This window comes from Dyadobacter arcticus (assembly GCF_011762185.1).
GTDB classification, from domain to species: domain Bacteria; phylum Bacteroidota; class Bacteroidia; order Cytophagales; family Spirosomataceae; genus Dyadobacter; species Dyadobacter arcticus.
Map to the genome: position 1 here is coordinate 1 of NZ_JAASQJ010000006.1, position 115,343 is coordinate 115,343.

The 115,343-nt window shown below is 43.8% G+C and carries 98 protein-coding genes (1 of these 98 running past the window's edge); 40 read left to right on the forward strand and 58 right to left on the reverse strand.

Features of this window, described 5'->3' with window-relative positions; translation table 11 throughout:
- Nucleotides 1–312: 312 nt before the first annotated feature.
- The 3 genes from FHS68_RS23670 to FHS68_RS23680 form a co-directional block, all read right to left on the reverse strand.
- Nucleotides 313–540, reverse strand: coding sequence for a hypothetical protein (locus FHS68_RS23670; protein WP_167275906.1), 228 nt, complete (start codon nt 538–540; stop codon nt 313–315).
- A gap of 91 nt (nt 541–631) precedes the next feature.
- Complete coding sequence (locus FHS68_RS23675; protein ID WP_167275909.1) at nt 632–1,822, reverse strand: glucuronyl esterase domain-containing protein; 1,191 nt, start codon at nt 1,820–1,822, stop codon at nt 632–634.
- 30 nt (nt 1,823–1,852) lie between these two features.
- A complete protein-coding gene (locus FHS68_RS23680) occupies nt 1,853–2,269 on the reverse strand; it encodes a pyridoxamine 5'-phosphate oxidase family protein (protein WP_167275912.1) in 417 nt (138 codons plus the stop codon).
- A gap of 265 nt (nt 2,270–2,534) precedes the next feature.
- Between FHS68_RS23680 and FHS68_RS23685 the strand changes: the two genes are divergently transcribed.
- Together FHS68_RS23685 and FHS68_RS23690 are read left to right on the forward strand one after the other, a co-directional pair.
- Complete coding sequence (locus FHS68_RS23685; RefSeq protein WP_167275915.1) at nt 2,535–3,047, forward strand: ImmA/IrrE family metallo-endopeptidase; 513 nt, start codon at nt 2,535–2,537, stop codon at nt 3,045–3,047.
- Complete coding sequence (locus FHS68_RS23690; RefSeq protein WP_167275918.1) at nt 3,031–3,417, forward strand: hypothetical protein; 387 nt, start codon at nt 3,031–3,033, stop codon at nt 3,415–3,417. The genes FHS68_RS23685 and FHS68_RS23690 overlap by 17 nt, the downstream gene beginning before the upstream one ends.
- An 11-nt stretch (nt 3,418–3,428) precedes the next feature.
- Here the strand turns inward: FHS68_RS23690 and FHS68_RS23695 are convergent, their stop codons facing one another.
- From FHS68_RS23695 to FHS68_RS23725, 7 genes are all read right to left on the reverse strand, one after another.
- Nucleotides 3,429–5,642 (reverse strand): TonB-dependent receptor family protein, encoded by a 2,214-nt coding sequence (locus FHS68_RS23695; RefSeq protein ID WP_167275922.1) that lies wholly within the window; start codon nt 5,640–5,642, stop codon nt 3,429–3,431.
- A gap of 35 nt (nt 5,643–5,677) precedes the next feature.
- Nucleotides 5,678–6,823, reverse strand: coding sequence for a DUF3179 domain-containing (seleno)protein (locus FHS68_RS23700; RefSeq protein ID WP_167275925.1), 1,146 nt, complete (start codon nt 6,821–6,823; stop codon nt 5,678–5,680).
- A 142-nt stretch (nt 6,824–6,965) separates the two neighbouring features.
- The gene (locus FHS68_RS23705) at nt 6,966–8,186 is read right to left on the reverse strand and encodes an MFS transporter (RefSeq protein WP_229212044.1); all 1,221 of its coding nucleotides are present in this window, start codon (nt 8,184–8,186) and stop codon (nt 6,966–6,968) included.
- 3 nt (nt 8,187–8,189) lie between these two features.
- A complete protein-coding gene (locus tag FHS68_RS23710; RefSeq protein ID WP_167275929.1) occupies nt 8,190–10,961 on the reverse strand; it encodes a TonB-dependent receptor in 2,772 nt (923 codons plus the stop codon).
- An 18-nt stretch (nt 10,962–10,979) separates the two neighbouring features.
- A complete protein-coding gene (locus FHS68_RS23715) occupies nt 10,980–11,555 on the reverse strand; it encodes a carboxymuconolactone decarboxylase family protein (RefSeq protein WP_167275932.1) in 576 nt (191 codons plus the stop codon).
- Nucleotides 11,556–11,715: 160 nt separating this feature from the next.
- Nucleotides 11,716–12,273: a carboxymuconolactone decarboxylase family protein gene (locus tag FHS68_RS23720; protein WP_167275935.1), complete on the reverse strand. Its 558-nt coding sequence runs from the start codon at nt 12,271–12,273 to the stop codon at nt 11,716–11,718.
- Between the two features lie 142 nt (nt 12,274–12,415).
- Entirely contained in the window at nt 12,416–12,970 is a 555-nt protein-coding gene (locus FHS68_RS23725) for a hypothetical protein (RefSeq protein WP_229212045.1), read from the reverse strand.
- A gap of 122 nt (nt 12,971–13,092) precedes the next feature.
- Here FHS68_RS23725 and FHS68_RS23730 point away from each other — a divergent pair, with 122 nt between their 5' ends.
- Nucleotides 13,093–13,434, forward strand: a complete 342-nt coding sequence (locus tag FHS68_RS23730; RefSeq protein WP_167275938.1) for a cupin domain-containing protein — start codon at nt 13,093–13,095, stop codon at nt 13,432–13,434.
- Between the two features lie 39 nt (nt 13,435–13,473).
- Here the strand turns inward: FHS68_RS23730 and FHS68_RS23735 are convergent, their stop codons facing one another.
- From FHS68_RS23735 to FHS68_RS23760, 6 genes are all read right to left on the reverse strand, one after another.
- Nucleotides 13,474–14,217, reverse strand: a complete 744-nt coding sequence (locus FHS68_RS23735) for an SDR family NAD(P)-dependent oxidoreductase (RefSeq protein WP_167275941.1) — start codon at nt 14,215–14,217, stop codon at nt 13,474–13,476.
- 268 nt (nt 14,218–14,485) lie between these two features.
- On the reverse strand, nt 14,486–14,818 hold the full coding sequence (locus FHS68_RS23740) for a hypothetical protein (protein ID WP_167275943.1): 333 nt from the start codon (nt 14,816–14,818) through the stop codon (nt 14,486–14,488).
- A gap of 246 nt (nt 14,819–15,064) precedes the next feature.
- Entirely contained in the window at nt 15,065–16,237 is a 1,173-nt protein-coding gene (locus FHS68_RS23745) for a glutathionylspermidine synthase family protein (RefSeq protein ID WP_167276489.1), read from the reverse strand.
- A gap of 1 nt (nt 16,238) precedes the next feature.
- On the reverse strand, nt 16,239–16,847 hold the full coding sequence (locus FHS68_RS23750) for a Cj0371 family chemotaxis-regulating polar lipoprotein (protein WP_167275946.1): 609 nt from the start codon (nt 16,845–16,847) through the stop codon (nt 16,239–16,241).
- A 193-nt stretch (nt 16,848–17,040) separates the two neighbouring features.
- On the reverse strand, nt 17,041–18,327 hold the full coding sequence (locus tag FHS68_RS23755; protein WP_167275949.1) for an aminotransferase class V-fold PLP-dependent enzyme: 1,287 nt from the start codon (nt 18,325–18,327) through the stop codon (nt 17,041–17,043).
- A gap of 67 nt (nt 18,328–18,394) precedes the next feature.
- Nucleotides 18,395–19,159, reverse strand: a complete 765-nt coding sequence (locus FHS68_RS23760; protein WP_167275951.1) for a M23 family metallopeptidase — start codon at nt 19,157–19,159, stop codon at nt 18,395–18,397.
- Between the two features lie 160 nt (nt 19,160–19,319).
- Here FHS68_RS23760 and FHS68_RS23765 point away from each other — a divergent pair, with 160 nt between their 5' ends.
- A complete protein-coding gene (locus FHS68_RS23765; RefSeq protein WP_167275954.1) occupies nt 19,320–20,291 on the forward strand; it encodes an aldo/keto reductase in 972 nt (323 codons plus the stop codon).
- 38 nt (nt 20,292–20,329) lie between these two features.
- On the opposite strand, the gene FHS68_RS23770 is transcribed toward FHS68_RS23765, so the two are convergent.
- On the reverse strand, nt 20,330–20,740 hold the full coding sequence (locus FHS68_RS23770; RefSeq protein WP_167275957.1) for a DoxX family protein: 411 nt from the start codon (nt 20,738–20,740) through the stop codon (nt 20,330–20,332).
- A 197-nt stretch (nt 20,741–20,937) separates the two neighbouring features.
- Here FHS68_RS23770 and FHS68_RS23775 point away from each other — a divergent pair, with 197 nt between their 5' ends.
- Both FHS68_RS23775 and FHS68_RS23780 read left to right on the forward strand, forming a co-directional pair.
- Nucleotides 20,938–23,199 carry a TonB-dependent receptor gene (locus FHS68_RS23775; protein WP_167275960.1) on the forward strand — a complete coding sequence of 754 codons (2,262 nt, stop codon included), beginning with the start codon at nt 20,938–20,940 and terminating at the stop codon, nt 23,197–23,199.
- 148 nt (nt 23,200–23,347) lie between these two features.
- A complete protein-coding gene (locus FHS68_RS23780; RefSeq protein WP_167275962.1) occupies nt 23,348–23,656 on the forward strand; it encodes an isoamylase early set domain-containing protein in 309 nt (102 codons plus the stop codon).
- Nucleotides 23,657–23,770: 114 nt separating this feature from the next.
- Here the strand turns inward: FHS68_RS23780 and FHS68_RS23785 are convergent, their stop codons facing one another.
- On the reverse strand, nt 23,771–24,697 hold the full coding sequence (locus FHS68_RS23785; protein ID WP_167275965.1) for a hydroxypyruvate isomerase family protein: 927 nt from the start codon (nt 24,695–24,697) through the stop codon (nt 23,771–23,773).
- Nucleotides 24,698–24,808: 111 nt separating this feature from the next.
- Nucleotides 24,809–27,505: a PVC-type heme-binding CxxCH protein gene (locus tag FHS68_RS23790; RefSeq protein ID WP_167275968.1), complete on the reverse strand. Its 2,697-nt coding sequence runs from the start codon at nt 27,503–27,505 to the stop codon at nt 24,809–24,811.
- A 349-nt stretch (nt 27,506–27,854) separates the two neighbouring features.
- Here FHS68_RS23790 and FHS68_RS23795 point away from each other — a divergent pair, with 349 nt between their 5' ends.
- Nucleotides 27,855–28,271 carry a hypothetical protein gene (locus FHS68_RS23795; RefSeq protein ID WP_167275970.1) on the forward strand — a complete coding sequence of 139 codons (417 nt, stop codon included), beginning with the start codon at nt 27,855–27,857 and terminating at the stop codon, nt 28,269–28,271.
- A 58-nt stretch (nt 28,272–28,329) separates the two neighbouring features.
- On the opposite strand, the gene FHS68_RS23800 is transcribed toward FHS68_RS23795, so the two are convergent.
- From FHS68_RS23800 to FHS68_RS23810, 3 genes are all read right to left on the reverse strand, one after another.
- The gene (locus FHS68_RS23800) at nt 28,330–28,623 is read right to left on the reverse strand and encodes a type II toxin-antitoxin system RelE/ParE family toxin (RefSeq protein WP_167275973.1); all 294 of its coding nucleotides are present in this window, start codon (nt 28,621–28,623) and stop codon (nt 28,330–28,332) included.
- Nucleotides 28,620–28,874 carry a hypothetical protein gene (locus FHS68_RS23805; RefSeq protein WP_167275974.1) on the reverse strand — a complete coding sequence of 85 codons (255 nt, stop codon included), beginning with the start codon at nt 28,872–28,874 and terminating at the stop codon, nt 28,620–28,622. The genes FHS68_RS23800 and FHS68_RS23805 overlap by 4 nt, the downstream gene beginning before the upstream one ends.
- Nucleotides 28,875–28,955: 81 nt before the next feature.
- On the reverse strand, nt 28,956–32,045 hold the full coding sequence (locus tag FHS68_RS23810; protein ID WP_167275977.1) for a PVC-type heme-binding CxxCH protein: 3,090 nt from the start codon (nt 32,043–32,045) through the stop codon (nt 28,956–28,958).
- 104 nt (nt 32,046–32,149) lie between these two features.
- Between FHS68_RS23810 and FHS68_RS23815 the strand changes: the two genes are divergently transcribed.
- The 5 genes from FHS68_RS23815 to FHS68_RS23835 all read left to right on the forward strand — a co-directional run bounded on the left by FHS68_RS23815 (nt 32,150) and on the right by FHS68_RS23835 (nt 35,942).
- The gene (locus tag FHS68_RS23815) at nt 32,150–32,737 is read left to right on the forward strand and encodes a hypothetical protein (RefSeq protein WP_167275979.1); all 588 of its coding nucleotides are present in this window, start codon (nt 32,150–32,152) and stop codon (nt 32,735–32,737) included.
- Between the two features lie 116 nt (nt 32,738–32,853).
- Complete coding sequence (locus FHS68_RS23820) at nt 32,854–33,780, forward strand: alpha/beta hydrolase (RefSeq protein ID WP_167275982.1); 927 nt, start codon at nt 32,854–32,856, stop codon at nt 33,778–33,780.
- Nucleotides 33,781–33,825: 45 nt separating this feature from the next.
- Nucleotides 33,826–34,287: an Xre family toxin-antitoxin system antitoxin gene (locus tag FHS68_RS23825; protein ID WP_208408425.1), complete on the forward strand. Its 462-nt coding sequence runs from the start codon at nt 33,826–33,828 to the stop codon at nt 34,285–34,287.
- 1 nt (nt 34,288) lies between these two features.
- On the forward strand, nt 34,289–34,738 hold the full coding sequence (locus FHS68_RS23830) for an RES family NAD+ phosphorylase (protein WP_167275987.1): 450 nt from the start codon (nt 34,289–34,291) through the stop codon (nt 34,736–34,738).
- 16 nt (nt 34,739–34,754) lie between these two features.
- On the forward strand, nt 34,755–35,942 hold the full coding sequence (locus FHS68_RS23835) for a glycosyltransferase family 87 protein (protein WP_167275990.1): 1,188 nt from the start codon (nt 34,755–34,757) through the stop codon (nt 35,940–35,942).
- A 44-nt stretch (nt 35,943–35,986) separates the two neighbouring features.
- Here FHS68_RS23835 and FHS68_RS23840 read toward each other — a convergent pair whose 3' ends face one another.
- The 6 genes from FHS68_RS23840 to FHS68_RS23865 form a co-directional block, all read right to left on the reverse strand.
- On the reverse strand, nt 35,987–36,385 hold the full coding sequence (locus FHS68_RS23840; protein WP_229212046.1) for a T9SS type A sorting domain-containing protein: 399 nt from the start codon (nt 36,383–36,385) through the stop codon (nt 35,987–35,989).
- A gap of 124 nt (nt 36,386–36,509) precedes the next feature.
- Entirely contained in the window at nt 36,510–37,502 is a 993-nt protein-coding gene (gene moaA / locus FHS68_RS23845; protein WP_167275995.1) for a GTP 3',8-cyclase MoaA, read from the reverse strand.
- A gap of 18 nt (nt 37,503–37,520) precedes the next feature.
- Nucleotides 37,521–38,426, reverse strand: a complete 906-nt coding sequence (moaCB, locus tag FHS68_RS23850) for a bifunctional molybdenum cofactor biosynthesis protein MoaC/MoaB (protein ID WP_167275998.1) — start codon at nt 38,424–38,426, stop codon at nt 37,521–37,523.
- A gap of 75 nt (nt 38,427–38,501) precedes the next feature.
- A complete protein-coding gene (locus FHS68_RS23855; protein ID WP_167276000.1) occupies nt 38,502–38,951 on the reverse strand; it encodes a molybdenum cofactor biosynthesis protein MoaE in 450 nt (149 codons plus the stop codon).
- Nucleotides 38,952–38,976: 25 nt separating this feature from the next.
- On the reverse strand, nt 38,977–39,216 hold the full coding sequence (locus FHS68_RS23860; RefSeq protein ID WP_167276003.1) for a MoaD/ThiS family protein: 240 nt from the start codon (nt 39,214–39,216) through the stop codon (nt 38,977–38,979).
- Between the two features lie 21 nt (nt 39,217–39,237).
- Nucleotides 39,238–40,428, reverse strand: a complete 1,191-nt coding sequence (locus FHS68_RS23865; protein WP_167276006.1) for a molybdopterin molybdotransferase MoeA — start codon at nt 40,426–40,428, stop codon at nt 39,238–39,240.
- Between the two features lie 467 nt (nt 40,429–40,895).
- Here FHS68_RS23865 and FHS68_RS23870 point away from each other — a divergent pair, with 467 nt between their 5' ends.
- Nucleotides 40,896–41,666, forward strand: coding sequence for a lytic transglycosylase domain-containing protein (locus FHS68_RS23870; RefSeq protein WP_167276008.1), 771 nt, complete (start codon nt 40,896–40,898; stop codon nt 41,664–41,666).
- 124 nt (nt 41,667–41,790) lie between these two features.
- Nucleotides 41,791–42,234, forward strand: a complete 444-nt coding sequence (locus FHS68_RS23875; protein WP_167276011.1) for a peptidylprolyl isomerase — start codon at nt 41,791–41,793, stop codon at nt 42,232–42,234.
- Nucleotides 42,235–42,301: 67 nt separating this feature from the next.
- Here FHS68_RS23875 and FHS68_RS23880 read toward each other — a convergent pair whose 3' ends face one another.
- The 3 genes from FHS68_RS23880 to purH all read right to left on the reverse strand — a co-directional run bounded on the left by FHS68_RS23880 (nt 42,302) and on the right by purH (nt 46,458).
- Nucleotides 42,302–43,921: a sodium:solute symporter family transporter gene (locus FHS68_RS23880; RefSeq protein WP_167276013.1), complete on the reverse strand. Its 1,620-nt coding sequence runs from the start codon at nt 43,919–43,921 to the stop codon at nt 42,302–42,304.
- A 117-nt stretch (nt 43,922–44,038) separates the two neighbouring features.
- Entirely contained in the window at nt 44,039–44,914 is an 876-nt protein-coding gene (locus FHS68_RS23885; RefSeq protein WP_208408426.1) for a hypothetical protein, read from the reverse strand.
- A gap of 8 nt (nt 44,915–44,922) precedes the next feature.
- Nucleotides 44,923–46,458 carry a bifunctional phosphoribosylaminoimidazolecarboxamide formyltransferase/IMP cyclohydrolase gene (gene purH / locus FHS68_RS23890; RefSeq protein WP_167276015.1) on the reverse strand — a complete coding sequence of 512 codons (1,536 nt, stop codon included), beginning with the start codon at nt 46,456–46,458 and terminating at the stop codon, nt 44,923–44,925.
- Nucleotides 46,459–46,579: 121 nt separating this feature from the next.
- Here purH and FHS68_RS23895 point away from each other — a divergent pair, with 121 nt between their 5' ends.
- The 5 genes from FHS68_RS23895 to FHS68_RS23915 all read left to right on the forward strand — a co-directional run bounded on the left by FHS68_RS23895 (nt 46,580) and on the right by FHS68_RS23915 (nt 54,779).
- On the forward strand, nt 46,580–47,368 hold the full coding sequence (locus FHS68_RS23895; protein WP_167276018.1) for an SDR family oxidoreductase: 789 nt from the start codon (nt 46,580–46,582) through the stop codon (nt 47,366–47,368).
- A gap of 72 nt (nt 47,369–47,440) precedes the next feature.
- Entirely contained in the window at nt 47,441–48,268 is an 828-nt protein-coding gene (locus FHS68_RS23900) for a hypothetical protein (protein ID WP_167276020.1), read from the forward strand.
- Between the two features lie 111 nt (nt 48,269–48,379).
- Entirely contained in the window at nt 48,380–51,124 is a 2,745-nt protein-coding gene (locus FHS68_RS23905) for a TIM-barrel domain-containing protein (protein WP_167276023.1), read from the forward strand.
- Between the two features lie 3 nt (nt 51,125–51,127).
- A complete protein-coding gene (locus FHS68_RS23910) occupies nt 51,128–52,339 on the forward strand; it encodes a DUF4249 domain-containing protein (protein ID WP_167276026.1) in 1,212 nt (403 codons plus the stop codon).
- 49 nt (nt 52,340–52,388) lie between these two features.
- Nucleotides 52,389–54,779 (forward strand): TonB-dependent receptor, encoded by a 2,391-nt coding sequence (locus tag FHS68_RS23915; RefSeq protein ID WP_167276028.1) that lies wholly within the window; start codon nt 52,389–52,391, stop codon nt 54,777–54,779.
- Here FHS68_RS23915 and FHS68_RS23920 read toward each other — a convergent pair whose 3' ends face one another.
- The 5 genes from FHS68_RS23920 to FHS68_RS23940 form a co-directional block, all read right to left on the reverse strand.
- Nucleotides 54,780–58,106 (reverse strand): VCBS repeat-containing protein, encoded by a 3,327-nt coding sequence (locus FHS68_RS23920; protein ID WP_167276031.1) that lies wholly within the window; start codon nt 58,104–58,106, stop codon nt 54,780–54,782.
- A gap of 30 nt (nt 58,107–58,136) precedes the next feature.
- Complete coding sequence (locus tag FHS68_RS23925; protein WP_445438748.1) at nt 58,137–61,439, reverse strand: VCBS repeat-containing protein; 3,303 nt, start codon at nt 61,437–61,439, stop codon at nt 58,137–58,139.
- A gap of 35 nt (nt 61,440–61,474) precedes the next feature.
- Nucleotides 61,475–62,068 carry a hypothetical protein gene (locus FHS68_RS23930; protein WP_167276036.1) on the reverse strand — a complete coding sequence of 198 codons (594 nt, stop codon included), beginning with the start codon at nt 62,066–62,068 and terminating at the stop codon, nt 61,475–61,477.
- A 68-nt stretch (nt 62,069–62,136) separates the two neighbouring features.
- Entirely contained in the window at nt 62,137–63,627 is a 1,491-nt protein-coding gene (locus FHS68_RS23935; RefSeq protein ID WP_167276039.1) for a RagB/SusD family nutrient uptake outer membrane protein, read from the reverse strand.
- Between the two features lie 21 nt (nt 63,628–63,648).
- On the reverse strand, nt 63,649–66,711 hold the full coding sequence (locus FHS68_RS23940) for a SusC/RagA family TonB-linked outer membrane protein (protein WP_229212047.1): 3,063 nt from the start codon (nt 66,709–66,711) through the stop codon (nt 63,649–63,651).
- A 419-nt stretch (nt 66,712–67,130) separates the two neighbouring features.
- On the opposite strand from FHS68_RS23940, the gene FHS68_RS23945 reads away from it, so the two are divergent.
- On the forward strand, nt 67,131–70,112 hold the full coding sequence (locus FHS68_RS23945) for an FAD-binding and (Fe-S)-binding domain-containing protein (RefSeq protein WP_167276041.1): 2,982 nt from the start codon (nt 67,131–67,133) through the stop codon (nt 70,110–70,112).
- A gap of 92 nt (nt 70,113–70,204) precedes the next feature.
- Nucleotides 70,205–71,326, forward strand: coding sequence for an ATP-binding protein (locus FHS68_RS23950; RefSeq protein ID WP_167276045.1), 1,122 nt, complete (start codon nt 70,205–70,207; stop codon nt 71,324–71,326).
- A 12-nt stretch (nt 71,327–71,338) separates the two neighbouring features.
- Here FHS68_RS23950 and FHS68_RS23955 read toward each other — a convergent pair whose 3' ends face one another.
- The 4 genes from FHS68_RS23955 to FHS68_RS23975 all read right to left on the reverse strand — a co-directional run bounded on the left by FHS68_RS23955 (nt 71,339) and on the right by FHS68_RS23975 (nt 78,007).
- Nucleotides 71,339–74,086, reverse strand: coding sequence for a DUF5686 and carboxypeptidase regulatory-like domain-containing protein (locus FHS68_RS23955; protein WP_167276048.1), 2,748 nt, complete (start codon nt 74,084–74,086; stop codon nt 71,339–71,341).
- Nucleotides 74,087–74,180: 94 nt separating this feature from the next.
- Nucleotides 74,181–76,106 carry an AAA domain-containing protein gene (locus FHS68_RS23960; protein ID WP_167276050.1) on the reverse strand — a complete coding sequence of 642 codons (1,926 nt, stop codon included), beginning with the start codon at nt 76,104–76,106 and terminating at the stop codon, nt 74,181–74,183.
- Nucleotides 76,107–76,126: 20 nt separating this feature from the next.
- Nucleotides 76,127–77,356 (reverse strand): multidrug effflux MFS transporter, encoded by a 1,230-nt coding sequence (locus tag FHS68_RS23965; protein ID WP_167276053.1) that lies wholly within the window; start codon nt 77,354–77,356, stop codon nt 76,127–76,129.
- A 438-nt stretch (nt 77,357–77,794) separates the two neighbouring features.
- Nucleotides 77,795–78,007: a hypothetical protein gene (locus tag FHS68_RS23975; RefSeq protein ID WP_167276058.1), complete on the reverse strand. Its 213-nt coding sequence runs from the start codon at nt 78,005–78,007 to the stop codon at nt 77,795–77,797.
- A 317-nt stretch (nt 78,008–78,324) separates the two neighbouring features.
- On the opposite strand from FHS68_RS23975, the gene FHS68_RS23980 reads away from it, so the two are divergent.
- From FHS68_RS23980 to FHS68_RS24010, 7 genes are all read left to right on the forward strand, one after another.
- Entirely contained in the window at nt 78,325–80,499 is a 2,175-nt protein-coding gene (locus FHS68_RS23980; RefSeq protein ID WP_167276060.1) for a TonB-dependent receptor, read from the forward strand.
- Between the two features lie 23 nt (nt 80,500–80,522).
- The gene (locus FHS68_RS23985) at nt 80,523–81,176 is read left to right on the forward strand and encodes a hypothetical protein (RefSeq protein ID WP_167276063.1); all 654 of its coding nucleotides are present in this window, start codon (nt 80,523–80,525) and stop codon (nt 81,174–81,176) included.
- A gap of 4 nt (nt 81,177–81,180) precedes the next feature.
- The gene (locus tag FHS68_RS23990) at nt 81,181–82,281 is read left to right on the forward strand and encodes a sensor histidine kinase (RefSeq protein ID WP_167276065.1); all 1,101 of its coding nucleotides are present in this window, start codon (nt 81,181–81,183) and stop codon (nt 82,279–82,281) included.
- Between the two features lie 36 nt (nt 82,282–82,317).
- Nucleotides 82,318–83,067 carry a LytR/AlgR family response regulator transcription factor gene (locus tag FHS68_RS23995; protein ID WP_167276068.1) on the forward strand — a complete coding sequence of 250 codons (750 nt, stop codon included), beginning with the start codon at nt 82,318–82,320 and terminating at the stop codon, nt 83,065–83,067.
- Between the two features lie 135 nt (nt 83,068–83,202).
- Nucleotides 83,203–83,976, forward strand: coding sequence for a non-homologous end joining protein Ku (ku, locus tag FHS68_RS24000; protein WP_167276069.1), 774 nt, complete (start codon nt 83,203–83,205; stop codon nt 83,974–83,976).
- On the forward strand, nt 83,973–84,884 hold the full coding sequence (ligD, locus tag FHS68_RS24005) for a non-homologous end-joining DNA ligase (RefSeq protein WP_167276072.1): 912 nt from the start codon (nt 83,973–83,975) through the stop codon (nt 84,882–84,884). The genes ku and ligD overlap by 4 nt, the downstream gene beginning before the upstream one ends.
- A 78-nt stretch (nt 84,885–84,962) precedes the next feature.
- Nucleotides 84,963–86,123, forward strand: a complete 1,161-nt coding sequence (locus tag FHS68_RS24010) for a glycoside hydrolase family 18 protein (protein WP_167276075.1) — start codon at nt 84,963–84,965, stop codon at nt 86,121–86,123.
- Nucleotides 86,124–86,298: 175 nt separating this feature from the next.
- Here FHS68_RS24010 and nfi read toward each other — a convergent pair whose 3' ends face one another.
- Entirely contained in the window at nt 86,299–87,039 is a 741-nt protein-coding gene (gene nfi, locus FHS68_RS24015) for a deoxyribonuclease V (RefSeq protein WP_167276078.1), read from the reverse strand.
- A 57-nt stretch (nt 87,040–87,096) separates the two neighbouring features.
- Here nfi and FHS68_RS24020 point away from each other — a divergent pair, with 57 nt between their 5' ends.
- Nucleotides 87,097–87,603 carry a hypothetical protein gene (locus FHS68_RS24020; protein ID WP_167276080.1) on the forward strand — a complete coding sequence of 169 codons (507 nt, stop codon included), beginning with the start codon at nt 87,097–87,099 and terminating at the stop codon, nt 87,601–87,603.
- A 105-nt stretch (nt 87,604–87,708) separates the two neighbouring features.
- Here FHS68_RS24020 and FHS68_RS24025 read toward each other — a convergent pair whose 3' ends face one another.
- The 6 genes from FHS68_RS24025 to FHS68_RS24050 form a co-directional block, all read right to left on the reverse strand.
- A complete protein-coding gene (locus FHS68_RS24025; protein ID WP_167276083.1) occupies nt 87,709–89,010 on the reverse strand; it encodes a DUF5690 family protein in 1,302 nt (433 codons plus the stop codon).
- Nucleotides 89,011–89,028: 18 nt separating this feature from the next.
- The gene (locus FHS68_RS24030) at nt 89,029–90,387 is read right to left on the reverse strand and encodes an aspartate aminotransferase family protein (RefSeq protein ID WP_167276086.1); all 1,359 of its coding nucleotides are present in this window, start codon (nt 90,385–90,387) and stop codon (nt 89,029–89,031) included.
- On the reverse strand, nt 90,384–92,048 hold the full coding sequence (locus FHS68_RS24035; RefSeq protein WP_167276088.1) for an alkaline phosphatase family protein: 1,665 nt from the start codon (nt 92,046–92,048) through the stop codon (nt 90,384–90,386). Before FHS68_RS24035 ends, FHS68_RS24030 begins: the two co-directional genes overlap by 4 nt.
- Nucleotides 92,049–92,121: 73 nt before the next feature.
- On the reverse strand, nt 92,122–93,252 hold the full coding sequence (locus FHS68_RS24040) for a TIGR03364 family FAD-dependent oxidoreductase (RefSeq protein WP_167276091.1): 1,131 nt from the start codon (nt 93,250–93,252) through the stop codon (nt 92,122–92,124).
- 27 nt (nt 93,253–93,279) lie between these two features.
- A complete protein-coding gene (locus FHS68_RS24045) occupies nt 93,280–93,987 on the reverse strand; it encodes an HAD-IA family hydrolase (RefSeq protein ID WP_167276094.1) in 708 nt (235 codons plus the stop codon).
- 161 nt (nt 93,988–94,148) lie between these two features.
- The gene (locus FHS68_RS24050) at nt 94,149–94,724 is read right to left on the reverse strand and encodes a helix-turn-helix domain-containing protein (RefSeq protein ID WP_167276096.1); all 576 of its coding nucleotides are present in this window, start codon (nt 94,722–94,724) and stop codon (nt 94,149–94,151) included.
- A 283-nt stretch (nt 94,725–95,007) separates the two neighbouring features.
- Here FHS68_RS24050 and FHS68_RS24055 point away from each other — a divergent pair, with 283 nt between their 5' ends.
- Complete coding sequence (locus FHS68_RS24055; RefSeq protein WP_167276099.1) at nt 95,008–96,111, forward strand: glycosyltransferase; 1,104 nt, start codon at nt 95,008–95,010, stop codon at nt 96,109–96,111.
- Nucleotides 96,112–96,380: 269 nt separating this feature from the next.
- Here FHS68_RS24055 and FHS68_RS24060 read toward each other — a convergent pair whose 3' ends face one another.
- Nucleotides 96,381–96,749, reverse strand: coding sequence for a hypothetical protein (locus FHS68_RS24060; RefSeq protein ID WP_167276101.1), 369 nt, complete (start codon nt 96,747–96,749; stop codon nt 96,381–96,383).
- A 185-nt stretch (nt 96,750–96,934) separates the two neighbouring features.
- On the opposite strand from FHS68_RS24060, the gene FHS68_RS24065 reads away from it, so the two are divergent.
- On the forward strand, nt 96,935–97,435 hold the full coding sequence (locus tag FHS68_RS24065) for a hypothetical protein (protein WP_167276104.1): 501 nt from the start codon (nt 96,935–96,937) through the stop codon (nt 97,433–97,435).
- A gap of 9 nt (nt 97,436–97,444) precedes the next feature.
- Here the strand turns inward: FHS68_RS24065 and FHS68_RS24070 are convergent, their stop codons facing one another.
- From FHS68_RS24070 to FHS68_RS24085, 4 genes are read right to left on the reverse strand one after another with little or no spacing between them, the layout of a single operon-like run.
- Nucleotides 97,445–98,896 carry an SDR family oxidoreductase gene (locus tag FHS68_RS24070; protein WP_167276106.1) on the reverse strand — a complete coding sequence of 484 codons (1,452 nt, stop codon included), beginning with the start codon at nt 98,894–98,896 and terminating at the stop codon, nt 97,445–97,447.
- A gap of 26 nt (nt 98,897–98,922) precedes the next feature.
- Nucleotides 98,923–99,678 carry a GDSL-type esterase/lipase family protein gene (locus tag FHS68_RS24075; protein WP_167276109.1) on the reverse strand — a complete coding sequence of 252 codons (756 nt, stop codon included), beginning with the start codon at nt 99,676–99,678 and terminating at the stop codon, nt 98,923–98,925.
- Between the two features lie 29 nt (nt 99,679–99,707).
- Entirely contained in the window at nt 99,708–100,238 is a 531-nt protein-coding gene (locus FHS68_RS24080; RefSeq protein WP_208408427.1) for a YfiT family bacillithiol transferase, read from the reverse strand.
- The gene (locus FHS68_RS24085) at nt 100,235–102,730 is read right to left on the reverse strand and encodes a YfhO family protein (protein WP_167276110.1); all 2,496 of its coding nucleotides are present in this window, start codon (nt 102,728–102,730) and stop codon (nt 100,235–100,237) included. Before FHS68_RS24085 ends, FHS68_RS24080 begins: the two co-directional genes overlap by 4 nt.
- Nucleotides 102,731–103,051: 321 nt before the next feature.
- Here FHS68_RS24085 and pfkA point away from each other — a divergent pair, with 321 nt between their 5' ends.
- Entirely contained in the window at nt 103,052–104,026 is a 975-nt protein-coding gene (gene pfkA / locus FHS68_RS24090) for a 6-phosphofructokinase (RefSeq protein ID WP_167276113.1), read from the forward strand.
- Between the two features lie 11 nt (nt 104,027–104,037).
- Here pfkA and FHS68_RS24095 read toward each other — a convergent pair whose 3' ends face one another.
- Nucleotides 104,038–104,808: a YdcF family protein gene (locus FHS68_RS24095; RefSeq protein ID WP_167276115.1), complete on the reverse strand. Its 771-nt coding sequence runs from the start codon at nt 104,806–104,808 to the stop codon at nt 104,038–104,040.
- Nucleotides 104,809–104,910: 102 nt separating this feature from the next.
- On the opposite strand from FHS68_RS24095, the gene FHS68_RS24100 reads away from it, so the two are divergent.
- Nucleotides 104,911–106,317 (forward strand): TlpA family protein disulfide reductase, encoded by a 1,407-nt coding sequence (locus FHS68_RS24100; RefSeq protein ID WP_167276117.1) that lies wholly within the window; start codon nt 104,911–104,913, stop codon nt 106,315–106,317.
- Here the strand turns inward: FHS68_RS24100 and FHS68_RS24105 are convergent.
- Both FHS68_RS24105 and FHS68_RS24110 read right to left on the reverse strand, forming a co-directional pair.
- Nucleotides 106,312–107,415, reverse strand: coding sequence for a lactonase family protein (locus tag FHS68_RS24105; protein ID WP_167276119.1), 1,104 nt, complete (start codon nt 107,413–107,415; stop codon nt 106,312–106,314). The two genes, FHS68_RS24100 and FHS68_RS24105, sit on opposite strands and share 6 nt — an antisense overlap.
- Before the next feature lie 72 nt (nt 107,416–107,487).
- Complete coding sequence (locus tag FHS68_RS24110) at nt 107,488–108,480, reverse strand: virulence RhuM family protein/type II toxin-antitoxin system death-on-curing family toxin (protein ID WP_167276121.1); 993 nt, start codon at nt 108,478–108,480, stop codon at nt 107,488–107,490.
- Nucleotides 108,481–108,662: 182 nt separating this feature from the next.
- On the opposite strand from FHS68_RS24110, the gene FHS68_RS24115 reads away from it, so the two are divergent.
- The 7 genes from FHS68_RS24115 to FHS68_RS24145 all read left to right on the forward strand — a co-directional run bounded on the left by FHS68_RS24115 (nt 108,663) and on the right by FHS68_RS24145 (nt 113,699).
- Entirely contained in the window at nt 108,663–108,872 is a 210-nt protein-coding gene (locus FHS68_RS24115) for a heavy-metal-associated domain-containing protein (RefSeq protein WP_167276123.1), read from the forward strand.
- Nucleotides 108,873–108,892: 20 nt separating this feature from the next.
- Entirely contained in the window at nt 108,893–109,345 is a 453-nt protein-coding gene (locus FHS68_RS24120; protein ID WP_167276125.1) for an HYC_CC_PP family protein, read from the forward strand.
- Between the two features lie 80 nt (nt 109,346–109,425).
- Nucleotides 109,426–111,651: a TonB-dependent receptor gene (locus FHS68_RS24125; protein WP_167276127.1), complete on the forward strand. Its 2,226-nt coding sequence runs from the start codon at nt 109,426–109,428 to the stop codon at nt 111,649–111,651.
- A 29-nt stretch (nt 111,652–111,680) separates the two neighbouring features.
- Nucleotides 111,681–112,253, forward strand: a complete 573-nt coding sequence (locus FHS68_RS24130) for a helix-turn-helix domain-containing protein (RefSeq protein WP_167276128.1) — start codon at nt 111,681–111,683, stop codon at nt 112,251–112,253.
- 43 nt (nt 112,254–112,296) lie between these two features.
- Nucleotides 112,297–112,536, forward strand: coding sequence for a heavy metal-binding domain-containing protein (locus FHS68_RS24135; protein ID WP_167276131.1), 240 nt, complete (start codon nt 112,297–112,299; stop codon nt 112,534–112,536).
- Nucleotides 112,537–112,558: 22 nt separating this feature from the next.
- On the forward strand, nt 112,559–112,912 hold the full coding sequence (locus FHS68_RS24140; RefSeq protein WP_167276133.1) for a heavy-metal-associated domain-containing protein: 354 nt from the start codon (nt 112,559–112,561) through the stop codon (nt 112,910–112,912).
- A gap of 43 nt (nt 112,913–112,955) precedes the next feature.
- Nucleotides 112,956–113,699: a class I SAM-dependent methyltransferase gene (locus FHS68_RS24145; protein WP_167276136.1), complete on the forward strand. Its 744-nt coding sequence runs from the start codon at nt 112,956–112,958 to the stop codon at nt 113,697–113,699.
- On the opposite strand, the gene FHS68_RS24150 is transcribed toward FHS68_RS24145, so the two are convergent.
- The 3 genes from FHS68_RS24150 to FHS68_RS24160 form a co-directional block, all read right to left on the reverse strand.
- The gene (locus tag FHS68_RS24150) at nt 113,700–114,161 is read right to left on the reverse strand and encodes a DUF6691 family protein (protein WP_167276496.1); all 462 of its coding nucleotides are present in this window, start codon (nt 114,159–114,161) and stop codon (nt 113,700–113,702) included.
- 74 nt (nt 114,162–114,235) lie between these two features.
- Nucleotides 114,236–114,811: a YeeE/YedE family protein gene (locus FHS68_RS24155; RefSeq protein ID WP_208408428.1), complete on the reverse strand. Its 576-nt coding sequence runs from the start codon at nt 114,809–114,811 to the stop codon at nt 114,236–114,238.
- Between the two features lie 16 nt (nt 114,812–114,827).
- Nucleotides 114,828–115,343, reverse strand: partial view of an MBL fold metallo-hydrolase gene (locus FHS68_RS24160; protein WP_167276138.1) — the final stretch only. The gene runs 876 nt beyond the window's last position; only the last 516 of its 1,392 coding nucleotides appear in the window; its start codon lies beyond the right edge, outside the window — the gene reads right to left on this strand; the stop codon is at nt 114,828–114,830.

Genomic DNA, 115,343 nt, shown 5'->3' on the forward strand with positions numbered 1-115,343 from the left:
GAAAAAATATCAAAAAATAAGAAAGTAGTAAAAAATTCTATTTTTACGTGACTCATAATCAGTAGGTGCCTGGTTCGATTCCAGGTGGGCCCACTAATAAAAAGCACTTAGCATTTATCTGCTAGGTGCTTTTTTGCTTGGAAGTTCACAAATCGTTTGCGCGGTCGCTTCTATCAACTGACAGCGCGGCCGCCGCAGTTCCACCGGGACTCATACTTAGTAGATTAATCTATCCAGGCCTATCTCGCAGCCCCAAATGGGGCTCCTATATTGGGTAGCAACTATGATGACGTTTCTGACCTAACCTAGTCGTTACAGGATAACCATGATGTCGCTGTTTGGCGAGTCCTTTTTCTCCAGATACTCCCAGGATACAATGTCCTCTTCCGGGTAAATATTTCCTGTATCTTCTGGGCCTTCGTCTCCAATGGCTTCTACAAAAGCTTTGGAACCTTTTTTATATAAACCTTCTCTCGGAATTCCATTGATATCCGTAAATAAGACCAATGCTTGATCTTCGGGAAGCTGTTTGTTTTTCATCAGATTCTTTTTTGGTTAATAATCACGTTCAATTTTAATGCCACGAAGGCACGAATGATACACGACTCAACCTATTCGTGTATTCGTGGCATTAAAAACTCCTCGCGAACCTAATGAAATTCGCCCAGTCGTAAGCCGTCATATTGTGCTCTCCATCACGAATATGGTAAGCAATCGGGGGAATTATATAAGGCTCGTTGATTCCGGGAGGACTAGCGGGTAAATCTGGGTGCAGGCCATACAAAGCATAAGTGCTTTCCGCATTTTTTAACGCCAGGAATGTGCCCTTTGGATCAGCCCAGAGGTCTTTGGAAGCATTGGTGGCATATATTGGCCTCGGCGCTACCAATGCAATAAGCATGTGCTGGTCTACGGGTAACAGGTTTTCCTTATCATTGAATTTTTTGTAATTATTATTAAACCAATGCGGAAAGGAAGTATTAATCCGGCTGATACGTTCACCAAACTGCCTTCGGGCAAGGGCTGCACCCGAATTTCCTGAACAATTGGTAACACATGCGGCGAACCGCTGATCTTGCGCCGCAGCCCACAAAGAGGCCTTTCCTCCACGCGAATGCCCGACAATGATTACTTTTTTGGCATCCAGGTCTTTATCTTTTTCAAAATAGTCCATCACCCGGTTCGCGCCCCAGGCCCATGCACCGATTGCCTTCATCCCATTATCCATTTTCAACTGCTCTGGATATAGCTGCAAGACGCCATTCATATATGTATCCTTGTTGTCGGGTGCGAGGTCATCCACATGAAATGTTGCGATAGCGAAACCGGAGTCTATCAGCATTTCAGCCGGCCAAAATTCGCTTTTCTTAATCCGTGTCGGATCTGTGTTATCCTTGCCTCTGTTATTAATTAACAAAAATACAGGCGAAGGTGCAGCAGCTTTGGAAGGGACAAACAAGACCAAGTTTATTTTTACAGATTTTTGATTTCTAAATATTTCAATCAAAACCTGTTTCAATATCGCCTTTCCACCCATTGCAGCACCATCGTCGCTCACGATCATGCGCCTCACGCTATCGTAGGCAGTGGGCATCTGCCCATAAATATTGTCTTCAAACAATTTGAGAATCTCAGGACGCCGTTTGGTTTCCCATGTCTTTTGGTTGCGGACCTTTTTGCCAGAAACCATTTTTAGGGCGTCCGGCAGAACGTAGGAAGGGACTTTTGATTCGTCGTAGTTTTGGGCTTTTGCGGCGAGGAATGGGAAGAAAGGGAGGATGGCGAGGAGTAAAAGGGATATTATGGAGCGAATTGTTGACATTTTGATAGGAGGTTATAAATTGAAGCTGTGTTATAACCTAATCTCACCTTCGTCCTCACCCTGCCAGTATTTGATTTGTTTTGCAGCTACTGTTATCATTGCCAGGCCGGGGGTATCGAGTCCTTCTTCAAACCATTTGTCCAGATCTTCGACCCAATGTTCTTCCATTTTTTCCCGACTTCTCGTAACTTCCGCCGTACCAGTTATTGAGATAAAAAGGCCATATCCTTGTTGAAAACCAAGATTTACTCCATTGTCCATTTCAATATCGGCCACCATTCGCGACCCTTCCCAGGTAAAAAAGTAAGAGTCGCCATCGTATTCGACCTGCCTGTTATTGCTCATCGGCCGCGATGCAAGCATACCATTTGAGGTGGTTGTAGTAAGCATGCAAATGTCGCGATCTTTCATAATCTCGCTTACGTCCTTTAATGTTTTATCTGCCATGGTTTCGTTTGTTGATCAAGTATTTTAATAACATCTATTAAAATAATGCCATGGATTTAAACCATAACTCTATACAATCGGCCGGACAAATTTCTCTTTCAGGGACGTCTGGTTCAATACCTACTTCTAACAATTTTGCTTGTGAACGCTGATTCAAATTTCTGTTTATTTGAACTTTGAGGATGGATTAGGAAGCGCTGTAAAATGGTAGATTCTCAGAACAAATGCATATATTTGTTTGTTATGCACATACAAAATTCTGATTATGATCACATTAATTCATAGCCCAATCATGAAGCCCGATTACAGCAAAGTCAGGCAAGAAGTGTCCATCCTTCTGAACAACTTCGGGCTGACAGAACCTCCTGTCAATCCTGTGTCTATCGCAAGAGACCTGGGCATCAAAGTTGTTTTTGCTGTTTTCAGTGACGATTATGACCGGGTCTCGGGTTTTTATGATGCAGAGGAGGATACTATTTACGTCAACAAAAACGAATATCCTTTAAGGCAGACCTTCACCATAGCGCATGAGTTGGGGCACCGCGTTTTACATGCGGAGTGGGCTAAATCCACTGAATATAAAGTTTTACTCCGGGACGACGTATTTAATGATGATCCCGTCGAAAAAGAGGCGAATGCATTTGCTGCGAACCTCCTGGTTCCCCGCTTTATGCTTGATAAATACTGGAAAGACACCAAAATCGAAAAGCTTTCCGAATTATTTGCCGTATCTGTTCCCGTCATTCAAAACAGGATTTCATTTGAGTACGGCACCTAACAGAAGTCAGGCGAAAAAAGGCATCGTCAACCAGGATCAGAACGATGCAGAATTCACAGAAGTACAGCAACGTGCGCACCAGTCCCAACTGGAAGTAGCCAAAGAAAAGAACAGACATGAGCAGGCCATGCTGGAACAAAATCTCGGGTTTATCGGGAAATTCTTCGGTGACGGTAAAAACACTCCTACATTTATTGCTTTGATCTGCGTCCTTTTCGGAGGGTCCATGTATGTTTATTGCCTCAGCTCTTCCAAAAGTACCACCGCAGATGCGGAATTCTGGTCGGAAAATGCTTCCAGATCATTGAATCTCGCTATAACAGCACTTGCCTACATCTTCGGCAAGTCTGCTGCATCAGCAAAATCATAAAAACAGCTTTTCTAAATTTTTATCCCAAAAGAAATCCCGAAACTTCGTCCGTCCGAGCTCCAAACCCCGGCACCTGGATACATAGTTGGCCTTTTGGTAAAGTATTGTTTGTCGGTAATGTTGTTCACGCCAGCGCGCAAAGTGTAATTTTTAGCGATCCGCCAGGTCGCATTCACATCCAGCAACCCATAACCCGGAACCTTACCAATTGTACCATTCGCTGATGGCGCTTCGGTATTCAACGGGTTAGCATAATTGGAGCTCACATAACTGTATTGGGCGGTTAACGAAAAAGTTCTGTATTGGAATTGCGCACCATTTCTTGAAATCCAGGTCGGTACACCTTCTACGCGATTACCTGCAACGCTGGTGTTCTCGTTATTGACCACCGCATTGCCTTTGATATACTTCGCATCAAAATAAGAAGTTGAAGTAAAGAATGATAATTCAGTCGGTAAACCAGCGTTGTAAGCCCGGAATGCCGTGTATTCCACATAAGCTTCCACGCCACGCGTTTTGCTGTCCCCCGTTGTAGTTCGCAACAGATAAGCATTACTATTGTCGTCACGCATGGATACCGTACCCATTCTATGGTTAATCAGGATCTGGAAAACGCCGATATCATATTTTAGTTTATCCTGAACATTTCCGCTGATCCCCGCTTCCAGGTTGTAGCCGTATGCATCTTTTAGATTTTTATCAACCCTTTCCAAAACCGATCCGGGAATGATGTCTTTAAAAACGACGGGACGGTAAGCCTGTGAAAACCCGGCGTAAATGCGGCTATTCGCATCTATACGGTATTGCGAGCTGATCCCGAACAAAGGGAACTTATGTTTAATCTTGTTTGGCAGATTAGTCGGATCGTAATAGCTGATTTTCCCGGTCATATCCGTAGCTCCTCTTTCTATCCGGAAACCCGGGGATAACGTCAGCTTTGGCGTCAGGAAAATCATGTTTTCTACAAAAACAGCCACATTGTTGGTCTTCATATACATATCGCGGCCGAATTCCGGATCCGTTAATGTAAGGTCAAAATCACTGCCCGTCGTACCCTTACCCAGTTGTCGTCTGCGCAAATTATTTTGCATTACTTGCACCCCGCCCGAGACAATGTTCCTGAACCCGGCAACGTCATACTGGTGAATGAGGCGCAATTCAGAGGTAAAACTTTTGAAATTATCAATGTCAACCTGCCGTGCCTTGTATGATTTGGTCGCGGGATTAATGGTATCGGCTACGTTGGCGAAAGCGTCAAACATCACGCTGTTCCGCGCGCCGTAAACCCCCGAATTGGTCCACTTAACTTGCGTGACCGAGCTAATCTTCCAGTCGAGCACAATAGAAGGAACGTAAATGTCCGGATTGAAATAATTGCGCGACCGGGTCGATTGGCGCGGATCTGCCGCAAACATGGCGTCGGTGAGAGGGCCTGGAATTTGAAACACATATGAAGACCTTCCCAATTCGGCTTTGATTCTCAGCGATTTGCTGAATTCATATGCAAGGCTAATATATTGTGATTGTGCATCCGATTTTGCGTTTTTACGATAGCCGTCTGAATGTCTTTTTTGATAATACGCTGAATAAGTAAACTTGCCAACTTTCCCGCCAATGGAGTTATATGAACTGAAAAGCCCGAACGAACCTGCTGAATTAATGCTTTCGAAGGAAAACGCTTTTGTCGTGTCCGGCCCTTTTGTTACGTAATTGATCATCCCGCCAAACTGTGCCCCAAATTGTAATGATGCAGTACCTCTCACCAGTTCAACGCGCTGGATCGATTCCATGGCGGGGCTGTAATGGCTGGCCGGATAGCCATACATGTCGGAATTGGTGATGACGCCATTCTGGCGGATGTTGTATTCCCACGACCTGTGCGGATCGAGGCCACGTGTGGAAATGTTGATCTGATTGCCGCTGCCGTCCATATCGTAAACGAAAACGCCAGGTATTTTGGCGAAAATATGTCTGCCCGTTTTTTCGGCAATGTTGCCATTAACACCGTCCATCTGAACCTCTTCACTCTTTTTGCCAGCAGTAATGTAGGTGTTGTGGACATCCGGAAGGCGCTCGGTATGGATCACGTTCTTGCGTTGCTCGACGGTTATCTCGTCCAGATTGAACACTTTGTTGTATTCTTTTTCTTTCTTTTCTGTTTGTCCAAAAGCACTGATCTGAACGCAACAGAATAATAGGAATATGCTATAAATTGTAAATCTCATCAGTGGTTGTCAAAATTAAATTTACTGACATTAGCCTAATATTTCTGAGTGTCAGGGTGGAAAGTGCGCCAACTGTGCCAAAACTCCTGATAAGCATTAATCCGTTGTAGATCCAGGCCAGTACCTGCAATGCGTTTCCCAAGCAGATTATAGGTTGCCGTGCCTGCTAATATTGTATCATTTTTCACCAAAAACTTCTGGTTGTTTTCACCTTTTTCAAAAGCAAAAAAGCTCTGGTTATCCGCCGCAATCACCAGTACCACAGGAACAGCTCCAACTTCGTCGTTCACAACCCTTTCTTTCTTCAACCGCTGCCAGTCAAAAGCTTTGCTCTTCCCTTTCACCTGAACACCTACTACCCAGGACTTATCTTTCCACGCGGTAGTATCTGTTTTCGTAAGTTCTGACCTTCCTTTCCCGCTTTCGTAGCGGCTCATGGAATCGTACTTCGCCTGATAAACTGGATCGGGCTGCATAACCTTAGTGTTCGGATGCAATTTAAGCCATTGTGCCAGAGACGTTTGCGTGCTTGGCAACTCAGGCAGCATTTCCCCTTTCAACGGCCCGGCTATTGCTTCGCCATTTGCCTGTCTCCACCAGCTCCCGGTTGCCTCGTCTTCAAACATAGCATTGAAATGATCCATCCCCACCAACCTAAAAAACTCGGGTTTGTGGTTGACCGTGGGTTCAAAAACCCTTCCTGTCCGGCAAACTGTGCAGTAGGTTACCATAATGGGTTGCCCGCCAAGCGTATCCCTTACCTGGTGATGATAACCAATAAACTGAATAGGGTATGCCTTGGCCTCTCCATTGACTTCGGTCCCGATCACAATCCGTTCCAGGCCTACTTTGTTGGCGGCAGAATCGTTCATCAACACCGCATTGGGCTGATAGAACATGGTATCGGCCGCCATTTCGTAATTGGTAGCATAGATCAGTCCCACAACCAATAATAGAAAGATGGCAGGAATCCACTTTCTTTTTCCTCCAAAAACAGAGAAAGATCCAGCGATGATCAGCGCCCAGAAAAGGATCCTCAACTCCCACCGCCAGTTATGCAGGAAATAGGCCGCATCAATGCTATTCATCCGCTGACTGCCCGGCATAGGCATAATAAAATAAACCTTCGCTATTTCGTAAAGGATGATGCCGATAACTCCGAGGTAAAAAAGTTTCTTCATATATGTATATTCTTAAAAAAATCAAAAAAAAAAGCGAAAAGCTCACCGCTAAAAGCCAACAGCTTGTAAACAAAGAAACGGGTTCGCCATGGGGCAAACCCGTTTGCCAATATATTAACCTATGATAATGCGATTCTGTGGATCATTTGCTTCGCGCAGTTGCGATGAGCGCTACCAGGAAAGGGACCGTAAATACAAGTAATGCATTACTGAAACCTCCCAGGACACTAACCATTGATCCAATAAAAAATACTGCAGTCGCAGTAAAGAATCTCCCCACATTAAAACAAAAACCAGTTGCCGTCCCCCTGATCGAAATCGGGAAAAGCTCGGGAATATAACTCGACAATGCGCCCTGACTGATTCCAAAGCAGAAGGAAAGCACCGCCGTTTCCACGTAAATAATATTTGTAAAGTGACTGTTGGACAAAAACAAAATGCAGCACATGATGACGCATAATGTAAATGTTCCGATCAATGTGTTTTTCTTTCCAAACTTATTAACCAGCATACCCGAAAAAACGCCGCCCGTAATGCCGCCCATTCCCAAAAGGATCATGATCAGGCCGCGTTCCTTTTGTCCGTCCTCACCTTGTGCGAGCAATGTTTGCGCCCAGGTAGGAAGCCAGGAGAATATCCCCCAAAGCCCGATCAGTACGCAGCCAAAAATGAGTGACCCGGAAATCAGGTTCGGACGGTTATTTTCATCAAAAATCGCTTCGGTAGAGTTTTTAACCGTTTTGGTAATCCGCCATTTACTGGATTCAGGTGCTAATGTAAAAATCAGTACAGCGATCAGTACAGGAATTGCGCCTATCCCAAATGCCGTCCGCCAATGTGAAAAAATCAGGTTAAGGCTGCCGGTTGTCACAATTCCGATTGGAAAACATACTGCCAATATTCCAAGCATGACTGCCCGGCTTCGTTCTTCCCAGATCTCTGAAATGTAAACGGTTGAGATCAGCAGCACACCCCCGACGCCCATTCCAGCAAAGAAGCGGAGCGCTAATAACGAGTACCAATCGGGAACAACGGTAACCAGACAAGTTGAGAGTCCATATAAACCAGTTGCCAGCGCAAGAGATTTAACACGGCCAATGCGGTCGCTTACAACCCCAAAAAGCAATCCGCCGACCATCCAGCCATAAAGGTAAATAGCACTCACATAGGCACCGATCTCTCCAAGTTGTGCCTGGTCAATGGCATCGCCAGTTAGTTCCGGAATGGCAACAGGCAGGAACACCGACATCAATGTCGATACTGTTCCGCTCAGGATATAGCTCCCCGCACACAGCCCGAATGCAAGCCATTTACCCGTCACGCTCTTTGTTTCCAAATCAATCACATCCAGTGTCTGCATCATTTCTTATCTGAATAATTGATCAAAATTCAAACTCACATAATACAGGCCACCCACTGCCGGGGAACCGTATGCTTGTACGATGTATTTATTGCCCAGGTTAGAGCCGCCAATTTTGACGATCGTTTTCAGGCTAGGTATCCGATAGCTCACCTGCGCATCGAGCAGATTGTAAGATTTCACCCGTCCCGGCCTCAGCTCGGTGAATGTGCCGTACCAGTCGAAACCAGCTTGCCAGTGCCAGGCCATATTGAAACCCAGATTGTCCGTCAGCTTCGAGTTACCGAACGTGACATTCGTTTTGGTTTTTGGTGTATTAAATGCCGGGATGTTGTTGGCGTCGGCGTTTTTGAGGTTAAATTCAATAAAGGTCGCATTCACACCAGCCTTAAAATTTTTAGGTAAGGAGTAGGTCAACCCAGCGCTAACTCCTTGAATCGAAACTTTGTCGGCAGCATTGGTATACAATTGAAACAATTGTCTGTCTGCACCTAAAAGCTCAGCAGCAGCGGCAGGGTTAACCTTTCCATCGGCTAATATAATGTTGGATTTAGCTCTTGCAACCACGGTATTGATCATAAAATCCGTGTATTCGCTATAATAGTAATTCAAATCAAAAAGAACTTTCTTGGCTATAATCCCTTTATAACCAATTTCATAGCTCTTGACTTTCTCTGATTTAATGTAAGGCACATTGGATTTCACCAGCCTGTCCTTGTTATTGGCAACTGCTTGCGGGAAAGGCGTTCCCTTTTGCATATCAGCTCCAAATGCGCTGGCAAAAGCGGAAAACGATGCAATGGTCACCGAGTTTTCATAAGCATTTAATCCTGCCGAATTTACAGGCGCGCCACCCAGGATAATGATCGGCCCCACATTCAGCTTAATGTATTGGTCACCAATGGTTGGGTTACGGAAGCCGGTTTGATAGGAAACGCGGAAATGATGGTCTTCCAGGGGTGAGAATACAGCCGAAGCTCTTGGTGTAAAACGGCCATCGAAATTCTCGTTTTTATCATAGCGTCCCGAAAGTGTGAGCTTCAAATGGTCTTTCCAGAATGATTTGGAAACCTGCGCAAAAACACCATATTCACCATTGGTTAGGTTTTTATCCTTATCGTCAAAAAGCGTCCCGCCGGTGTTGAGATAGTATTTACGGTAATTTCCACCTACCTGCAGGTTTACAAATTTCAAAACAGGGCTGAAATCATAAAGGCCCTCAACATGCCGTAGACTGCATTGACTTAATATCCCTGCTCCCGCCAGTCCGCGCGTTTGGATCAGCCTGTCTTTCGCTGAGTCAAATTCCGATGAACCTGGCAAAATCATTCCCTGATCTGCAAAGGAGCGTGCTGCCGTATGATTTTTGGTTGTTACCCCTGCCACGATTCCGTTGTAAGCCGCTGCATATCTTTCAAACCAGGTCGCATCCGCCTTGTCCGGCGTTACCGTATTGCCGCTCAGGTCTTTTACCCAGGTGCGGTTGATCTGCTGGCCCAATGCGCGGGTATTATATGAGTTGGTCGAATATTCATTGTTGGTGTAGGCACGAACATAAAAGTTGCTGCCTTTGAGTTCAAGTTTGTGTTGCATGAACTTGAAATCGTTGATGACGAAACGGTTACTACCTGTATATTGGGCAGTACCCTGATTGTAGTTCGCCTGATAAATGACTTCTAGCTTGTCGGTAATGCGGTAATGTAAGGCCGCACTGGATTTGAAGCTGTAAACGCCATAAGTCGCAAGGTCCTTTTCCTCGTAACCCGTGCGCGACACGCGACCGATGTTCGGAAGTGTTTGGGCTACCTCATCACCGTAAATGTTGAGTGCATTTTTTCCGGGATTGTTAGGTCCGCGATTTGCTGCTGGCGTGTTCGGGTCTATGTCTGTGTAATCATTTGCATTCCAGTCAGTTCCTTTGAGATAGGATACGTTGACTTTGATTGCGAATCTATTGTTGAAAGCTTTGGCGTAACGAACTGCCAGATCATAAACCGGCTTGGCTCCCAGGTTTGTGCCGTCGCCAATATGGTTGACCCCAAATTTGGTCTGGGCACTTAATCCCTGATATTCAAATGGATTTTTTGTCCGCGTATTCAGCATACCGTTGAATGCGATCGGGCCATACAATGCGGACGCGGCTCCCGGGATCAGTTCTACGCTTTCCACATCGATATCGTGCGGGCCAAACAGGTTACCCATCGCGAATCCAAGGCCGGAAGGCTGGTTATCCACCCCATCCACCAATTGCAGAAAGCGGCTGTTCCCAGTACTATTGAAGCCTCTTGTGTTGATTTGCTTATAAGTAAGGCTGCTGGTGACCATGTCCAGTGACTTCATATTCACCAATCCATCAAAATAATTGGCCGAAGGTGTTTGCTGTACCGCCCTCGAATCCATTTTTTCAATGCTGACAGGCGAGCGCAAAATATTTTCCTCTACCCGGGAAGCTGTTACCACGACTTGGTTGAGTTCTTCAATGGACGGCACCAAGTTAATGCGCAGGTTTTCAGCAGAAGCCACTTCGGTTTCCTGACGCGCATAACCGATCAGCGAAACGATCAGGGTGGCAGGTGTTGTTGACTTTAATTCAAAATAACCTTCTGAATTCGTAATGGTACCGGTATTTTTTCCTTTTATAGAAATCGAAACCCCTGAAATGGGTTTTTGCGAATCACTGTCAAAGATGTGACCTGAAATTTTAGTCGATTGGGCATAAGCTGCTTGTGCCAAAAACAGGCAAAGCGCTGTGTAAAGGAAGAGTAAATGTTTTTTCATAAACGTTGTTTCTAAATTTTAGGTGGGTTGAGTTTGTTTTTTCAAATGGTCGTAACCGTTGGCCAGTCTGTTGTAACCGTTGTCTTTCAGGCGTTGCCCCAGGCCTTTATAAAACGCTGGGTCCGAAGGCGCAACAGTGGCCATTCCGTCTACATAGCGGTTGTATAGGCAAAACAGGGCTGCGATCAACACGGTGTCATGGATTTCAAGGTCAGTTGCGCCGCGCTCTTTTGCGAGCGCAATCGCATCTTCGGTAACTGCTTTTCCGCTTGCCTGAACCTGCCTTGCGATTTTTAACAATGCTTTCATTTTCTCACTCACAGGCGCCGCGTCGATATCCTGTTTCATGATCTCGCAGGTTTCACTTTCGCCCAGCAATACATCCGCAGCAGCTGTATGCGCAGCCGTGCAAAACTTGCACTCGTTGTTGTGCGACACGATTGTCGCGATCAGTTCGCGCTCGGCAGGCGCCAACGTGGAATCTCCCCGCAATAAAGTTTGGGTCAATATCCTGATCGGATGTGCAGTAAGCTGGCTGTATTCCAGCAAACCTGTAATCCCCGGTAAATGCTCAGGCAATGGTATATGTGGCATTTGGTTTGGTACTTGGATGTATAAATTGATTGGAGTCAGACGTGGTCAATTGTGGTCATGAGTAGTCATTAGTTGTCATGTGTTGTTCAAATTGCCATAGATGACAGCTTCTCATTATGAGTAACTATTCTTTACAATAAATGACAATCAATGACCACTCCTAAACGTCCTGCACAACGGTCTCCCGAACATAGCCCTTAAACGCCATCCTCTGACCCATTTCGCGGTATGCTTCGTTATGCTGAGGTGCCCATGTTCCGAGTCCGTCTACATACCGGTTGAACATGCAAAATGCAGCGGCGATCAGGACCGTATCATGGATTTCCTGGTCGGTTGCGCCTTCTTCCCTCGCAGCAGCAATGTGCTCGTCCTTCACTTCCTTGCCGCTTTTTTGCACTTTGGCAGCGATGTTCAGGAGAGTGCGAAGTTTGGGGGTAATCTCAATCTGCTGGAAATTCTGTTTGATGTCGTCAATCAGGCTAAGGTCGCATTGCAAATGTGCCATCGCCGCAGATGCGTGCGAGGTATGGCAGAAATGACAGTCGTTTAGATAAGAAACATGTGCTGCAATTAGCTCGCGCTCTCCGCTTGTTAGAGTGGATTCGCCCCTTAGCAAGGTTTCGGCGAGCAATTGCAATGGTGCGGCCGTTTCAGGACGGAAATTGAATAATCCCACAATTCCTGGAAGGGACTCATCGGGTAATGTTATATGTGCCATTGGGAAAAATCTGTTTTAGTAAATCAGTTTTTCTCCTGTTTGCAAATGCGTTGTTTCGTTTTTGGGTATTTAAGCCAACAATGCACTGCGGAAGGATCACGCCAAGGCGCGACGCTAATCAGGAGTGGTAAAAATGGAGATACTAACCCAGATTGGGTGGCGGCGACGGGATTTTGGAATGCCTTTCAGGAAAAAAGGAAATGGCAGTCGGATAGTAGGCCCTTTGAGCAGGTGTCCATTCCAGCACATAGAAGATGTGCTTACGACCCTGGTTCATGTATTCTTTGAGGAAATTCTTTAAGATATGCGAATGATGGCCTTTTTGAGAATCTGAAGATTGCCCGGTTACCTGATCATTGATCCTGGAAACCAACTCACTGAAACGATCCCTGGCATTTTGATCCACTGCGCATTGCACATACAAAGTGTCATTGATCAGCTGCTGGCTTTTCATCTGGTAAAACTGGCCTTCATGCTCGATCTGACCTTGAACAGGTTCAGGAGCGTCCCAGTTGTTCTGATAAGGAACAGCAACAGGCACCTTGATGACAATATCGCCGGAGACGATTGATTGATGAACAAGATCCCTACCCCTGGCACTAATAGTCTGTGTTTCCTCCGACAAATAGACTATGGAATAGCCTACCATGTTGTAGAGGAGCAGCCCCAAAAGCGATATGGATAAAATCCTGCGCAATGTTTAAATATTGAAATTTTATGATGATTCTTGCAAATGTATAAAAAGCTTTTGATGGTTACCTAGCTTTTCACCTTATTTTTGTTTCACATTACTGTAAAATACTTTGCAAATATATTGTTATGCCATTTGTTAATTTTAATACCAAAAAAGTGGTCAAGATCTGGGATGGAATTTACGGTACCCTCGGACATTCTGAAAAACAGACTTTCGGCCGTTTCACCATCGATTCAGGGACATTGCTTCCTGAGCACAGCCACGTGCACGAACAGTGGTGCCACGTCCTTGAAGGCGAACTCGAATTTATGGTGGATGGCGAAAAGATGTTGCTAACCAGTGGAATGACGGCTTATATTCCTTCCAATGCCCCTCATTCGGCTGTGGCGCACACCGCCTGCAAGGTACTCGACTGCTTTACGCCAGCCCGTCAGGATTTTATTGAGTTGGAAAAACAGACGGAATAGCTTTCGATAAGGCCTATACGTACGCGCTGCATCCCAGCATTAGTAAGTCGCTCTTCCGCCCGATAGGTCAAAGGTGAAACCGGTTGTAAAGCTGTTTTCCGGCGAGACAATGAATGCGGCTATGTTTGCTGCCTCTTCTAATGTCCCGGTTCGTTTCATAGGGATCTTTTCGGTCATGTACTTCACCTGCATTTCAGGCATAGCATCCACCAGGGGCGTTTGGATCACGGCCGGGGCTAATGCATTGATAGTGATGCCGGTATCGGCGTACTCTTTCCCCTGCACCTTGGTCATCCCGATCACCGCGGCCTTAGACGCCGAGTAAGCAAGCATGCCCGCATTTCCTTCTTTACCGGCGATGGAGGCAATGTGCAAAATCCGTCCATAATTTTTTGCCAGCATGTGCGGCAATACTGCTTTGGAAGTATAAAAGCTCGCCATAAAATTGATCTCGAAGACCTTTTGCAGATTTTCGGCACTTACGTCATGACTTTTAATGTTGGTTTCACCAGTGATGCCCGCGCAATTAATCAGGATATCTATTTTACCAAAACGCCCAATGATCCGCGCGACAGCTGCTTCTACCTGCGACTGATCCGTTAGGTCCAGGCCGATAAGCTCTTCATACTTTTCCGGGTTGACAAACTGCTCGTTCAAAGCTTTCTCATTAATGTCTAACAACCCTATGCAGGCACCCTCATTCAACAATTTATGGGAAATGACAAGACCAAGCCCCGACGCAGCTCCGGTAATAATTGCTACTTGTTTATTGAAACTACCCATTTGCCGGTGGTTGTTTAGTCATATTTAACATATCCGATTGAAAAGTCCATTTTGTACCGATTTTAACTACCATTTGTCAATGTTGTTTCCTGGTGCATAATTTCCCTCTTTCCCCTTTGATTATAAGAAGGACGGACAAAAAGAAACCGGGCAAAGAAGAACTGATGTTGCAGCCTGATTCTTTACCCGGTATTGTGCCTTAATTTTAGTAACAGAAGTAAGTTTTCTAATAACTTAAGTGTGTGTGTGTGATGCTATCCCATATTATTTAAAGCAATTCGCTTTCGTAGTGCAGGCCTATTTGCGCTGGATGGTAACTTATGATGCGGTTAAATTCTGATAGCGCCTGATTAACTTGTCTTTGTGATACGCCGCTATATTCGAGCAATAATATTTTCGCCTGGTTATTGGTAGACCGCTTCATTTTCCAATATTGCGGATGATTGATTCCTATGGGTGTACGGAAGTATTTTTCCTTCGGTTCTTTGATCAGGATCTCATATTCGGTACTGAATTGAGGATTGTCGTGAAGGAAGAAGCCTTTAACAATTACTTTCACCTCTCTTCCACTTTTAAGCTGAAAAGTTTTTTCGTGTATCATAACAGGATTTGTTTAAGAATATCGGAATTGACAAGTTGTCGGTTCGGAAGGTCGGAATCATATTTATCTACAAAATTCCCGTACCAGCAATAGCATTTTGTAAACATTACAAACATCACCTCTGAGAACGACTTTTTTTCATTAAGTTTAGCTAACGGTCGAATATGTTAGCCTACGGTAACATTTTGCGGATTTTAGGTAGTAGATTTTTTCAATAGCCTGACTAAGAGCCGCTAGCACTGAAATTCACTCGATGATGTGACCAACAAATTGGGCTGTATTATCGAGGATCTTACCGCCCCGCCTGAATCCCAATGCGCAAGCTTCACCCGCGTAGAAAATACCCGCCTGATAAGAATGTCCGTTTGCGTCAACCGGAAATGTCACGTATTCCTGATAAACCTTGCTCTGATTTGCATATTCGCCCTCTACCGCCTCCGATATATCTCCCCCTTTTTCAACGATGGATACATTCGCACCTTCCCGCCCGAACAGGACTTTGCTGACTGATTTCTTGTGAGGTAATAAATATCGCTCAGTCTGAAGTAATAGGGGATGGTAAGGGTACAAGTCCCATAGCACTTTAAGGATGTATTTGGATTGAAATAATAAAGTGTAAGCCGGATTGAGAATCAATGCTTTACGGTTTTTCACTATTTCTGTCAACATTCCTGCAAGCTCAGGTTCGTCCAATCCGATGTATTCCCAGGGAACCAGTTTGAACCAAAAATCAAAACGGATGAAATTGCTGGTATCCCCGTCCTGGAAAAAAATCCCTTCGCCATTTGAAAACTCAACATCGTCAATATAAGCAAACTCAGTATCGAAGCCGGCCTCACGTGCGGCTTCCGTGAGTAGGGCAACATTAGTATCATCCTCAGGAAATCCCCGCATGGCGGAGAATAGTATGGAAGGGCTGAGGTCGGAATTGGCTTCCCGGATGTACCTGAACTGACCAACCAATGTTTCATACAACGTGTTGAACTGCCTTGAGTCGTCCAGCGCATTCATGCGAAGGTGCGCCCACTGTACAACCGACGTTTCAGGGATACAAGTTGCAGTATCTGCATTAAACTCAATGAGTTTTACTGACTCTCCATCGAAACCTCCTGCAAGATCAAAACGCCCGTACAAATGCACTTGCCGATCGTCCTCCCATGATAATTTGATCATTTCGATCAGATTATCCGGGATTCCCATTTCCTTGAATAAATCTTTGTCAATCACATGCTGCCCGGCTTCGACCAGCATATCGTATAAGGTATTCGCAGCGTCGTAATATTGCGTTGCCTGCTCCTCCCCGACGATTACCACATCGTTTACAACATATGGGGCTGTGTCGGTACCGAGCATCCAGTTCCACCCCACATTCTGAAGTGCTTGTTCAGGAGGATTGGGCAATGATTTTAAATTTACCATATCAACCTCCGCTTCTGCCTGATGAACGTCCGAAAAATCCTTTTCTGCCTCCACTCGGCCTTGAAGTTACTGTGCGTGTGGTACGCGAAGCATTCACCTGACGCACAGCATTTTGAGAACGTTCGTAGGTGGATGGGTTGCTATAAAAACCCCGGCTTACATTCGGATCATTTCGATAGTTATTCATGTAGGAATTGCTCCGGTTGCGACCCAGCATATACCCGATCCCGCCATAAAGTAGCATGCTCGATAAGCCGGAATGATGGCCAACATAGGAACGATTGTCACGAATTTCTTCGTCGATTAAAGCTTTGGCGGCGGCAGTGCTCAATGTGTCCACATGACCGTCGAGATAAGTAACTATGGCCATAGAGCTGTCCACACCCACATTTTCCTCGTCCGTAATTCGGAATTCACCCGCCTTAACTTCCTTAATATGAGAGCGGATACCTTTGGAGTAACTTGTTTCTTCGTAACTATAAGCTTCTTCGTCTTCATTGGAAGAACAACTGCTCATGGTAACGCCTGATAATAAAGCCAAAGCCAGCGCACCACTGATACTAATATCTTTTACGTTTTTAATAAAAGATCCTTTTCTTATTTGTGTCATTTTGTTGGTTTTTATGCTGAGATTATCTCAAAACTAGTTCTTTTAATTTCAAACTGAAGTCCCATTCTTTCGAAAGGTTCTTTTAAATGATTTGAAATACAAACGCCTTATAAACGGTTTTCTGTCAAGCCCTTAAATGAAGAAAGCATAACCCGTTGCTCAGGTTATGCTTTCTTAAATAAGTAGAAAAAAATTATGCCTTCTTGGCAATCTTCTCAATTGCACCTACCAATTTGTCCAGATCGCTCAGTTTGGTATAAACATGCGGTGTGACTCGCACGCAATGAATGTTTTCCCAATTGATACCCACTGTGTGGATTTGATGATCCTTCATCAGCTTGCCGTCCAGTTCTTCGGGTTTCATCCCCTCTATACTCACGCCTGCGATGGCGCAGGAATATTCAGGTTTTAAAGAGGTATGTATCTTGACGCCTGGTATTTGCGCGGCTTTCTCAGCCCAATATTTTTTGAGGTAATGTACCCGCTCCTGTTTTCTTTTTGATCCAATACCTTCCTGGAAATTAATGGCTTCACCAATTGCCTGTTCAATGCAAAAACTCCTGGTACCCAATGTTTCGAACTTTCTGATATTGGCACTTTTGGGTTCTCCGTTGCAAAGTAAAGGCCATATTTTCTCAATTTTATCTTTCTTAATCCACATCATTCCACTACCCACAGGCGCACTTAGGAATTTGTGAAGGCTTGTTCCGAAATAGTCACATTCCAGGTCAGGTATATTGTAATCCAGCAAACCGAATGTGTGCGCTCCGTCCACGACCACTTCGATCCCTTTGCTGTGGGCCATTTGGGAAATTTTCTTAACCGGCATGATCTGCCCTACCCAGTTGATAATATGGGTAATATGGATAATTTTTGTTCTTGGCGTAATGGCATCCGCATATGCTTTCACGATCTGCTCATCATTCTCGATCGGGAAATCAAACGATAGCTGTTTGTACACAATCCCTTCGCGCAATTGGCGCTGCTTGTAAGCTTGGATCATGTTGGGATAATCCTGAATGGTACCGATCACCTCATCGCCTTTTTGAAGCGGTAAACCAAAAATAATGGTATTCAATGCCTCGGTAGCATTCCGGTTGATCGCTATCTCCTCTACGTCGCATCCTCCCAACTTAGCAAGGCGCTGGCGCAAAGGCTCGCGGCCCTTATCAATAATCCGCCACATATAATAGGAAGGTCCCTGGGCAGCAGCTCTATTATATTTTTCAAGCGCTTCCTGAACAACGATCGGGGAAGGGGACACGCCGCCATTGTTCAAAATAATGATCTCGCTTTTGCTCGCAGTATAAGCATCCTGGATAACCGACCAGTAATCTTCATTGTCTTCGCTATTCACTTTCCACAATTTCTCGGCTTCGAGAAACTCCTCCGCGTGCAATTGATTGTAAAGGCTGTTGATGCCAAATGCGCCCATCCCGAGGGCTGCACTTTTTCTGAAAAAGGACCGGCGGTTGTTCATAGAAAATCTTTTATGGGAATAGTAATTGAGTGAATCCCAATTTATTAAATATATGGAGCAATCACAATTATTCGGTTTCCAAACTGTCCTTCACAATGGATTGGAGCAACCATTCATAAGTATCGTACGGCTCGGGCATTCCTTCGCTGTCGAGTTGGAGGTACATTAAATGCAAATGTGTAGGGGAGCGTTTCTTGTAAGCATTGAACCCGCTGCGGCCCATTTCTGAAATTTTGTCGCCTGCATTTACCCATTGCCCTGGCTGCACTTCAATCATGTTGTTGTGGGCATAGTAAAACAGTCCGTCCAGGCAGGGATCGTAAATCCAGATCCAATTGCCTCCACGAAAGTCGCTGTCATATTTCCAGCTCGTTTCCGTTGCCAGCACCAGCCCGGAAGTAAATGCTAATACATCCACCGGCTTCCAGGTACGATCGTCGAGGTTATCCTGATCCTTATCTCTTATGAAAAGGTCGTGTGCCGGATGGCTGCCTTTTGCATTCATATCTAAAAGATCAAAACCTTCCGCCCGGTATCCCCTGCCTCTTGCTCCGATGGACTCTCTTGGTTGATAAGATTTTACGGGATAAACAAAATAAGAAGAGTCAATGCCATGGCAGGAATCGCTTTTGACTATTGCCCTTAAATTCTGAATAACAGTCCTGAAAGCACTTCTGGCAGAGTCGGGCGTGATGACGCAATCACGGACGTCCAACTGGATCTGTTGAAATGCGGCACAGTACTCGGCAATTTTATCGGAAGATTCACTTTCATTACTCCAAGCAGAAATGCTGATGATCAATACAAATCCGGCAAATCTTTTCACTGTCATTACCAATAGTTTTGACATCCACCCATTTTCTTTCACTTGAACTGGTATTTGAAGAGCGTTGTAGCGAGGTTTTGAAAACAAAAATGCTACAAATGTATTTCTTATACATTAAAAAGATGCTCGGTTATCCTTTAATGCGGGAACACTAAATTACTTTAAAATGCAATATCGTCGTTTTGGACGCACAAACTGGCAAGTCAGTGAGATTGGTTACGGGATGTGGGGGTTGGCGGGCTGGACAGGTTCCGACCGGAAGGAAACAGATGACTCGCTGAATCTGGCAGTCGAATCGGGCGTCAATTTCTTTGATACAGCCTGGGGCTATGGCGAGGGTTTGAGCGAAAGGATTCTGGGAGAGCTGATCAAACGATATCCCGACAGAAAGCTTTACGCGGCCACAAAAATACCTCCAAAAAACCGGATCTGGCCATCACAGCGCGCATTCAAGCTGAAAGATGTGTTTCCGGCAGATTACATTGTGGAGTATACGGAGGAGAGTCTCAAAAATCTGGGAACAGAACGAATAGATCTGCTGCAATTCCATGTATGGGAAGATGATTGGGCGCAAGAGGATGAATGGAAGGAAGCGATCCAGAAATTAACCAAAGAAGGAAAGGTGGAAAGCTGGGGAATCAGCATCAATCGCTGGGAGCCTGATAATGCGTTGGAAACCTTGAAAACCGGGCTAATCGACGCCGTGCAGGTTATTTACAATATTTTCGACCAGGCACCCGAAGACAACTTGTTTCCGCTTTGCAGGGAACTGGACGTAGCGGTTATCGCCAGGGTACCTTTTGATGAAGGCACATTGACAGGAACATTAACCAAGGAAACTGTATTCCCGGCGGACGATTGGCGGTCAACTTATTTCGTGCCTGAAAACCTGAATTCAAGTGTGGATCACGCTGAAGCATTGCGAAAAGATATTCCCGCAGACATGACCATGCCCGAACTTGCACTTCGATTTATCTTAAATAATCCGGATGTTCATACCACAATTCCCGGAATGCGGAAATTGCCGCACGTCAAGTCTAATATCGCCGCAAGCGACGGACAGGTAATACCCGTGGATTTGGTTGAAAAACTGAAACATCACCGATGGGACCGGCAAACGACCGAATGGTCTCAATAGAAACGCAAAGCCCGGCTCAGATAGCCGGGCTTTTCTTATTATTTAAATAACCTGCTATCCAAAGAAAACTTGCCAGGCCCAGTCAAAAATAAGGTCAGGTAAGTTACCAGGAATGAGATACCGTGTTCCTTTTTATCAAAACCATCTTCTGCGTGTACAATCAGGACGATTACCAACATATTAATGATCAGGGGAATTAATGCTGCCCTCGTAAAAAGTCCGAAAACGATCAGTATCGAACAAACCAATTCTGCGAAAATGGTTAGAATATAGGACAGTTCGGATCCCAGCCCCAGGGGATTTGGAAATGAATGGTCTCCGCTTAAAAACACATTTAGCTTGTCGTATCCGTATGGGATCATCATGATCGGCAATCCAACTCTCAAAATCAGTATCCCTAAGTCCGCAGCTGCGGGCAATTTCATAGGTTTCAAAAATTTCCTGAGCATAGCTAATATTTGGTTAATTAAATCTGATTGTCCCCTCTCAAAATTCGCGCGGTTGCGAAAGTAACCAGATATCGCGTGCAGATGGTTCACAAATTTTTTAGCTAGCATGTATTTTGAGATTTTTATTTATCAAGTTAATTTTTTAGGTTTGTCTAAATTATAATTAAGAGGTAGGTAAAATATTGCTCATTTCAAATATGAAATCACTCATACTATTCATTTTCTGCACATTATCATTTGAATTGCTGGGACAACATACCCTTTCGGGGAAAGTTATTCTCGACGGTCAGAATGAAACTGCATTCGGCGCTTCCATCTATATATCTGAATTAAAAACGGGAACAACCGCTGACACACTCGGCAATTATCGAATCACAGGCATTCCAACCGGTACGTATACGATCAAGGTTAGCTACATTTCGATGCCAGCGGTAACGGAACGGAATATAAAAGTCGGGCAAAACGTGGTTAGGGATTTTACATTAAAACCGGGGGCAAATTCATTGGACGAAGTGGTCGTGACGGGCACAATGAAGGAGGTTTCTAAGTTGGATAGCCCTGTACCTGTGGATATTATCACCTCAAAATTCATTTACAAAAACCCGGTTCCCAGTATATTTGAAGGACTTAGCAATGTAAATGGCGTCAGGCCCCAACTTAATTGCAATGTGTGCAGCACAGGCGACATTCACATCAATGGGCTTGAAGGTCCGTACACCATGGTACTCATCGATGGAATGCCGATGGTAAGCGGGCTCTCCACTGTTTACGGCCTGTCGGGAATCCCAAATAGTCTGATTGAACGCGTAGAGATTGTAAAGGGACCAGCTTCAACGCTTTATGGCTCAGAAGCTGTGGGAGGTTTAATCAACATTATCACCAAAAATCCATCTAAAGCGCCCATTTTTTCTGCGGATATGTTCAGTACAACCTGGCGGGATTACAATGTGGATTTAGGTGTGAAATTTACGGCGGGAAAAAATACGAGTTCATTGCTGGGGATCAGCTACTTCAATTATCAAAATCCCATTGATAAGAATAAGGATGGCTTTACAGACTTAACCCTGCAAAACAGGATCTCGTTTTTTAATAAATGGTCTTTTGATCTGAGAAATAACCGCCAGGCCAACATTGCCGCCAGATACTACTATGAAGATCGGTGGGGTGGTGAAATGACGTGGAACAAGTCATTCCGCGGCGGTGACCAGGTTTACGGTGAAAGCATTTACACCAAACGTTTTGAAGTGCTGGGTAATTACCAATTACCTACGCCTGAAAAAATCACATTCCAATACTCATTCAGCTCGCATAACCAGAATTCGGTTTACGGCCACGTTCCATTTCTCGCAGATCAGAAAATAGCATTTGCACAATTGTTGTGGGACAAAGAAATCGGAAAGCACAACCTGCTTTTCGGTACGCCGTTCAGATATACTTTTTACAACGACAATACGACGGCTACGAAATATCTTGATGGGAAAGACCACCCGGATAAGATTCTTCTTCCCGGTTTTTTTGTCCAGGATGAAATCAAATCCGGCCCGCATGCATTGCTACTGGGCGCCAGGTATGATTACAACAGTCGTCATGGAAGCATTTTCACCCCAAGACTCGCTTATAAATTCAAGTTTAACCAAACAGATGTGGTAAGGCTTAACATTGGCCGTGGCTTCCGCATTGTCAACCTGTTTACAGAAGATCACGCTGCATTAACAGGTTCCAGGCAAGTCATCGTGAAAGAAGCGCTTAATCCTGAACAAAGCTGGAATGTGAATGTCAATCTTGTTAAAAAGATCGTAACAGGGAATTCCTTCATCGGTTTCGATGCATCGGTATTTTACACCCACTTCACGAACCGCATCCTTCCCGACTACGATACCAACCCTAATCAGATAATCTATGACAATCTGGATGGTTATGCCGTGTCAAAAGGAGTGAGTCTGAATCTCGATTTCAATTTTCCTTTTCCTCTTAAAATAATTGCCGGAGGAACCTATATGGAGAATTTTCAGAAAGAAAACGGTGTGCGCTTCCGGCCTGTACTAACAGAGAAATTCACAGGTGTGTGGGCTATCAGCTATGAAATTCAGAACGCAGGCCTTTCATTCGATTATACCGGAAATATTTACGGCCCGATGCGGCTGCCAGTGCTCAGCGAAAGCGATCCAAGGGCAAAAGTATCGCCTATCTGGTCTTTACAGAACATTCAGATCACCAAGAAATGGGACAACGGCCTGGAAATTTATGGAGGTGTCAAGAACCTTTTGAATTTCACGCCACCAGCTAATTCCATCGCCCGTTCCAAGGATCCTTTTGATAAAAATGTCAAGTTTGACGAGCAAGGTCAGGTGATTGCAACGCCCGATAATCCGTACAAGCTAACGTTCGACCCGTCTTACGTTTACGCTCCAAACCAAGGCATTAGAGGCTTTCTGGGAATGCGGTATACGCTAAGGTAATGTCCTGATTTGCAGCGTTAAAAAAATACCCTGAAACGTTATTATATAATTATTCAAAGACATTAATCATATATTGTACTGATTGTCATTGCTTTGAATAATTAATGATTGTATATTTGAGCCATTGATTAATTAACACTACTTGATTATGGCATTAGCGAAACAATTTGTAAAAAGTAAGTCTGTTTACAAAGTAACATTTACAGTACCAGCGGAAGCGGTTGCTGAAACCAAAAAAGTAGCCCTTGTAGGTGAATTCAATGGCTGGAATCCAGAAGAAGCCATCGCTCTTAAAAAACAAAAAGACGGTTCCTTCAAAACAAGCCTGGAACTTGCATCAGGTGAATATCAATTCCGTTACATCCTTGACGATGAGAAATGGGAAAACGATTGGGAAGCTGATAAATACGTTCCGGCAGGCGTTGCAGCTACGGAGAATTCGGTAGTGGTATTGTAGGGAGCTTTTAGCTTTTAGCGAAAAAAAAAACCGGCAAGTATCGCTACTCGTCGGTTTTTTTAATTTTTTATCAAAACAGAAAAAGCTAACAGCTAATAGCTAACAGCTCTTGGGCTAAATAACAAAACTATCACTATCTACATACGCTTTAATCAACGCATCTTCACCAGCGGCTCCTGATATGGAATTGCCGTGCTCCATGCCCATGATGAATGATTTGTTTTCCTTTTTGCTGCGTTCGTAGATGTATTTGAAGATGTTTTTATAATTGATTTCTCCGGTTGTAGGTTCTTTCCTCCCTGGCTCGTCACCGATCTGGAAGTAATCAATTTCACTCCACGTTTTGTCGATATTATAAATTAAACGACCCTCGTTTTTCTGCATATGGTAAATGTCATACAGGATTTTGCAGGATTTGCTGTTGACAGCGCGGCAGATTTCATAAGTCTGTTCTGACGTCCGCAGGAAAAGGTTTGGCGAATCGCTTAGCGGCTCCAATACCATTACCAAACCGTGTGGCTCCAAGATCTCAGCACCTCTGCGAAGTGCATCAATTACGTGGCCAGTCTGCACGCCAATAGGCAGATTTCTTTCAAAATCACCTGGCACCACAGTCATCCATTTCGCATTGACGCGTTTGGCTACTTCTACGGCTTTTTTACATCCGTTCAGGAAAATGTCAACATATTCCTGTTTGCCAGCAGCCAGCGTATTGGCGCCGTTACCTCCTTTATCCACTACAAACACACCCATTTCCATTCCCGAACGGGTCATTTCCTTTGCAATGGCTTCTTGTTGCTCCACAGGTCTGCCCATCATGCCATTGTCTTCAAGGCCCATAAAACCGTTATCGGCCATAAATTTGAGCTGATCGATCACATCCTTTCCTGCCTTATTCTGGAACATGCCAAAATGCGGCGCATATTTAAGCTTAAACTGATTTTTGGCGTAGGGAGCGGCCGGACTGGCAAAGGAATCGGCAGCCACAACGGCAGCGCCTGCAATTCCAAGGGTAGATTTCACAAAATTTCTGCGAAGCATGTCTTTCTTTTAAAGTTATGTTTAAATGTAAAGAAAGATTGCACTCTTATTTACCTCAAAATGCAGTTCTATTATTTTGGAAATCCCTGTTATTGAATAAAAAATACGAGGTCAGGAGCGGTCTTTTCTTGATCTGCGCTTCCTTTTTTCTTTGCTGTTTGTGGGTTTATTGGATTCTATTTCTTCCTTCGACTTTGGAAAATAAGGCGCCAGTTGCACTTTAATTTCTTCACGAAAAGCATTTTTCACGCCTTCAAGCGCTGCTACTTTAATATCACCATTCAAACGATCTTCTCTTAACAGCCTTACAACAGCCTCTTCACCAGGCCAGCTCGCACCAAGATATCTGGCCGCATTCTTTCGAACAGATGCAGGTTCATCAGCATTCAAAGCAACATTACGAAGTAAATAGACGGATTCTGTGCTTCCTACGGTCTGGATAGATGCAAGCAAGGCCGATTTCTTCGTCTCGTTCATACTTTCCAGCTTCTGGGTGACATAGGAGATTCCCGCTTGTTCAAGTAATAACCCACCTGCATCCCGACCCAAAACCTCATTGGATTTATCGAGCGCCAATTTCAAAAGCCGGTCATTTTCAGATTCTAGCTCATAGCGGGTCATCAAATCAATGTAATGATCGGTACCATATGTTTCGTCCAGTAACTTATTTAATGCATTAAGACCTTGCTGAGAGTTAGTTACAAAAGATTTATCCAAATGAAGCAACGCCAGCTTGCTAACCTCAATACGATCTGAGGAATTGACAGTTAATACATTCAGTAAAGCCTGTGATTTCTCATAACCCGCGCGGAAAAAGTCGAACGCGCGGAAATAACGAAGCCGGCTTTTAAAACTTACACTCGTATCCGCAGCAAGATCGGTCAGATACGGAATGGCTTGCCGGGTCCGTGCGAGCCAGATGATGTCCTTGCCTGCGTCGGTCGACCCCGGTTTCGCTCCCGCCCTTTCCAGCCAAGCAGGAAAAATACGCTCCCACTGATCGTAAGCGCCAATGCTCAATGCTTCTACCGACCACCGGTCTCTACCTTTATATTGCTTCGCCAGCTGCAGCCAGACATCCAAAGCCTCGTAAGTATGGTTATGGTTGATCGCCAATGCACATTCCCTTCTGACCTGCGGGTCGGGATCGGCGGTCAGACGCTTGATGTATTCGGTTGGGTCACTATTCCGTTGGCGAACCGCACGCAATGCGGTAATCTTGATGTTAGGGTTCAAATGACGAAAACCAATATCAAGCGCGCGATAATTGAAGCCCTCGATTCTATTCAAAACCCACAAAGCCCTTGCACGCAGCTTTGGATTAGCATTGTATTTATTGAACAATTCTTCCAGAAAAGGCTCCGCATTCCAGCCATGTTTTATACAGGCATTCCAGGCCATATACCGCATAGATAAGTTGGGGCTTTGCAAAGCCTGGACAGCTTGTTCAGGGATATTTAAATCAAAAACAGGAATTTTGTATGGCGTCGCGGTAGGAGCTACGCGGAAAATCCGGCCCCGGCTTTTATCCTTCATTTGATTTGACCCAATTACAGGATCATACCAATCTGATATGATCAGGGAACCATCTGGCGCAACGCACACATCGGTAGGACGAAACCATTTATCTTTTGCTCCTTCGACGATTGGAATGATGCCATTGGATTTATAGCCGGCACCATCATTCTGGACAGGAAATGCGCTTACATAATTTTGTCCTGCATCGGCAAGTACAATCTGATCCCAATATTTGCGGGGCAATAGCTCACCTTCATAAATGGTCATTCCCATCGGAAATCCTGAGCCTGTTTCCAGCAGATCAGGCACTACACCCGGATCATTCTGATGCCAGTGACGACGGGGAATTTCGTCTTCCAGGTTCGTCCGGTTTAATCGCCAGCTTGCCCCTGTCATTTCATCGATATACCCAAAATTGCCGTTTTCCATTACATAGGAAACACGGTCGCCACCATTTCCGGGTTCTTCCTGGTCAGATTGCCACATCGTTCCGTAACTATCCACGGCTACTTCGAAGCCATTGCGGAAATTTTCGGCCATGATCTCAACTTTTGTGAAATCCTGTTCACACCTGAAAACGACTCCCTGCTTAAATTGCCGGAAGTCGATTGGTCTTTCGTATTTATCAAGAAGCGGCCGATCCTGTCCGTCCACAAGCTGTTGTCCAGCATTTCCGTAGTTGAAGTAAAATTTCCCGTCAGGCCCGAATACGAATGCATGAATGCCCGCATCATTCTGACTTCCTCCTATGCCTTTGAATAAAACTTCCTTTGTATCCGCCTTATCGTCGCCGTCTGTATCTGTAAAAAGCCAGACATATGGACTTTGAGAAACAACCGCCTTATTGCCCATCACCCAAATCCCGAGAGGCGCATTGATTTCGGGACCCTGGTAAAATACTTTGGTAAGGTCCGACTTGCCGTCGCCGTTTTTGTCCTCCAAAATCAGGATCCGATCACCCATCCCCAGCTCCGATTTGCCGTTTACCGCAGGTCTGTAATTATAGGCTTCGCAAACCCAGACCCTGCCTTTATGGTCTACATCAATGTTAATCGGGTTGATCACATCGGGTTCAGAGGCAAACAATGTTGCTTCCAAACCATCGGCCACTTTCAGCCCTGCGACCGCATTTCTGGCAAACCGCTTTTCGGGTTCAGAGAGGGCAGCATATACACTATCCGGATTAGTAACCTCTAATGAATCAACAACTTGACAAAAGCCGTAAACTTGGAGAAGGAAAGAATTTGCCGCGAGTAATAAGGCAAATCTTTTTAAATTGAATTGTTTCAAAACAAAAATTGATGACGCAGACCACACAAAAACCGTTTAAAAATACGGCTTGTTTGCTGAATAAGGAAGAGGATACTCAAAGTTATTCAATTTGAATAAAATGTTTTGTTATATTACAAAACAATTCAATATTGATTTGCCGTTGTGAAAGAAAAAATAAAGCAGCTTATCGCGGAACAATTATTTCGAAGGGGCCAATTAAAATTTAACCTTCACAACTATGAGACCGCCGGGCTACTTACTGATGTTATCAGAGATCAAATTTTGGATGAAATGAACGCAATTGACCAAACAATTGGCAAGCTGAACGAATTACTAAAAGCTATCTAGCAATTAAATGATTTACTCAATGGAAGATCTAATTAGAAGATTGAATGAAGCCGACAGCCTAGTGGAATACGAATTGGCAAGTAAAGCCTGTCTGGACTATTTTTCCACAGCTACTGAAGCCGAACGTGCCGTAGTGAGAAAGGCACTACTTAACAAGGGTGATGAAATCCTGCTTAAGGCGAAAGAGTCCCGCCAAAAGGCTGCTGAACTCATCGCAGAATATGAAAATTCCGAAGTTAATATAGAAATTGATGGTCGAAAATACCCACTAAGTGAATGGGTAACTATGAAAGAATATTGTCGGCGCTTTGGCCTCAAAAACACAATGGTGATCAATAACTGGATAACTCGCCAAATCATACCCAAAGAGAACATTCTAAATATCAGCCAGTTAAATGACCTAAGATTAATTAAGGCGGTACCCTATAAAGGTTAAATTTTCAAAGTTGATTGGGTTGGATCAGGATTCGCTCTTGATATATTCAAGTACTAACCTATCCTGGATATTTTTTGTGATTAAGGCGATTATCAAAAATGGATAGCAAAATTATGCTTTGAGGCTTAATTGCAAAAAATAGGGATGTCTGAGGAGAGGCAACACAACGCCTAATTTCTTTCTGTTCTATGACAACAGGAAATTGTTTTGGATATTTCCGAATACGATCAATTTTAAAATCTATCTCACTCAGCACCCGCAAAGCAATTACTTCACTCCAAGTTGAGAAAAGGTATTCGGTCAAAATTTCATACTCGAAAATAGCGCGTTCAGTCCACTCTAACTCCATCAATGTCCGGAATACTTGATGCGCATTTCTTCAATTTTTTTGTCAATTATTGACCTTGCCTGCTCATGTCCGGCGACACGCCCTGCCTCTAAATCTTTTAATCCTTCACCAATGCCAAAAAGCTCGGCCTGCGAAATGTCCTCGAATAAATCCTCCTCATTTTCAAGACTGAACTTGAAACCAAGCTCAGTCAGTACCTTCTGTAAAACAGAGATATCCTTATATTCTTCTATTTCTACTCTAAGTGTTGTCATGTAATAAACCTAACAAAAAAAAATGTTAAATCAATCTGATATACCTAATTGATCCCATCTTTAATTGCGAGAAATTATTCGCTACTTCTTCTTAAGACTACTTAAATAATCAACCAAACTTACCAACTCCTCGGTACTCATAGCATCCTGCAAGCCAGCTGGCATCATCGAATCTTTAAGCTGTTTCATGGATTTCACCTTTGACATTTTATATTCCTGGGTAGTGCCGCCGGGCAGTTTCAGTATCAGATCGGTTTCTGTTTTACTGGCTACTATTCCTGTTACGGTTGAGCCATCTTTGAAAGTGACTTCAAAGCCTTCATAACCGAAGCCGATCCCTGCGCTCGGATCAAAAATGGCCGCATATTCGGCCTCTTTTGTCAGCTTACCTCCTATTTCAGAGAGTTTAGGGCCAAAATCCATTCCTTCGCCATTCACCTGATGACATACTGAACAATAGGAAGTAAATACTTGCTTGCCTTTTGCAAGGTCTCCTTTCATCGTCAATAATTGGGTCATTTCAGGGTGTTTGCGGGTTGAGGTGCTGACACTGCCAGCTTCCATGTATTTGGCGGCTTCCAGTTTGATTGACTTCCGCCAAGCGCCACTGAGCCCTTGAACAGCAGCTGTTTTCACTTCTCCATCTAACTTACCGTCTTTTAGCAACAACAGAACCTGATCTTCACCAGCCATCGTACCTCCCAATGATTTGGCAGAAATGGTTCTCAAACTCGCCGGATAATCACTATCCTGCGCCACTTTCTTCAATATTTCCAAAGATTCTTTACTACCAGAGGATTTTAATGCTGTCAAAATACTTTCGCTCTTAGCCTGATCGCTGCCTTTGATGATTTTCCAGACCAAATCGCCGCCTCCCTGTTTCATAACCTGTGAAGCTGCCGCCATACCTATTCTGGTAGACGATTGGTTGATAGCCATTTCCAGCAATCGATCATTTTCGGAGGCTAACTCATATTTGCTTACCAATTCAAGATAGGCGGGGGTTCCAAATGAAGCATCCAGCATTTTCTTTAATGCAGCCATCGCTTCTGGCGTTTCCTTCACAAATCCGGGATCCAAATGTCGAAATGCCAATTCATTAATCTGCGTTTGATCCTTAGTGGTACCCTTCATCATTTTCAGTAAGGCCAGTGATTTCTCGTTAGCAGCCGTATTGAAATCGAATGCGCGGAAATATCGTAAACGACTTTTCAAATCCACATTGGGATCGCCAGCCAATGAAGCAAGCAATGGAATGGATTCCTTTCCCCGTGAACGCCAAACAATGTCTTTACCGGCTTGTGAACCCGTCGGATTAGGTCCCACTTTTGCAAGCCACTCTTTAAAAAACGGGTCCCATTGATTGTCAGCCGCAATGCCGAGTGCTTCCAGATACCAGCGATCTTTACCGTCGTAATGCTTAGCCAGTTCCGCCCAAATTGCCGGAGCGCCCGCCGAAGTGTTATGGTGAAGTACCAATGCGCATTCCCTGCGCACCTGCGGCTCGGAATCTTTGGATAATAATTTGAGATAGCTGATCATGTCCGCATCCTTCACCTCGCTGGCAGCCCTTAATCCCGCAATCCGCATATCTGAATTGGGATCTTTGACGGCCTGATCAATTGCTTTCTTACTGGTTGCAGACCATTTGCTCAATACCCACAATGCCCTTGCACGCATCCGGTAATCTGCTTTTTTGTCGGCAAAAAGTTTTTGTAAAGGAGCCACCGTCTTGTCGCCCATTTTATTAATCGCTTCCCAGGCGAGGTATCTTACCGAAAGATTGGGGCTTTGTAATGCTTCAACCGCACCTTGTGGCGTTGTTAAATCTGCTTTTGAAGCGCGGTAAGGACTATTGGCAGGTGCAACTCGATATACCCGACCTCTTGCCTGATCGCCAGCCTGGTGACCGCCTACGCCCGGATCATACCAATCGGAGACGATGAGTGAACCGTCCGGCGCAACGCAAACATCGCTTGGACGGAACCATTGGTCTCTTTTGCCATCGACAATGTTGACAATTTTAGCGGCATAACCTGCGCCGGATTTTTCAACCGGATACGAGCGAAGCACATTATGTCCCGGCTCGCAATGGATCATTTGTCCCTGAAATTCTTTTGGCAGTAACTTACCCTCGTACACAATCATCCCGGTTGGCGAACCAGAGCCAGTTTGTAATAAATTAGGTACCACGCCCGGATCATTCAAATGCCAGTGACGGTAAGGAATCGAGTCCTCCATATTGGTACGGTTCGCACGCCATCCGGCTCCGGTAACTTCGTCGGTGTAGCCATAATTGCCGTATTGCATTACATAATTGATGCGCACGCCTTTGTTACCATCATCATCATTGTCCGACTGCCACATGGTTCCATAGCTATCCACGGCTACTTCGTAATTATTCCTAAAATTATTTCCAAGTACCTCAATGTTCTTAAAATCAGGATCGCAACGAAACACCATTCCCTGTTTTAACTTCTTGAAATCAATAGGCTGACCATCTTTTCCGACAATTGCATTTCCTTTTCCATCCAATAACTTCCCACCTTCATTTCCGAAATTGAAATAAAGCTTTCCGTCAGGACCAAACACAAATGCATGCATTCCGTGATCATGCTGCTCCCCGCCTATCCCTTCAAAAATCACTTCTTTTTTATCTGCCTTCGAATCACCATCTTCATCTGTGAACAACCACACATACGGGCTTTGTGAAACGATCACCTTGTTACCCATCACCCAAACTCCCAAAGGCGCATTGATTTCTTTCCCCTGGTAAAAAACAGTCGTTTTGTCTGACTTACCGTCTCCATCCGTGTCTTCCAGAATTAGGATCCGGTCTCCTTCGTTCTTAGTCGGGTTACCGTTGATCGCCGGACGATAATTGTATGCTTCGCAAACCCAAACCCTGCCCAAATGATCCACATCAATGTTCGTTGGATTGGTAATGGTGGGTTCTGAAGCAAAAAGGGTGGCCTCGAGACCCTCCGTTACGGACAAGCCCGCGACCGCATATTTGGGTGAACGCTTCTGTGCTTCCGTCAGGTCTTTGTACAAGCTATCGATCGTCGAGCCGTGAAATGTACTTGGGTTTGATCGCTGGTAACTCGCTATCATTAGTCCTGCCAGCAGGAAGCCCGCCGGAAAGAGCAATAGGTTTTTTCTGAAATTCATAGGTGAAGTAATTGTGTTTCCGACCGAAACGAATTTGTGTTATTCTTAAATGAAAGAATGTTAATTTTAGAGTATAAGAGACAATCCACCTGTCATTTACTATCATGAGCAAGACTTTTTTTTCCTTAATCGCTGTTTGTCTGGCACTTCGTGTTGCAGGGCAGAGCGTTCCGTCCGCTGACGTTCAGATCAAAACTGCGGTGCTGGCGGCACCCTCCGAGAAACAAGCCGGTGCAAAAGTTTACGGATATACTCCCGACGGCACATTTGGTATACTCCGCAATGGCAGTAATGATTTCGTTTGTCTCGCTGACGATCCTAAGAAAGATGAAATTAGTGCGTCTTGCTACCCAGCCACATTAGATCCCTTTATGGAGCGCGGACGAATGTTGGCGAAAGAAGGAAAGAACCCCAAAGAAATCTTTGACATCAGAGAAAAGGAAGTGAAAGATGGCAAGCTGTCGATGCCCAAACAGTCTACCACATTGTATGTTCTTTCCGGCTCAAAAGATAATTACGATCCTGCAACCGGTGCTTTAAAAAATAGCTACCTGCGCTACGTAGTCTACATTCCGTTTGCAACTTCCGAAAGTACTGGTTTGCCGCTCAAACCCGATATGCCTGGAATGCCCTGGATCATGGATCCCGGCACCCACAGAGCGCATATCATGATCAATCCGCCTAAACCCTGACCTGCGTCGGCTTCTCGAGTGTAAGCGAATGGACCATTGCAGGCGAAAAGTTTATGTGGTTCTATTTGAGGGTATATCGGGCGCCCGGGATTCTTTTCGATGAAAATGACGGATTAATGAAAATCACAAAAAACGTTCTCATCGCGATGAGCCTTCTCGTCTCATCCTATAAAGTCATGGCACAGACCGAAACGATCAATCTTTGGCCAGACGGCAAAATTCCCAATTTCAAAAACAATAGCATTGAGGAAAAGTCGGTCACCGATGCCCAGGGAATTCTTCGGATTAGCGGTGTAACCGTACCAACACTGGCAGTTTACGTTGCGCCAAAAGAGAAGGCTACGGGCGCATCCGTGGTCATATGTCCAGGTGGAGGATATGGTATCCTGGCGGCATCGCACGAAGGGAGCGACTTTGCCCAATGGTTTAATGATCGCGGCATCACTGCTTTTGTATTGAAATACCGGCTTCCATCCGAAAAAGGCATGGAACACCAACACGAAGTCCCGTTGATAGATGCCATGCAGGCCCTGAAGCTGATCAGGCAAAATGCGACCAAATGGAATGTTGATGGTCAGAAAATTGGCATTATGGGGTTTTCAGCAGGTGGCCACCTGGCAGCGACACTTTCAACGCATTTTAATATAGGGCCAAAAGCGTTAGAAGAAGCGAAACCGAATTTTTCAATTCTGCTATATCCCGTCATATCTTTTATGCCTAGCATTGCGCATGCCGGCTCCCGGGATAACCTGCTGGGGCCGGAAAAATCTGATGAACTGATTAAATATTACTCCAATGAATTGCAGGTAAGCAGCCAAACGCCTCCTGCGTTTTTAGTACATGCCATGGATGACACGGGCGTCCCGGTTGAAAACAGCATTGAATACTTTCTCGCTCTAAAAAAGTTTAAAATCCCTGCTGAAATGCACTTATACCCAAGTGGCGGCCACGGTTACGGCATGCGCACAGAAGGAAAAGGCTCGCTGGCAGGCTGGCCAGCGGCTATGGAAGGGTGGTTGAGGGCGATGGGGTATATGAAATAACTTACCATTTCAATTATCAATTTCTTTTGTTAAATTTACTGTCAAATGACTCTTGCAGTCCAATCATTTGACAGTATGCCGACACAAATTATAGATGTTTTAGGAGGACAAAAAGCTTTCAGGCAGCCTATTGATAGCTTTTTGTCTTTTATTGCAGCTACAGAAAAGGGATTTCCTATTTCAGTGGCCCAACGGATTCAAAAGCAATTGGAGCTCTCCAATAAACAATTCAGTCAAATGCTTAATTTGTCTGAGAGCACTTTTCAACGCCGAATTAAAAGTCAGTCTGCATTATCTGCGGGAGAAAGCGAAAAAGTAGTTGATCTTTCCAAAATCATTGCCAAAGGCCTCGATGTTTTCGAAAACGAAAATGACCTTAAAGTCTGGCTCAACAGCCCAATCCTTGCACTAGGAAGTAAAAAGCCAATTGAACTTCTCAGTTATTCAATTGGCCGAGAGGAGATTTTGAATGTCTTGTTCAGAATAGAGCACGGAATTTTCTCCTAGCATGCGCCTCTACCGTATCGCATCACCTGTTTATGCAAATGATCTTTCGGGAATTGGCTGTCTTTACACGAGCGGGCGGTGGCATTTCAAGGGAACGCGGATACTATACACTTCCGAGCATATCTCTTTATCAAAACTTGAAATTCTGGCAAATTCACCTGTAATCCCTAAAAATCAGGTTTTGGTTACCATAGAAATTCCCGATACCGCGGAGGTGAAAGAGATTATTTCCGCAGAACTTCCGGATAATTGGTGGGATTTTCCATTTTCCAACGCTTTGGCTGATATCACAGAAACCTGGATTATAGAAGGCGCTTACTGGATTTTGAAAGTCCCATCCGCCCAAAGTTCCGATGAATACAATTACCTTTTAAATCCTTCTCATCAGGAACATCGTGCTGCCCGGATTATTAAAGTTGAGCCAATCCATTTTGATAAGCGATTGAAATAATTTCTCATAGTACTATATGAATGCCATTAACCGCTTTTTAGTAAATCCCCGGGCTATACTTTTTGTTTTTTTCAGCATTGCGCTGTTTGCAAGTTTGCAATCCTATTTTGGAGGCTTGAAAAGTTTCGTTGAAGGAGGGAAACTTTACACCACTTATAACAACTACATCATTTTCAAGCTATCCTTTTTTCACCTGATTCAAGACAAGGATTTGTATTTGCCTTTTTTGGATGAGCAGGGTGATTTTTTTAAATACAGCCCAACGTTCGCGTTAATTTTTGGAATTTTAGCAGTGCTCCCTGATGTCCTGGGACTTTCACTCTGGAACATTATTAATGCAGTCGTCCTCTTTTCCTCGGTTTATTATTTGCCAAGAACCGATATCCGCACCAAAGGATTGATATTTGTTTTTATGCTGGTGGAATTGCTTACCACCGTCCAGAATGAGCAGAGTAACGCACTAATGGCTGGCTTAATGCTATTTACATTTGGCTTTTTGGAAAGACGGAAATACTGGATGGCCTCGCTATGCCTGGTTTCGACAATCTTCATCAAGCTGTTTGGCATTGTCGGCCTGGCGCTTTACTTACTTTATCCCAACAAACTCAAACTGACTTACACAACGGCATTTTGGGCTGTGATTTTTACACTCCTGCCTCTCGTAGTTGTTGATCGTGACCAATTTATTTTTCTCTATAAAAGCTGGGCTAGTCTCTTATCCGATGATCAATCTTTCTCAGCTGGGTTGTCTGTAACACGCTGGCTAACAACATGGTTTGGCTGGAATATTAATAAAACATATGTTAGCGTTGCTGGCGTATTTTTATTCTGTCTGCCGCTTTTAAGAATTAAACAATATCAAAATTTCGTATTCCGGACCCTTATACTTTCCTCCATCCTCATTTGGGTGGTTATTTTCAACCATCGGGCCGAGTCTGCAACCTTCATTATTGCAATCGGCGGTGTGGCATTGTGGTATTATTCGCAATATCCCTCCAAAGAGAACTACATTTTACTGGTGCTGGCGTTTGTCTTTACCACATTATCTCCTACCGATCTTTTTCCAAAATTTGTGAGAAACGAATGGATGAAACCCTATGTGATCAAAGCAGTGCCCTGTATTCTGATTTGGGTGAAAATTACTTTTGATTTACTCTGGGGAAAATTTATTCAGAGACCGCACGGAAGTGAAGCAAACGAGTAAATGCCAGACGAATGCTGCATCCGTCTGGCAGATCATTTTGAACCTTAATTAACTCCAACCAACGTGCGGTTTACTTCACGAACTTCACTGGTAGATAAGTAAATACTTTTCACCACCTTCTCTGTACCGTTGGCCACTTCCAACGTATAAATGCCATCTTCTATCTCAGAGAAATTCAGCTTTCTGCCTAATTTATCTATATTTCTTGGTACGATATCCTCCATCAAAACCTTCCCTTTTTGATCCAGCAGCCGAATAGCCAGGCGATCTCCTTTTTCCTTTTCTATCAAAAGATTCATTGTAACCGTGTCATTAACGCGGTACATCCCTACCCTGAATTTCTCACAGGTATTGTTTTTACATTCTTTAAGTTCAATGGGTGCTGCTGAGAGATTGTCGTTCAGCGTCAGGATTGCAAATGCTCCAATAGCAAGAGTTTTCATCAAGTTTTGCATGGCTTTCAAAGGTTTGATTGGTAAAAAGGATTGAGATTTTCACCAATGATGTAACCTATTCAGGCCATGTTGCATACAATATTTAGACGGCTAAATTCACGGGTCGAATGGTTTAGCCCCCGATTGCTATCATATTCCTGTTTTGCTCATACTCAGATTTGGCCTGCTTCTCGGAAAAATTGACATGGCCGCCATATGCAAAATGTTTTTTGTGGAAATGCAAATAAATGAGGTCACGCACATCACTACCCTGTCGTAATGGTGTCAGAAGGTCGATTTCGGACGTATCGAAAAGACAGTTTTTTAGTTTTCCATCAGCAGTAAGGCGAATGCGGTTGCAACCGGCGCAAAATGGATGGGTTATAGTTCCAATAATACCGAATGTTCCCGCACCTCCATTTACCTGAAAAGTATGTGCCGTATCATGCGAATCTCCTGCCAGCTGTACAAAGTCGTATTCACTTTTAACGGAAGTAAGTAAATCAGCATAGGAAATAATTTTAGACATATCCCACTGATTACCCTTGAAGGGCATAAATTCAATGAAACGCACGTGCAGGTTGGGTTCACGGAGCGTAAGTCCGACGAAGTCATTCACTTCATCATCGTTCACGCCTCTCATGACGACCATATTGATTTTCACAATAAAACCCTCTGCAAGTAAAAGCCTGATGTTACTTAATGTTTTGCTAAAATGGTCGCGTTTTGTAATTGCGTAAAACCGCTCTTCTTGTAATGTATCCAGACTGACATTCAGCGAGCGAACCCCAGAGTTTTTTAGCGTGCCGATAAACTGGTCAACAAAAACCGCATTGGTAGTCAACGTAAGGGAAGACTGCAATTGACCCAATTCTTCGATAATTTGTCCAACATCCTTCCTGATCAACGGTTCACCGCCGGTAAGCCGGATTTTGTCAACACCCATATCCACGAAAATCTCAGCCAATGCCTGTATTTCATCGGCCTGCATCAACCATTTGGAAGGCATAAACTGCATATCCTCCTTGGGCATGCAATAGGTGCAACGCAAATTGCACTTATCCGTCAGCGAAATGCGCAGATAAGTATGTTTACGTCCAAATGTGTCAACTATCGGTAATGACATTTTATACTTTCAAAATTATCAATGCTTGTTTCCTTCCAAAACACTAAAAACATGCAAAACTTGTGGAAAAAGGGCATCCATATATTCTATAACGCCGCCTGTGCTACCGGGCATCGTGATAATGAATGTTTCTCCTGCAAAACCTGCAACGGACCTCGAAAGCATGGCAGTTGGAATTCTTTCCTGTCCGTAGCTCCGTGCAGCTTCGGCTATTCCGGGAATTTCGCGGTCGAGTAATTCGGCAACCGCTTCTGGGGTAACATCCCGATGCGACAGGCCGGTTCCGCCCGTAATTAAAACCATTTGATAATCGGCTGCACAAAGTGAACTTATCTTTTCCTGAATGCTCACTTTATCATCCGGCACAATACTGTAGTCTTGCACGGACAACTTTATCGTTTCCAATTTTTCGATAATTTTTTTGCCGGATTTATCTTCTCCAATTCCTTTCGAGATGCTGTCTGAACAAACAATTACCGCGATTTTGAGATGTTCAGGTACAGCTTTCCGGTCACTTTTTCCGCCTTTTTTTTCCAATAACCTGATATTCCTGATCTCAATACCTTTATCGATGGGTTTGAGCATATCGTACATGGTCAGTGCCACCACGGATGCACCGTGCATAGCCTCCACTTCGACGCCTGTTTTGTATATTGTTTTGACAGTTAGTTCTATAATGATAGTCAATTCCTCAATCCTATATTTTACAGCAGTATACTCGATAGGTATCGGATGACAATCCGGCAAGAGGTCCGGAGTCTTTTTTACCGCCAAAAATCCCGCCGCTTTGGCCATTTCAAAAACATCCCCTTTTGGGACATTTCTGCTTTCAATAGCTGCAATCGTTTCGGGCTTACTCACCTGGACAATGGCCTGCGCGGTTGCAATTCTCAGGGTATTGGTTTTATGGGTAATGTCGACCATTAGTTAATGAGTGAATTTTGAATGAGTGAATGATTGAATGTACGTCAGCCTTTGATGGCCGACGGCCGAAGTTCATCATCCATTTTCCTTCCAAACGTACTCTCCTTTATCCCCAATCAATTCCTTTCCAAAAATCGGGACGTTGGCTTTGACTTCTTCTACAATAAATTCGGATGCTTCGAAGGCGGCGCGGCGGTGGGGGGAGGATACAAAGACAAAAAGGCTGATCTCACCAGTGGGAACGATGCCAAGGCTGTGGTAAATGTGCAGGCATGTCAACTCAAATTTGGCGAAAGCCGCTTCACGAATTGCATGAAAGGTTTTTTCAGCCATTTCTTCATAAGCGGAGTATTCAATGCCCGTTACAATTCCCTCATCTTTCTGATCGGCCCTGATTTGTCCAAGGAAAATAGCATGTGCACCAATCGTCGTTTTGGACTGATGGCTGGCAATGGACTTTGATACAAAGTCCGGACTTATCGGGCCCTGCACAAATACTTTTTTAGGCTTATGGATCTTTTCCATTCACATGTTTTAATGATTGTCAATATTAACCGCCTGCAAATGGCGGCAATACCGCTATTTCAGCTGCTAGCTCAATAGGTACAAAATCCTCCGAAATTTTTTGGTTAACGGCAATCTTGAATTTCTTCTCACGCATGGAAGGATATTTCTCCAACAACAAACCGCGGAACTTACCTACCGTCAATTGCTCATCCATTGTCCAAACCTCGTCAGCCTGACCGGCCATTTCTGCCAGCATTCCAAAGTATGTGATATGAACACTCATGTCTTAATTTTGATTAATATTTCAAAAAGGAAGCAGATGAACTTCCACCAACTCTCCCGATTCCACTTTACTTTGGCTTACCGGTAAGTAAATAATGGCATTAGCAACAGCAAACGAGCGTAATGCAAACGATTCCTGTCCGTCTAATGGCATTACCTCGTCACCTTCGACAAGCGCCTTCAAAAATTCATCCCGCTCACCGTCAAACGAATATGCATATTTACTGGGCAGTTTCAAGGATCTGAGAAAAGGATCTTTTCGCCCGGTCATGATCCTGATGGCTGGAAGCACGTACTCATAGTAACAAACAAGCGATGAAGCAGGATTCCCAGGAAGCGCAAAAAATAGTTTTTCTTCCCTTTTCCCAAACATCAGCGGCTTACCAGGCTTCTGCCTCACTTTGTAAAACACCTGTTCGGCGCCGATTACCTGCAAAGCAACACCCACAAAATCATAATCGCCGACTGAAATTCCACCTGAAGCCAGGATCACATCATTGTTTTCGGTCAATTCCTTGAACGCTTGAATAGTAGAATCCAGGTCATCGTCTGCGTATTTTAACTCAATATCAAAAATGCCTTCCTGCGATAATGCTGCAATGAGCATGGCCGAATTTGACTCGTAAATCTTCCCCGCAACCAAGGGCTCGCCCACTTTAAGCAATTCATCGCCTGTTAATAGCAAGCCAATTCTCGGCTTTCTGAATACTGTCACCTGGTTAACATTCATGCCCTGCAAAAAGCCGATACTTCCGGGAGAGAGGTAAGTACCCTGAGTTAATGCTACCGCACCTTCACTGATTTGTCTGCCAATTTCCCGCACGTTTTTCCCAGCTGATACCGGGAATTCATTGATAACGATTTCATTTTCAACCAATGACGTATGCTCTTGCATAATCACAGCCGTAGCTTCTGCGGGAACCCGCGCGCCTGTAAATATCCGGATCGCATTTCCGCTAATCATCTCAGAAACTTCCGTTTGCCCCGCTTTTGATTCGCCAGTAAGTTTCAGGATTGTCCCATTTTTAACAATATCTGTGTGAATGATTGCATAGCCGTCCATGGAAGATTGCCGGAACGAAGGCAACGAAATGGTCGCGATAACGTCCTCAGCCAGAACATAACCCAGAGCATCCGCGAGACCTCTCGTTTCGATTGATAGAACCTTGCTATTGGCAATAACTTTCTGCTTAGCCTCGTTAACAGTAACCATAAAGATGAAAATGCGGTCGGAATTCGCAAGTTAATACATCATATACTCAAAAAATATTCCTCATATAGACTCTTCTTCTACACAAGTTCTTACAAAATTTTTGACTTTTTGCTGAGAATGCGGCATTTTCAAGCATGAAAATTTTCGTAAATATCTGATTATCAACTCAAAAGGTTATCCATAAATAACTTTATCTCGATAAAATCCTATTTTTATTCAGGGTTTACATTTGGCGACAAGATGTTTTTCCCAATCAAAATTTCAATTTTCGCTCGGTTAACAAGGATTTTCGAAGCCTTCGCCGTGAAACACCAAATCGCTAAATATTGAATTAATACTACAAATCTTTTTATAATTGCCTATAAATCAGATTTTTACTCAAAAATGAAATTTTTTTAATACAAACTCCGTTATCTTTGCACTTTGGGCAAAGCCCTAAATCATATGTTTCACGAAATATCAAATGAATGATTAGACTTATCTTTATGGCCTTCTCAATTGCAATAATGGGGGAATCACCCGTGAGCGAGGTGGAGGTGGAAAAGAAGGAACTGAAAGAAATTACTATTATAGATTCAGATCTTCTTGCTATTGACTTCTGTGGCGAAGCCATCCCATTAACGGAGCTTCGAATTGCCGAGCGATATCAAACCATGATCAGAAATTACGACAACCCCACCTTTCGTAAGCTGATGACCACGACAAAAAAAAGAATGCGGATTATTGAACCCATTCTAAAAAAGTACGGAGTACCAGCCGATTTCAAATATATTCCTCTGATAGAGAGCGCCATGAATGACGATGTTACGTCACGAAAAGGTGCAGTAGGGTACTGGCAGCTGATGCCTGGTACCGCAAAAGCATTAGGACTGGTAATTAATGACACCAGGGACGATCGCAAACATCTCACCAAATCGACACATGCTGCGGGCAAGTACCTTCGCAATCTGCACCGCCAGCTCGGATCATGGACATTGGTAGCTGCTGCCTATAACGCAGGACCAACCCACATCCAAAATAAAATGGACTCGCAGAACAAGGATGATTATTTCAAACTTCGTTTAAATTCAGAAACAGCAAGGTATATCTACAAATTGCTTGCAGTAAAAGAATGGTTCTCTAATCCGGAAAGAAGCCGGGAATGGGGAAGCGGGGACGTGGTCGACCGTCTTGCCGATTTTAAAGTGGAGGAGAAAAAAGCCCAGATCCAATTGGCAAAATCCTCGTCGGACTCATAACCATCATTATTTTATTTAAAAGCGACACAAAGAAAAGGATACACTATTCTTTTCTTTGTGTTTTTATAACGTTCCTGTTTCACACCTGAAACAACTTTCCATTTACCAAATACTCTCTTTAAATATGACAAAAGCGGAAATGATCACCGATAAAGGGACCATGCTGATTGAATTCTACGATCAGGATGCGCCTATTGCAGTGAAAAACTTTGTTGACCTTTCTAAAAAAGGCTTTTACGACGGATTAATTTTCCATCGTGTTATCCCTGACTTCATGGTTCAGGGTGGTGATCCTACGGGTACTGGCCGTGGAGGCCCTGGTTACAAGATCAAATGCGAGCTGAGCGGTGGTAATCAATACCATGATCGCGGTGTTTTATCTATGGCCCATGCTGGCCGTGATACGGGCGGCTCTCAGTTCTTCATTTGTCACAGCCGCACTAACACGGCGCATTTAGATGGAAATCATACTTGTTTTGGAAAAGTAGTCGAAGGTGTTGATACCGTAGACCTGCTTCGCCAGGGAGATAAAATCCAGAAGATTACAGTGATCGAAGAAGAAGCTTAATAGCAAGTTTTCTCAAACAAAAATGGCCCGATATCGGGCCATTTTTGTTTGAACGATATCGGAATTTCTACCAGAAATGGCTGTATAAAAAGATAATAATCGCCAGCACAACCAACGCGCCGATCACAAAAGTGCGATGTGGCATGAACATGGAAGCGTCGATAGCCAAACCTTTCTTTTCGTCGGGCAATACCAAGCCGAGAATAAACATTACCGCAACGCAGATCAAGAATACAAGGCCCATACGATCCAGGAACGGAACCTGGGTCCAGTCGGCGAATGGGAAATAATTGTTATGCATCGCGAGTGCAATAAGAAAGCCGCCGACAATCGCAAATAAAGCCCCTGCCGAGTTCGTCCGCTTCCAAAAGAAACCCATAATGAACGAAGCGAAAATCCCCGGAGAAAGTAACCCGGTCATTTCCTGGATAAACTGGAATCCCCCCTTTTTATCTATTCCCATATAAGGTGAGACCAGAATCGCCAGGATCATTGAAATCACTACTACCAAACGCCCAATTTTTACGAGTGTCTTCTCATCGGCGTTCTTGCCAATGTAATTTTTAAAAATATCAAGGGTAAAAATTGTTGAAATACTATTGGCCTTACCGGCCAGCGAAGCAACTACCGCGGCAGTTAAGGCAGCGAAAGAAAGCCCTTTTAGTCCGGCAGGAAGTAGATTGAGCAACACAGGATAAGCTTTATCTGCATTAATAGAACCATCAGCGCCAAGCATTTCGGCCTGGAACATTCCCTTGCTGTACAATGCATAAGCGGCAATACCAGGTAATACCACGATCACAGGCATCAGCAATTTTAAAAACGCTGCGAACAGGATACCGTTTCTCGCAGTTTTCAAATCCGCACCCAAAGCACGTTGGGTAATGTACTGATTACAGCCCCAATAGTTTAAATTCACAATCCACATACCGCCAAGCAGAACCGCCAGACCGGGTAATTGCATATAAAAAGGACTGGTCTTCGGGAAGATCATATGAAAGTGGTCGTCATGATTTTCGCGCATCATCTTAATCCCACTTAATACGCCATCGATGCCATCAGCACCGGAAACAAGGTTCACCGCGAGATAAGTAGTTGCCAAACCTCCGATTACTAGGAAGAATACCTGGATCACATCGGTATAACCGATCACTTTCATCCCGCCAACCGTAATGATAATGGCGAAGACGGCCAATGCAATCATACAAAACTGAAAATCAAGGCCTGAAATACCAGAAACTGCCAGTGCACCCAAATACAAAATGGAAGTAAGGTTAACCAGAATATACAGCGCCAGCCAGAAAACGGCCATGATCAGGCTCACCGTAGGGTTGTACCGCTGGCTGAGGAACTGGGGCATGGTGTAGATCTTGTTTTTCAGATAAATCGGCATAAAAAAAACAGCCACGATCACAAGCGTTGCTGCTGCCATCCACTCGTAGGTGGAAATCCCCAAACCCATGGAAAATCCGTTCCCGGACATGCCGATAAATTGCTCTGCGGAAATATTAGAAGCGATTAACGACGCCCCGATCGCCCACCAGGTAAGGGAGCCTTCTGCGAGAAAAAAGTCTTTGGTAGACGCAACGGTAGATCTTTTTCGCTGGTAAATCCAATAACCGTAACCGGAGACTAAAATGAAGTAGAAGAAGAAGACAATATAATCCAGGGTTTGTAATTGCTGCATTTCAAATTATAAAATAGATGAATGGATGAGGTTAACGGTATAAAACGAAAGGTACATTATTTTCCGAAAATAGTACAAGTGCCTTTTTTGTTTGTACAATTAAATATTTGCGAAGCTTTACTGTAATATCTTTGCAGAATCTGGTAAACGAAGGGGATTGGAGGGTAATTTCCTATAGTAACTGATCCGCGTCTTTATTTCCGCATTCTTATACGATTTCTCAAAGCTATTTCCGGCATCCATTCTGCGGATCAGATTGCGTAACCCTGCATTTCCTGACAAGGTAAGCCAGTAAGACACCTCCATCCCGGACGACATATACGCGAGCATCACATCCTGCGGGCTGCCATTGAAGAATCCTTTGATCGAAGCAATGTTGTCGAGTTCTAATATTTCCTGGCCGCCACGGGTGTAGTATTGCCATTCGTCCATGTATTCAAGATAACGCTCAGCCGGGTCGGGGTTGGCGACAAACCGGCGGTCGAGCATTAGCGCAATTCCTTCGTTGAACCATTGTGGAATTTGCATTGTGGTTTTCCACCAGCCTAGTTGAGCCAGTAACTCGGCATGGCTCATTTCGTGGCTGATCACGTCTGCATTGATTCCCTGAGAATTCAGGATCACAAAGGAATCTCGCCAGGGCGTTCCCAAACTGCAGCCAGCGCCTTCCGTACTGCTGCAATAGCGTTCATATTCTTGTGGGTTATTGCAAAGAATAATAACCGGCCTGGACATTCTTCCCGAATAAAATGAGTCGATACGGGCTTCTGAAAGCAGGATAATGTTTTTTAGCGATTTGTAATGCTTTTTGTTTATCTCAGGGCTAAAATAAACACTGTCATTTTCGGAGTTAAAACCAGAGAAGCGAATGAGCTCGCAATAAAAGATTTGGGGATATAAGATGAAGAGGCTTGCTGCCAAAACAGAAACTCCAATCAACAGAAGCTTTCCGGAGCGGAGGATGAGCTTTTTGATTGGAGGTGGGTTTTTCAAAGGGAATATCAATGCTTGAAATGCCGAATTCCAGTAGTGACCATTGAAACCCCATTCGCATTACAATATTCTATCGAATCTTTATCACGAATGGAGCCGCCCGGCTGTACTACCGAAGTGATACCCGCTAATTTGGCGATTTCTACACAATCAGGAAATGGGAAAAAAGCGTCCGAGGCCATTACTGCGCCATTCAGGTCAAAACCAAATGCATTTGCTTTATCTATAGCCTGTCTCAATGCGTCTACCCGGGAAGTCTGGCCGGTACCGCTTGCCAAAAGCTGGTTTTCTTTTGCTAAAACGATCGTATTGGATTTTGTATGCTTACAGACTTTCAATGCAAATTCCAACGCAGTCAGCTCATTTGCCGTTGGCGCTTTTTCAGTTACGGTTGTGAATTGCGACGCAACCTCCGCCGAGAGGTCTTTATCCTGAACAAGTACCCCATTTAAAATGGTTTTAAACATAATCTGAGGCAGATCTACCTGGTTGCGTTTCAGCAAAATCCGGTTCTTTTTTGATTTCAAAAGCTCTAACGCTTCGTCCTCATATTCAGGGGCAATCAGGATTTCCATAAACAGCTTGTTCAATTCCTGAGCTGTCGCAAGATCCACCTTGACATTGGTAATCACCACGCCGCCAAAAGCGGAAACAGGATCACAAGCTAATGCATTGTCGTAAGCCTCTTTGGCAGTAGCCGCCGTAGCGATCCCACAAGCATTGGTGTGTTTAATAATCGCAAACGTGGGGTCGCCGCCAGCAAATTCATCGATCAGGTTTACGCAGGCATCAACATCAACCAAGTTGTTATAGGATAACTCTTTACCATGTAATTTGTCAAAAATCCCGTCCAGGTCGCCATAGTACCTGGCGTTCTGGTGTGGGTTTTCACCATAACGCAGGGGTTGGGACGACAAGCTTTTGAAATCGAACAGTTCTTTATCTGTTTTTTCTTGTCCAGATGTAAAGAATACATTAATAGCTCCATCATAATGGGAAGAAATCGAAAATGCCAGACCTGCATAATGGCGACGGTCTTCAAGATCCGTAGATCCCGCTTTGGCTGTCAGTAATTCGACCACTTCTGCATATTGAATGCGCGAAGAAACAATCAGCGTATCTTTAAAATTCTTTGCAGTAGCGCGGATGAGGGAAATGCCCCCGATGTCTATTTTCTCAATAATATCTTCTTCACCGGCACCCGACGCCAGGGTTTCTTCAAAAGGATATAGATCGACAATGACCATATCAATGGCAGGAATATTATATTGTTGCGCTTGGGCAACATCTCCGGCATCATCGCGGCGATAAAGGATCCCTCCCATAATGGCCGGATGCAGGGTTTTTACCCTTCCGCCAAAAATGGACGGATACCCTGTAAGTTCTTCCGCAGCGGTTACAGGAATGTCCAAATTTTCAATAAAAGTCTGAGTGCCGCCGGTAGAATACAGTTTGACGCCCTCATTGTGCAGCAGGCGGACAAGCGGTTCAAGGCCGTCCTTATAGTACACAGAAATCAGCGCGGATTGGATTTTTTTAGACATTTCAACTGCTTATTTTGAAAAATAAACCGCAAAGATAGCCGAAAAATGTGCGAAGTTTGGAGTTAAAAAATCTAAAATCCTTGAAATACCGCCTTATAAATACCATTAAAAACAAAAAATTATGAACCTTAATCTGACCGGAAAAACGGCATTGGTTTGTGGAAGCACCCAGGGAATCGGGCTCGCATCGGCGATAGAATTGGCATTGCTTGGAGCCAATGTTACACTGGTTGCCAGAAATGAAGAGAAACTGCGCGAACTGGTCGAGCTACTGGATATCTCGGCTGGCCAGCTGCATCGGTACATTGTCGCTGACTTCGCTGATAATCAGCATGTTCAAAAGGCTGTTGACAATTACCTCCGCCTTTGTCCCGAGGTGCATATCCTCGTCAATAATACAGGAGGACCCGGCAGCGGCCCCATCATTGAAGCAGAAACAGATCAATTTTTGAAAACTTTTCAGATGCACCTGATTAATTACCAGATTCTCGTACAGGCTGTGGTGCCGTCGATGAAAAGGGAAGGTTACGGGAGGATTGTGAACATTATCAGCACCTCCGTAAAGCAGCCGATTGTGGGATTGGGGGTTTCAAACACCATTCGCGGTGCCGTAGCAAGCTGGTCCAAAACACTGTCGCTTGAACTTGGCCAATATGGCATTACCTGCAACAATGTACTTCCCGGATTCACGGAAACATCTCGTCTGGATAGCGTTCTGGAAATGCGAAGCAAAGCTTCCGGTAAGTCCGTCGACGAAATTGCAAATCAAATGAAAGAGAGTATTCCAATCAGAAGATTTACGCTTCCCGAAGAAACTGCGGCGGCAGTCGCATTTCTATGCAGTCCGGCGGCGGGCAGTATCAGTGGGGTCAATTTGCCGGTTGATGGTGGGAAGACTGAGAGTATGTAGAATAATTATTGGCCACAATAGGGTATATCTGCGGTCACTACGATTTATTAGATGAAATAATTATCGATTACTATGACCTTTTTAAGGCTGTTGCTGATATGCTTTGTTTTGGGATCTTACTTTTCAAAATCAAATGCCCAAAAATCTTTCTATATCGGGCCAAATGTCGGATTTGCTAGTAATCGAACCGCCCTAGAAACAGCAGCATTTGCACGGAACGGTAATTTCAACTGGGTTAAGAGTAAATTTTACCGTGATAATTCCCTTCCTTTTGGAATCCAGGCAGGTGTAGGTTTATTTCCTAAAATCTTCATCAGCCTCGGTATCCTTCGCAACAGCGTTTCCCACAGCGATTTATTTATCGATGATGTCGGTTTTTATAAAATTCAGGGTAATGCTTCAATTTTGATACCCGAAAAATTTGACCCAAAAGTAAAGTTAAATGGTTATTCATTTCGAAGCATTCATTTCGATCTTGCGTTACAGTATGTATTGAATCCTGAGAGTCGTCTCCAAGTATATGCCTTTGCAGGCCCTGGAATTGCGATAATGACCCAAAATAAGCTTACCCTGTCGGCGAAGTTCACAAATACTAATCCTCAGACAGAGACTTTTATTTTTCGCACATCAACTTCACCACTAAAAAACTACCTGGTCTCAATAGAAGGTGGTTTTGGCCTGAAACACAGAATCGGCCGCAATATGCTCGTCGATGTTTCGGGCAAATATTCGCGTGGCATGTATACAAAAATACTTCGGCGGCCTCAGAATGAAAATGAGGTGAATAATACGCCTCAAAAAAGCGAAGTCTTTGGCGAATTTGACACCAGCTTCCGATACAGGTACGATCAATATTTTCGTCAGCTCGCCGCACAAATTTCCTTTTTGTTCGAAATATAAAGCCATCATCCCTTCTTTTCCGGGCATAAATAATTAAACAATAGGAAGGTAATTTTGTTTTATTTGACTTAAATTTAGGATGGAGGGGCTGGGTCCGGTCGATTTAAGTTTATGAAATACAAATACTTCTTTGTCCTGATCTTTTGCCTGCAAAGTATAGCGTCGTTTGGGCAGGGAGCGGGCGATTTTATCAGTTACCAAAAATTACAACAAACCCTGCTGATCCGCGGAAGCAGGGGAAATCTAAAAATCACCACATTTACCCGCGATATTTTCAGGATTGAAACCATTCCTTCCGGAAAAACCGCTCTTAACAGTTCCTATACCGTTGTCCTGTTGCCATCCTACGTTCCGGACAATATTATAGAAACAAAAACGGCCATTTTGATCAATCTGGAAAAATGCACGCTGGAAATCAACAAGTTTCCGCTTTCCGTTGCATTGAAAGATGGTAATGAGATTAAAATCAAAGAAGTAAAAGGATTCCAGCAGGTTCGGGATTCTGTCAATATTGGCTTTGAAATTAATCCAAAAGATGTGTATCACGGCGCAGGAAGCCGTCCATTTGGCCCCGATCTCAACCGCAAGGCTTTCGACTTTTACAATACCTGGGAATTTGCTTATTATGATCAGGCGACCGGGTTGGCTCAAAGTTTCAATGTACCATTCCTCGTTTCTTCCCACAAATATGGGATCCTGTTTGATAGTAATATGCCGGGTGCAATGCGCGTGTATGTGGGTGCAACCGATTCAACCCGAATGACGGTTGAGTCGCAAAGCGCAGGAAAATGGGTTTATTACCTTATTAATGGGGATACCAATGACGAAATCCTTGAAAATTACACTTTACTTACGGGAAGACAACCCTTGCCTCCGCGCTGGGCACTGGGATATATCCAATCCAAATTCGGATACAAAAATGAAAGTGAGGCGACCGTAGCGGTGACAAAATTGCAAAGTGAAGGTTTCCCGCTGGACGCGCTGGCATTGGACCTGTATTGGTACGGCGATGAAACGACCATGGGAAACTTCGACTGGGACGCTCAAAAGTGGCCGAATTCGACCGATATGATTGGGAAACTGAAAGCCAAAGGAGTCAAAACGATCCTGATCACCGATCCTTACATTACGACTAAATCGTTCAATTTCCGTGTTGCTGAATCATTATCGCTTTTTGCCAAAAAACCAGGAACAAATTCGACTTACACCCAGGATATCTGGAATGGGACGGTAGGCTTGCTTGATATTTTCAAACCTGCCACACAAAACTGGCTTTGGCAACAATACAAAAGGCTCGCCGCACAGGGCGTAGCAGGCTGGTGGACGGATAAAATTGAGCCGGATTACGACCCAATGGATGCCCTATATGCATTGGGAACAGCGTCTCAGATACATAATTTTTATCCTTTGTTCTGGTCTAAAAATATCTTTGATCAACATCAGAGAGATTTCCCAAACGATCGGCTATTCAATCTCACCCGCTCAGGCTGGGCAGGTTCGCAGCGATATGGCGTGCTGCCATGGAGTGGCGATGTGGCGCGTTACTGGGCAGGTCTTCGCCTGCAAATACCCATTATTATCCAGGCAGGGATGTCAGGCATTGGTTATATGCATTCGGATGTGGGAGGCTTTGCGACGATGTCGGACAAGACGGAAAAAGATGAAGAGCTTGATCTGCGCTGGTTCCAATTTGGAACTTTCACGCCGGTTTTGAGATCACATGGTCAAAGGTCCAATGTGGAGCCGTTTAATTTGTCGGAGCCTTTTTACAGTACCGTAAAAAAGTATCTCAACATTCGTTATCAGCTCCTCCCGTACATTTATTCGCTCTCCTGGAAAAACAGTGTTTCAGGCAGACCTATCTGTATGCCGATGGACTATTTCACCAATAGCAGGGCATTGGGCAACATCAACGACCAATATTTTTTCGGGGAAAATCTGCTGATCGCCCCGGTACTTTTGCATGGTATGCCGTCCCGAAAAGTCGTTTTGCCACCCGGCAAATGGTTTGATTTTTGGAACAATGCGCCGTTCAATGGCAATGCCAACATTTTCCCGAACCTTACCGTCAATGACATTCCGGTTTATGCCAAAGCAGGCAGCTTCATTCCAATGTCGGCTTCAACGTCCATTAAATCAACAGATTACTATACATCCGATAGTTTATCTGTCAAATTCTTTCAGGATATTTCTGTTCCTGTTTCTGCATTCACGATGTATCATGACGATGGGAAAGATCGTAATTCGTTAGCAAATGGAAAGCATGAACTGATTGATTTTAACGGGTATGTTTCCGAAGACACCATTCAAATTACAGTCCAGAGAAGGAAGAATTATGCCCAATCGCTAACGATAAGAAATATGTTATTGGAAGTTGAAAACCTGACTTCTCCCCCACTTTCGGTCACATTAAATGGTAAGCCGTTTCCGGTCGTTTATCTGTCTGCTGATTTTAAAAATGGATCTGCATTTTATGATCACTTGGCCAAACAATTGAAGATCCGTTACGATTGGGATTGTAAAGCGCAGTCAACCATTACCATTCTGCGAGATGGTCTGTCTGTGGTAACAGGCATTGAGAGCCGTTTTGATGAAAATACATTGATGGTTTACCCGAATCCAAGTCAGCCGCAAACGCCATTAACGGTAAAAGCAACAATTCCTTACTCGGGAGATTATACATTGGAAATTTTCAATTCATCCGGAAGGAATGTTCTTCAGCAGCCGCTTGGAATGCAGTCCCAGGGAGCGTTGCTGAATTCCAAAGTTGATGTTACAAACTTGCACGGACTTTACATTTTGAAACTGAAAAACGCGGAGGGAAAGTTTTCCGCGAAGTCAATAATTATTGAATAACCTATGAATTACAGGCTTTTCCTGATTTTCACACTCCTATTCACCGGCCTGGCAGCCTGCGTTGAGCCTTATAGCGTTGACTTTGGGAGCGCAAAAGAATACATTGTCGTGGATGGTGTGGTTACGGATATGGATGGCCCGCAGATTATTACATTGGCGAAAACAAATCCTGAGGCAGAAAATGGGAGCTCGGAATTTACGCAGACGATCTGGACAAAAGGGCTTTCAACATTGCCGCTTTCCAATGCAAAAGTGAAAGTGGTGGTGAATGGCTCGCAATCATTTGATCTCACCGAAACCGATCCGGGCAGTTATCAGTTGCCTATCTCATTCAAAGGAAAAGTGGGTAATTCTTATCAGATCCAGTTCCGGACCGAGAATGGCAAAACTTATGAATCTTCCTCTGAAACTATGTTGCCCGTGACGCCTGTTACGCGGGCTTATGATGTTTTTAACCCAACAGGCATTCCCAGACTTTCCGAATATTACGGGGAATACACGCCTAGCAACGACATTTATCTTGATTTTGATGATCCGGTAGGGGAAAAGAATTTTTACCGCTGGCAATGGACGTTATGGGAAATTCAGAAAACCTGTACTACCTGCAATCAGGGGAAATATTATCTTTTTGAAACTGAAAATGGCGTGGATGGGGATTGTTTTAAAGACCTCACATTGAAACCGAATAACATTTTCGATTATACCTGTGAAGATCTTTGCTGGGATATTTTTTACAGTACCGATATCAACATTTTCGCGGATACTTACACCAACGGGCAGAGCCAGAAAGATAAAATGGTGGCGCGGATTCCATTGCTTCAATCTAATCCTTGTCTTGTAAATCTGCAGCAGAATTCCCTTACGCCCAATGCTTACCGCTTTTTGAAATTGATTCAGGATCAGGCTGTTAATTCGGGGACATTGGCGGATACGCCGCCTGCTCCGATTCAGGGTAATGTGGTGAATGTAGAGGATAAGAACGAACTGATCATTGGTTTTTTCACGGCTTCTTCAGTGGCCGAATATAAAACCATGCTTTGGCGAAAAAACATTAAGAATGCGGCGGTGCTTAACCAGCTTTTCAAAACCGTACATAACCGCGATCCGATCCTGGAAGAACGGTCGCCGGAGCGGCCTTATGTTCCTTTGGCGATTTGTAAAAATAGTCGGTCGAGGACACCGTTTTTGCCGAAGGATTGGAAGTGGACGCAGTGATCTTTTTTAGCCACGAATGCACCGCGCGGCGGACCGCGAATAGACACGAATGAGTAAACTATACATTTTGCTTTTATTACTGACTACCTTAATACCAGGATTTTCACAGGGGGTAATGGTTACGGGGACGATTCGGGATTCGGCTAGTTTGGCGCCCTTGCCTGATGCGAGTATTATTGTGGATTATCGTCGCAATTGGTCGGCGGCGAAGATTGATAAGAAAGGGAATTTTTCTTTGGAGTTACCTTCCGGGGATCATGTGATTGTGATCCGGCATGTTGGCTATGAATCCTTTCGTAAATTTATTAAAGATGGGACGCAAATGGTTCATTTTGATGTACTTATGACCACTACTTCCAGTCAATTGGAAGAAGTGATCATTACGAGTAAGGGTTTTGATCAGACGATCCGGCAACCGATTTTAGGATCATTGCAGATCAATATCAAAACTTTGGAAAAGCTGCCCTCTGCATTTGGAGAGCTTGATATACTGCGCAGCCTGCAAATGCTGCCTGGCGTTTCCAGTGTGGGAGAAGCCTCAAACGGGGTTAATATCCGAGGTGGGACGACGGATCAAACGCTGATCTTATTGGACGACACGCCCATTTTCAATCCTACTCACATGTTTGGACTGTTTTCGGTTATTCCACCCAATACGGTTAATAATCTGGACTTATACAAAGGCAACGTTCCAGCGCGATTTGGCGGTAGGGTTGCTTCGGTGTTGGATATTTCTACCAAAAACCCGAATCTGGATAAAATGAAAATATCGGGTGGGATTAGTCTCATTTCTAACAGGTTACTCATCGACGCACCGATTGTTAAAGACAAATTGGGCATCTACATTGCAGGCAGAGGCGCTTTTAATGATTTTATTCTGCCAAAACTGGACAAGCAGCTGACTAACATCCGCGCCCGGTTTGGCGAACTTTCGGCGAAATCGTTTTTTAAGATCAATAACAAAAATACGCTGACCTGGATGGGTTATTACAGCGACGATTATTTCAAAACGGACTTGCTGACGAACCTACCTAATGTTGTTGGAAACGATACCTATTACAAACACATTACCACCAATTCGATGCTGCGCTGGCTGCATGTGATCTCGCCAAAACTGAATCTGCAAACCACCGCTATTTACGCAAAATACGCCCCTGACATTGGAACATCAGAAAAGTCTACTGGTAATGTGGTCAAATTACGGTCGTCCACGGAGCAGCGACAGGTGAAATCCAATATTAACTACCAGCTTTCCAATCACAAATTCGAAACCGGCCTGGTCGCGACGCAATATGTGATCAAACCTGGCACTTTGTATCCAGGTGCCAGTGAAAGTGTAAATTTAATCGCTACCCCAACCGAAAAAGCCAATGAATTGGCATGGTATGTCGACGATGAAATCAATTTCTCGAAGAAATTTGCCGTTTCCTTTGGCTTGCGCTATTCGTATTTTATGTCTGTGGGAAAGTCTGTCGTGCGGCATTATGTTGCTGGCCAGCCGCGGGATGAGTTTTCTGTGACAGATTCCACCATATTTGGTAAGGGAGAAGTTACCAAGGCTTACGGAGGCTTTGAGCCGAGATTAGGCGTGCGTTATGCATTGAGCGACCAGATTTCGCTTAAATTCGGTTATAATCTGATGCGGCAGTATATTCAGGTGGTTTCCAATACTGCCACGCCCATTCCGACTTCACGCTGGAAAACAAGCGATACGCACATCAAACCGCAGATCAGCAATTTGTTTACGGCCGGTTATTATCAGTCATTCAGCGATAACATTTACGAGGTTTCTCTGGAAGGTTATTATCGAAATGCTAATAATATCATTGACTACAAACCCGGCGCGGATTTCCTTTTGCAGCGCTTCCCTGAAACGCAATTGATCCAGGGAAGGAACAAATCGTATGGACTGGAAGCAATGTTGTCCAAAAAGAAAGGGATCACCAAAGGCTGGGCAAATTACACTTATGCCCGGTCGCTCAACATTGTAGATAATGGCGCTGCATTGATCGAGCTGGTTAACCGGGGCGGCTGGTACCCAGCCAATTACGATAAGCCGCATACATTCAATGCTTCATTAGATATTACCGTAGACACCCACAATTCATTTGGATTTACATTTGCATACAGCACGGGAAGGCCTTATACTGAGCCGATTGGATTTATCAATTACCAGAATAATGTTTATCCGTTTTACGATAAGCGAAACAACAAACGTATTCCGGATTACCACAGACTGGATTTCGCGTGGAATATCTACAATCCGAGCATGAAGAACAGGAGATGGCAGGGACATTGGACATTCTCTGTCTACAATGTATATGCCCGAAAAAATGCCTATTCTGTGTTTTTCAAAACAGAAAACGCGGTAACCAAGAGTTATAAGCTCAATATTTTCGCCGCTCCCATTGCGACCATAGCTTATAACTTTACTTTCTAATTATTTCTTCCGGCTAATCACTACAAGCTTGTCGTCATTTCTGGCCGCAACAATTGCCTCACCATTTTTCAGCTTGATTTTCCGAAGCTTTTTTACCTGACCTTTTACCTGTAAACCGTTCAACGGTTCAGGCGTGAAATTGCAGTTGCCGCGATTGATAAGTACCGTTCCAAAGTCGCTGTCATAGCGACCCATTTGAATGTTGCAATTGTAAAAATTCCCCATAATCAGCACGTCCGGCAGTTTATCGCCATTCGCATCGATAATTTGTGCATCGTAAAATGGCGTCCATTGTGCTTTGAATGGCAATGCTTTTACCTGAAAATTCCCTTTGCCGTCATTGACCAGAACTGCATTTTGAAAATAATCAGCATATAAAACTTGGGCTTCTTTTAATTTCTCCTCCCCAAGCAAATCAGACGTGCTGGCCTTGGCAAATTCGGTTGCATAAATGTACTTTTTACGGATCATCGGAATCTGCTTTTCCATTTCCAGCTTGGTCGGGAAAAGTACCTCCTGCGCATTCAGGTAATAAGTCAGGATCGGTTCCTTCCGGCCATTCCCGTCATAATCGTTGATATACGTTTTCACCGGCTGCTCGGTATTTGCTTTGAGTCGGCTGTTTAGTCCGAGGTTTCCGGCCAGGATGTCCACATCACCGTCCCCATCGAAGTCATACGGCATGACAAAATTCCACCAGCCTTTTTTATCGGTCAGCATTATCTTGGAAAAAGACTTTCCATCGTTTTGCATGATACATATCCCATCCCATTCCAAAGCAAGCACCAAATCCTGATCGCCATCCTTGTCCATATCCGCCAGCTTCGCGTTTTTGACATATCCAATGGATAACAATTCCTTCCCATATTGTTGGGTAACATCCGTGAACTTGCCCAAGCCGTCATTTTTCAGCAAATGGGACTTAGGTACCTCGCCATAATTCAGCGGAACGGCGCGACCGCCAATGAAAAGGTCGGTGATGCCATCGCCCGTGAAATCAAATGGGATAATGCAGGAAGCAGTCACAAAAATCTTTGAAAATGCATCTGATTTGACGGTTAAGTTGCCTTTTCCATCATTGAGATAAATTCGCGGCATCTGGAATTCGGAATTGTTGCCATATTCATTGCCTCCCGTTGCCACTATCAAATCCGGATGGTCATCTTTATTTACGTCCGTCCACTCCGCATCAACTTCCTCGTAAGTACTATCCTGTAAAAGAGCAGGTTGCAGGGATTCTTTGAAATTCCCTGCGGTGGTCTGGAGAAACAAATGGTTAGGCAGTTTCTTTGAAGAACCTACAAAAATATCTTCGAGTCCGTCGTGATTAATGTCAGCAATGGCAAGAGCCGGGCCGTCTGCGGTTACTTCGAACGGAATGAGTGAATTGCGGTCAAATTCGATGAAATTATTTTCCTCGTGGCGGACGTCGACGCCTAGTTTGGCGGCGATATCTTCATATGAATAGGATTTGCTTTGTTTGCTATCCTTGAATTTCTGATAGGCAAAAACAGGAAGATTTGCTTTATAAGAAATTGACATTGAATCCTTTAAATCAGTCGGTTTTAATATTTGATAATGGTTGTCCGGCCAGATGATTAGCATGGAATCCACTTCCGTTTTTTTCCCAAAACCAATGTTCAAAGGAATTTCCATGCTCGACTGAAAACCTCGGACTGGAAACTTTTCGAAGGATAATGTCTTATCTTTTTTGAATACCAGGCATTTGGTACCAATTGCATTCAAATTGCCAGGCGCTCCTTTGAGGTATAATCTTGTAAAATCGCTTTTAACAGCCTTTTTCTCACTCAGGTTTTCATATACAAATGCCTTTTCATTGATGTTATTGGTCACAATGTCCATATCGCCATCATTATCGAGATCGGCATATACTGACCCATTGGAATAGGAGACTTTATCATTGCGGATCACTCCGGCCAAATCCTTAAATGCTAAATCACCCTGATTGGAAAAAAACTTGTTCAACAGCTTGATTTCGGGCAGCTTATCCGCCAATCCAGGATCATTTTCGTCAAAATTCTGATTCCTGATTTTTTCCTGAACCACATCATCCGACACGAATTTAATGTAATCCGTATCATTCATCCGCTTAGGAATGCCATTGGAAATGAAAAGGTCTTTTAACCCATCATTATCAAAATCGGAGAAAAGCGCCGCCCACGACCAGTCCGTCGCATGGATCCCCGCATACATTCCAATCTCGCTGAAAGTGCCGTTTCCGTTGTTGAATTGCAGGTTGTTTCTCGCAAACTGGTAATTATACCCCTGCCGGATCTTGTATTTAAAAATGCTATAAACATCCTCTCCTTCCGATTTTTTCAAAATTTCATAATCAGAAGGCAGCATATCCAGCGACACGATTTCCGGGAAGACATCATTGTTGAGGTCCCCAATGTCCACGCCCATCGAAAACTGACTGGTATGCATCAGCGACGAGTCCGTCATATCCCTGAAACCGCCATTTCTCTGGTTGATATAAAGGTAATCGTCCTCGTGAAAGTCGTTTCCAATGTACATATCCGGAAAGCCGTCGAAATTGATATCTCCTACGCCCAATCCCAGGCCATAACCTAATACAGAACTGTGAATACCGGACGTTTTAGTGATTTCTACATACTTTCCGCTGTCATTCCTGAAAAGTTTGTCGCCAGCCAGCGGGTGGTACGTATTTTCAAATAACGCCCGCCTACCGAATGTCCCGTTTTGATGTACCGAATGATTCAGCTGGAACATATCGAGGTCACCGTCCAGATCAAAATCGAAAAACATCGCCTGCGTGCCAAAAACGACCAGATCCATTCCGTATTCCTTTGATTTTTCGGCATAAACCGGAATGCCTTCTTTTGTAATTTCCTGACAAACAAAAAGCAGATTATGGCCCTTCATAGATTGAAAATCACCGACCTGGCTGATGTAAATATCCAGCATGCCGTCCTGGTTGATATCCACAATCGATACCCCATTGGACCAGCCCTTGCCTCCTTTGAAATTGGCTTTATCGGTAACATCTTCAAACTTCAATCCCGACTTATTCAGATAAATCCGGTTGGATTCCTGATTCGCCGTGAAGCATAAGTCGACAAGCCCGTCATTATTCAGATCACCCGCTCCAACGCCACCGCCATTGTAAAAATACATGTAGTAGAAAATGTTGAAATCCTTGGTTGGTTTGAGCGTATTGGAGAAGTCAATGCCCGTTTTTTCGGAGGTTAGTAAATCAAATTGATAATCCTGCAAAACCTTCTTTTTGGAACAGGAAAAGGCTGTCCAGCAAAGGATTAGAATAATCAGTTTATTGAAATGCATGGAAGGAATATTGAGCAAGATAATCGCAGTTTATTGCTTGTTGACTTTGAACAACACAGGTGCCGCATTGTTGACCAGATTGATCAGGTACGGTGCTCCTTGAATGGTGATCGGGCTGATCTGCTTTACTTCCCCATCAATCGCAAAGCCGCTTTGTTTACTCAACAGCACATCAAACTGCATATTACCTTTGTTAATGAGCACATTACCGCGGCAGGCATCCAAACTTCCAAGCTGCGGAATGAAATGGGTGAAATTTCCTCCTACAATCAAATCCGGCTTGCCGTCGTGGTTAACATCCTCGCTTTCGATGGCGTTCAGACACGATATCTGCACCATTTCGGGCAAAGGTGTCAACTTGAAATGCCCTTTTCCATCATTGACAGCAATGGCCGATTTCATATAATTGACCGTTTTCCGGACCGATGATTGCAACATATCTTCAGGAAACAAGTCTTGGACCGACTTGGTCGCATATTCAGAATGTTTAATGCCTTCTTTCTTCAAAAACGGAAACTGCGTTGTTAATTCGCGTTTGAGCAAAATCGGCATATCTTTCTCGTCAACTGTTTTGGACATTACCTTCTCAATCGTTCCGTTTTTATTGAAATCGTTGATCCAGATTTTTAGCGGAGACTCGGCATTTGCTTTCAACTGAAAATTTTCGCCCAGGTTTCCTAAAACAATATCCTGATCGCCGTCTCCGTCCAGATCTGTGACTTTCAGACAGCCCCAAAAACCGGCAAATGATTCAAGCCCTGAGTTAGTTTTGACAAATTTGCCTCTGTTGTATTTAAAAATAACCGGCGCCATCCAGTCACCCGCAACAATCAATTCTTTGGATTTATCACCATCCAAATCTGCCCAGTAGGCGTCCCTTACCATGCCCAATCCCGTAAATTCAGGCGCAATAATTTTTCCAATTTCTTTAAAAATCCCTTTCCCGTCATTCTGGTACAAATAGCTTCTCGGGCTGGAACCATACTCGCGCGGAACGCTGCGGCTACCCACAAATAAGTCGATATCGCCGTCCTGATCGTAATCGTTTGGCGCGATCACTGACGTATTCATCGCATTGGGCGGCAATGCGCGGGTATTGATCGTAAAATTCCCTTTTCCGTCGTTCAAATAAAGTCGGGTCGGCAGGTCGGGACTGCTTTTGAGCGTTTCGTTTCCGCCGCTTCCTACCACCAGGTCCAGGTCACCGTCCCCGTCTGCATCAAAAAAGGTAGCAGCGGTATCCTCAATATCGGCGAGATCAGAGAAAATCTTCTGAGGAAATTTTACAAAGCCGTTGCCTTTTTGCAGATAAAGCTGACTTCCCTGACCTTTCGCACCGCAAATAAAGATGTCCTCTTTTCCATCCCCATTCACATCACCGATAGCAGCTTTGGGCCCTTCCTCGGACAACATCATCGGAATATTCCGCTCATTGTAAAAATCCTCGTACTTGTTTTCCTTATGTGGCTCGAAACCCGTTTTAGCAACATTACTTAATAGCGAACCGCTTTTTGGTGTAGGTACCATAATTTCCCGATCAGTGTTTTTGATGGAAAAATTCAGCGTGGTATCCGCCTTCACCTTCACCACATTTGTCATTTTCCGGTTGGGCCAAATAATATGGATAGAATCAATGACATTGATCTTGCCTAAACCGATCGTGACCGGATATTCCGTGCTGGATTGGAAGCCCCGGGCCGGGTTAACCTGCTTGCTTAAAATTTCATTGCCTGCGTAGATCTCAATCTTGGATCCGATTGCATAGGTATTCATTCCCTCGCCGCTCAATTTGAGCTTGATGTAATGATTTTTCTCTTTCTGACCTTCTGATTTATTCCGATAAACGAAACAAGGCTGATTAACATTATTTACAACCAAATCCAGATCGCCATCATTATCGAGATCGGCATAAGCTGCGCCGTTGGAAAATGATTTGGTACCAAAACCAAACTCTTCGCCCCGCTCTTTGAACTGCAGGTTACCCTCATTATGGAAGAAATTATTGGCGATGGGCGTCGAAGGCATTTTATCAATAATGTTCTGCATATTTTGCTTTTCCCCCGACATCACCATTTTCTGGGTTACCTCATTGGCAAAAAAGTCGATAAAATCCTGATCCAGGATGTCGTGGTAAATGCCGTTACTGACATATACATCGGTTTTGGAATCATTATCTGCATCAAAAAGCAATGCGCCCCAACTCCAATCGCTGGCCGCGATCCCCGAATAATTGGCGATCTCGCTGAATGTCCCATCCTGGTTATTCAATTGCAAACTGTTCTGCATGTATTGATTGTAAAAACCCTTTTCCTTTTTCAGATTAAATAGGTAGTGATTTTCAAATGAAGTGGTGGTTTTGTAGCGGTATTCATCGCGGGGAAGCATATCTGTAACAAATAGCTCGGGATAACCGTCATTGTTAATATCCGCCATATCCGCGCCCATGGAAGCCAGACTGGTGTGTTTTACGCGTTTTTCTAGCTCTTCCGAAAAAGTCCCATCTTTTTGGTTGATATATAAATAGTCTTTTTCGTAAAAGTCATTGCAAATGTAAATGTCCGGGTACTGATCGCCGTTAATATCGCCGACCGTAATGCCCAGACCGAAACCGATCAGGCTCCCATAAATACCTGCTTCCTCGCTCACATCCACGAATTTGCCATTGTCGTTCCGCAGCAACTTGGCACCACCGCCTTTCAAAAAATCCTTTACAGGCCAGTCCTTTGCCCGCAGATTACGGTCGTTGGCGTAGTTAAGTGTATTTACAGGAATAAAACTATTGTTGAGAATGTAGGCATCCAGATCCCCGTCCAGATCGTAATCCAGAAAAGCTGCATGTGTAGTGTAACCCGTTTCGTCCAGACCGTATTTCTTGGCGGATTCGGTGAATGTAAGATCTCCGTTATTGATATATAGCGAATTACCTTGCTTATTGACAAACTTTTGATACCCGGCATTGCAAACATAAAGATCCAGCAGGTTATCACCATTCACATCCACCATTACTACACCTGTGCTCCATTTCGTGGGCTCACCCACGCCGGCTTTCGCAGTAATATCTTCAAACTTCCAATTGCCTTTATTGAGATACAATTTATTCTCACCCATGTTGGCCGTAAAGTAAATGTCAGGCAAGCCATCATTATTGATATCGCCGATCGCGACTCCGCCGCCATTGTAGAAATTCCGGTAGTTGAAAATATTGATGTCTTCCCGATCCTCAATTTTATTCACAAAATCGATTCCGGTTTCGGATCCTTCCATTTCTTCAAACAGACCTGCTGGTTTATCTGTTTTCTGGCAGGAAAAGAAAAATAAGAGAAGGGTACTCATCATGCCCACAAAAGTGGGATTGAAATTTTTGATTGTCATTTTTTCGTCGAGGAGCTGAAAGCTTCCTTTTCAGTGATATTTGCCAAACTGAAGGCAGGTTTTTTATAAATAATTAATCCGTCCAAAGGCAGATATTTGTCGGGTTGTTGAAAGTCACTGTACCTGCCTACTTTGCCAGTCAGTTTAAATACAATTTGATCCTTTGAGTATTCGAGAGCTTCAATATTTCCGTCCGCCATCATATAACCTTCGCCAATCATTTTCTGAACATCTACAATCTTGCCCATTTTCACATTTGTACTCACCAGATTGTTTGCATTGATATTGTCCTCGATAGGGTTGCCAGCATACCACTTTGCCTTGCCCAGGTTCAGGATCGTTTTTCCCTCAAACTGATCCATCAATGTCATGTTGAGGGCCTGGTCCGATAGCAGTAATTGTCCTGTAAAAACGCTTTCCGGGGCATAAAATTCTTTCCCGTCAATCTTTATCAGGATCTTGGCCTGGTTATCTTTCAGTGATTGAAGAATCTGCTCGGTTTGCGCGTCAGTTGTCTTCTTCTTTTGGCAGGAGCTTATGGTGAAAGCCATTACTCCAATTGCCAGCAATGTTGTTACTAAATGCTTCATCTAATGGGTAAAAAAACAAAAATGCTCGAAGGCATCGAGCATTTTTGTCAATAAAAAAGTTTTTAAAATCAATATCCTGGATTCTGAACAAGGTTTGCGTTAGAAACCAATGCGGCAGACGGAATCGGGTAAAGCACTGTGTAAGGTTCTTTTACGGAAGCACCTACGCCAGTCGTAAATTTACCAAAGCGGATTTCGGCGGTTCTTTTTCCACCTTCCCAGTACAATTCCCTTCCTATTTCAGCAAACAAAGTTTCGTCTGTCAACGATGCCAGTGCAGTTGCTCCACGTGCCGTCCTTAACGCGTTAACATGCGTTACTGCGCCTGCTGCATTGCCGCTTCTAAGCAACGCTTCCGTCTTTATAAGATAGGCCTCAGCATAACGCATTAAAATATATTTCCCGGAATTGGCTGGGTGATATTTAATAACCCGGATACCCTTATCTGTCGCCGCACCTGCCAAAGGCACGTCCCTTGTAAATTGCAATGGTCTCTGAGTTCTTGTATCTACAATCTGAGCGCCTTTATCATCAAACTGCTGGCCGATAAGAAAACCTGTGCCGATACCTGAATAAGCTTTACCGTCTTTTTTAGCGGGAGCTCCGATACGGGTATCTTTTGGTTCAAACGTGTCATAAAAATCCGCCAGAGTAGAAAAACCATTCCATCCGGAAGGGTTCTGGTTGTAGTGAAGTGTCATAAACCAGCGGTTTTGAGCAGTTCCTTCCAAAACGACGAAGATAGGTTCTGTCTTAGCAGAGGCGGAGAATGCGGTGAAATAATCTTTTTCAAGAGAATAACCATCTGCAGTGATCGCGTCAACATAGGCAACTACTTTATCCATATCTGCTTTGTCGAAAGTATAAGGACCTTCTGGTGCAGCGCTTTTGTAAACAGCTTTGTTGAGATAAAGTTTAGCCAGTAAAAAATTAGCAGCTGCTTTGGTGGCAGTTCCGTTGGTCACAGATGGGCCCGATTTTGGGAGGCCCGGAAGTGCTTCTTCCAGATCTTTTACTATAAAATCAAATGCTTCGGCTCTGGTCAAAACCTTTGGCAATTCATCCGCTCCCTGGGTTACTTCCCTGAAAGGAACAACGCCCCAATAATCCATTACCCAAAACATGTTGTAAGCACGCAGGAATTGCGCTTCTGCTTTCTGTACTGCCGTCGGGTTCGATGCGATAATCTCGGTTGACCTGTACGCTCTCTGGTTCAACGCATTCCAAGCGCTCAGAATGTATGAGTGAGAAGCATCCCAAGTATGTGCGTCCAATGTACGCCAAACCCCGTTATCTCCCCAGTCAACACCGCGAGTTGGCGGGATCATTTCAGCAGTGGTATGCTCGCCAAGAGCATAAATACCAGCCTGATCGGAATAAGTAGACAAATCCTTATATGCAGAGGCCAAAGCCTCAGTCACAATCACAGGGGCAAAACCACCATCAGCGTCTTTGTTGACGACCGAATCCTTTTCTTCATTGACAAGGTCAGTACAAGCAGACAAAACCGCTATACTCATCCCTGCTACCAAAACTTTATAAATTTTACCAGTTTTCATTTGTGTGAATTTTAAAATGATTTAGAATGAGACATTTACGCCAACAGTCCATGTTCTTGCCCTTGGATATGCTGTATAGTCAATACCAAACGAAGGAATGTCATTCAATGATTTGTTAGTACTTACCTCAGGATCTTGTCCGCTGTACTTTGTGATTGTAAATAGATTTTGTCCGGAAACAAATACACGTGCGTTGGTCAGGACTTTGTTACTCTTCATTGGAACACGATATCCCAGTGAGAAGTTTTGCATCCTGATGAAATCACCTTTTTCCAAAAAGCGGGTAGAAACGTCAGGCGCGTTCAATGCTCCTTCTCCGTTGCCGATCACATCCTTGGTTACGTTACGTCCATTAGAAAACGAACCTTGTGTGAAAAACGCATTGGCTGTATTGGAATAAAGATAATTGCCGAATACGCCGTTAAAGAATACACTCAGGTCGAAATTTCCGTATTTCAAATTGTTGGTTAAACCAGCATTCACTTTTGGAAGCGGGCTCTTTCCGTTCAGGAATTGCTGAAAGTCACCGTTCGGATAAAGGGAGTTACCATTTTCATCAAACCCACCAAATTCACGAAGGAACCATGCAAACAAAGGCTGCCCCTCAGCCAAACGTTGTGCAAACGCACCGGATAAGCCTTGTCCGTTGATCTCACCCGTATCGTAAGTACCGATCAGGTTTTTAACAAGGTTTTTGTTATAAGAAGCATTTACCAACACTTCCCACGAAAATTTCTTACCATCAACAACAACCGCATTCAATGCGAGCTCGATACCCCTGTTCTGGATATCTGTGTCCAGATTCCTGTAAACAAATGGGTTTGGAGCAGGCTGAGCTGCAACTACTTTAAATAAAAGGTCTTTTGTGCTCTTATTATAAACATCGATGCTACCGCCTAATCGGCCTTTCAGGATTGAAAAGTCAAGACCGATATTTAATGCAGCAGTGGACTCCCATTTCAGATCAGGGTTGTTGAAGGCTACTGCGCTCAAACCACCACCTGAAATGTTTGTTCCTGTATCATTGATAGAATAATCCCCGTAACGGTCTCGCCGGTCGTAAACATTGTGCGGGATAGCCTGGTTACCCGTCACACCATAACCTACTCTCAAAGAAAGGTCGGTGAAAACGGTTTTAGGAATAAAATCTTCCTCTACCAATTTCCATTTAAATGCTCCGGACGGGAAGTAACCATATTTGTTGTTACCCCCGAATTTGGAAGAACCATCCACACGTAATGTACCAGTAAACAGGTACTTACTACCAAAACCAAGATTAAGACGTCCGAAATAGGATTGCAACTCGTCTTTTGTATAACTGGAATTCTGAATAATAGAACCCACAGTCGCAACAGATGTCGCATCGTTCGGCGTTACAGTTCCTGCTATACCCAGGTTATTCACCATCAGATCCAAGTTACTTGTCCGAAATCTTGTAGCAGCTACGTTTTTGGTACCGTATTCAAAACTCTGATAAGAATATCCAAGCAATGCATTCAATGTTACACTGCCGATTTCTTTATCATAGGTAAAGTAATTCTCCATCAACTGGTTATCGGTTTCAACATCCCGAACGTAAACACGGCCCAGATCGCGGATACCAGTTACAAAAAGATCTCTTGAATAAGCCTGCTTTCTAGAAGACATCGATTTATCAAAGCCAAGTACGGTCTTGAATTTTAAGCCGCTGATAATTTCCAGTTCTGCATTGATGTTACCCAGGGCACGCAATGTGTTGTTTTTATCTTTCGACAAATTAACAAATGCTGCCGGGTTCGGCTCGGAGTTGGTTACCTGATTGTAAACGCCAGGAGCTGAAAAAACGGATCTTGTAGGGTTGGCTTTCAGAATACTACCCATCAAATCACCTTCAAAACCAATGTTTTCAGAAATAGGAACACCCGTGTCCTGTGTATTCGCAAAATTCAGGTTACTTCCTATTGTCAGTTTGTCGCCAATGAATTTCTTCTGTCCAGAAAAACCAACGCTGTAACGTTTCACATTGGAAGTCTGCACGATACCATCCTGGTTAAGATAGCCAAGAGAGAAACGATAATTTCCCGAAGCATCGCCGCCGCCATAGGAAAGATTATGTTGTTGCGTTTGCGCAGTCCGGAAAAGTTCGTCCTGCCAATCCGTAACAGCTCCCTGGTCCTGGCCGCCTGCCGCACGGTACTCTGCTGCATCCAGAAGGTCATATTTCTTGGTAACGTTGCTGATACCCAGAGAATACCCATAATCGAGCGTTCCTTTTCCTCTTCCTCTTTTCGTTGTGATCAAAACCACACCATTTGCACCCCTTGAACCATAAATCGCAGTTGCCGAAGCATCCTTCAGGATGTCCATGCTCTGGATATCGTCCGGGTTCAGAAAGTTCAGTGGGTTTTTAGCAGGCTGACGACCAACTCCTTGGTTATCACCACCGCTGGATGTATTATCGCCACTTAATGGCACACCGTCAATTACAAATAAAGGGTTGTTTCCACCCAAAACTGACGACGTTCCCCGGATACGTACGTTAATACCGCCCCCAGGCTCTCCGCTTTGCTGCGTGATCTGAACACCCGCAACGCGTCCTTGCATCAATTGTTCAGGAGAAGTAACGATGCCTTTTTGGAAGTCTTTGGAGCCAAGCGCTGAAACTGCACCCGTTGCATCCTTCTTTTTTACTGTTCCATACCCCACAACCACTACTTCCTCCAAAGCTTTCACATCTTCGGAAAGCGAAACATCCACAACTGACTTGTTTCCAACTGTCACATCTTTGGTGATGTACCCGATCGCGCTGTATGTCAAAGTTGTGTTTGCCGGAACGCTGATCTGGTAATTTCCATCCACATCCGTGTTCGTTCCTCTTGTACTTCCCTTTACCGTTACGGTAACTCCGGGAATACCTCCCGCCTTCGAATCAGTAACTTTCCCACCCACATTCACGTCCTGTGCAAGTACAGATGTAAACTGAATAAGCGCTAATAAAATCGTAAAAAGCCCTGATTTTCTGATTGATAATTTTCTCTTGGCCGCCCGTGCCGGTGCATCCGGAAAATCATGTTGACGAAGTACTTTACTGGATAAATTCATCATAGGTTAGATATTTGATATGTCAATTTCGCCATTTATTGTATCATTTTAACATTGTCATCGACTCGCTAAGAAAATGCGCCTGATTAAGCTAAACGGCTGTTTTCCTGAACTTAACGATGATATTGTTTAAATAATACATTAAAGCTTATGCAAAATAATATAAAATAACCCTATAATGCAATAAGCGGTGACTAAAATTGATACATTAAAATCATTTTAATTTCATATCCCAGCTTATATCTGGCTAGAGTTCAAATTATGTATTTGAGAAGTGCAATCGGTGATTTCTGGCCTCAGCTTAAATAAATTGTTAATTTCTGTCCGTATAAAAATGGCTGGGAGTTATCACAAGAATAGTTGGCAATCCTTTCATGTTGTCTGTAACTTTGGCAACCGAATTTCCTCAGTAAATCATATTTATGACATCACCGCAGCCCGTATTACAACCCGACCTTGGCATTCTTGCCAAAAGCCTGGAAGGTGACTTGTATTTCGACAATACAATGAGAACACTATACGCCACAGACGCATCCGCTTATCGCGAAATGCCGCTGGCCGTAGCCATCCCTAAATCAGAAAAAGACTTAAAAACGCTTATTTCTTTTGCTACCGAAAACAGGATTTCCCTGATTCCAAGGACGGCTGGAACTTCTCTTGCAGGCCAGGTAGTGGGTAACGGTATAGTGGTAGACGTTTCAAAAAACTTTAATAAAATCATTGAGATCAATGAGCAAGAGCGATGGGTGCGGGTGCAGCCTGGTGTCGTGAGAGATGAGCTAAATATGGCAGTGAAGCCTTATGGGCTGTATTTTGGGCCTGAAACTTCCACGGCCAACCGTGCGATGATAGGCGGAATGGTAGGGAATAACTCCTGCGGTTCCAATTCAATCGTATATGGTAGTACGAGGGAGCATACATTGGAGGTTAAGGCAATATTAGCCGATGGCTCCAATGCAGAGTTTAAAAATATAGGTCAAATCCATTTTCAGGCGCTGCTCCAACAAGTCAGAACCCTGAATGGCAGCGCAACATTGTTGGATAAAATTTATCTCAAAACTAATGAGATCCTTTTTTCACCTGAAAACCAGGCTGAAATCCGGAAAAATTTTCCAAAACCATCTGTCGAAAGGCGTAATACAGGGTATGCCCTGGATATGCTGCTGAGTACGGAACCATATCAGGATAAATCTGCTGGAACGGACGCTGCGCCATTCAATATGTGTAGGCTGATCGCCGGCTCGGAGGGTACGCTTTGCTTTTTGACCGAAATAAAACTAAACCTTGTACCACTACCTCCCAAAACGCAGGGACTGGTGTGCGTCCATTGCTACACCATTGACGAGGCATTGCGTGCAACGATTCTTACATTAAAATACCAGCCACAAGCCGTTGAATTGATCGACGATTATGTTTTGGAATGTGCCACAACCAATGCTGAGCAGAAGAAAAATGCATTTTTTGTAAAAAATAAGCCGGATGGAAAATTCCCCGCCATCCTGGTGGTCGACCTTTCTCGTGAAACCAAAGAAGAAGTTGAGTCTTTGGCGTCAGCCTTGGAAACCGAATTAAGAGAGGCGAATATTGGTTTTCATTATCCATTGCTCTTTGGGGACGATACAAAAAAAATCTGGACGTTAAGAAAGGCGGGATTGGGCTTACTTGCTAATATCCCGGGCGATGAAAAAGCGGTCGCTGTCATTGAGGACACCGCGATTGACGTTTACGATCAACCGGAATACATCCGGGATTTCAATGAGATATTAAAAAAACACGGCATGTCCGCTGTGCATTATGCGCATGCGGGCTCAGGAGAGCTCCATTTGCGACCTATCATCAACCTAAAAACCGCCGAAGGCCATCGCCAATTCAGGATGATCGCAGAGGAGATTGCGGACCTGGTGAAAAAGTATGATGGCTCACTTTCGGGTGAACATGGCGATGGGCGTTTACGGGGGGAATTTATTCCAAAAATGGTGGGCGAACATAACTACCAGCTTTTTAAGGAAATCAAAAAAACCTGGGACCCGCATAACATTTTCAATCCGGGTAAGATTGTGGATACGGCCCCAATGGATACGTTTCTACGCTACGAAGCCGATCAGAGAACGCCTGAATTTAAAACCTATTTTCGTTTCCAGGACCAGGACATTTTGCAGCATGCCGAGCAATGCAATGGGTCAGGCGATTGCCGTAAAACGGAGCTGAGCGGCGGTACTATGTGCCCTAGTTTTATGGCTACCCGCAATGAAAAGGACACAACGCGCGCGCGCGCAAACATTCTTCGCGAAATGCTCACACGTTCGCCCAAAGAAAACCGGTTTGACAATCAGGAAATAAAAGAAGTGTATGATCTATGCCTGGCTTGCAAAGGCTGCAAGGGCGAATGTCCGTCCAATGTGGATGTGGCCAAACTGAAAATGGAGTTTCTTCAGCAATACCATGATGTACACGGCGTACCGCTGAGGTCTTGGCTGGTTGGCAATTTTTCAAAAATGACGGGTATTGCAAGTTATGTCCCCTGGGCCTATAACCTGATTTTCAAAAATGCACCTTTACGCAAAATCGCCAATCGTGTAGTCGGTTTCCATCCGGAGCGGACTATGCCATTGTTGCATAATACGACATTGAAGAAATGGTATGATCAGAGAAGGCAGGATGCTGTGAAGTCCGACCGGAAGGTTTACCTTTTCTGTGATGAATTTACCAATTATAATGATGTGGAAATTGGTAAAAAATCCATTTTGGCGCTTGAGAAGCTTGGTTATGAAGTGATTATACCACATCATGCACCGTCTGGACGCCCCCAGCTGTCTAAAGGACTTTTGAAAGACGCGAAAAAGATAGCCGAAGAGAATATCCGGTTGCTCAAAGACATTATTTCACACAATACCCCACTCATTGGGATTGAACCGTCCGCTATCCTGACTTTCAGGGACGAATATCCGGACTTGGTAAGTGTCGATTTGGTGGAAGAAGCAAAAAAGCTAGCGCAAAATTGCCTGCAGTTTGACGAATTCATTGCTCGCGAAATTGAATTAAAGAATGTCTCGAAGAGCCAGTTTACCCAGGAGAAGCGCCTGATTAAATTACATGGACATTGTCAGCAAAAGGCTATTTCGAGTGTTATTCCCACCAAAAAAATGCTCTCCCTTCCCGAGAACTACACAGTTCAACTCATCCCGTCTGGCTGCTGCGGGATGGCCGGGTCTTTTGGTTATGAAAAAGAACATTACGATATCTCCATGCAAATAGGCGAACTGGTATTGTTTCCGGCAGTTCGCCAGCAACCCTTGGAGGTAATCATTGCCGCCCCGGGTACCAGTTGCCGCCACCAGATCCACGACGGAACTGGTAGGAAAGCACTGCATCCAGCAGAGATCTTGTGGGAGGCGTTAATCTGAAACTTACTTTTCGGGAATAGATTCCCAAAAAGTAATGACTTTTTGGGAATCTATTCCCGAAAAGTAATATTTTTGCATCATATGTTTTAGATATGATCGAGCGAAGCCTCCAATTAAATATTGAATCAAGACTGTATGACGGAAAAGCTATCATACTTTTGGGTGCCCGTCAAGTTGGAAAAACTACTTTATTATCGAAGCTTTTTCCAAATCAGCAGGATACGCTATGGCTCAATGGAGATGAACCAGATGTCAGGGCCCTGTTCGAAACAGCTACGTCCTCGCGTTTCCGTCAATTATTTATAGGTAAACGGAATGTTGTGATCGACGAAGCACAACGAATTCCGGATATTGGTTTAAAATTAAAACTGATAACAGACAATCTTAAAGATATTCAGCTTATCGCGACGGGAAGTTCATCGTTTGAACTTGCTAACAAAGTCAATGAACCACTAACTGGTCGGAAATGGGAATATAAAATGTTCCCCCTTTCATTTGGCGAAATGGTTGCTCATCATGGCCTGCTCGAAGAAAAAAGGTTGCTAACCCAAAGACTTGTTTACGGATATTACCCTGACATCATCAATCACCCTGGTGAAGAAAAAGAAACTTTAAAGCAACTCACGGACAGCTATTTATACAAAGACGTATTGATGTGGGAGAATATTCAAAAACCCGAAAAACTATTAAGATTACTTCAGGCCCTGGCTTTTCAGGTGGGTTCACAAGTATCATTCAGCGAATTGGGACAAATTTCTGGACTTGATAACAAAACAGTCGAAAAGTATATCAATTTATTGGAACAGGTATTCGTCATCTTTAGACTAGGGTCTTTCAGTAGAAATTTGAGAAATGAACTCAAAAACAGTCGCAAATTCTACTTTTATGATAATGGGGTTAGGAATGCATTAATAGCCAATTTCTCCCAACCAGAGCTCCGAACTGATATCGGTGCTTTGTGGGAAAACTTCATTGTGTCGGAGCGGATGAAATTTATCAGCTACAATGGAATTTGGGCAAACCATTATTACTGGCGGACAAAACAACAAACTGAAATCGATTATTTAGAAGAGACTGACGGCAAGCTCTACGCTTACGAGTTTAAATGGAGTCCAAAAGCCAGGGCGACATTCTCGAAAGCTTTTTCCAATGCGTACCCTCAAAGTGAATTCAAAGTGATCAACAGCGAAAACTTTGATGAATTCCTTTTATAAAGTTTCTCCCCCCTAATTCCTTCCCAAATTAATATTCATGGTAGTCCCAATCCTGAAAACGGTGTTTTTATACTTAAACCCTTCAAAGCTATTGGCCACTTCGATGCGAAATGGGAAGCGGATGCCTACGTCGAGGCCGTAGCCTAGTTCGGTGTAATTGTCGGAGGCTGGGGTGGCCAGGTAATGCAGGAAGAAGTTTTCCTTGATTCCCATGATCCTGAACCAGGTGATTTGTGTCAGCAGGAATTTGCGGAATTCGCTTAAGACGTGGGCTTCGAAAAATTCTTTCGCAGTGCTGTATTTATAGTAATCCAGCATTCTGAAAGTGCTAACTGGATCGCCAAACTGAAAAAAGAATTGATTGCCTGCAAAATGCTGAAAATCCGGAAAGCGGACATTGGCATCATTCAAAAACTTACCGGCAGCCAGCTTATATCGCAACTTGCTTCTCACACCTGTTTCAAATCCGTGCTGCATGCCGATTTGAACAAAATCATAATCCACATCGCTTCCAAAAGCATCATTGATCCCTTTGCGATAAGTCAACGACAGCTCCGGTGAATCGTCGTCGTAAAAAGTGGTTTTGCCGCTTTTAATTTTGTACTTCTGCCACGGCTTGTACGAAGCGGTTAAGCCTAAGGTAAGAGCCTGGTGCGGCCGCATCTCGAAGGATGCTGTACCCGTTTCATCTGTCAGTTCCGCATTAAATGGGATATTGGAAGTAAATGCGCGACGTTTCCAGTCGATCCAGTTGTAGGGGTTCATATCTTTTACATTTCGCAATGCACGTCTGTCGGCATATTCAATGTTCGCTTTTAGTTCGAAATGTTCGTTTTCACGATCGGTTTTAAAATCCAGCCGAACAAAATCTTTTTCGTATATCTTGATAAAATTCCTTTCCAGGAAAAGCGTCGTAAATGTGTTAAGTAAAGGATGCATGGGGTTTTCACCATTGTACTGCGATATGGCGCTTCCGCCAGAAAAATTGAATTTATTTCTCTTCCAGCCATAATCGATACCCCCTGTCGCAAGTAACTTTTGTCTGGCGAAGGAGTATCGTGTCAGCGCATTGATCGACAAATCCTGCCGTATTTTCGTCTCCCCATTCGCCTTTTTTCCTGCCCCGCTATATTTCAATTTCAGCCCGCCGCCATTCAGTGCAAGACCTTCAACCGTGTTGATCTGCGCGCCGTAAATCGGACTCACGTAATCCAACCGCCACGGACTTTTCTTGCCCAACCTAAAACTATGGCCGGTAAATACATCCCCGAAAAACCCGAAAAAGCTACCCCGACCTTTTTTGTTACTTTTTGTTGTGTCCGATTTGCTTGGCTTTGAATTGCCGTCCTGCGGTTTACTTTTCTCCTGAACTACAATAATGCTATCAAGACGAGTATAACTTTTTAATTCCGCCGTCGTCAGCGGCACAGTGCGGATAGAATCCCAAAATGCCATCGTTCGTTTGCTGGCCATGGTATCCACGGTTGTTGAGTCGTTTCTTGTAAAATTCAGGTCGATGTCTTCACCCTTTTCCTCTTTGGCTTTTAAGTCCTGCTTTTCGTATTCCTTCATCAGTTTTCGAAGGTTTTTAGCAGAAAATTCCTTTTGCTTGCCGACAACTTCTTCCAATTTCTGAGTTTTAATCTCACGCCCTGAAAGCTTCACTTTTTTGGCTTCCTCCTTCTCCTTTTTTCCATCGACGACTACTATGTCCGGCCTGAATGTTGGGTTGATCTTCACATTTGTAAATGATTGGGAGATCACAAAATCACCTTTTCCTTTCAATCCGTAAATACCTCCGGCAACATGAAATTGCTGATTGACAGGCATCCAGGCGCCTTGAACAGGACTGTAAACCTGCTTAATGTCAATGTTAAAACCGGTGTTTACCGTTTGCAGATCGAGACTGTAAATGCTCCATTCGCCTTCAATGATATGAATAGTACCACGATAAACGCCCTCGCCATAGGATCTCGGGGTTACCTTGATTTTATTCACTTCGATACCATTTTCCCGAAAAGCACCCTGGTATTCAAACTTATAGTAGGCAAATGCGCGCGGAGATAAGGGCGATACCGCTTTTACAACTTCAGGCTGATAAAAACTGGCGAGTAGATAAGCATTAGGATTGGCGAAACCTTTATCCTGGCTGTTCCGCGCCGCAATCACACGTTGTTTGTATGAGTTAGGTTGGCGGAAAGTAACTTCTGACACGCTTTCGTTGAGAATAGGTACGCCTTTTTTGAAATTTGTCTCCTTTTCTACCTCTTTTAGTTCTTTTTTATATAAAAACTCCATCGGCAGATCGGTGATCACAATGGAGGATTTTGAGTAGGCTTTTGCAACATAACTATCCACCTGAAGCAAATGATAGCGACTCTTCGCGATCGCCCGCCTCATAATAGTATACGCCGGATCTTCATCCCGGTTGCCAATGCGAACCTCGCCCAGGTTAAGCGCCTGCTCTTCCATGGTAAGGTCAAAAATTTCCATTTTATTTTCAATAGTAAATGCTTTCAACCCGGTTTTAAACCCTAAGTATTGGAAGATAACTTCATGATAACCAGGCTTTAAATCGAGCTGATATTTCCCTTCCTCGTTGGAGATCGTGCTGATCTCCGTGCCTTTTACAATGATAGCTGCAAATGGAAGGGGCTCTCCCTTGGTTGTTTTAATAACTCCCTTGACGCCACTCTGGGAAAATGCATGGCCAATGGTAATCAAAAGAAGAAAGAAACAAAGCAGGTAACGATTGAGCATAGCGGTTACTTTTCCGGTTTGAACATGGCTTTTTCAGGCAAGATGCTTTTAAATATAAAGCGGTTGCATGTAAAACAAAACAGAAAGGCAAAAACTAAATGTCGGCAAATTCCCATGCGCTCTGATAAGCATTCAGATTTTCGGCATAGGTGATGAAATCCGTGTAAAATTTTAATTGGGAGAGGGTAGCGCTGTCTCCGATCACGACCAGCTTTTTCTTCGCGCGGGTCATCGCAACATTCATCCTTCGAATGTCAGACAAAAAGCCGATTTCGCCCTCCGCATTGCTCCTGGTCATACTTATATAAACAACATCCCTTTCCTGGCCCTGAAAACTATCGATGGTATTGACCGAAATTTTGTCCAGAAACGGCTGCAAGGCCGAAGAATTCGAAAGTTGATCTTTGAGAATGCTGATCTGCTGTTTGTATGGGGAAATGATGGCGATTGTTGGGAAGTTGTTCGGGTTGGTTCGAGGGTTTGGGATTGCTTCGATGAGCGATGTAACGAGCTGGGATAAATGTTTGAATAGAAATGCGGCTTCATCTGGGTTTGTTGAGCTGGTGCCTTCGATTTTTTCGTCAAAACCGCAGCCAGCAGTATCAATGAATGTAAGCGGCTGATCTGTCGGAAACAATGTCCGGTTAGCTACCGAAGCGTGTGCTTTTAATTTATTTTGATAAAATTCTTGGGAAGAAAATCCCATAATCGCCTCATTCATACGGTACTGCTCTTCCAAAAGAACGACAGACTCCGGATGCAGCTCCACACATTTTTCCAATAGTGTTTTACTCAAACCATTCCTTGCCGCCTCGCTCGATTTGATCGTCGGTGCGAGTTGAAAATGATCTCCTGCCAGTATTACCTTTTCAGCTTTTAAAATTGTTATCCAGCAAGCCGGTTCCAACGCCTGCCCTGCTTCATCAATGACGACTGTATCGTACTTGAGGTTCCTAACCGTGTAATGATTGGCGCCGACCAACGTAGCGGTCACTACCTGCGCTTTTTCCAATACGTCGTCAATCACATATTGTTCGATTTTCCCCACGTCTTTCATGATCCGGTGGGCTTCATCAAAAAGGGCTTTCCGCTGATCGCGCTCCGATTTTCCAAACTGACGTTTGTACTTATGCGCCAGATTCTTGTATTCACTTGCCTGTTTCTTCAAGGTTTTCACTTCCTTCATTCCCGCGTGCGACGTCATTTTGCTGTCCAGCGTAAGCGACATTAACCGCTCCGAAACACGGATCGGGTTGCCCACACGGATGACATTAAGACCTTCTTCGCTCAATTTTTCGCTTAAAAGATCCACGGCGGTGTTACTGGGCGCAACCACCAGTATTTTCTTGTGATCGCGTTCGATCAATTCCTTTATTGCCTGAACCAAAGTAGTCGTCTTTCCGGTGCCGGGCGGCCCATGGACAATTGCCAGCTCGTTTCCCGAAAGGATTTTGGTGACTGCTTCATTTTGAAAAGCATTCAGTTTTGGATTTTCGACCCTGATTAGGGAAGGGTGAAATGTCGGTGCTTTTTCGCCAATCAGTACTTTCACCAAATGACCTTCTTTTTCGTCCTCGGCCATTGCATCAGCGGCTTTGAGCGCATTTTGCATCTCATCGTAGCTGTTATCATCGAAAAGCAAATCCACTCCCAGCTTTCCGTCTCTTGACCATTCGGGTAGTTCGTCGGCACGTAATGTGATTTTCAGCCGGTTGCCGCTCTGGTGGGAAATGATTCCTTCAACACGGTCCTTTTTCGGATCGTGGTTGCTGAACAAAACGGCAGGCATACCAAAACGCAATTGATGCGGGACATCCAAATGTGTCGTTCTTTCGATTTCAACGGAAACGTAATCGCCTCTTGTCATTTCGTTTCCCCGGATGGCGATAGGGTACCATGCCAGCCCGTTCGCACGACGCTCGGAAACAGAAGACATCTCGGTAAGCCGTAAATAGGATTGCTTGTCCTCTTCCCGCTCAGTTTTTAGTAACTCGGATAGCTTCTTGAAATATGAATTCATTGTTATTTCTTCAAATCTTCTCAATGCATAACTCCTGCATCCGCGCCTTCCTGTACTGCTACTTTCTGCGTAATAAATCGCCTTCCCACCAATAGGATCATCAGCGCAATGGAAGCGGAAATTGCCATTGAACCTACCATCGGAACAATTGAAGGTACTTCAAACAGACTTATGGCGATGGAAATGAGCGTTCCAGCGCCCATTTGAAACGCACCCATCAAAGCGGAGGCACTTCCTGCATTTTTCGAGAAGGGCGCCAGGGATAGCGCTGCCGCATTGGGGTAAGTATAACCGACGCAGCAGAGAAAAAAGAATAAGAAGACAATGGTGGTAGGTAATGTGAGCAGACCATTTGATGCGGCTGCCAGAAAAGTAAACGAAATGATAACCTGGCAGATCAATGCCAGATTAACCACCTGCTCACTGCTGAATTTTCTCAAAAACAGAGTATTAAGCTGACTGGATCCAATAAAACCAACGGATAGGAAGGCAAAGATCCACCCATACGTCTGTTCATTGGTATGAAAAACCTCCATAAAAACCAGAGGCGATCCTGATACATAAGCGAACAGCCCCGCAAATGCGACTGCACCGGTTAATGAATAAGTAATGAATTGCGGCTCGCGGACGACAGCAATGAAATTCTGAATGATCGGTCCGGGTTTTAAAGACATTGATTTATCCGGTTTATAGCTGTCTGGCAGCCACAGAATGGTTGCAGCCAATATGGCGACGCCCATGACGGCCAATATCCAGAACACTGCATGCCAGCCAAATGCCGAGGTAACGTATCCACCCACCGTCGGCGCGATCATTGGAGAAACGCCTACTACCAGAAGCAGCAAAGAAAAGACTTTAGCATTTTCATTGACCGGAAAAAGATCGCGAACCATTGCAACGGAAGCCACAGTAGCCGCACAGCTTCCAATCGCCTGGATGATCCGAAGTACGATCAAACCTTCAATGCTATCAGTTAATGCACAGCCAATGGATGCAATAATGTAAATGCAAAGTCCGATAAACAACGGCTTTTTACGCCCAAACCTGTCCAGGAGCGGGCCATATAACAATTGGCCGAATGATATTCCGATAAAAAACCCGGATAATGAGAGGGATACTTTGGCGGCAGTGGTGTGCAGGTCTTTGGCTATTGCCGGAAAACCCGGTAGGTACATATCAATGGAAAAAGGGCCGAGTGCAGTAAGACTTCCGAGAATAAGAATTAAAAAAAAGTATGTTTTTTTAGTCATCAGGATTATTGTGGTGTAGAACCGGGATAACGTGGATGCCCACTGGCAGGTTCGGGAATACACGCACATTCACGATTAAGTGCAATAAAAACAAAAAAGGCGCCGGTTTTTGCCGATGCCCTCTTCACTTTCATGGTAACAGATAATTACGCTGCGACCTTTTGTATGCGACCTTTTCTAGGCGACCTTTTCTAGGCGACCTCTTCTAGGCGACCTTTTCTAGGCGACCCATTCTAATTTGCTATAAACTTCTCTTTGAGTTTCACTTACGGCATACGGCACCTTATTTTTTAAATAAATAATGCAACCGCGGCCCTTCTTAATCGGTGCTATTTTTACTACGTCTTCCCTGTGAATGATAATATTGATGAGCTTTTGCCCAAGTAACCTGAAAGTACCTGACTGTACCATAACTGTTTGATCAAAAAAGTTTGTGCTTTATGCAATACCACTTAATGAACTTCCCGACTTCAAATACAACAAAAAGTAATCTTTGGAAATTAAGAAATAACCCAGGTCATGCCTGTTACTTGATTGTAGAAAATCTGCCACCTCTCTTTGGGCATCTGATTCAGTTTTGGCACCGGATACGGTAAGTACTGCGCCTGGCTTAAGTGTATTAATTGCGTTGTTACCTAATGAAGCAACCATAGCGATATTTGGGTTAAGGTTTATTCTTCCGTTCAATTGATTTCGATCTGTTTTAGAAATAAATGTGCCAGACTAACAGAATTTTTAAACGTATAGAATATCCAAATAGCTATGATGTTTAACTTTTGAATGAAAATACAGAACTAAATATTTGAATACAAGCATTTTACGAAATTTGGTAAAAAGTTTAAAAACTTTGTAACCGGCTACACTTCATACGCTTTCTCATACACTTCGACCAGCCAATTCTAAACTTCGGTTGACTTCGGTTTTCGGTGCTTTTTTTTCTGTCCAATTTTGGGTAAAACAAAAGCAAAATGAAAACCTATCTGATCTCCCTGCTTCTATTAATCGCTTCCATTGCGTCGGCGCAAACGACGATTTCCGGAAAAGTGACAGATCAAAAAGGCGAGGCAATCCCAGGCGCGAATGTTACGCTGAAAGGTACTTATGATGGTACTTCCTCGGACGCTGATGGAAACTTCGCGTTCGCCACCGACGAAACCGGCTTACAAGTTGTCAGCATTCAGGCACTTGGATTTAAGACGCAGGAAATAAGCATTACCTGCTCCGGCCAGCCAGTCAATTTGAAAACAGCGCTTGCGGAGAGCATTAACCTGCTCACGGCTGTTACCATTACAGCTGGTGCCATGGAAGCCAATGATGAGAAAAAGTCGGTTGTTTTGAAACCAATAGATATCGTCACCACTTCCGGCGCAATGGGCGATATCACGGCCGCATTGCTCACATTACCAGGAACTTCAACGGTCGGCAACGATGGGCGGTTGTTTGTGAGAGGCGGCGATGCTTCCGAAACCGCTATTTACATCGATGGCTTGCAAGTAGGCAATGCATTTGGCAGTACTGCTTCCAATGTTCCGACCAGGACCCGTTTCAGCCCAAACCTCTTCAAAGGATCGTTTTTCAGCACAGGCGGATATTCCGCGGAATACGGACAGGCACTTTCCTCAGCCTTAGCCCTGAATACACTCGATTTACCATTGCGAAATCAGGGTGATATCAGCGTTATGTCGCTTGGAGGCGGCTATTCGCAGACTTTGGTTGGCAAACAAAATGCGTTGAATGCTTCCGGGAATTACTATAACCTTGCTCCTTACCAATCATTGGTGAAACAAAATTTTGATTGGGAAAAAAGCCCGTCCAGCTGGGATTCAGAGATTTCATTAAGACAAAAGTGGGGAAATGCGGAAAAAGGTAGATCAGGTTTTATCAAAGCCTACTTCCATACTGAAGGAAACGGGATGACGATCTGGCAAAAAGTGCCGGGTGGGTCGGCGGGCGATGGCCGTGGTGATCGCGTTCAACTCAATAACCGCTATTCTTATGGCAACATTTCATTGAAACATTCAGGAAATAAGGGCTGGTTTTTTTATGGCGGGATGGCTTTTTCTCATAACCGCGATAAATTCAACATTAATCTGGATCCGATCCGCCAGATCAACCAGCTCGTTCATACCAAAGCAGTTGCGGTTAAAGATTTCTCGCCGCAGTTTTCTCTGAAAAATGGATTGGAATGGTATGTAAAATCTTACTCTGAAGCGTTGCCTAACGCAAACCTAAAAAGAAGGTACACTGATCACCAGGTCAACCATTTCATCGAGGCAACTTACTATTTCAGCAACCGGCTGATTATGGTGGGTGGATTGAGAACGGGACACAGCTCTTTGGCCAATCAGACCTGGGTTACGCCAAGATTTTCGGTTGCCTATAAACTAGAAAATCAGGGGCAGTTCTCTTTTGCGGCTGGAAAATTCAAACAGTTACCAGAGGAGAAAATCAGGGTTTTGCAAACAGACCTGAGAAATACAGCCGCCACACATTACATTCTTAATTACTTCATCGTCAGCAACAATCGCACATTCAGGGCTGAATCTTTTTACAAGATTTATGATAACCTTGTTACATACAAAGGATTACCAGCTAACCCAAAAAACATTACCCAGAATGGCGCCGGGTTTGCAAGAGGAATTGATTTTTTCTATCGGGACAAAAAAACCATCGGCGGCACCGATTTCTGGATCACATATAGTTTTGTAGACAGCAAACGCCGGTTTGCCAATTATGAAACAAAAGTGCAGCCATCCTTTGCGCCCAAACACAATGGCTCAGTGGTAGCCAAATATTTCGTAAGTGCATTGAAATCACAGCTCGGCACTTCCTGGTCATGGAATAGCGGCTATCCTTTCAATAACCCAAATCTTGCGGATGAAATGCAAAGCAAAACAAAGGTTTACTCCGACCTGAGTTTAAGCTGGAGTTACCTGCCCAAACCAAATGTGATCGTTCACGTCGCCTGCTCCAATGTACTCGGCAGAAGCAATGTATTTGGTTACCGCTACGCTTCGCAGCCCGATGAAACCGGCACATTCCAGAGCCTTCCGATAAGCCAGGGCGCCAAGCGGTTTGCATTCATCGGACTCTTCATTACCCTTTCCAAAGACAAAGCAGCAAACAATCTGAACAACTTATAATCAATCAATTAACCAACAAAAAAATGAAAAAGCTAACCATTATCCTGGCATTATTATTCCTGAATGTATGCTTTGCAATCGCACAGGATTCGCCTTACCAAAAAGCGATGAAAAAGGAAATCGCCAAAGTCATTGAAGCCGATTCTCTTCCGGAATTGCAACAATCCGCCAATGCATTTGCAAGGATTTCCGAACTTAACCTCAAAGAATGGCAGCCGCTGTATTACAATGCACTGGCTTATACTTATCAGGGACTAAATGCCACTCTCACATCCGATAAAAAAGATGAAGCGCTTGACGCTGCCGACGCATTGGTCAAAAAAGCGGATGCGCTTTCTCCAAATAATGTAGAAATCGTCACTTTGCAGGGATTTGTGATCATGGCAAAACTAAGCGCCGATCCTGCCAGCAGAGGCCAAAGTTTATCAGGCCAGGTGATGCAAACATTTGGTCGGGCTTTGAGTATCGACAATAAAAATCCGCGCGCTCTGATACTAATGGCGCAAATGGAAGCGGGTATGGCGAAATTCTTTGGCACAGGTCCCGAAAAAGCGTGTGGCCTGGCAAAGCAAAGTGCCGACATATTCGTCGCACAGGACGAGGAAGCATTAAAAGCGGCTATATTGCCAACCTGGGGAAAAAGTCTTGCGGAACAAATGGTTAAAAATTGCAAATAATGGTATGTCAATAGCAACACCAGTGGAAACCAACATCTCTGACACGCTTTATCCACGATCAACCAAAGGGTCCAGGAAATTCTGGAATTTTTCACCCGGCTTCATTGGTGTCAACTTCCTGATTGGAATTGCGATCACACTATCATCTTGCCCTTCTTGCTTCCTAAGTTTATCCGGCATTCGGGATATTTGGGATAACATTTTGGAGTCATTTGTGATGTCATGTGTGCTGAGTTATGGTGGCTTCATGTTTGAAGATTATTTTGACAGGACCATTTCCTGGATCCAATTTCCGGTTAAAAGGCTTGTGCTGGAATGCTTGTGCTACTTTTTATATGTGTTTGTTGCCAGCTTCATTATCATTTTTATCATCCTTTATTTTTTTCGCGAATCGTTTACATTAAGGAATATTCCGTGGAAAGACATGGTCAATTGGACTAAATTCCCCATGCAGATCTCCTTCGTGATAACATTTATATTGATCAGCCGATCGTTTCTGCTGGAATGGCGCAAGGCTGCTATTGAGGCGGAACAACTTAAAACGGAGCGTTTTGCACAGCAATTTCAGTCGCTGAAAGACCAATTAAATCCTCATTTTCTTTTCAATTCGCTGAATGTACTGAGTAACCTGGTTTATGAAAATGCGGATACGTCGGCGCGGTTTATTAATAAATTGTCGAAGATTTACCGGTATGTCCTGGATGTACAGCAGGAGGAATTGGTATCATTGGAAAAGGAGCTTGACTTCGCTGAAAATTATCTGTCGCTGCAAAAGATCCGGTTTGAGGAAAGCTTGCAATACCATATTGATGTTGGTCAAAAGACGGGTTTCCTGCCGCCACTATCATTGCAATTGCTATTGGAAAATGCGATCAAGCATAACATTGCATCCGTCGAAAAGCCATTGAAAATCGAAATAGCAATGGCTGATCAGGTTTTGACCGTGAAAAATAATCTTCAATTGAAAAGCAGCATTTCGGAAGATTCGACTGGCATTGGGCTTTCAAATATCAGCAAACGATATGAGTTGTTGAGCAAGGAGCGGATTTCGATTTTGAATGATGGGGATTCGTTTATTGTGAAATTGCCGTTGTTGAGTGTTTGAAGATAATTCCCTCCGTTTTAATAAAATGCCTTGTAAATGAAAATTTTGATCATCGAAGACGAGAAGCCCGCCGCCCGCCGTCTCATACAACTCTTAACGGAAAAACTACCGCAATCCGAAATTCTGGGGAACCTGGATACGGTGACGGCGGCTGTGGATTGGTTTACCAAAAATCCCCAACCTGACCTGATCTTTCTTGACATTCAACTAGCAGACGGCATCAGTTTCGAAATTTTTGAAAAGGCTAAGGTTACTGCTCCTATCATTTTCTGCACCGCCTTTGACCAATATGCAATTAAGGCCTTCAAGCTCAACAGCATTGATTATCTCCTCAAACCAATTGATCCCGAAGAATTGGGGAATGCACTGGATAAATTTCAGTCGGGTAGGAAGGAGCGTGCTATCTCCCTTGAACAGATCAGAAACCTGATCCAACCTACAAAAACTTTTAAAAACCGCTTTCTGGTAAAAATCGGCGAACGTATTCAGACCATCGATGTACACGACATTGCGTACTTTTTCAGTGAGGAAAAGGTGACGCTGCTGCAAACGAGGCAGTCCAAGAAATACATTGTGGATTATACGTTGGATGAAATCGAGGATATGGTTTCGCCGGAGCAATTTTTCAGGCTTAATCGGAAGTATATCAGCGCTATTGGGGCGATTAAGGAGGTTTTTACTTATTCAAATAGCCGGTTGAAAATCCATTTGGAGCATTGTACTGATAATGATATTCTGATCAGTCGGGAGAAGATGGGGGCTTTTAAGGAATGGCTGGGGCAGTAGGAATTTCTCTTTTTCTTGCCACGAATGCACAAATGGAGCACGAATGCTTTTCGTGCTTCATTCGTGCATTCGTGGCATTAAACCATTAAGGCACGGATTTTGAGAACATTATCTTGTAAATTTTTTCAGAAGATTATGAGAGCAATATGGTCAGGGTCGATTGGGTTCGGCCTCGTTAATATTCCCGTCAAACTTTTCAGCGCAACGCAAGGCAGCGAGCTGGATCTTGACATGCTGGACAAAAAAGATCACGCCAATATTAAATTCCACCGCGTTAATGCCAATACAGGCAAGGAAGTCGAGTGGGAAAACATTGTCAAAGGATATAAAGTAGAGGATGATTATGTGATTCTGGATGACAAGGATTTTGAAAAAGCCAGTCCTGAAAAAACCAAGATCATCGAAATTGCTGAATTTATCAATGAAAAAGACATTGACAGCATTTACTACGAAACCCCTTATTATCTCCAGCCTGAAAAATCAGGCGCAAAACCCTACGCGCTCCTTCGTGAAGCTTTAAAAAAAACGGGTAAGGCCGGTTTAGGAACGTACGTCCTTCGAAACCGGGAAAGTCTTGTATTGATCAAACCACAGGGTGACCTATTGATTCTGAATAAAATCCGGTTTCAGGAAGAGATAAGAGATACCGTAGACCTGAACATTCCTGACATCGCAGTAAAACCTGCCGAAATGAATATGGCAATCCAGCTGATCGAGCAGCTTACCACCGACTTCGACATTTCCAGATATAAGGATACGTATAATGAAAATCTGCTAAAACTCATCATGGCGAAGGCAAAAGGCAAGAAACCAGCCTCGCCAAAAATGAAGATTGTCCATTCGAAAAGTAAGGATCTGATGGCGCAATTGAAAGAAAGTCTTGCGGCTCCAAAAAGAAAGGCATCATGAAAAAGAAAGCCGAGTTAACACATTTGGACAAAATATATTGGCCCGACGAGAAGATTACCAAAGGCGACCTGCTGGAATATTACAGTAAAATTGCCCCCTATATCCTGCCTTACCTGAAAAACAGGGCATTGTCGATGAGGCGAAACCCAAATGGCATTAACGAGCCAGGCTTTTTCCAGAAGGATGTCGGTGACCATGCTCCTGATTGGTTAACAACAGCGGAAATACATGCAGAGTCGACTGATAAGATGGTTAATTACTTGGTTGTTAATGATGTAGATAGCTTGTTGTATGCTGCCAATCTCGGCTGCATTGAGATGAACCCCTGGAATTCGACCATTAATAAGCTGGAATATCCGGATTACATTGTCATGGATATCGACCCGTCCCCAAAAAACACCTTCGACGATGTGATAGAAGTTGCCCTTACGATTAAAGACATCCTTGACCGGATCGGCATTGACGGTTATTGCAAAACTTCCGGGTCAAGAGGGTTGCATGTTTACATTCCTTTTCACAAAAAATATGATTATGATGCTGCCCGAAGTTTCGCCGAAATCCTGGCAAGCTTGGTAACTGAATACCTCCCGGGCCTAACTACATTGGAACGATCACTTGCCAAGCGTAAGAAAAATCACATTTATGTCGATTTCCTTCAAAATCGGATCGCACAGACGCTTGCTTGTGCGTACAGTGTCCGCCCCAAACCGGGCGCAACAGTTTCTGCTCCGCTGGAATGGAGCGAGGTAAAAAAGGGTTTGAGCCCGAAGCAATTTACGATCAATAATATGCTGGACAGGGTGAAAGAAAAGGGCGACCTTTTCAAAGGCGTCCTTGGAAAAGGAATAGATCTCCAGAAAGCATTGCAACAACTGGACGCATTGCATGAGACAAAAAGCTCGCAATAATGCGATTTTGTTTTCGGACAGATTAGGAGTTGCTATGAAGTAATATTTACTTTAACGCCTCAACTGTTTCAAATCATCATGAACCTGCCTAACATTAGCAAAACCTTTTTATTCTCACTATTTACGGCTCTTTCATCATTTGCAATTTTCACCGGATGCAAATCCGAAGAGAAAAAAGAGGTAGAAACGCAAACTAAATCCAAGCCAGCTGTCATTGGATATGTCGGTGGATTCCACGGCTTACTCGACACAGATGATATCGAAGCAGATAAGCTCACGCATATTAATTATGCCTTCGTCGACGTGAAGGATGGCAAAGCTTTTCTTTCGAACCTGAAAACCGACTCGTCGAACTTTCGCAAGCTGAATTTATTAAAAGCAAAGAATCCCGATCTCAAAATCCTCATTTCCCTGGGTGGGTGGACGTGGAGCGAAAACTTTTCCAATGCAGTTTTAACCGACGCCGCCCGCAAAATTTTTGCCAAAAGCTCCGTTGACTTAATCAGAAAATACGATCTGGATGGCGTGGATATTGATTGGGAATATCCAGGAATTCCTGGTGAAGACGGGAATGTATATCGCCCGGACGACAAGCAGAATTACACCTTCATGTTCGAAGCATTGCGCCGGGAGCTTGACTTTTTTGAAAAAAAAAGCGGTAAAAAGAAATTGCTTACTACTGCCACGGCCGGGTTTATATCTTTTCTGAATACCACCGAAATGGGAAAAGCTGCCCAATACCTGGATTTTGTCAACCTGATGACTTACGATCTTTTTCAGGGGGATACTGTGGTGCATCATGCAAACCTTTATCAAAGCAAATTGTACAATTCGCAACATTCTGTTGACAAGGCAGTTAAAGCTTTTCATGCTGCCGGCGTTCCTATCAATAAGCTGGTCGTGGGAATTCCCTTTTATGGCCGGAAGTTCACAGTGGCGAAGCTCGACAAGGGTTTTGGACAGAAGCAAACCGCTCAGGAATATATGGACGGATATACATACTTTAAAGACAGTTTGGTAAACAAAAAAGGGTTCAAAGCATTCAGGGATGATGTTGCCAAAGTGCCTTACCTCGTAAACGCAACGACCCGCGAAATCCTGATGTATGAGGACGAAGAGTCAGTGAAAGAGAAATGCAAATATGTATTGGATCAAAAGCTAGGCGGCGTCATGTTTTGGGAATATGGCTCGGATCCGAAACATTACCTGCTGGACGCGATTGATGAAGTGATGAAATGACTGGAATTTACCACCTAAGAGCCAGAGGCTCGATCGATATCATAAAGACGGATTTCAATCCGTCAATTTAAAAATCTGACCTGTCCATGGTCCACTGGGTTGAAACCCGGTGCTTCGGAGGATCGGTCGAGCCTCTGGCTCTTGGATCGCCAAGTTGACGCTTTACCGGTTACAATCAGAACAACCGCAAGTCATTTACCTCATGATATCCTTCTCTTAACTCCCCAGTCCTGAATAGATTGACATATTCGTGTGCCCGGCGCGTTGGTTCTGGCAGGCGGTGTTTGCTGATACACTTCATTGCAATTTCCAGGCTGTCCTGAAGGCTCATGTTGTTACCGGGCGAGATAAAAACAGGCTTAAGATTATTTTTGGTTCTTAACGCAAAGCCAATTTCTTCCTGACGATCTATGACCGAACAATACCTACCCTTTTCATCACCTGGTTCATCATATTTCCCGACCAGCTTTTTTTTCGCGCAACCCATTGTTACTGTGTCTGTCAAAATCCCAAAATGAGAAGCAATACCCATTCTTCTTGCATGAAGGATGCCATTTCCATCAAACATCACAACATCAGGTTTATCCGAAATTTGTTCATATGCCTTTAACAGTGCCGGAATTTCTCGGAATGCCAGGTAACCAGGTGCATATGGAAAAGTCGTACTGCTTTTGATCAGTGAATAACTAACGGGTTGCAGATCCGGGAAACTCAAAATGACGATTCCCGCAAAAACCGTTTCACTATGCAGCGACAGAGAAATATCGGCCCCAGCTATGGTTCGGATAGGTCCCAGATATGGATTCAGGTTTAAATATTTTTTCAAATCCTGCTGGACCAGCGTCGCTTCCGCAATGGTCAGCTGATCGTAATTCGACTCTGGTGTCTGAACGGTTTGGATTAATTCAGCTGGCATGATATTTCCTGTTTAGTGTTGTATTTTATTCAATCATATAAAAACCAGACCATCCGTATGGAACCTGTTACTGTTAAGCGCAAATGGGCAAATTGGAAGTTTATCGCATTCATTGTGGTATTAATAGCCATTTTCGTGAAATTCTTTGTCCTTAATGACCATGATGAGAATGCTCCGGTTACCGTTGAAATGGACCTTTCGCAAGTAGCGTTCCGAAATCAGGATGAAGTGGAGGCGGTTTTAGGAAAAGGAAAGTTAGACAGCTACTATAAGGATGAAGAAGCTGGTTGTGACAAATGCCCGAAGATGATTTATCGGGACGGTAAGATTGAGATCATCTACATTAGCGAGATCGCCGACAGGATTATGCTCAAAGATCTTTCCGATTATGATTTCGAAAACCGGGTTATTCTAGGCCTTCTAAATTTAAAGGAAAATATTGCTCCGAAACTCGACGAGGATAAGCTGAAAAGATGGGATAATTACGAAAAGTTTACCCAGATTTCAGCGTTCTCTAATGGTAATGATCTTGACTACATCCTGATAAAGGCCAAGACGAAGTAATGCTGCCAGACACGCCTCCCCCGCCCAGAAAGCTGCCATCGTGGAGCTGAAACTGGCAAAATAAGCTGAAATAGATTAAAAGGTGAAATTGAGATTCTGGCTTTCTCACGTGACAGCCATTGTTGAATTACTTTCCCGGCGATTTTTTCCAGTCCTGTACCTTTCAAAATAAATGTTACTCAATGTGAGCAACAACAGCCCGACGCCAAATTGTACATAGGAAAACTGCATCAAGACCTTAGACCAACTCAGGTCTTTCATGAAAAACTCCTTATATAGAAGCAGTCCGACGCTTCCCAGATAACCAATGCTTTCGCAGATGTAAACGAAAAAACCAGCATTGGCTTTAACGCGGAACAAGGCAATCATCCGGTCGAAAACAACAGTTTGAAGCACAGTGTAAGCCAGAAACATCCCCAGCCCGATTAGCAACATCCAGAAAAACCCATTGATCAGGTTTCTTTCAAACAAAAAAGTCGACAGCCCAATCAGGCACATTCCCGTGAACAATATGAGATTGGTAAGCCTGAAACCCAATACATTGTCACGCACAAAAGCCAGGGAACCGATCACCGCCAGCACGATAACACCCGTAATCATCTCTGTGGTTGTCAGCACACTACTACCCCAACCCGCGTCGATTTCATTCCAGATTTCAATGGTGAAATTATCCCGAAAGTCGCGGACAACAACGAGGGTAGCATAGAAAATGACGAGGCAAATAATGGGAAGCCCGAGCTGCTTCATCACAAGTCGCTTATCCTGCTTCGTCATTGGCAACCGTTCCGTCCGGAGTTTAATATCCTCCAATGTGGGCTCCGGGATCACCGATAGCATCCATACAAAAAGAAAAAACAGCGGTAAGAAGAGAAGCCCCATCAAAAATGGCATCCAGAATTCTGATATTCCAGGCAATAAAGTATGTATTTCAATATAAGTGGTTTTAAGAATCCCGGAAGCAACTACTACGCTGATATTCAACCCCATAGCAAGCATTTCCGTAAACTTCCTACCTTCCAGAAAACTAAAAACAACACCCCAAACCATTCCCAGCGGAAGGCCATTAAAGAACAGGAAGATAAAATTATATGGATATGGGACGAGCCCAAACAGCAGCAGGGCAGTTTCCGCAAACAAGATTAGTCCAATCACCAGCGGAACCCGGGAGCCTGGTTTTAATTCTGAAATGATCTTGATACCCGCAAATTTCGAAAGTGTATATCCTGCGACCTGCGAAATGATCAGGATTGCTTTATAACTGATATCCCAAACTTCCAGCCCGTTATAAAGCCCTGCATTAAAAGGCTTTCTGAACGCATACATACAGAAATAAGCCCCGAAAGAGGCTACCAGCGCCCAAATAATGAAAAAGGTATTTGATCGCAGTAGTGATTCTTTCAGTCGCATAACATTGGTTTTTGTGATTCAGACTAGTGTTGATGCTTTTTCAAGGGCGTCTTCCAGAATCCGCAAAGCTTCGCTCAGCTGTTCGCGGGTAATAATCAAAGGCGGAGAGAGTTGGAGCACATTTCCCTGAGATACCTTAAAACTCAAACCATTTTTAAGACATTCGTACATGACAACTTCCGCCTGCATGACCGCCTTCTCACGACTTTCCCGGTTGGTTACCAATTCAATACCCCATAGCAAGCCGATTCCTCGAATGTCGCCGATTATGGGAAATTTGCTTTTCAGTTTCTCCAATGCTTTCTGCATAAATAAAGCATCGGCCTCTACTTTTTCCAGAATGTGATTCTGCTCTATATATTCGAACATAGCCAGCGCCGCCACACTTCCCAATGGACTTTTCTCATGGGTAAAATGACCCAGCGAAACTTCTTGGGCAATGTTATAACTATCCCTTGCAACAATTGCGGCCATTGGCATTATGCCTCCTCCAAGTCCTTTCCCCAGACAAATAATATCCGGCTCAATGCCGTAATGCTCAAATGCGAACATCTTTCCAGTGCGCCCAAATGCGATGGGAATTTCATCGAGGATCAGCAGGACTTTGTGTCTGGAACAAATGCTTCTTACCCTTTCCCAATAAGCCTGAGATGGGATTTGAACATCTGTATTTCTGATCGTTTCAATCAAAAATGCACCTATATCTCCCTCTTTTGCAATTACATATTCGAGGTAATCGGCATAGGGCAGGTCACCATTATTTGCATTGATGAATGGGCCACGATAAGTCATGGGAGGCGGAATTCTTTCCACTCCCGGCATCAGTGGACCCATATCTTTCCTGAAATCCAGTTCGCCTCCGGCAGAAATCGCATCAAGTGAAGCGCCGTGAAAGGAATCCCAAAGTGAGATCACTTTGTGTTTGCCTGTCACGATCCGTGCCAGCTTTAATGCCATACTAATGGCAGAAGTGCCGCCAGGAGCAAATAAAACGCGGTTAAGATCGCCTGGCAGCAGGCTGCCTAGTTTTTTGGCCAATTCGATGGCGGGCACATTGGTATATCTTCTTGGGGAAAAAGGCAGGATATCGAGCTGTTTTTTTAGCGCTTCCATTATAAATGGATTGCGGTAACCGAGCTGGTGTACATTGTTACCATGAAAATCCATATATTTTTTCCCTTGAATGTCGGTTAGGTAAATGCCTTCGCAAGAAGCTAACACATCCAGGCAGGGCGTTGACAGGGATTGGTGAAGAAAATGTTCCTCATCCTCACGCAGATATGAAACGGTCGCAGGATCGTCCATCACCGCATACCATTCATTGCGCGCGCGTGATAAGTTGACATCCCCTTCCGTCCTGTTTTGCGCCTCGGTCATTTTAAAAATAATTTATCAGCCGGGATCAGTTGCTTGGCGATTTTAGGGCCTTTGTAGAATGCATCAAGCCAGAATCCACCGCCATTGTTGTAATATTCCACCCGGATCGGATGTTTGCCGGCCGTCAATTCAATAGTGCCCGTTTCTTCCTGTACGCCGTGGTTACCGTCATTGTCCACCACTTCTTTGCCATCGATATACAATTTACTTCCGTCATCTGATTGGGTTGTGAAAAGGTATTTTCCCGGCTCGTCAATTTGGATTAGTCCTTCGAATTTAGCTGCGAAACTTTCATTCCCTTTTTCCAATAACTTATTGATATCGTCGCGGTTTAAAGCGAATTCGGGACTTGTCCAGGATGCGCCCTTTTTTATTTTGTTAAAATCAGGCAACTTTTTCAAATCATCACCCTGATAGAATGTAGCAGACAATCCGTTGCCGAGGCCCGTCTTGACGATTCTGAAATAAGCAGTTGAAAGGATACTTGGATTGCCTTTTTCATCGTATGACCTTGACTTTACAACCGAGGTTTTATCGAGTTTAAAAGGCTTTTCATACAAAGGAGACTTCGTATTCGGGTCCGTGCCGTCGATCGTGTACCTGGTCGTGCTTTTATCAATCCTTCTCTCAATTTTCACGGTTGGTATCTCATCAATATAAAGCCCCCCGGCCTGCTGATACAATTTTCTGTCCGGGTAAATGACCGGTGCTTCCACCGCTTTCTCTCCTAACCAAAGGTTTGCAGGCTCATTAAATTCTTCAAAAACTGCTTTAACCGGGCGCCCGATCCAGGCGTAAGGCTGCTGCACGCCCAATGCAAATGCCATCGTTGATGCCAGATCATAGGTGTAAACCTGTTGCTCGATCTTATATCCTTTTTTTACATCCTTACCATAAAATACGCCCGTGATTTCGGCTTCCTGTGGGGTAGCGCCGCCATGTCCGTAACCGATGCCACCGTGATCTGCCCAAAGGATTATTAATGTTTTGTCCATTATTCCGGCGTCTTTAATTCCTGCGAGAATTTTCCCGATCAATGAATCCGCTTTTACAACCGACTTATAATACTCTTCCGAACCATGTCCACCGTGATGCCCCGCATGATCGACATGATCAAAATGCACAAATCCCAAGGCAGGTTTTTTTGCTTTGATATAGTTAATGAAATCGGTGGCAGTAGAATCTTCTGTGGAAAAACGCTTGTCATAATTTACCGCGTTTTTTTGAAATAACCTTCCAAAACCATCCCAGTGGTAAACTACACCGATTTCTGCTTCGGGCTTCGCTTTGTGGAAAATACTGAAAATGGTCGGAAAACGCCCGTCGGCTTCGTTGACGATCGGGGGCAGGGTATGATCATCCATTTCCCAATCATTATTAATAATTCCGTGCTGTTCAGGTCCTGCACCCATGATCATCGAAGCCCAGTTCTGGCTGCTCGCGGAGGTAAGCACCGTTCTCACATTCCATTTCACGCTTCCATTTGCTATCATATCGTCAATCACTGGCGTCTCTGCTTTTTTGATGCCATCAGGACTCAGACCATCGATCCCAATCACGATCACATGTTCGATCCCGGCAGGCTTTTCCTCCGATTTTTCTTTACAGGACACAAAGAACAGGAACGCCGCTGGTAACAGAAACGTGGTTTTGGGGAACATAGAGGGTAAGGGTTAAAGGGTCAAAAGGTTGAGGGTATAGAGTAGGATTTAGGAATAGTTGGGATTTCAAGTTTTAAGATGGTGTGTAGCTACCTCCTACCACTTCGTCGCAGAGGCCAAAAGAGAGGGTCATTCCATTGCCGCCGAGGCCGTTGATGATGGTGACACCACTTTCCGGTTTGATTACAATTTCGGTTGCGCCGTTGGTCAATTTGGGATAGATACCATGCCAGGTTTGGAAAACTTTTGGAGATTTGAACCGGGCAAATGTGGCCAGATAATCCAGGATCATGGTGTTGATAAATTCCCTGTCGAACGGATCGAAGGTTAATGCATATTCGTGGGAATCTCCCACGGTAATTTCGCCCAAGCCATTTTGTGAAGCCATCACATGGATTCCCCACTTTAAATGTTCAGCATATTCAGCTTCGTAGCGGGCTTTCAATCCGGGTAATGATGCGGCTGCTTTGAAGCCGTGGTAATGTATGAGGGACAGTCCGCCGCACAATGCCGGACCAATTCTCCAATTATCCGGCTGCGCTTCCAGGCGAAGCATTTGGAGTTTACATTTTGTTAACGGAGCTTCTGAAAAATGTTCCGGATATAATGTCTCAAAATCCTGGCCGCTGCAGACAAAAATTTCATCCGCAGACCAGCTTTTTACTCCTGAATAAACATTGGGATACGATATGTCCGAAATTGCGGTGTTCCAGATGAAAGTAACACCGAGTTTGGCGGTCAGGTAACCGGGAATGGCAGCGATGGCTTCCCGAGGATCAACGATCATTTCATCTTCGGAATACAGAGAGCCTAATAATCCGTTCCCATTTACCGCAGGCGACTTTTCCAGTGTTTCAAAAGCATTCAGAATGCTCACGGGACGATAACTGCTCACCTCGACAAACTGCTGCAACACTTCAAATTCGTCATTTTGATAAGCCATGTGAAGACTTCCACCTTCATAAGACCAGCATTTCGCCCCTTCAAGCACTTCTTTCCAAATGCTTTTTGCATGAAGTGCCCTTTCATATAAAGTACCCTCCGGCTGACCAATAGGCCATACCATACCAAAATTCCTGATGGAGGCACCAATCGCTTTCGAAGATCTTTCAATTACTGTTACCTGATAATTCCTTGACGCCAAAGCTCTTGCTGTCGCAAGCCCAACGATCCCTGCTCCTATGACAATAGCAGATTTGCTCATCCCAATGAATTTTAATTGATATAGAGATTAACTCTTCTGAGCCGCGAAGGCATGGCTGGCTGAAATGATGCCGATGACATCAGCAATGTTGTCAATGATGTGTGTCGGCTTGTAAGGAAGCAGCTCTTCGCGGGTAAATGCACCGGTTGTAATGCCAATCACATATTTGCAGCCTGCATTGATTCCCTCATTGACATCTACCTCAGTATCACCTACTTTGGCCACATTATCCGGAGAGTTTACGCCCAGTTCTGTCATAATTCGTCGAATCATATCCGGGTAAGGGCGACCAAATGGCACTTCATCGCTGGCAACCATCAAATCTATTTTGTCTTTCCATCCCAGACGATCAATAATCACATCTGCAATGTCTTTCGAAAAACCGGTATTGAGGGCGATTTTGATTCCGTCAGCGCGAAGCGTTGCAAACGTTTCCTCCACGTTGGGTAGTGGGGCGATTTCCTGGGTACTTTTATAAAATGCAATCATTCCCTCCACAAAATGGGTGTGGATTTCGGTAACGAGCTCATCCGTGATTTTTGATTTGTTGACTTCACGAACTTCAAGCATCATTTTAATAGCCAGGGGTTTTTCGTATCCCATCAGCGGATTTACATCGTCAATTGCGATATCATATCCCTGCGATTTCATGGCCTGCTGAAAGGCGATCCCTACAAAATTTTTGTCGCTGACAGTGGTTCCGGCCATATCGAAAACAACAAGTTCTATTGACATTTTGAACGTATAATTGGTGAACTAATACTGAACCTTCCAAGATAACATAGCGTGTATACGACAAAAATAGAGAGCGCTAACCAAAAATACATTATTCAAATGTTAATTAATATTTAACTTTCTGCTTCAAAGTTAAGGTCAAATTTATACTCATCCGGCCATTAAGCTTCATTAAAAAAGTAGATGACGAGCAGTAACACTTCGTCCCCGTTGATGCATTTCGGATTGTGAAGTTCATTGGCATCAAAAAACATAGAATCGCCCTGATTAAGAATGTACTTGTTTTTTCCAACCGTGTATTCGACCGAACCCTGCAGCACATATTTGAATTCATAGGCATTGGTGCGAACCATCGGTCTTCGCGCATCTTTTTCCAGCCGAAGGAGGACCACATCAATATGGTTATCCTTAAACTGCTTGCTGAAGATGCGTAGGTAATGATATCCTTTGGCGTTTTCCTTGGTGAATGGCTGGTAATCTTCCTTTCGCCTGATTAAAACATTATCTCCCGGGGCGGTTGAAATGATGTCTTTAAAAAAAACATTAAGGTCGATATCCAGCGCCTTGATCAGCCCCAACATGACAGGCAGAGAAGGAATGGTCCTGCTGTTTTCAATCTGAGAAACCAGGCTTTTCGTAACACCGGCCTCATCGGCAATTTCCTGAAGTGTTACCCCTTTATTTTTCCTTGCCTCCTTTAATTTATTACTGATCTGGAAAAGAATGTCTTCCTGCATGCTAATGCTGTTTAGATAATTGGAATTGACGCAACGAAAGGTCAAAGTAAATTTTAATTTAAGATTATACGAAACTACCTTGTATCCAAATTGTCCACATCAGCAATATTCTTTGCATCTTTCTTTAACCAAACATTACCGCTAAATAAATTTTATCGACCACACAACAACTAATTCATAATATTTATTTTCCTTATGAAACTAACAACGTCAAAAATCTAAGTTTGACGTGAGACAGTAGCACTCAGTGAACCCACAGCAATACCCCCCTCATAATCATCAAATGCGAATTTTACATATCGTTACTCTGGCTGAAATCGGAGGCGCACAATCAGTAGTTTTAAATCTGGCAAAAGAATCAGCCGTGTTCGGCAATCAAGTCATGGTTGCGTCATCTGTGAAAGGCGAATTATGGAACTTGCTGCCGAAAGAAGTCCTTCAATGGAAAATACCATCACTGAAGAGAAGCATTAGGCTTGGTGATGATCTGCGGGTCATTCGCGAATTACGAAAAATCAATATAACCTTTCGTCCGGACGTTATTCATCTCCACTCATCCAAGATCGGAGTTTTGGGTCGGCTTGCTTTCCCGACTCAAAAAATAGTTTATACCGTTCACGGCTTCGATTCCATACGCCTTGCATTTCGAAAATTCCTTTATCTCGAAAAATTACTCCAGACGCGCTCAAAACATATTGTCGGCGTAAGCAAATATGATGTCAACAATTTGATGGCGGAGGGTATCAAAAGCAATGTAAAGTGCATTTACAATGGAATAAGTGATTTTTTCCAATTTCATAAGGAAAAAGAAACTGAACTTGATGAAGAACTGCGACATGCCATACAATCAAAGAAAGGCTTCAAGGTCCTGTGCATAGCGCGGATTTCGGCGCAAAAGAAGTTTGATTTATTCTGTGAGGTTGCGGAGCAGATGAAGGACTATCCGGTTCACTTTTTTTGGATAGGTAATAAGGAGCAAGTATATGATACGCCCGAAAATGTGCATTGCCTGGGACAAGTTGAAAATGCCCACCGCTTTCTGAAATATGTGGATTTATTCATGCTTCCTTCCAATTACGAGGGAATGCCAGTATCAATTATTGAAGCCCTTTGCTATTCGGTTCCCGTGGTAGCGTCTAATGTGGGTGGCATTCCTGAAATGCTCAACGGAAGAAATGGGGTAGCTTTAAAAAACGACAGAAGCACGTTTGTATCTGCAATTTCCGAATACATTGAAAACAAAGACTTACTTGATTCATCCCGGTTTGAAGCCAGAAAATCTTATGAAAATTTCTTCACGATCCGGATCATGTTTGAGGCTTATATGAAGTTGTACGAGTCCATCTACTCAGAGAATCATCCGCTTTTGGTCCACTCTATTCTGTAATTCCAGCTGTCATTCTACGCTCCACAAATACACTGACGACAGCAATTCGCTGGCTGGTTTCTCCACAACTCCCGGCTGCCAATTACGTAATCAAACCTTACTTAGCCTGAGCATTGACTGCAAAAGGAAAAAGAAGGCGCATTGCAGGCCATCTATTTTGCTTTCACTAGGCGCACCGTCAGTCTGTGGACATTTAAAGTTGGAGAGCTAATAAATGCCAGAGGCATGACCTATTTCCTACCCCCGGATTTCAATCCGGGGATTTAAAATCAAATACGCTTCAAATCGGGATCGTAAAATCCTTTCCAGATTGCGAGAGCCTCCTCAGGCCACTCGGGCGGCGATTGCAGATATGCCTTAATTTTGGCCAGATTTTCAGATGAACAATCCTTCACCGAATATTTTACAAGATCAACCAAAACCTGATCGATCCTGGCGGTACTAATCTGCCAGTTTCTGCTGTATTTGGTATACCAATCTTCATTCAAGAAAACAAATCCCGAATATCTGTAAACGTCGGAAAAACCGAATGCATCGATTACGACCGGTTCAGTCGGCCATTCCGCATCTAACTCCTCATCGCTGTACCGTTCCCGACCATCTCCGAGGAGGGCTATGAATCTGTATGTTTTTACCATTATACTTCTTTGATTTAAATAATCTGCATAAGTCCAGGCAAAATTATCATGCCGCTTTTTGAGTATTTTAAATTTAGTGTTAAGCTAAATTGAATAACATGTCCAATTGTTGGCGAAAATTGGACATGTATCAATTTCTGTCCATTTATTGAACATACATTTGCTCAATCCTAGCCATTTCCCCAATGATCCGCATCTCAACACTCCCCCTAATCGAAAACACCTCTCAATTTAATGCGGCGAAACTAATACTGCTTGTCGACGTCCTGCTGGTGGGCGACGCGCCACGAAGTATGCGGGAACATATTAAAAACAACTATGGCGGATTTATTTATGACAAGAAAACTTACATCCCCATAACCCTGACAGGCACACCGGAAAGCCTGCTGAACAATGTTGGAAAGCCCATACATTTCAAATTCGACCATGGTTTTGAGAATCATTATCATTTTGATGGCGATCTGAATGCTGCATTCTGGCATAAGAAACTGTATGATATGTCTGCATTTGCTGGCGAACAGGGAATTTCTTTCGAACGCGAGGAATCGTTTATCATTAATAGATATATTACCGGACATCGAGATTACATTGAATCACACCCCATTACCAGTCTGCTAACACTCCCGAAACAACCCGCTTCTATTGGCACCAAACCGATGCTCGGGCTGAAACCAGTTCGAAAATAAATGTCCAGATTATCCAGCATCCCTAAACCCGATCACATTATTAACCATTCCTTCAAAAACAAAAAAGTGAAAAGGCAGCACGGAATACCAGTACAATCTGCCCAATAATCCCTTCGGACGGAAGGTGGCTGTTTGCTGAAGGTAATTTTTAGAGTCTTTGGTGACTATTTTGAATTCCAGCCAGGCTTCGCCGGGGAGTTTCATTTCTGCATATAAGAGCAGCCTTTTGTTGAGCTTGTCTGCGGCGAGTACGCGCCAGAAATCCAATGTATCACCGCTGTGAATATTGTGGGCATTGGTCCTGCCGCGCCGCAAGCCTACGCCTCCAACCATTTTATCCATAAACCCTCTCAAATTCCACATCCAATTTCCGTAATACCAGCCGCGACGGCCACCGATGGACCAGATGTTTTCGACCACCTGATCCACATCTTCCTTAATTTCCTTTTGTCGCTTATCCGTAAAACAGCCGGCTTTGGGAATACGGATATGTTCGATCATATAACTGTTCACGTAACTGGATACGAACGAATCTTTCCAGCTTGAAACCACATTATTTTGCTCGATCTTCTGAAAAGCCATAGAAACAGATTCCTTGTAGGATATTGGCTTGATACCCAGCATTTCCTCCAATTCATTGTTCTCAGGCACAACGTCTACTTTCATGCTGTTAACGAGATTGGAAGCAAGCTTAAAGGACGTAGAAGTCACAAAATAAAGCCAATAAGAAGACAGTTTGGGCGTCATCACCGGCACTGTAAGGATGTACCTTTTCAAGCCACGTACTTCTGCAAATTGCAACAGCATTTCCCGGTAAGTCAGCACTTCCGGGCCGCCCACATCAAACGAACGTCCAAATGTTTTTTCATTCAGTAACACCCCATTCAAATATTCCAGAATGTTCCGGATTGCGATTGGCTTGCTTTTGGTGTTGAGCCATTTCGGCGTTACCATTACCGGCAGCTTCTCAACCAGATCACGTATGATTTCAAAGGATGCGCTGCCGGATCCTACAATAATCCCGGCCTTTATGGCGGTGAGCGGGATAGCAGTTCGACCAAGTACTTCTTCGACTTTCTTCCTGGAAGACAAATGTTTGGACAACTCTTTGCTATTAGTAATCCCTCCCAGATAAATGATCTGCCTGATACCCGAATTTGTGATAAGCGTGATGAAATTTCTGGCAGAAAGCTCCTCCATTTTCTCAAAATCCCCAGAATCTGAGCTCATGGAATGAATGAGATAATAGGCAATGTCAATGCCTTCCGGCAACGTTTCGCTGAACGCATCGTTCAGAAAATCAACTTCATACAGTGAAATACCAGGCTGGGCATAAATGCCCTCTGTGGGAAACCGGTTTTTATCGCGGACGCAGCATACTATTTCATGCCCGTTTTCGAGGAGGACGGGAAGCAGTCGCTTACCAATATAGCCGGTAGCGCCGGTGAGGAGAATTTTCATGCAAGTTCATCATCGAAAATCGTGCCTTACAAGATTGCTTTCGCAATGGCCTTTCCCCAATATTGACCCAAGATCGCGACCCCTTCTACATTTGGATGCAGGTAGAAAACGCCTTGCTGGCCATTTTCCGCCTTAAATAACTCCTTCGCGTGTTTTTTAAAATACTTAAACGCTTTGGTATCGCCTTTAAAAACCCGGTCGGGATTCGTACTCCTATATTCCTTTACCATCGCATCAAGCTCCGGGATATAGCTTTCCAATCTTTCCAAGCCTTCCGCCAGGTATTTTGAACGGTTGTAGGTATTGGTACTGTACCAGATCGGATGCTGGACAACCACCTTACTTCCCGGGTACTTGTTCATTAAATCAGAAATGATTGCCTGCATATTTTTCTTATAAATCTCTTTCGAAACCGGCGCCCCATTCGGACCTTCAATGGCGCTATCATTGGTGCCTAGCTTCATTGAAAACACCAGCTGATGATCCTTTTGGGCAAACAGACTGTCCGCTGCCTTTGTTGCCAGCTCAAAAAATTTACCACTGACAGGAAGCCAATCCAATGTCGTAGACCCACTCCTGCCCACGTTCATGAACTTGACATCTTCCACGCCTTTTTGTTCCTTCAAATAATTTACTGCGTGGGTGGGTGGTGGGAAACCATTATCGCCTCCTTTTCCCTGGGTAATGCTGTTGCCTATAAAAACTATGGAAAGTTTAGTCTGACCGAAAGTCAGTTCAGAAACCAGCAGGAACAGAACGAGTATTGCGGATTTTATTTTCATTAGGTATTTCGGGGAGGTTTAAATAGGTTTTATTCAATTCTACCCAATGCCAACTGGACGTGCGCAAAATGATGGGACACATGCCAGGCCGACATGGCTAATGCGTGTTGCTGGCTCAGCCAAATTTTTCTGACCGGATGGAAGTAGGCGATTTCGAGTTGCTCCGGTGTGAGGGTTTTGGCTAGATAAATATATCTGTACCCGATATTTTCGAAGATGGTAAGCGAAGGTTCGATCGGCATCACGGATGCTTCCGGGGTTTTTGCCCAACCGTCCATATTGATGAGGGTAACTTCCTTATAATCAGGCTCAGTCAGCGCTTTTTTCATTCTGAGAAAGTGTAGTAGATGAATGTCTGCCACATGATGGATTAATTGCCGGACATTCCAGCTTCCTTCCCGGTAAGTATTTTCTAAATCGCTTTCAGATAAACTTTCGACAAGACTTCGATAGTCAGCCGGGGCTTTTTCAATGGTGGCAATAAGCCCGGCAATTTCTTGGTCTGTGTAACTATCTTGAGGATTAAAGGTGCCAATCGGATATTTGCGGTCTGTGATCATGAGGCCAGGCTTTTTTTAGTTTTAATTTCCATGAAAACGGCCCCGGCAATCAAGCCCAACAGCAAAACGGAGCTTACGAGATCAACCTTGCTTCCGGTTGCTACAGATATGGGCTCGAACCGGAAATTGATCGTATGTTTTCCTGCGGGAACACGCAATGCCCGAAGGATATAATTCGCGCGCAGCAGATCTGCGGGTTTGCCGTCAATCGTGATTTTCCATTCATCCCGAACATTATAGTAGATCTCTGAGAAAACCGCCAGCCCTTCACATTTTGAATTACTCTCATAAACCACTTCATTCGGCTTGTAGGATATCAGGTTTATTTTATCTGTCGAATCCGGCTCTAATTTCAAGCCGTTTAATTTACCTGCAAAACGCTGATCCAGTACTGCTTCCTGCCGAAGATTTAATGAACTCAAAGCACTCATTTCCGCATCAGCATTAGGAACTAACTTATAATTTTTCACGAACCAGGCATGGCCGTAAGCCTGAGGATTAGGCTGCGCCACTTTATTTCCCTGCTGATCCGCAGTAATGATATACTTGGTATTCAGCATATTAATGATTTCCATGTTCGGTTTTTCCGTCGCGATCTGGCGTTCAAACAATTCCTGATAGCGACGCATTTTGGCACCATGGTATCCCCCAAGCGATTTGTGAAAATAAGAGGCATCGGCGCTATTGAAGGGTCCCTGACTCGAAGCAACATCATATACCCGGTAGTCCGGGTCGGTGTCTTTCAGTATCTGCTCATCCGCTGGTGAGGGTGTGATGTTACCCTGAGCCACGTAATTGCTTACAAAATCTTCATTATTGAGGTATCTCTTATCCACCCCGAAAAGGTCGAAAATGATGAGTAGCAGCAGTGCTCCATACATCATAACAGGCTTGATTTTATCTTTCATCCAAAGCCAGATCAACCCTGCAATCAGCAACACGAAGATCAGGCTTCTTAATGCATCGCCTTTCATCAGCCCTGCCCGGTCTTGAACGATTGCATTGATGATCTGCTGCGCAAACGCCTTATCCTGTGTTTGCTGGGCAAACCTTTCGAGATTCTGAACATCGCTGGCTGCCTGAAAATTGAAGAAAATCGTCGGCATCATTGCAAGAATTAGCATTAACCCGCCAGTTATGCCAAGCGTTATAATAAACGGTCTTTGCAAATCATGCCAGGTAATTTTCTTTTGGACAATGTTGATCAGCGCAAGTACGCCGAGTGTTACCATCAGCAACTGTGCAAGCGAAACCACCATGGTCATGGCCCTGAACTTATTGAACATTGGGAAATAATCGAAGAAGAGATAATTGATTGGGGCGAAACTCTTACCCAATGCCCAAATAATGTAGAGCAAAACGACACCAACTATCCAGCCTTTAAATGGGCTTTTGACAATAAAAACCCCAAAAACAAATAAGAAAAACACGATAGCGCTGATGTAGTTGGGGCCGCCCATAATAGGCTGATCACCCCAGTACAAAGGCATTTGCTTCACAATATTCTGTGCAGCAGAAGGATCTACACCTTTCGTTGTCAGCGTTTTATACGTTTCGGAGTCTGTTGAAAGCGGCCCATAGGAAGTACCTCCGTAAGCATTAGGGATAATTAACGTCAGCAATTCCCCTATACCGTAACTATATGTAAAAGCATATTCCTTATCCAGGCCGCTTCCCTGCGCCCCGGCTTGTGTTTTGTCCCGGGCGGTCAGTTCGGACTTGCCCCGGATAGTTTCTTTAGTATAATCATATGCGTTCCAAAGTCTGGTGGTATGTGTTCCAACTGCCACGACTGCCGCGAATGTCAAGCCGCCCAGAATCAGCAGCAGATCTTTCAGCATTCCTTTTTTCAGGAAGGAAATGCTTTCAACAATAACCAAAATCACAATTCCGATCCCAAGATAATAGGTGATCTGAACGTGGTTGGCATATAATTCGAGCGAAAGAAACAATCCGGCAACGGCAGATCCGGCCAGCCAATGCTTGCGAAAAGCCAGGATAACCCCAGCCATTACACCCGGCGCGTACATAATGGCAATGACCTGAGAAACGTGACCGGCTTCCAGATTAATTACATTGAAGGCCGAAAATGCAAATGCTATGGCACCAGCCGCAGAAAGCCAGCCACCAGCCCCCAATACAATAAAAAGAATGTAAGCACTTACTAATCCAATCAAAAAATAGTTGGCAGGTGCCGGTAAAATCCTGTTGATTCCCTGTCCCAGTTTCGTGGAGATACTGGTTGGATAATCGGCGGCGACAAGGTAAGCGGGCATGCCCGAAAACATGCCATTTGTCCATGCCGACCATTCCCCAGTTTGCTTGTGGTAATCGAGTACTTCGCGGGCTGCACCTTTCGCCATAAAATCATCCGTCGCTACCAATTTCCTGCCTTGTAAAACAGGAGAAACATATATAAGTGATAGGATCATGAACCCAAGAACTGCAACCAGATGCGGCCAGGCGCGTTGCCAGGAAAATAGATTTTTCATTGGAATATTTTTGAACTAGCGGGTTGGTTTTAGGTCTTTAACGAGGCTATAAACTAAATTATTAAAAATATAATTTTTCAAACAGTGACGCATTGGTCAGAATACTTTGATCGAATATTATATTTCCGTTAACTGGCGCAAATATATAAGTATTGATATATGTTTAGGGTGTAAAATATAATTCTGCATCCGGCATTTTTTTAACATAATTAAGAATATGGACATATATTTAAAGGAAATACCGGATAAATTTGTGGAAATTGTGCCTTTAAGGTTTGATCACAAGAAGACAGAGCTAGCTTAGAAGTAACCCGAAATTAAATGAAAAGAATTGGAGTATTTACCTCAGGAGGAGATGCCCCCGGTATGAATGCCTGTATCAGGGCGGTAGTCCGTGGAGCTGTCTACCATGGTATCGAAGTATATGGTATAAGAAGAGGATATAGCGGAATGATTGCCGGGGATGTTTATAAAATGGAATCGCACTCGGTAAGCAATATAGTACAAAGAGGGGGAACGATTCTAAAATCAGCAAGAAGCAAAGATTTCATGACTCCGGAGGGGAGAAAAAAAGCATACGATAATCTGGTTGAACTAGGGATTGAAGGATTAGTAGCGATTGGAGGTAACGGTACTTTTACGGGTGCAATGATTTTTGGGAACGAATATGGCATTCCTACCGTGGGAGCACCCGGAACCATTGATAACGACTTATACGGAACAGACTACACTATTGGTTTTGACACGGCTGTTAATACCGCACTCGACGCGATAGACCGGATACGTGATACTGCCAGCTCACACGACAGGATTTTCTTTATTGAAGTAATGGGACGTGACTCGGGATACATTGCAGTGCAATCTGGTATCGCCGGAGGTGCGGAATTGGTGATGGTGCCGGAAGTGCTTACCCCTATTTCTGAGGTGGTTGAAACCTTAAAACAAGGGTGGAGCCGTTCTAAATCTTCCTCTATTATTATTGTCGCGGAGGGTGACGAAGAAGGCAGCGCGCAGGAAGTTGCCGACAAGATCAAAACACAGGTAGATGAAAATGCAGATATCAGGGTAACCACATTGGGGCATACGCAACGTGGCGGGCCACCATCCGCTTACGACCGAATTTTGGCAAGCCGTCTCGGACTCGGCGCATTGGAAGGGTTAATTGGCGGACAAAAAAATGTTATGGCTGGTATTATTAACAACGACCTCGTTTATACGCCTTTTGAAGACACGATCCGCCTGCCAAAACCAATCAACGAAGATTTGCTTAGGATGGTGAAGATTCTGAGTGTCTGATACTGCTTGAACTAGCAATAACCTACCACTTTATATACAAGATAACCGACTACCTCGTGCCATAATGTATTAAAATCCGCCAAGGCACCCGGATCCGGTTGAAATCCAGTTTCAAAGGTTAATTCATTGTAGCCTCCATAAAAGTCGGCTGGAAAAATGTCCGTTTTGATGCCCGCTTTATCAAAACAACCCGCCGACCTTCGCATGTGAAATGCCGAAGTGATCAGAAGATACTTTCCTGTGGGAAAACTGGTCCTCAATATCGCAGCTGAAAAAAGTGCGTTCTCACGCGTATTTCTGGCCCTTTCTTCAAATAAAATATCGCCGGGAGTAACTCCCCACTCTACCAGTAATCCGGCAGCGGATCTGGTTTCTCCCTTTCGTTTTTTCATCATAAAATCCTGGCTGATACCCGTAATCAGAATCTTTTTAATCTTTCCGGCTTTATAAAGTTGGAATGTCTGCAACACCCTGTCACCGCGGCTTCCCAGGTAAATATGGTCGGCATTCGGCTTTTTTGAAGCAATGAGTCCTCCCGATAACAATATTCCAACCTCGTATTGCTGCAATGTGCTAATGTTAATAGAACGCGGCTCCCACCAGTTAAAGGCCTTCTTGACCAGAAAAGAATTGGAAATCAGGAGCAGCAAAATCAGAACTAGAAAAATTGTTTGACGGCGCTTTCGGCTGTTTCGTATAATCAAAGCATATCCCAGCAGCAACAGAATGATGCTTAGTGGCATGACCAAAAAGTCAATGGCTTTGGAGAGAAAATAAAACATTTAGATAAGAACCTGACTGAAGTTGTCGTTTTGAAATTAATTTTGTGCCTTTGACGCTTCAATTAATCAAATAAACAAATCATAAGCAAACTGCCCGATCTGATGAAAGTATATACCCACACTGCTCTTTTATTCATAATATTCACTTTCACACTGCTCACCAATGCATCTGCCCAGGGCTATCACATTGAGGCGACCATCAAGGGGATACGGGATTCTTCACTGGTGATCGGGCATTATAATCGAAGCCATAATCAATTTGTACCCAAGGATACCGCGAAAGCAGACGCGAACGGTAAGATGCTTTTTGAAGGAAATACTGCTTTGCCAGGCGGACTTTATGTCGTTCTTTTTCCGGGAAATCAGCGTTGGGTTGAACTGGTTTATTCAGGGAAAGAAACCAATTTTTCTATTGAAACCGATACAACAGATATCATTGGCAATATGAAGGTAACGGGTTCAAAGGAGAATGAGCTTTTTTATAATTATCAGAGGGAATTACGAAACGGTTCAAAGCAGCTGGAAATACTTGGCAAAAGCAGCAGCGTAGATTCGAAAAGTCAGATGAAAACCATCCAAGACAGTTTTTCTGCATACCGACTGAAAATGTTGAAAGAAAACCAGGATAGCTTCACAGTCAAGCTTCTGAACATGTCTGCTGATCCTGAAATACCAGCGGCCCCAAAGCTTACAAATGGCAAAACAGATTCGATCTGGGTGTTTAATTACTACAAATCACATTACTGGGACTCGTTTGATTTTGCAGATACCAGAATTGTGAACACGCCGTTTCTGGAACCCAAAATGGAACGCTACTTTAAAAATCTGGTTGTTCAAACCCCTGATTCCCTCATTAAGGAGGCTGACTACATGGTAAGAAAGGTTTCTGCCAATAAAGACGCCAAAAATTGGCTCATTTTTTACATTGCCAATCAGTATGAAAATCCAAAAACGGTTGGTACTGAGGCTGTGTGGGTACATATGGCCAACAAGTATTATCTGTCAGGTGAAATGAATGTAGCAGACGATAACCGCAAGCGTATAGCGGAGAAGGTGAATACATTAAAAGACCTTTTGGTAAACAAAACTTTTCCCGCTCTGACCTTGACAGACCCTACTGGGAAGAAAGTAAGTGTTCAGACCATTCAGGCTAACTACACTGTTCTTTTCTTCTTTGCCCCAACCTGCGGACATTGTAAAGAAGCCTCTCCGGCGCTCAAAGCATTTTATGATAAAAACAAAGCCAATGGTGTGAAAGTGATGACCATTTCAACCGAGCATAATATGGAAGAATGGAAGTCCTTCATCAAAACATATCATTTCGAGGAGCTTATCAATGGTTACGATGCATTGAAACAGATCGATTTCAACAGGAAGTTTGATGTCGTTACCACTCCAATGATCTATGTTTTGGATAAAAACAAAAAGATCATTGCCCGCAAAATGCCTATTGAGCAATTGGAGGATTTTTTGAATTACTACCAAAACAAAATCGCAAGAAAGCTATAAGAATGTAATGCAGATAGGCAATTTAACGCCAATGCTTTCATGCTTGAAGGTTAATTTTCCAGTAACGGGATCCACATCATAGACCACCAGATTATCCGCCGACTGATTGGCAACGATCATTAATTTGCCCGTCGGATCAACATTAAAATCGCGTGGTGTAGCGATTGATTTGATCTGCTGATCTACCATTTCCAATTCTCCATTTTCTTTTATCTTGAATGCGCTGATGGAATTATGGCCTCTGTTTGAGACATATACAAACTTACCATTCGGATGGAGATGTATCGCCGAACTGGTATTGGCGCCTGTAAAATCAGCCGGAATGGTCGGATAAGTATTCAGTGCTGTAATCACGCCGTTTTTATCAATTGTACACGAGGTAAGCGTCGCTTCCAGCTCGTTAAGTAGAAATAATGATTTACCGGAGGGATGAATGATCAAATGCCTCGGACCTGAACCTGGTTTTCCGGAGAAAAATGGCTGTGCGGGATTGGGAGTAAGTTTGCCTGCCTTTGTATCAGCTACATAATTCATAATCTTATCACTTCCAAGATCCGTCACGTAAACGAATTTTCCATCCGGACTGGCAGTAGCAAAATGTGCGTGGGCTTTCTCCTGACGCTTCACATTTGGACCGGTTCCGGTAAATTGTTCGGTATAAACAGGCGCATTCACTTTTCCATCAGGCTGTAACGTGTAGGTAGTAAAACTTCCGCCCGTATAATTAGCGGCAAAAGCCATTTTTCCGGAAGGATGCACCGAAACATGACAAGGATTCAATCCCTCGGAAGGTTGGCTGTTGATGTATGTCAATTTCTTATCCGCTCCTATTGAAAATGCACTTATTTTATGATCGCCTGAAACGGCATATAAGTTCTTTTTATTGGGAGAAAGCGCCAAGTAACCGGGCCCGACGCAATTGTTAAATGTATCAAGTTGGGTTATTTGCCCGGTTGCGAGGTTAAGTTCGCACAATGTAATGGATGAGTTGGCACCTTTATCCTGCGTTCCAATGTAAAAAGGAATGGTTTTATCCTGAAAAGAAAGGGTTATCAAAGCGATAATCAATAGTATTGGCAGCAGGAGGAGCTTTTTCATGGTTTTAATTTTAAAATGAAATAGGTACGTTAGGGAAAGTGGTTTGTTGGGGTAATTTAATGTCGTTTTTCTTCAATTTCTTTGATTGATCAGGCTCACTACAACTTTAATCATTGTGTCTTTTTCCTCTGGCCGACTTTCTGCAATCATCAATGTTAATGCAACCAAGGCATTATCTGCCATTCGTTTAGAGCCGTCTGATTTGTATAGAATTTTATTACGCTCCATGAACCAAATAAAAATCAGTGCAGCAATTCTCTTGTTCCCATCGCTAAAAGAATGGTTTTTAACTACGAAATAAAGCAAATGTGCGGCCTTCTCTTCGATGCTTTGGTATAGATCTACGCCGTCGAAAGTTTGATAAATGTTCTCGATTGAGCCTTTGAACGAATCATCCTTTTCGTTACCAAAAAGGCGATGATCTCCAAATTTGATTCTCAAACCTTTAATACCAGAAATCGCTTCCTGATATGTAATCCTATGGCATTCCCTGTTTGATGTAGATTCAATCGTTAGGTTTTGATGATCATATTTATCAAGAAGATCCAGGGCATATGCGAAATTTGTAACCACGAGCAGTAGGCCATTGGCTTCATCAACTGTTAATTCTTTCTGCTGCAATACATTGGAAAGAAGTCCAACGGTCTCCTTTAGCTGCTGCAATTGTTCGAATTTAATTTTATCCTGAATCGCAAATCCCCTGACCAATACATCTTTCAGCTTCTTAGTTGCCCAAATCCGAAATTGGGTACCTCGTTTTGACTTAACCCTGTATCCGACGGAAATAATGACATCAAGGCTATAATACGCGACTGGCTTATCCGAAAAGGCAATGTGCAAAAAATGCACATTGCCTTCCTTTTCAAGTTCATTTTCTCTAAAAACGTGATTAAGATGTTTTGAAATGACCGATCTCTCCTTACCGAATAAGTCCGCCATTTGGGCCTGCGTTAGCCATACGGTATCATTTTCTAACTGAACTTCCAGTGAAGCGTCTCCGCCTTCGGTCTCATAAATTATAATCCTGCTTTGTCCTTCAGTTGCTGCAATCCGACTTCCAAGCATGTCCAAATACCATTTAAGTGAAACACCATTTGATACTTAGACGCTGCCTTTTCAAAAAAGTAACAGCCAAAAACTTTGTAATTCATTTTGATAATTCTGTAACACTCGCGAATGCGTTGCTGGCGATATTTGCATTGTAATAATCTTTAACTGGCAGACCCAATTTCGGCGATGCTTATCAAATGGAAACGCTAAAGTTTAAAACCAATATCAAATGCAGCGGCTGTGTGGCCACCGTTACCCCTTTTTTTAATAAAGACAATGCAATTGAGAACTGGCAGGTGGACTTGTTAAGTCCCGAAAGGTTGCTGAAAGTAGAAACCAGCCACACCTCGAATGAAATAGCCGATCTTATGAAAAGGGCTGGTTATACCGCCGAAGAAATAGCCTGATTATTTATATCTTTGAGTTAATGAAAAACAACTTTCACCGATCCATTACCATTTTCATGGCCTTTCTGGTTCTGCTCAGCAGCACCGGATTTGCGCTCATTGAACATGAGTGTATGATGAAAGGAAAGTTGGTTAAGCTTCTCCAAGAAGGAAAATCAGCTTCTGAAAGCTCATCCTGCTGTGCCAAAAGCAGAGAACTTAAAGAATTCAAAGGCATTTTCCTGAAAAAAACGGATTGCTGCAAGGAAAGCCAGAAATTCGAAAAACTGGATGTAACATCTTCTGGCACACAGGTTAATGCAACGTTGCTCAAAGTATTTGCTGACATTATCCCCTGGTCAGTCAAATCATATGCATTCATTCAGGCCGAGTGGATACTTCCGTCTGCTAAGCTTATCTCCCCCGACATATCCTTTTCTTCCATGCTTCATGGGAGAAGTCTGCGCTGTTTCATACAGTCGTTTATAATCTGATATCATTGATTAAAAATCGTTTACGGTAGAATCTGAATGGATTTACCGCCGATTTCTATTTTCAATGATTAAGAAAACATATGATTAAGTACCTGATCGCGGGGTTCATTTTTACTTTTCCCCTATCCATTTCAGCCCAACGTATTACCGGCTCGGTGAATGAGCAAATTGTCAATACGAAGGACCTCAAACCAATCGCAGGCGCCAATGTGTATTGGTCGGGCACCTCACAGGCAACAGCTACCGATACCTCCGGCATGTTTAGCATTCCAAGGTCAGCACAATCCAATTCGCTGGTTGTTAGCTTTGTGGGTTTTCGCAACGATACCATTAAAATTGGTGCTGAAAGTGAATTGCAGATCGTTTTACAAAACGACCAGACACTCGGCGAGGTGACGGTACGCGGAAGCAACAATTCTATTGACCGGCTTTCGCCTCACCAAAGCGAAATTATTACGACAAGAACGCTGGCAAAAGCAGCCTGCTGCAATTTGTCTGAAAGCTTTGAAACCAATGCTTCTGTTTCGGTATCGTACAGCGATGCTGTGACCGGCTCGAAGCAAATCCAGATGCTTGGACTTAATGGCACCTACATTCAGACTAATATTGAAAATATTCCTTCAATAAGGGGTCTTGCGTCCACTTTTGGTCTCAATTTCATTCCTGGAACCTGGATCCAATCCATTGATGTAGGAAAGGGCGCCGGTTCCATTGTGAATGGTTATGAATCCATGACGGGGCAGATCAATGTGGAGCTTCAAAAGCCGGATACGCGTGAAAAGCTATATTTGAACACTTATGTGAACAACTTTGGCCGCGCGGAAGTCAATCTCAATTTGGCGCACCAGCTAAACAAAAAGTGGAGTACCGGGTTAATGACACATGGCAGCACCTTGCGGAACCGGATCGATAAAAATGGAGATGGGTTTCTGGATTTACCGCTTTATACCCAATACAATGCGATAAACCGCTGGAAATATCAAAGTGAAAAAGTGATGGCCCAGTTTGGGTTCAAAGCTTTGTACGAAGACCGTTTGGGAGGCCAGAAAAATTTTGAGCGAGAAATGAAGGGAACAACGCAAGCTTATGGATTCGGGGCGCGGATCAACCGTTACGAATTTTTTTCCAAAATTGCCCGCCTGTTTCCTGATCAGCCCTACAAAGGTTTAGGATTTATTATGAATGCTTCTGTTCATGATTCCAAATCGTATTTTGGGTTAAATAATTACGACGGTCGCCAAAAAACGCTTTATGGAAATTTAATTTATCAATCCATCATCGGCAACACCAACCATACCTACAAAACTGGATTAAGCTATTTGCTTGACAATTATAATGAGCAATATAAGGATATCCGGCTGGCACGAAATGAGTCAGTACCAGGCGCTTTCTTTGAATACACTTATAACAATCTGGATAAGTTTGTGATGGTTGCCGGAGGTCGGGTCGATTTTCACAACATTTACGGAACCCAATGGACGCCGCGGCTACATTTGAAATACAAATTGACCGAGCAGACAACATTGCGGGCTTCTGCTGGAAAAGGCTTCCGGGTTTCCAATCCGCTGGCCGAATACTATGGAAATCTGGTGAGTTCACGGAATGTTGTTTTTCGTGAAAGTATCAGGCCCGAGGTGTCATGGAATTTTGGAACGAGTGTCATTCAGGAGTTCAATATTGGTGAGATGAAAGGAAATGTCATTGCAGATTTTTACCGGACCAATTTCGAAAATCAGCTGGTGGCGGATTTGGAAGATCCTCGTTACATCAAATTTTACAACTTGGCGGGTAAGGCTTATGCAAACAGCTTTCAGATCGAAACCAACATTACGCCGATCAGGCGCTTTGAACTGAAACTGGCGTATCGGTTATTTGACGTAAAGCAAACATTGAGAAATAACCTGGATGAAAATATGCTGCTTCCGAGAATGATGGTAAGTCGCGACCGGGTGCTTTTTAATGCAGGATATGCATTGCCTTATGACAAATGGAAGTTCGATTTCACTGTTCAATGGAATGGAAAAAAACGGATACCGTTCATGGGAACAATGCCTGAACATCACATACCAACCGAATTCACTTCGACAATGGCGCCGTCTTTTTATAATTTCAATGCACAGTTGACCCGGACTTTTTCTAAATGGGATATCTATTTGGGTGGTGAAAACCTGGCTAATTTTCGGCAGAAAACGCCGATTATGGGTGCGAATGAGCCATTTGGAGAACATTTTGACGCAGGTATGGCTTGGGGACCGGTAGTAGGGCGAATGATTTATGCAGGAATACGTTATAAAATTGTCCGGTAGTAGCGGATTTCCTAAATAAGACTAAGACTATGAAGTTATATATTAAAAATATGGTCTGCGACCGCTGCAAACGCGTAGTCCGTGAGGAGCTAACTGGGCTTGGGATTGAGTTAATATCTGTTGAACTGGGTGAAATTGAGACGGTTGCGGGAATAAGTCCTGAAAAGTTGCAGGAAGTAAAAACGGTTTTGCTGGTGAATGGTTTTGAGGTAATTGATGACCGCAGGTTAGCATTGGTTGAAAACATAAAAACACTGATCATCGAAGAAATTCAGAATCTGAAAGGCCTGAAACCTGCCCAAATGAACTTCTCGGACTTTTTATCGGAAAAAATTGGGTACGAATATTCATACATCAGTAACCTGTTTTCTTCTGAAACCGGGCTGACCATTGAGCATTATATCATAGCCCAAAAAGTGGAGAAAGTAAAAGAGTGGCTATCCTACAACGAGCTGACGATGAGCGAAATCGCCTGGCGACTTTCTTACAGCAGCACCGCGCATTTGAGTAACCAGTTCAAAAAAGTGACGGGAATGACACCTGGTGATTTTAAGAAAAATAATGTGTCAAGAAAGGCGCTTGACAAAGTTGGAAGCTTCTGACAAATCTTTTAAAATTGAATACCCCATCAAACCTTCAATCATTATGAACAAAGTTCTTTTAGCAGGATTTCTTTTATTAAACATTGCGTGCACAGGCAACAGCGGGAAGTCCGAACAAAAAATGGATTCTACTGCTACCACAGCCGAGGCTAAAAAATATGCTTGCCCAATGAATTGCGAAGGCGACAAAACCTACGCCGAAGCAGGCAAATGTCCTGTCTGCAAAATGGATTTACAGGAAGTAGCTTTGGCCGAAACCGATTCAACATCACACAATCATTGACATACTATTAAACACTGAATCTATGAAAACGACCATATTATCATTTTTAGCAGCATTTTTTCTTGGTGTTGCCAATGTTCATGCTAGCGACGACAAAGAAGTCAAAATCAAGACTTCCGCCATTTGCGAAATGTGCAAAGAGCGTATCGAACGTAATCTCGGCCTTTCAAAAGGTGTGAAGGAATCCAATCTGAACCTGAAAGACAAGGTGGTTACCGTCAAATACAACCCAAATAAAACAACCCCAGAAGCAATTAAAGCAACCATTATTAATACAGGGTATGATGCTGACGAACAGTTGGCTAGCCAGAAAGCACATGATCGGTTGCCGGATTGTTGTCGGAAGACGGCGACTCCTGGGTTAATGAAGAAGTAACTAGGCTTTTGTTTACATTTGGCCCCACCTAAACATCCCAATCTTGGCCTGGTACCATTCATATTTTAAAGGACTTCCGCAGCGCGCTTGGAAATTGCATCAAAATGAAGAATATACCGATTTTGAAGTCGATTTCTTGCGGGATGTCCTGGAAATAAAGGAAGGAAACAGAATATTGGATGTTTTGTCAGGTTATGGTCGTCACGCGATTCCGTTAGCCGAAGCTGGGTGTGAGCTGACCTGCATTGATATTTCGACAGAATATTGCGAGGAATTGCAAGCCGCTGTGAACTCGAAACAATTAGATATCGATGTGATATGTGCAGACGTGCTGGGCTACAATTTTCCTGAAAAATCGTTTAATGCGGCTTATTGTTTTGGAAACAGTTTTAGCTTTTTCCCTCGTCGCGAAACGCAGCAATTGATTACCGCCGTGGCCAACACCTTAAAGAAAGGTGGTTATTATGCAATTCAAACGGAAAACCTGGCGGAAAGTATCCTGCCTAACTTTCAAACTCGAAACTGGATGCCGGTTAAGGAAGGTATTATTTATCTTGCAGAAAACGATTACAGGCCTGAGGAAGGCTACATCGAAGCTGAGCAAACATTTATATCCGGAGCGGAAAGCGTAACCCATATGGTCCGCCAGCACATTTACACACTCTCCGAAATCAGTTATATGTTCGAAACTGCTGGCTTGCAGGTAACAGGCACATTTGGCAACCTGGAAGCAGATCCTTTCGTCCTCGGCGACGAGCAACTCTACCTGATTGCCAGGAAATTATAATCAATGCGGAAGTCTGGACCGCAACCAGCCATAGACCCATGTTCCTCCTATTGCACTCAGCAATGTTATACCAACCGCCAGAAAACCACTTCCTATCTGCGCGAAAAGTGGCCCCGGACAAGCTCCGGTAATCGCCCATCCAAATCCGAAAAGTAGCCCGCCGTAAATTTGCCCTTTGTTAAAAGTCTTTTCAGGAATACTTACTTCTTCTCCAGACAAAGTGCTGATCTTAAATTTTTTAATTAACCAGATTGACAACATTCCTACCGCCAGCGCTGATCCCATCACGCCAAACATGTGAAAGGAGTCAAACCTGAACATTTCCTGAATTCTGAACCAGGACACAATTTCAGCTTTAACAAAAACAACTCCGAAAAGCACGCCTACGATCAGATACTTAAGATTACCAATAAAGCTTTCGGCGGTTCTTTGTTGATTTGCCCCATCTGAACCGTCTTCCATAAGTAAATCCAGATCGCCATCATGTATGGCCGATGCAAATCTATTTTTTAGTTTTTCCATTGTTGAATTTTGAATTAACTAACCAGTTCCAATAAAAACGGCAGCAGGAAATGTGTGCAAACCAGACCACCGAGCATGAAACTGATTGTCGCTACTAGCGAAGCCCATTGTAAGTTGGAAAGCCCCATGATCGCATGTCCGGAAGTACACCCGCCCGCATAACGTGTTCCAAATCCTATCAGAAAGCCGCCAAAAACAAAAAAGATCAGGCCTTTTAAAGAAAATATATTGGTAGCATTGAAAATTTCAGATGGCATCAAACCTGAGAAATCCGTGACTCCTAAAGATGCTAAGGCACTTTGAGTTGACGGAGACACTACAATTGCATTCGGGTTAGCCAGGAAAAAATTAGCAACAAAACCGCCCAATGTTATTCCTGCCACAAAGAACAAGTTCCAGGATTCCTTTTTCCAATCGTATTTAAAAAAGGAAATATTAGCTGGAATAACAGCCGCACAAATGTGACGCAACGATGAAGAAATGCCAAAAGACTTATTCCCAAGCAATAACAACGCTGGCACAGTCAATCCAATCAATGGACCGGCAATATACCAGGGCCAAGGCTGGCGAATGAGATCAATGATATTCATAGTGTAATTGGTTAAATTAAACCCCTTCCAAAACCGGAACGCTTGTTTTCGACACTGCACCAAAGCCTCCTTCAATATTAACGACATCGTCAATACCTCTAGATTTCAGGATCGAGGCGGCGATCATGGAGCGATAGCCTCCGGCGCAATGGATATATAATGTTTTGTTTTTTGGGAATTCGGTCATCAGGTCATTAATGTAATCCAAAGGCAAATTTTTCGCGCCTTCAATGTGTCCTGACGAAAATTCGTCCGATTTGCGGACATCTATGACTTCTAAATTACCAGAATTATATAGATCCGAAAATTCGGTAGCAGATACCGATTCCACCTTATCAACCCCTTTCCCCGATTCAACCCAACTTTCAAAACCGCCGTTTAAATAACCAATGGTATGGTCATAGCCGACTCTGGCAAGGCGGGTAACGACCTCCTCCTCTTTGCCGGGCTCAGTAATAATGAGCAGGTTTTGTTTCAGGTCAGGGATTAATGCTCCTACCCATGGTGCAAAGCTGCCGTCCATTCCAATATT

What these genes read in the sequence shown, in the direction of transcription:
- moaA (WP_167275995.1), bottom strand. Translation starts at nt 37,502, where the DNA reads ATGTCATTACCGATAGTTGACACATTTGGACGTAAACATACTTATCTG.
- pfkA (WP_167276113.1), top strand. Translation starts at nt 103,052, where the DNA reads ATGAAAAGAATTGGAGTATTTACCTCAGGAGGAGATGCCCCCGGTATG.
- FHS68_RS23895 (WP_167276018.1), top strand. Translation starts at nt 46,580, where the DNA reads ATGAACCTTAATCTGACCGGAAAAACGGCATTGGTTTGTGGAAGCACC.
- FHS68_RS24045 (WP_167276094.1), bottom strand. Translation starts at nt 93,987, where the DNA reads ATGTCAATAGAACTTGTTGTTTTCGATATGGCCGGAACCACTGTCAGC.
- FHS68_RS24140 (WP_167276133.1), top strand. Translation starts at nt 112,559, where the DNA reads ATGAAAACGACCATATTATCATTTTTAGCAGCATTTTTTCTTGGTGTT.
- FHS68_RS24155 (WP_208408428.1), bottom strand. Translation starts at nt 114,811, where the DNA reads ATGAATATCATTGATCTCATTCGCCAGCCTTGGCCCTGGTATATTGCC.
- FHS68_RS24075 (WP_167276109.1), bottom strand. Translation starts at nt 99,678, where the DNA reads ATGAAAATAAAATCCGCAATACTCGTTCTGTTCCTGCTGGTTTCTGAA.
- ligD (WP_167276072.1), top strand. Translation starts at nt 83,973, where the DNA reads ATGAAAAAGAAAGCCGAGTTAACACATTTGGACAAAATATATTGGCCC.
- FHS68_RS23670 (WP_167275906.1), bottom strand. Translation starts at nt 540, where the DNA reads ATGAAAAACAAACAGCTTCCCGAAGATCAAGCATTGGTCTTATTTACG.
- FHS68_RS23705 (WP_229212044.1), bottom strand. Translation starts at nt 8,186, where the DNA reads ATGATGCAGACACTGGATGTGATTGATTTGGAAACAAAGAGCGTGACG.
- FHS68_RS23930 (WP_167276036.1), bottom strand. Translation starts at nt 62,068, where the DNA reads ATGAAGCATTTAGTAACAACATTGCTGGCAATTGGAGTAATGGCTTTC.
- FHS68_RS24030 (WP_167276086.1), bottom strand. Translation starts at nt 90,387, where the DNA reads ATGACCGAGGCGCAAAACAGGACGGAAGGGGATGTCAACTTATCACGC.
- FHS68_RS24055 (WP_167276099.1), top strand. Translation starts at nt 95,008, where the DNA reads ATGCGAATTTTACATATCGTTACTCTGGCTGAAATCGGAGGCGCACAA.
- FHS68_RS23900 (WP_167276020.1), top strand. Translation starts at nt 47,441, where the DNA reads ATGACCTTTTTAAGGCTGTTGCTGATATGCTTTGTTTTGGGATCTTAC.
- FHS68_RS23750 (WP_167275946.1), bottom strand. Translation starts at nt 16,847, where the DNA reads ATGACACAAATAAGAAAAGGATCTTTTATTAAAAACGTAAAAGATATT.
- FHS68_RS23740 (WP_167275943.1), bottom strand. Translation starts at nt 14,818, where the DNA reads ATGATACACGAAAAAACTTTTCAGCTTAAAAGTGGAAGAGAGGTGAAA.
- FHS68_RS24040 (WP_167276091.1), bottom strand. Translation starts at nt 93,252, where the DNA reads ATGAGCAAATCTGCTATTGTCATAGGAGCAGGGATCGTTGGGCTTGCG.
- FHS68_RS24050 (WP_167276096.1), bottom strand. Translation starts at nt 94,724, where the DNA reads ATGCAGGAAGACATTCTTTTCCAGATCAGTAATAAATTAAAGGAGGCA.
- FHS68_RS23910 (WP_167276026.1), top strand. Translation starts at nt 51,128, where the DNA reads ATGAATTACAGGCTTTTCCTGATTTTCACACTCCTATTCACCGGCCTG.
- FHS68_RS23775 (WP_167275960.1), top strand. Translation starts at nt 20,938, where the DNA reads ATGAAATCACTCATACTATTCATTTTCTGCACATTATCATTTGAATTG.
- FHS68_RS23985 (WP_167276063.1), top strand. Translation starts at nt 80,523, where the DNA reads ATGAAAAAGCTAACCATTATCCTGGCATTATTATTCCTGAATGTATGC.
- FHS68_RS23915 (WP_167276028.1), top strand. Translation starts at nt 52,389, where the DNA reads ATGAGTAAACTATACATTTTGCTTTTATTACTGACTACCTTAATACCA.
- FHS68_RS24150 (WP_167276496.1), bottom strand. Translation starts at nt 114,161, where the DNA reads ATGGAAGACGGTTCAGATGGGGCAAATCAACAAAGAACCGCCGAAAGC.
- FHS68_RS23755 (WP_167275949.1), bottom strand. Translation starts at nt 18,327, where the DNA reads ATGAACAACCGCCGGTCCTTTTTCAGAAAAAGTGCAGCCCTCGGGATG.
- FHS68_RS23735 (WP_167275941.1), bottom strand. Translation starts at nt 14,217, where the DNA reads ATGGGTAGTTTCAATAAACAAGTAGCAATTATTACCGGAGCTGCGTCG.
- FHS68_RS24070 (WP_167276106.1), bottom strand. Translation starts at nt 98,896, where the DNA reads ATGAAAATTCTCCTCACCGGCGCTACCGGCTATATTGGTAAGCGACTG.
- FHS68_RS24035 (WP_167276088.1), bottom strand. Translation starts at nt 92,048, where the DNA reads ATGTTCCCCAAAACCACGTTTCTGTTACCAGCGGCGTTCCTGTTCTTT.
- FHS68_RS24065 (WP_167276104.1), top strand. Translation starts at nt 96,935, where the DNA reads ATGATCCGCATCTCAACACTCCCCCTAATCGAAAACACCTCTCAATTT.
- FHS68_RS23905 (WP_167276023.1), top strand. Translation starts at nt 48,380, where the DNA reads ATGAAATACAAATACTTCTTTGTCCTGATCTTTTGCCTGCAAAGTATA.
- purH (WP_167276015.1), bottom strand. Translation starts at nt 46,458, where the DNA reads ATGTCTAAAAAAATCCAATCCGCGCTGATTTCTGTGTACTATAAGGAC.
- FHS68_RS23680 (WP_167275912.1), bottom strand. Translation starts at nt 2,269, where the DNA reads ATGGCAGATAAAACATTAAAGGACGTAAGCGAGATTATGAAAGATCGC.
- FHS68_RS23945 (WP_167276041.1), top strand. Translation starts at nt 67,131, where the DNA reads ATGACATCACCGCAGCCCGTATTACAACCCGACCTTGGCATTCTTGCC.
- FHS68_RS24095 (WP_167276115.1), bottom strand. Translation starts at nt 104,808, where the DNA reads ATGTTTTATTTTCTCTCCAAAGCCATTGACTTTTTGGTCATGCCACTA.
- FHS68_RS23825 (WP_208408425.1), top strand. Translation starts at nt 33,826, where the DNA reads ATGACTCTTGCAGTCCAATCATTTGACAGTATGCCGACACAAATTATA.
- FHS68_RS23770 (WP_167275957.1), bottom strand. Translation starts at nt 20,740, where the DNA reads ATGCTCAGGAAATTTTTGAAACCTATGAAATTGCCCGCAGCTGCGGAC.
- FHS68_RS23960 (WP_167276050.1), bottom strand. Translation starts at nt 76,106, where the DNA reads ATGAATTCATATTTCAAGAAGCTATCCGAGTTACTAAAAACTGAGCGG.
- FHS68_RS23820 (WP_167275982.1), top strand. Translation starts at nt 32,854, where the DNA reads ATGAAAATCACAAAAAACGTTCTCATCGCGATGAGCCTTCTCGTCTCA.
- FHS68_RS24080 (WP_208408427.1), bottom strand. Translation starts at nt 100,238, where the DNA reads ATGATCACAGACCGCAAATATCCGATTGGCACCTTTAATCCTCAAGAT.
- ku (WP_167276069.1), top strand. Translation starts at nt 83,203, where the DNA reads ATGAGAGCAATATGGTCAGGGTCGATTGGGTTCGGCCTCGTTAATATT.
- FHS68_RS23980 (WP_167276060.1), top strand. Translation starts at nt 78,325, where the DNA reads ATGAAAACCTATCTGATCTCCCTGCTTCTATTAATCGCTTCCATTGCG.
- FHS68_RS24100 (WP_167276117.1), top strand. Translation starts at nt 104,911, where the DNA reads ATGAAAGTATATACCCACACTGCTCTTTTATTCATAATATTCACTTTC.
- FHS68_RS23780 (WP_167275962.1), top strand. Translation starts at nt 23,348, where the DNA reads ATGGCATTAGCGAAACAATTTGTAAAAAGTAAGTCTGTTTACAAAGTA.
- FHS68_RS23880 (WP_167276013.1), bottom strand. Translation starts at nt 43,921, where the DNA reads ATGCAGCAATTACAAACCCTGGATTATATTGTCTTCTTCTTCTACTTC.
- FHS68_RS23805 (WP_167275974.1), bottom strand. Translation starts at nt 28,874, where the DNA reads ATGACAACACTTAGAGTAGAAATAGAAGAATATAAGGATATCTCTGTT.
- FHS68_RS23995 (WP_167276068.1), top strand. Translation starts at nt 82,318, where the DNA reads ATGAAAATTTTGATCATCGAAGACGAGAAGCCCGCCGCCCGCCGTCTC.
- FHS68_RS23835 (WP_167275990.1), top strand. Translation starts at nt 34,755, where the DNA reads ATGAATGCCATTAACCGCTTTTTAGTAAATCCCCGGGCTATACTTTTT.
- FHS68_RS23865 (WP_167276006.1), bottom strand. Translation starts at nt 40,428, where the DNA reads ATGGTTACTGTTAACGAGGCTAAGCAGAAAGTTATTGCCAATAGCAAG.
- FHS68_RS23765 (WP_167275954.1), top strand. Translation starts at nt 19,320, where the DNA reads ATGCAATATCGTCGTTTTGGACGCACAAACTGGCAAGTCAGTGAGATT.
- FHS68_RS23830 (WP_167275987.1), top strand. Translation starts at nt 34,289, where the DNA reads ATGCGCCTCTACCGTATCGCATCACCTGTTTATGCAAATGATCTTTCG.
- FHS68_RS23990 (WP_167276065.1), top strand. Translation starts at nt 81,181, where the DNA reads ATGTCAATAGCAACACCAGTGGAAACCAACATCTCTGACACGCTTTAT.
- FHS68_RS23935 (WP_167276039.1), bottom strand. Translation starts at nt 63,627, where the DNA reads ATGAAAACTGGTAAAATTTATAAAGTTTTGGTAGCAGGGATGAGTATA.
- FHS68_RS23860 (WP_167276003.1), bottom strand. Translation starts at nt 39,216, where the DNA reads ATGAGTGTTCATATCACATACTTTGGAATGCTGGCAGAAATGGCCGGT.
- FHS68_RS23685 (WP_167275915.1), top strand. Translation starts at nt 2,535, where the DNA reads ATGATCACATTAATTCATAGCCCAATCATGAAGCCCGATTACAGCAAA.
- FHS68_RS23710 (WP_167275929.1), bottom strand. Translation starts at nt 10,961, where the DNA reads ATGAAAAAACATTTACTCTTCCTTTACACAGCGCTTTGCCTGTTTTTG.
- moaCB (WP_167275998.1), bottom strand. Translation starts at nt 38,426, where the DNA reads ATGGTCGACATTACCCATAAAACCAATACCCTGAGAATTGCAACCGCG.
- FHS68_RS23730 (WP_167275938.1), top strand. Translation starts at nt 13,093, where the DNA reads ATGCCATTTGTTAATTTTAATACCAAAAAAGTGGTCAAGATCTGGGAT.
- FHS68_RS23785 (WP_167275965.1), bottom strand. Translation starts at nt 24,697, where the DNA reads ATGCTTCGCAGAAATTTTGTGAAATCTACCCTTGGAATTGCAGGCGCT.
- FHS68_RS23675 (WP_167275909.1), bottom strand. Translation starts at nt 1,822, where the DNA reads ATGTCAACAATTCGCTCCATAATATCCCTTTTACTCCTCGCCATCCTC.
- FHS68_RS23815 (WP_167275979.1), top strand. Translation starts at nt 32,150, where the DNA reads ATGAGCAAGACTTTTTTTTCCTTAATCGCTGTTTGTCTGGCACTTCGT.
- FHS68_RS24105 (WP_167276119.1), bottom strand. Translation starts at nt 107,415, where the DNA reads ATGAAAAAGCTCCTCCTGCTGCCAATACTATTGATTATCGCTTTGATA.
- FHS68_RS24115 (WP_167276123.1), top strand. Translation starts at nt 108,663, where the DNA reads ATGGAAACGCTAAAGTTTAAAACCAATATCAAATGCAGCGGCTGTGTG.
- FHS68_RS23955 (WP_167276048.1), bottom strand. Translation starts at nt 74,086, where the DNA reads ATGCTCAATCGTTACCTGCTTTGTTTCTTTCTTCTTTTGATTACCATT.
- FHS68_RS23700 (WP_167275925.1), bottom strand. Translation starts at nt 6,823, where the DNA reads ATGAAGAAACTTTTTTACCTCGGAGTTATCGGCATCATCCTTTACGAA.
- FHS68_RS23720 (WP_167275935.1), bottom strand. Translation starts at nt 12,273, where the DNA reads ATGGCACATATAACATTACCCGATGAGTCCCTTCCAGGAATTGTGGGA.
- FHS68_RS24060 (WP_167276101.1), bottom strand. Translation starts at nt 96,749, where the DNA reads ATGGTAAAAACATACAGATTCATAGCCCTCCTCGGAGATGGTCGGGAA.
- FHS68_RS23715 (WP_167275932.1), bottom strand. Translation starts at nt 11,555, where the DNA reads ATGCCACATATACCATTGCCTGAGCATTTACCGGGGATTACAGGTTTG.
- FHS68_RS23760 (WP_167275951.1), bottom strand. Translation starts at nt 19,159, where the DNA reads ATGACAGTGAAAAGATTTGCCGGATTTGTATTGATCATCAGCATTTCT.
- FHS68_RS24110 (WP_167276121.1), bottom strand. Translation starts at nt 108,480, where the DNA reads ATGCTTGGAAGTCGGATTGCAGCAACTGAAGGACAAAGCAGGATTATA.
- FHS68_RS23810 (WP_167275977.1), bottom strand. Translation starts at nt 32,045, where the DNA reads ATGAATTTCAGAAAAAACCTATTGCTCTTTCCGGCGGGCTTCCTGCTG.
- FHS68_RS24085 (WP_167276110.1), bottom strand. Translation starts at nt 102,730, where the DNA reads ATGAAAAATCTATTTTCCTGGCAACGCGCCTGGCCGCATCTGGTTGCA.
- FHS68_RS24120 (WP_167276125.1), top strand. Translation starts at nt 108,893, where the DNA reads ATGAAAAACAACTTTCACCGATCCATTACCATTTTCATGGCCTTTCTG.
- FHS68_RS23695 (WP_167275922.1), bottom strand. Translation starts at nt 5,642, where the DNA reads ATGAGATTTACAATTTATAGCATATTCCTATTATTCTGTTGCGTTCAG.
- FHS68_RS23925 (WP_445438748.1), bottom strand. Translation starts at nt 61,439, where the DNA reads ATGAGTACCCTTCTCTTATTTTTCTTTTCCTGCCAGAAAACAGATAAA.
- FHS68_RS23920 (WP_167276031.1), bottom strand. Translation starts at nt 58,106, where the DNA reads ATGCATTTCAATAAACTGATTATTCTAATCCTTTGCTGGACAGCCTTT.
- FHS68_RS23855 (WP_167276000.1), bottom strand. Translation starts at nt 38,951, where the DNA reads ATGGAAAAGATCCATAAGCCTAAAAAAGTATTTGTGCAGGGCCCGATA.
- FHS68_RS23940 (WP_229212047.1), bottom strand. Translation starts at nt 66,711, where the DNA reads ATGATGAATTTATCCAGTAAAGTACTTCGTCAACATGATTTTCCGGAT.
- FHS68_RS23950 (WP_167276045.1), top strand. Translation starts at nt 70,205, where the DNA reads ATGATCGAGCGAAGCCTCCAATTAAATATTGAATCAAGACTGTATGAC.
- FHS68_RS24125 (WP_167276127.1), top strand. Translation starts at nt 109,426, where the DNA reads ATGATTAAGTACCTGATCGCGGGGTTCATTTTTACTTTTCCCCTATCC.
- FHS68_RS23965 (WP_167276053.1), bottom strand. Translation starts at nt 77,356, where the DNA reads ATGACTAAAAAAACATACTTTTTTTTAATTCTTATTCTCGGAAGTCTT.
- FHS68_RS24130 (WP_167276128.1), top strand. Translation starts at nt 111,681, where the DNA reads ATGAAGTTATATATTAAAAATATGGTCTGCGACCGCTGCAAACGCGTA.
- FHS68_RS24020 (WP_167276080.1), top strand. Translation starts at nt 87,097, where the DNA reads ATGGAACCTGTTACTGTTAAGCGCAAATGGGCAAATTGGAAGTTTATC.
- FHS68_RS23840 (WP_229212046.1), bottom strand. Translation starts at nt 36,385, where the DNA reads ATGAAAACTCTTGCTATTGGAGCATTTGCAATCCTGACGCTGAACGAC.
- FHS68_RS24135 (WP_167276131.1), top strand. Translation starts at nt 112,297, where the DNA reads ATGAACAAAGTTCTTTTAGCAGGATTTCTTTTATTAAACATTGCGTGC.
- FHS68_RS23975 (WP_167276058.1), bottom strand. Translation starts at nt 78,007, where the DNA reads ATGGTTGCTTCATTAGGTAACAACGCAATTAATACACTTAAGCCAGGC.
- FHS68_RS24010 (WP_167276075.1), top strand. Translation starts at nt 84,963, where the DNA reads ATGAACCTGCCTAACATTAGCAAAACCTTTTTATTCTCACTATTTACG.
- FHS68_RS23870 (WP_167276008.1), top strand. Translation starts at nt 40,896, where the DNA reads ATGATTAGACTTATCTTTATGGCCTTCTCAATTGCAATAATGGGGGAA.
- FHS68_RS23795 (WP_167275970.1), top strand. Translation starts at nt 27,855, where the DNA reads ATGGAAGATCTAATTAGAAGATTGAATGAAGCCGACAGCCTAGTGGAA.
- FHS68_RS23875 (WP_167276011.1), top strand. Translation starts at nt 41,791, where the DNA reads ATGACAAAAGCGGAAATGATCACCGATAAAGGGACCATGCTGATTGAA.
- FHS68_RS24025 (WP_167276083.1), bottom strand. Translation starts at nt 89,010, where the DNA reads ATGCGACTGAAAGAATCACTACTGCGATCAAATACCTTTTTCATTATT.
- nfi (WP_167276078.1), bottom strand. Translation starts at nt 87,039, where the DNA reads ATGCCAGCTGAATTAATCCAAACCGTTCAGACACCAGAGTCGAATTAC.
- FHS68_RS23745 (WP_167276489.1), bottom strand. Translation starts at nt 16,237, where the DNA reads ATGGTAAATTTAAAATCATTGCCCAATCCTCCTGAACAAGCACTTCAG.